Below are 115343 nucleotides of genomic sequence, written 5' to 3'. Positions count from 1 at the left end.
CATGATGACGGGTGATCAACCCCTGCTCACTGAGTTTTCGGATATCCCGGCGCACGGTTTGCGTTGAAACATCCAGCAGTTGTGCCAGTTCTTCAATATTCATATAACCGCGTTCTGCGATTAGATGAACGAGTTGGTCATGGCGTGGATTACCTGTCACTTCGATGATACTCATGAATACTCCCTTGCCCCTCCTCGGTAGATGTTTACCATTTTACGCATAAAGTGACAAAAATGATTCGGTTTGCTCACGATTAGGAATGCCGGCCCGACCGCCAGGCTGGGTACATTTCATCGCGGCAACCGCACTGGCAAAACGAATAGCCTCTTTTGTTGGCATTTTTTCTGCCAACGCTACCGCGAGTGCGCCGTGAAAAACATCGCCTGCTCCAGTGGTATCAACCACATTGACAGAAAATGCCTCCTGTTGGCACAAATGATCATCTTCAATCCACAACGATCCTTCAGAACCCAGCGTAACATACACTTTACCTGCTGTTTGTGTCGTTGCCTGGAACAAACCTTCTTCAGGTGACTGCAGGCCAGTCATGCGTTTCAGCCCTGGTGTTGAGAACACGGCGTGATCGGCAAGCGCGACAAGTGGAGAAATATCCTGCGGTGTCATATCGGCGTCTAAAAGCGTTGTCACCCCCGCAAGGCGCGCTAGCGAGAATGCTTTTTCAGTACCGCTATGCCAGCGAACATCGGCCAGAATCAGATCATAACGAGAGAAATCGATCGCTTCTAACCATTCGGCATCAGTACCGAGATCGGGACTTGGATAATTAACGATAATCCGTTCGCCATGCTGATCAACGAGGATCGCTGATTGCGACGAACGGGCGTTAGGATATCGGCGGCAAAATGCGGTATTGACGCCCCAACCCTCAAGTTCTGCAAGTAAGGTATTTCCACAACTGTCATCGCCGACGCGACCGATGAAATCAACCTCCACGCCAAGCTTTGCGATTGCAACAGCGGCTGTTGCTGCTGGGCCGCCACCAATCTCAAGATAATGATTTGCCTGATATTTCCCGCCGCCATCCGGCAGAGTGAGCAAAGAATAAATCCTGTCCTGAACTGTGATACCCACGCATGCAATTTTGGTCATATTTGTCTTGTCCTGTTTAATTTTGTCGTCTTTAGTCAATTTAAATGACGAAAATGATCAAATTAGTGATGTGTGTCGTGTTTTTGAACATAAATTACAAATATGCTCAAAAACAGACGAAAACGAATTTTCAATTGTCATTATTTTGTCAATGTCAGACAGGAGAGTATTCATGGCAACCATTGCATTTCTCGGGCTGGGGCAGATGGGTAGCCCAATGGCTAACAATCTATTGCAAAAAGGGCATTCATTGCAGGTATTTGATGTCAATGCACAGGCCGTCGATGCGCTAGTTACGCAGGGGGCCACTGCGGCACAAACCCCAGCGGAAGCGGCAGCAGGCGCTGAATTTATCATCACTATGCTTCCCAATGGTGACATTGTTCGACAGGTTCTGTTGGGGGAAAAAGGCGTCTGTGAGGCTGTTTCATCTGACGCGTTATTGATTGATATGTCGACTATTCATCCCTTACAGACCGATGCATTAATACGGGAATTACAAGAAAAAGGCATCAGTATGATGGACGCCCCCGTGGGCAGAACGTCCGTGAATGCGATTGATGGCACATTGCTGATTTTAGCGGGTGGCACTGATGAGCAGATTGCGCGTGCACGCCCGATTCTCATGTGCATGGGTAATGAGCTGGTCGAGGCTGGTGGCCCAGGAATGGGGATCCGCGTGAAGCTAATTAACAACTATATGAGCATTGCGCTTAATGCGCTGTCCTCCGAGGCCGCTGTGTTATGTGAGTCACTGGGATTAAATCTTGATGTCGCAATTAAGGTGATGAGTGGTACGGCAGCAGGGAAAGGACATTTTACGACCACCTGGCCTGGCAAAGTGCTGAAAGGCGATCTTTCACCCGCCTTCATGGTGGATCTGGCGTTGAAAGATCTGCGTATTGCAGTTGACGTCGCTCGGGAGACGGGGGCACCGCTCAATATGGGGATTGCAGCAGAAAGTTATTACGCCGCAGCAAGTCAAGACGGCAAAGGGCGGCAGGACTGGAGCGCCCTGCTAAATCAGGTTCGCCAGCAGGCTGGTCTTTAATTTTATCTATTAACAGGAGTTTCTATGTCATCCCACTTCACCCCATTTACGCTGAAAGATATCTCCCGCCCAGGTGGTGGATTCGCCATGTTAGCTGTCGATCAGCGTGAGGCCATGCGCCTGATGTTTGCGGCAGCAGGGCAGCCCAAACCCATCGCCGACAGTGTACTCACCGATTTTAAAGTTGCCGCGACCCGAATCCTTTCTCCTTATGCTTCTGCCGTTCTGGCGGATAAACAATTTTGTCTTGAGCAAATAGTCGAGCAGGGCGCTGTTGCTAATTCTTGCGGCCTGATTGTCGCTGCCGATCTTTTTATCCCAGGTAATGGCATCCCGGTTGATAGCGTTGAAATAGATATGTCCGTCGACCCGCATAAAGCCCGTGAAATGGGGGCTAAGGCAATGAAATTACTTGTACTCTGGCGTGAAGATGAACCCGCAGAGGAACGTCTGGCAATGGTTGATAAATTTGTTCGTCGCTGCCGTAGTGCCGGACTGGTTAGCATTATTGAACCTGTGGTGCGTCCACCTCGTCGCGGTTGGGACTTTGATCGTGAAAGCGCCATTGCCGCCGCCGCCGCAGAGCTTGGTGGAACAGAGGCTGATCTTTACAAAGCCGAGATGCCATTAGGGGGCAAAGGCGATGAAAAAACCTTACTTGCCGCCTGTCAGCAACTTAACGATCAGATGAAGATGCCGTGGGTAATTCTTTCTTCTGGCGTTGATGCCGATATTTTTGGCCGTGCAGTAAGTATTGCCATGAAAGGTGGGGCGTCGGGTTTCCTGGCTGGACGAGCGGTTTGGGCGTCGGTTGTTGGTGCACAAGATCCACAAACCATGCTGCGCGATGTCTCCGTTCCACGCTTGCAACGGCTGGCTGAAATTGTCGATGAAGGTATCGCGCAACGCTAATCCCCTATGGATATCGATTCTGGAGAATAACAATGGATAAAATTACCCAGGTTTTATTTTCAGATATTGGGAAAGTCACCACTCAATATGTTGAAGTACCACACCAGGAACTTAAACCGCACGAAGTGCGGATTGCGCCTGTGTTCTATGGGATATGCGGTTCGGATCTGCATGTTCTGAAAGGCGGTCATCCGTTTGCCAAACCACCTGTCGTCCCCGGTCATGAAATTGCAGCGCGCGTTACGGAAGTTGGCAGCGACGTTAAAAATGTACAGCCGGGCGATCATGTTGTGGTCGATCCCATCATGGCTTGCATGGAATGCCGAGCCTGCAAAGCAGGACGTTTTAATCTTTGTGAACCACCGCAGGTTGCTGGTTTTCGCGCACCGGGCTTTGCTCGCTCACAACACATTGTTCCTGTGCGTAATTGCCATGTCGCACCAGCCTCTTTACCGCTAAAAGTGTTGGCCTTTGCCGAACCGGCGGCTTGTGCTCGTCACTGCGTTAACCGAATGCCGAAAGCTTCTCTGGAAAGCGTACTGGTGATTGGTGCCGGAACGATAGGCTTATCCATCGTGCAGGCACTGCGCATTATGGGGGCAGGTAAGATTACCGTGATTGAACCTGACGCTGCCAAACGCGCGCTGGCGTTAAAGCTGGGCGCAGCAGAAGTTTGGGCACCAGGTGAGCTGGCCGCAGATGTGCGATTTACGGGGGCGATTGATGTCGTTGCAGCGCAGGCCACGCTTAACGATGCATGTACCCGTGTATATGCCGGAGGCACCGTCGTGTGCATGGGCGTACCAAGTGGGCCGCGTGAAATACCATTACCGATGATGCAACGTTTCGAGCGTGACTTGCTCAACTCTGGCATGTACATCCCTGAAGATTTCGATGCTGTTATCGAATGGCTGGCGGATGGGCGGTTTGATACCAGTGAACTGGTTACCGATTTATTTGCCATTGAGGATGCAGCGGCGGCATTCGAACGCGCGCAGCAAAATGACTCCATAAAGGTCATGCTGCAATTTGCGCCGGAATGATTTTCTAAATCTCTGTCTGGCGCTGCGTCACGTCAGCGCCACCCTACAACAATTAAAAAGGACACTGCGATGAGTCAAATCACCAGTCCTGCAACTTATTCAATTAGTCGGCCACAGGACGTAATTGATATTGTTAATAAGAACTCTGCAATCAACACCAGTATCGGCGTTATTTTTATTGCTTTGGGCGGCATATTGATTGATGCCTACCAGGCGGCGATGGTGGGGTTTGGTAATAAATACATTGCCGCTCAATTCGGCATTTCGCCGGGTCTTGCTGCAACCGTCAATGCATCAGTATTAATCGCCGCGTTAATTGGCGGTTTATTAGCGAACCGAGTAATAAACCGCTTTGGGCAAAAGCGGGCATTTATTATTGGCATGGGGCTGTGCACCATCGGTGCTGCAGCGGTAGCTATTGCTCCCAGTATCTGGTGGGTGCTGGTGTGCCGCGTCATCATGGGCTTTGGTTTAGGCATCGACTTCCCTTTGGCAACCAATGCCGTGGCAGAGCTTCGTGGTTCAACGTCGAAGAAAACCGGAACGTCGGTCAACCTCTGGCAAATGGCCTGGTATGTTTCGACAACCGTTGTTTATTTGGTGCTTTTGCCGCTGCTTCTGTCGGGTATCGCTGAAGAACAATTGTGGCGTTACGGAATATTCATCGGAGCTATTTTTGCAGTCATCTTCATGATTTTGCGTTACTTCTTTATTGGTGAATCCGCAATGTGGGCCGCACGCGTCGGGCGTTACCAGGAAGCGTGCGACATTCTGGGAAAACGTTATGGTGTTCAGGCTCGCGTTGCGGCATCGGGTACAACAGAAGCGAAATTCTCGGAAAAAGCAGAGAATAAATACAGTGGTGGATATGGCATCTTATTTAATGATCGTTACCGCAAACGCACCATTCTTGGTTGTGTCGTGGCAACCATGCAGGCGTGGCAATATAACGCCGTAGGTGTTTATCTTCCTCTTACGTTGGCGGGAATAATAAGTGGCGGGCTTACTGGCGCGTTGACCGGTTCTGCCGTCGTGAATGCCCTTTGTGGGGTGACAGGCGGGATGATCGGCTCGTTTATTCTCCAGCGACTGGGTACTCGCCGACAGTCGATGTATGGATTTGCTGTTGTAACCTTAGCATTGCTGTCGTTAGGCGCACTGGCAACGACTAATCCCTGGCTGTCTTTAGGGCTATTGGGATCAATTATTTTCTTCCATTCAGCGGGTCCTGGTGGGCTGGGCATGACCATTGCCACACTCTCTTATCCTCCCGCTATTCGCCCTACTGGGGTCGGATTTGCCCGCGCTATTATGCGCACAGGGGCAATTGCAGGACTCATTTTCTGGCCGATGCTGTGGGGTACGTTGAAAACTGAAGCGTTTTATTGGTTGGCAATTGTGCCATTCCTGGGGTTCCTGACCTGCGTATTGATTAATTGGGAACCTTTGGGAGCAAATGTTGATGCTGAGGATGCAGAGGTTCTGGCTGAATTGAAGAAATAAATTAATGCGCATCGGCTTAAACCGATGCGCATTAATTCAAACTGCCCACGTTTAGTGGTTCGTATCCCGGATTTCTCGCCTACCAGGAGAGGAAAATTATGTCTGAAAAGTTACCCGCACCGCGTGAAGGGCTTTCCGGTAAAGCCATGAGACGTGTCGTTATGGGCAGTTTCGCACGCGCGTTAATGGAATGGTATGACTTCTTTATTTTTGGTACGGCAGCAGGACTGGTATTTGCACCGCTGTTTTATCCAGACAGCGATCCTTTTATAGGTCTTATAGCTTCCTTTGCGACCTTTGGTGTCGGTTTTCTGACTCGTCCTTTAGGTGGCATCGTCTTTGGTCATTTTGGCGATAAAATCGGGCGAAAAATAACACTTATCTGGACGCTGGCTATTGTCGGTTGCTCCACATTTTTGATTGGTTTTATCCCGACGTATCAGGAAATTGGCATTTGGGCACCGCTTGTATTAATGGTGCTGCGTTTGATTCAGGGCTTTGGTCTTGGTGGCGAGTACGGCGGAGCGGCATTGATGACCATAGAATCAGCGCCCGAATCCCGACGCGGATTTTTAGGTTCACTCCCGCAAACGGCTGCGTCTGTGGGTATTATGCTGGCAACCGGTATTTTTGCTCTCTGTAACCATTTTCTTACTTCGGAGCAGTTTCTCTCCTGGGGATGGCGCATTCCGTTTTGGCTTTCTGCGGTGATGTTGATCGTTGGGCTGTTTATCCGCCTGCATACCGAAGAAACGCTGGATTTTCAAAAGCAAAAAACGACGAATAATAAAGAAAAGTCCGTTCCTCCGTTGATTGAATTATTCAAAAAACATCCACGAAATATTTTATTGGCACTGGGTGCGAGGCTGGCGGAAAGTGTCTCCTCTAATATTATTAACGCCTTTGGTATTGTCTATATTTCCAGCCAATTAGCATTGTCGCGAGATATTCCCCTGACGGGTATGTTGATTGCCTCGGCGATCGGTATTTTCAGTTGTCCATTGGTTGGATGGTTATCAGATCGTATAGGTCAAAAAAGTCTGTATTTGTCGGGAGCAGGATTTTGTGTCCTGTTCGCGTTTCCTTTCTTCTTATTACTGGATAGCAAAAGTACGCTCATCATCTGGTGCAGTATGATCCTCGGCTACAACTTAGGTTCGACGATGATGTTTGCCGTGCAGCCAACACTTTTCACCCGCATGTTCGGTACCAAAGTACGATATACCGGCCTTTCTTTTGCTTATCAATTTTCCGCGATTCTTGGCGGACTAAGCCCCCTTATCGCCTCAAGTTTGCTGGCGCTAGGGGGAGGAAAACCGTAGTATGTCGCTCTGTTTTTATTTGCTGTCTCAGTTCTTTCCTTTGTTTGCGTCTGGCTGATTGAGCCGACCGATGAACAAGAAACCGCTTCTTACCGCTACATCAGGGAACAATCTCATGAAAACTGAACGAAAAAACGAGCATTACCTGGCGCTACAACAGGCGTTTGACGCGCCATGGCCTGGGCCTGTAGGAGAGTTAGTGACGCTGGAAAAAGGCAATATTCACCTGCAGATTTATCCGCATGATGGTGCCAGGATAACCTCGTTAAAGGCATTTGGTTCTGAAGTATTACGCCAATGGCAGCCGCAGCGCAGAGCTTTTCAGTATGGCTGTTTCCCAATGGTGCCGTGGGCAGGGCGACTGGGGAATGCGACGCTGAATGCTGGTGGGCAATGTTATTCTTTACCCGCCAATAAACCACCACATGCGTTGCATGGTATGGCTTGTTACTCAACGTGGGAAATCATCGACAAAACAATAGATTCCCTGACTTTACGTATGCCCCTGGCTTCACCGTGACCCTGGCAAGGGGAAGTGATTCAGACTTTTTTGCTGGAGAACGATGCGCTGGTTTTGCAACTGGAAATCCATTCACATACCGATACATTCCCGGCCTCTGCAGGCTGGCATCCGTGGTTTGCGAAAAAGCTGACTCCGCAAAATACAGAATCGTTGCAGGTGCTTTTTGATGCGGACTGGCAAGAGGAAGCGGGTAGTGATGAACTGCCAACTGGAAATCGCATCTCTCCTCAAGCTGGTCCCTGGGATGACTGTTTTGGTTTTTATGACGGGGTGAAGGTTAAGTTACTGTGGCCTGGTAAACTCACGATGACCATGACCTCTTCTGCAAACAGTCTGGTGGTATTTGATAAACAGCCCGATGCCACCTGTGTTAATCCGCTTACTCAGGCACCTAACGCAATAAATCTAACGCCGGAATTGGTGACATCAGATAAGCCGCTGGTCATCGAAACTCGTTGGCAATTTACACCTGAATCTTAACCATTCATCTATTGCGAAAAAGCCAGTGAAATTACTCTGCTTTTTCGCAATCAGCATCACAAGATTACCCTTATTGCCACATAGCCAAACCCATCCTTTCCCGCTACAGTTAATTTCCTGTGGCGAGAAAGGAGGCAAAAATGCTCTATATCTTTGATTTAGGTAATGTGATTGTCGATATCGACTTTAACCGTGTGCTGGGAGCCTGGAGCGATTTAACGCGCATTCCGCTGGCTACGCTTAAGAAGAGTTTCCATATGGGCGAGGCGTTTCATCAGCATGAGCGCGGGGAGATCAGCGATGAAGAATTCGCTGAAGCACTGTGTCATGAGATGGCCTTACCGCTAAGCTACGAGCAGTTCTCCCACGGCTGGCAGGCGGTGTTTGTCGCGCTGCGCCCGGAAGTGATCGACATCATGCATAAACTGCGTGAACAGGGGCATCGCGTGGTGGTGCTTTCCAATACTAACCGCCTGCATACCACCTTCTGGCCGGAGGAATACCCGGAAATCCGTGATGCTGCCGACCATATCTATCTGTCGCAAGATTTGGGTATGCGCAAACCGGAAGTGCGAATTTACCAGCATGTTTTACAGGCAGAAGGTTTTTCACCCAGCGATACCGTCTTTTTCGATGACAACGCCGATAATATAGAAGGGGCTAATCAGCTAGGCATTACCAGCATTCTGGTGAAAGATAAAACCACCATCCCGGACTATTTCGCGAAGGTGTTATGCTAAAAACCATCCATGAAAAAGCCAGGCATCGTACTCGTCCACTATGGGCCTGGCTGAAACTACTCTGGCAACGCATTAATGAGGACAACATGACAACCCTGGCAGGTAACCTTGCCTATGTGTCGTTGCTCTCATTAGTGCCGCTGGTTGCCGTTGTTTTTGCGCTTTTCGCCGCTTTTCCCATGTTTTCCGACGTCAGCATTCAGTTGCGTCATTTTATTTTCGCCAACTTTCTACCTGCCACTGGCGATGTTATCCAGCAATATATCGAACAGTTTGTTGCCAATTCCAACAAGATGACCGCCGTCGGGGCATGTGGGCTGATCGTCACGGCATTATTGTTGATGTATTCCATCGATAGTGCACTCAACGCCATCTGGCGCAGTAAACGGGTGCGTCCCAAAATTTACTCGTTTGCTGTGTATTGGATGATTTTGACGCTGGGGCCGCTGCTGGCGGGAGCCAGTCTGGCGATTAGCTCCTATCTGCTCTCCCTGCGCTGGGCGAGCGAGCTCAATACCGTTATCGATAATGTGCTGCGTATTTTTCCGCTGCTGTTGTCGTGGATCTCCTTCTGGCTGCTGTACAGCGTTGTTCCCACCATTCGCGTACCTAACCGCGACGCGATTGTCGGCGCGTTTGTCGCCGCGCTCCTGTTCGAAGCAGGGAAGAAAGGTTTCGCGCTTTATATCACCATGTTCCCGTCATATCAGCTCATTTACGGCGTACTGGCAGTGATCCCCATTCTCTTTGTCTGGGTCTACTGGACATGGTGTATCGTCTTGCTTGGGGCGGAAATTACTGTCACTCTCGGGGAATACCGCAAACTAAAACAAGCTGCTGAACAAGAAGAAGACGACGAACCATGATTGCATTAATTCAACGCGTAACCCGTGCCAGCGTCACCGTGGAGGGAGAAGTGACGGGCGAAATTGGCGCGGGACTTTTGGTGTTATTGGGTGTCGAAAAGGATGACGACGAACAGAAAGCAAACCGTCTGTGCGAGCGTGTGCTCGGCTACCGCATCTTTAGCGATGCCGAAGGCAAGATGAATCTCAACGTGCAACAGGCGGGCGGCAGTGTACTGGTGGTTTCCCAGTTTACCCTTGCCGCAGATACCGAACGAGGGATGCGCCCAAGTTTCTCCAAAGGCGCATCACCGGATCGCGCAGAGGCGTTATATGACTATTTCGTCGAACGCTGCCGTCAGCAAGAGATGAACACGCAAACAGGACGCTTCGCTGCGGATATGCAGGTATCGCTGGTCAATGATGGCCCCGTGACATTCTGGTTGCAGGTATGAGCCAGCTTCCAGGGTTGTCACGGGAAACAAGAGAGAGTATCGCTATGTATCACCTTCGGGTTCCACAAACAGAAGAAGAATTAGAGCGTTACTATCAGTTTCGCTGGGAGATGTTGCGTAAACCCCTGCATCAACCGAAAGGTTCTGAACGCGACGCATGGGATGCGATGGCGCATCACCAGATGGTCGTCGACGAGCAGGGTAATCTGGTGGCGGTAGGTCGGCTGTATATCAATGCCGATAACGAAGCCTCCATCCGTTTTATGGCCGTTCATCCCGACGTGCAGGACAAAGGGCTAGGGACGCTGATGGCGATGACCCTGGAGTCGGTAGCACGCCAGGAAGGCGTTAAGCGCGTGACCTGTAGCGCCCGCGAAGACGCGGTGGAGTTTTTTGCCAAGCTGGGGTTTGTGAATCAGGGGGAGATAACCACGCCCACCACCACGCCTATTCGTCATTTTTTGATGATTAAACCCGTCGCTACTCTGGATGACATTTTGCATCGCGGCGACTGGTGCGCCCAGCTCCAGCAGGCGTGGTATGAACACATCCCATTAAGTGAAAAAATGGGCGTGCGCATTCAGCAATATACCGGGCAAAAATTTATCACCACCATGCCGGAAACCGGCAATCAGAATCCGCATCATACGCTGTTTGCCGGGAGTTTATTCTCGCTGGCAACGCTCACCGGTTGGGGGCTTATCTGGCTGATGCTGCGCGAACGCCATCTCGGCGGAACGATTATTCTGGCTGACGCGCATATTCGTTACAGCAAGCCGATTAGCGGTAAACCTCATGCGGTAGCCGACCTCGGTGCGTTAAGTGGCGATCTCGACCGTCTGGCGCGCGGGCGCAAAGCGCGAGTGCAAATGCAGGTTGAAATCTTTGGCGACGAGACGCCTGGTGCGGTGTTTGAAGGGACGTATATCGTTCTTCCCGCTAAGCCATTTGGCCCTTATGAAGAGGGCGGGAACGAAGAAGAGTAGGACGTTTTACTTCACTGAAAAGGTTTTCAATCTGAAAACCTTTTCAGTGCCCAGGTCCGGAGTTACCTTCCCGCTCTCCAGGCAACGTCCCGTAGTGCCGATCGCGCAGCCTCGCTAATACCCCCTAACTGAAAAAATCCGTGGATAACCCCGAGGTAGCGTTGGCAGGTACATTGCACGCCTTGCTCTGTCATCCTCTGATACAGCGCCTCGCCTTCATCACAAAGCGGGTCATATTCTGCGGTAATTATATGAACTGGCGGCAAGCCATTAAAATCATCGCGCCAAAGAGGGCTGGCGTCAGGATGCTTGCGATCAATATCTGGCAGATACATCTCAAAGCCACTCAGTAGAGTATTGCGTGTGATGATGTAATCGTGACCATTGCGTATGTAGCTTTCGAAATGCGCAGTCGCATCAAGCAGGATAACGCACTTTTGAGCGGTTGACTCACAGCATGACCCAGATGAATGAAATTCTTGAAGGAACGCGACAGCCTTCACGGACTTTTGAAATTGATGCTATGAAAATCAAAGAAATATGCCACGCTTCAGGGTTGTCACAATCTAAATTTGCCGCTCTTATTTCCGTAAGCGTAGACACGTTGCGTAACTGGGAGCAGGGGCGGCGTTCACCGACCGGGTCTGCAAAGGCTTTGCTGCGAGCGATTGCCAATGATCCGCAACATGTGCTGCAAGCACTTAACCGTTAGAGGCATGGTTATGCCATACAGAAAGCAGCAGCATTCAGAGCTCCTATGAAAGCGGCATAGTGCCGCCTGTTCAGGAGTTTTGCTATGACCCGTAATCGTGCTGAACGTCGCCATCATATGGCGCGATTAAAAAAAATCCGCCGTCGTTATTGCACAGCAGGCGATGGAAGCTTAAAAGCATCAGGTGTTTGCTTTCGTACTCCCTGTCTTTGTTCTTGTTGGATGTGTGGGCATCGACGCTATCATAATGGTCCCCGCGTGTCGGAAATTCGTGCAAAAGCACGCTATGCGAATTAAGGGAAAATGATGAACTATTTTAAGGAAGCACATTTTTAGAACTCTTAACAGGAGACTAAAAATGTCCACATTTAATACGCGTAAAGACCGGGATCGTAATGGTAAAGCGAAGCCGCATAAGCATTCAGGGATCTCAACACTTACAGGCAAATGGCGTCATCCTTCAATGGATTGTTGGGTAAACTACAGTACACCGGGCGACCATGAATGGAAGCGCCTTTATACTACGCTTCGTCGTCGCGCCGATGATCGACGCCAATGCTATAGAGTGATGCGGGGGGATGATCCGGACGGAATCGTTTGGTTCCCGGACTGTTATCCGCAAATTTACTACTACTAGCAATCAAAGACCAGTTGGTGGCAGCACTGACTGGTCAGTTATGGATGGTAGATTTCACCTTAAACGTGGTGCGGTAAAGATGCTGACTTTTTTCGGGTACACCATCCTGATGAAGCAAATGAAGACCCAATCAAAAAAATATTCTTGAATATAAAATATTTATCGCATCCATAATTCATCCTTATTATTTGTTGTTTCTTTTCTGTAGATGTGCCCCCGCTTAATTAAAAGTAATAAACCATCCTGGGCTATAACTAAACCATTTTTGAGTAACAATTGAAATAACTGCAACTGTTACATTATCTTTGGAAACCGCCTCGTAAAAACAAAACAACATGCAAAGATCAGCTTTCGTTAATTAATTTTTCGGCGTAGTTTTCGCACATACATTAATGAGAAATATATGTAAGGTGGTGAAAATGGCGATGAATACGGTTTTTCTTCATTTATCAGAAGAGGCAATTAAACGGCTGAATAAGCTCAGGGGCTGGCGTAAGGTTTCGCGATCTGCAATTTTGCGCGAAGCGATAGAGCAATATCTGGAGCGTTAGCAATTCCCGGTGCGTAAAGCAAAGGGTAGCAGGCAAAGGGGTGAGACAGTAGGTGTTGATGATCAGTGTAAGGATCATAAGGAATGACAAAATTTTTTTTATTCTTGAATATAAAAAACTAGATGCCCTTATTCTGGTATTAATACGAGGCTGTTTTACTTGAACTTATAATAACTGCAACTGTTACATCGTATCTGGAAAACGCCTCGCGAAATACGAGAGATTTTGCGGGAATAGCAGGTGTCGTCACACCCTATGAGCTGTAATCCGGGCGACCAGCGCCACCCGGAAAACGTCAGAGATTACTCCCCTTCACCCGGAAACAGGAACGGGTTAATGGAACTACGGGCGTAGCCCTCTTGCTCCATTCGCGCGTCCAGTACCAGAGAGGCGAGGTCATCTGCCACGGCTTCAACTTTCGGTTCTTTTTCCTGATAAAGAATCTTCAGGTAAGTGCCGCAGTCATCGCAGCTTTCGGCTTTAATCGCGGCCTGTTCGTCATCCAGCGACCAGTAATGCAGTTTGCCGCTCTGCTCGCAGTTGCTGCATTTTACGCGCACTACGTGCCATTCGGTTTCACACAGGTTGCAGTGCAGGTAACGCAGACCCTGAGTGGTGCCAATTTGCACCATGCTGGACACCGGCATAGAACCACAAACCGGGCAATATTGACGTTGTTCGCCATATTCCGCACGCGCTTTGCCGGGGATCAGATTAGCCATCTGCGCCCAGTAGAGCGACAGTGCAGCCCAAATAAACGGCGCTTTATCGCTGCTGACGGACGAGAAATCAGAGGCAAACAGTGCGCTGGCCATATCTTCCAGCTCCTGTGTTGATGCCTTCTCCAGATTCTCAATCACGGCCAGCGCCGGACCGCTCATTTCTGGTTTCAGCTCAGCAATCAGCGCCATCAGTAGCTTTTGCCAGTGCTTATCGCGCGGCAGGACGTGAATATCCAGCGGTGGCTTACCCTGTGCGCTGGCTTCTTTAATGCGCGCGGTCAGATCCATCTCCAGCGGATGGTCGTACAGCACCACTTCCTGGGCGTGGGCGATAAGCGCAGCAAAGCGCAGGTAATCACCCAGCGGATTATTTTCTGCCAGCTCGCGCAGACGCTCGGCGCGGCGGTTGTATAAATTCTTGAGCCGAGGGAACAATAACGGCGGAATCATATCCGCCGTACGTTTCTCGCTCGAACCCAGCTCATCTTGCGGGATTATGCGAATACTCATTCAGCTTTCTTTTCCGTTGTCTTGCGGACTTCACGATACCAGCGTGGATGGTGTTTCTTCGCCCATGCGCTGGTAACCCATCCTTCCACCATGGCGGTAATCGTGCCTTTCACCCAAAGGGCGGCGTAGATATGCACCATGATAACCACAATTAACGCTACTGCGGCAAATGAATGCAGCATTAACGCGAATCGGATCACCGGGATTGAGAAAGCAGGCGCAAAATAAGGACGCCAGATAATCACACCGCTCACCAGCAGCAGAACCAGGAAAATAATCGCTGCCCAGAAAACGCATTTCTGACCGAAGTTATAACGCCCGGTGTCACCTACTTCCTCGTTGACGACGATCTTACGAATATTCTTCGCCCAAAAGATATCATCCCGATTGATTAGGTTGTGATGCCAGTAACGGAAAAACATGATGATGAACGAGGCAAACATAACCACGCCGACAAACGGGTGCAGAATTCGCGCCAGCTGCGGTGTGCCCATGATTTGCATCAACCAGTTGAAGGACGGGAACAAAAAGCCCAGCCCACTCACCGCCGCCAGGATGAAACAGAAGGCGGTTACCCAGTGGTTGATACGTTCCGGCGCGGTGTAGCGCACGATGGTGTCACGTCGTTTCATTTGCGCTCCTCGTCTTTCTCTTCGTGCAGATTGTTCTCTTCCTCATCCGCACGGTTCGGACCGACACCCACGTAGTGGAAGATACTGGCCGCGAAGGTAGCCGCAAAGCCAACAGCCGCGAGCGGTTTCCAGATGCCTTTCCAGAATTTCACGGTTTCGCTGATTTCCGGGTTCTCCGGCAAGCCATGATACAGGTTCGGCTTGTCAGCATGGTGCAGCACGTACATCACGTGTGTACCACCGACGCCAGCCGGATCGTACAGACCCGCATTGTCGTAACCACGGGTTTTCAGCTCCGCCACGCGCTCGCTCGCTAGCGTTTTCATCGACTCTTTCGTACCGAAGTGAATCGCGCCCGTCGGGCAGGTCTTCACACAGGCCGGTTCTTGCCCAACCACCACGCGGTCAACGCACAGCGTACATTTGTAGACGCGGTTGTCTTCCGGGTTAAGACGCGGAATATCGAACGGACAGCCCGCAATGCAATAACCGCAGCCAATGCACTGCTCGGACTGGAAGTCGACGATACCGTTGGCATACTGAATAATTGCCCCTTCCGCCGGGCACGCTTTCAGGCAGCCAGGGTCGGAACAGTGCATACAGCCGTCTTTGCGGATCAGCCATTCCAGTTTGTCGTTCTGCTCCACTTCCGAGAAGCGCATTACCGTCCACGATTTGGCGCTTAAATCATTGGGGTTGTCGTACACCCCAATGTTATTGCCGACGGTATCGCGAATGTCGTTCCACTCTGAACACGCCACCTGACAGGCTTTACAGCCGATACAGGTGGTGACGTCGATGAGTTTCGCCACTTCTTCCTGGAAGTCCCGCGCCTGAGGCGCGGGGGTCAGACCGTTAGTCGCGGAACGACGAATGATATCTTGAGATTGATAAGCCATATGTCGTCTCCGTTACACCTTTTCCACATTCACAAGGAAGGACTTAAACTCCGGCGTCTGCGTGTTCGCATCACCAACGAATGGCGTTAACGTATTGGCAATAAAGCCTTTTTTAGCTACGCCTTCATAGCCCCAGTGAATCGGAATACCGATGGTATCGATATCTTTGCCGTTCGCTTTCAGCGTGCGAATACGTTTGGTCACCACCGCTTTGGCTTTGATATAGCCACGGTTAGAGGAGACTTTCACGGTATCGCCCTGAGCAATGCCAAGTTTATTCGCCAGCGACTCACCGATTTCCACAAACTGCTCTGGCTGCAAAATCGCGTTCAACAGCGCGTGTTTGGTCCAGTAGTGGAAGTGCTCGGTCAGACGATAGGTGGTTCCGACATACGGGAACTTATCGGCTTTACCCAATGCTTCGGCGTCGTCTTTAAAGATACGCGCAGCCGGGTTCGAGATAACGTTTGGATGCAGCGGGTTAGTCCCCAGCGGCGTTTCAAACGGCTCGTAGTGTTCCGGGAACGGACCTTCCGCCATCTTATCGAGGGCAAACAGACGCCCCATGCCTTCCTGCTGCATGATAAACGGCCCGACGCCACTGCCCGGAGGTGCTGCGCTGTAGTCCGGAATATCCCAGCCAGTCCACTTAGTGCCGTCCCATTTCAGCAACTGACGCTTCGGATCCCACGGGTTACCCTGCGGGTCTGCGGAGGCGCGGTTATACAGGATGCGGCGGTTAAGCGGCCATGCCCATGCCCAGCCCAGCGTGTTACCGAGGCCAGACGGATCGGCGTTATCACGGCGTGCCATCTGGTTGCCTTCCGGCGTCCAGCTACCGGCGAAAATCCAGCAGCCACAGGAAGTCGTACCGTCATCGCGCAGTTGGGCGAACGAGCTAAGTTGTTGGCCTTTCTTGACGATAACCGCACCGGTTGCCGGATCGGTAATATCGGCCAGCGCCTTACCGTTGCTCTCCATCGCTACTTCTTCCGACTTCGGCTCATGCGGAATGGCGTAGTTCCAGGTCATGTTCAGCACCTGGTCCGGGTTCGCGCCACCCTGTTCGGCATACATCTTGCGCAAGCGCAGGAAGATACCGGAGAGGATCTCGCCATCAGTCAGCGCAATCCCTGGGGCGTCCGCACCTTTCCAGTGCCACTGCAACCAGCGACCGGAGTTAACGATTGAACCGTTCTCTTCCGCGAAGCAGGTCGATGGCAGACGGAACACTTCGGTCTGGATCTTCGACGAGTCAACTTCGTTCAGCTCACCGTGGTTCTGCCAGAAGTTAGAGGTTTCAGTGTTCAGCGGGTCGATGGTGACGAGGAACTTCAGTTTTGACAGACAGCCGATCACTTTGTTTTTGTTCGGGAATGAGGCAACAGGGTTAAAGCCCTGGCAGATATAGCCATTGACCTTGCCCTCTTTCATCATCTCGAAGTATTGCAGGACGTCGTAGCCTTTATCCCACTTCGGCAACCAGTCAAAGCCCCAGCTATTTTCCGCCGTCGCTTTATCACCAAAGAAGGCCTTCATCATTGAGACGAAGAATTTCGGGTAGTTGCCCCAGTAGTTGACCTGGCCTTCCAGCAGCGGTTTCGGCGTGTTGGCGGTAAGGTAAGTTTGCAGATCGGTCTGCTTCTCGCTTGGTAGCGTCATGTAACCCGGCAGGCTTTGCGACAGCAGCCCCAGATCCGTCAGCCCCTGAATGTTGGAGTGACCGCGCAGGGCGTTAACGCCGCCGCCAGCCATCCCCATATTACCGAGCAGCAACTGGATCATCGCCATGGTACGAATGTTTTGCGCACCAACGGAGTGTTGCGTCCAGCCGAGCGCGTAAAGGAACGAGGCAGTTTTATCGTGAGCACTGGTTTCTGCGATGTATTCGCAGACTTTCAGGAACGCGTCTTTTGGCGTACCACAGATGTTTTCAACCACATCTGGCGTATAACGGGAAACGTGCTGTTTCAGCAAGTTCCACACGCAGCGTGGATGTTGCAACGTGGTATCGCGTTTGGCGAAGCCGTTTTCGTCCAGTTCGTAAGTCCAGGAAGATTTATCGTACTTACGTTTTTCCGCGTCGTAGCCGGTGAACAGGCCATCTTCAAAGCCGTAATCCTCACGCACGATCAGGCTGGCGTTGGTATAGGCTTCGGTGTATTCGCGGTTGAATTTTTCATTGTTCAGCAGGTACAGCAAAACGCCTGACAGGAAAGCAATGTCAGTACCGGAACGAATTGGGGCATAGTAGTCAGCCACCGCCGCCGTGCGCGTAAAGCGAGGATCAATCACAATTAGCTTCGCGCCGTTGTGAATTTTGGCTTCCATCGCCCAGCGGAATCCTACCGGGTGAGCTTCAGCGGCGTTACCGCCCATCACCACGACAAGGTTGGCGTTCTTGATGTCGACCCAGTGGTTGGTCATCGCACCGCGACCAAATGTTGGAGCAAGACTTGCTACCGTTGGTCCGTGTCAGACACGCGCCTGGTTGTCGACCGCGAGCATACCCAGCGCGCGGGAGAATTTTTGCGTTAAATAGCCGGTTTCGTTGCTCGACGCGGAAGCACACAACATTCCGGTGGAGAGCCAGCGGTTAACGGTCACGCCTTCGGCGTTTTGCGCAATGTAGTTCGCATCGCGGTCTTCTTTCATCAGTTTGGCGATGCGATCAAACGCTTCTTCCCAACTGATTTGCTGCCATTTGTCAGAACCAGGCGCACGATATTCCGGGAACTTCAGACGGCTTTCGGAGTGGATAAAATCCACCAGGCCAGCGCCTTTCGGACAAAGTGCACCACGGTTGACCGGGTGATCCGGATCGCCTTCGATATGGAAGATAGATGCTTTGGCGTTTTTTGCTCCGTCACCGAGGCTGTACATCAACAGCCCACAGCCTACGGAACAATAGGTGCAGGTATTACGGGTTTCGCGGGTGCGCAGCAGTTTATACTGCCGGGTTTCCGCGAGTGCTACGCTGGGTGCAAAACCCAGTGCCGCTGCCGTGGTGCCTGCCATACCGCCAGCGCAGATCTTAAAGAACTGCCTTCTGCTGACCTGCATGGATTGCTCCTTGTTTCGACATTGTCACGTCCCATTTACATTCGCTTGCTGCGTGTGCAGGGAGTGGGAGTTATTTTTCTTTGCGGAAGGGGCCGCAAAGGTCCAGAATTGGCTCAATTTCCCTCCATCCAGGAAGGGTTTGTAACAGAATACCATAATCTTGGTGTGTGTGTTCTTATCTGGTTAAGAGAAAGTGAAAAAAACACAGCAAAAAGAAATCAAAAATGTGACAAATATCACGGGAATGCGACAAATTGAGTTATGGCAGCGTGATGATTTACAACGTTCCCGGCTTGATGAAGTCGCGGAAGAAGTTCCCGTTGCGTTGGTCTACAACGGCATTTCGCACGTAGTGATGATGGCATCGCCCAAAGACCTTGAACTGTTTGCGCTCGGTTTTTCGCTTTCAGAAGGAATTATCGAAAGTCCGCGCGATATATTCGGCATGGATGTTGTTCCCTCGTGTAATGGTCTGGAAGTGCAAATTGAGCTTTCCAGCCGTCGCTTTATGGGGTTGAAAGAGCGTCGTCGGGCACTGGCGGGGCGCACGGGCTGTGGCGTATGTGGCGTGGAGCAACTTAACGACATCGGTAAGCCAGTGCAGCCGTTGCCGTTCACCCAAACGTTTGATCTCAACAAACTGGATGATGCATTACGCCATCTCAATGATTTCCAGCCAGTGGGGCAACTGACCGGCTGTACTCACGTCGCCGCCTGGATGTTGCCGTCTGGCGAACTGGCTGGCGGACATGAAGATGTGGGCCGCCATGTGGCGCTGGATAAACTGTTAGGTCGGCGGGCGCAAGAAGGTGAACGTTGGCAGCAGGGTGCGGTGTTGGTTTCCAGCCGTGCCAGCTATGAAATGGTGCAAAAATCAGCGATGTGCGGGGTAGAAATTCTGTTTGCTGTGTCTGCCGCGACAACGCTTGCCGTAGAGGTCGCCGAGCGATGTAACCTGACGCTGGTAGGTTTTTGTAAGCCGGGACGGGCGACGATTTATACTCATCCGCAACGATTGATTCATAATTAAAGAAGTACCGCAATTCTGATTCTGGATTGCGGTTTTATTTTTTTATTAAATAATGCTGAATATGTTATTCAGCATTTAAATAATAATTTCACCACAAGAAATTATCTCGTTAACTTCGGTTTATATCGATATACTCCAGTCGCATTAATCCTTTAAGAATTAATCATTATTTATATAAGACATTTTGTTTTAATCATCGCGTCAATAAATAAATGTTTCCGATGAGTGAATGAAAATAACAAACCTTGCACCGGTTGTAAAAAACAGCAATGTATTTTCAATAGTGGGTGATGGATTATGAGTATTGAAAAATGAGTACATTACAGTTACCTGGCAGTTCATATTCTACCGAAGTTAATTTAAACGGCTTAATTGAGGTGCTCAGTAAGCATCTTTACTCCACCCCCGTGGTCGCCGTGTGGGAGCTGGTGCAAAACGGACACGATGCGATCGTGCGCCGCAGGATTGAGCAACCCAATGCACCAAAGGATAACGCGATTCGTGTGGTGGCGGACGTGGCGAAATCCACCATCACCATTAGCGATACCGGCGCGGGTCTGACAGAAAGCGAAATTCACGGCTTCCTGGCTACAGTGGGCGTGGGTTATACCCGAATGCTGCGCCAGCAGGATGACAATACTGGTTTAATTGGTATGTTCGGCCTCGGTTTTTTGTCGGCATTTGTACTGGCAAAAGAAGTGACGGTACTGACCACCTCGTGGCAAACGCCAGATCAGAGCTGGAAATACCACTCTACCGACGGGCAAAAATATACCGTTACGCCGCATCAGTCCTCGGAGCCGGGGACGCAGGTGATTCTGACGCTCAAAGAAGAGTACAGCCATCTGGCGAGTAACAATTTGCTGAACCGCGTCCTTTCCCGCTACTGCATATTGCTGCACGAACCGGTCTATGTGGGGGACGCCAGCGAGCCAGTGAACAAACTCCAGCCACCGTGGCGTGAAGAAACGCCAGATGGCGTAACGATGCACCGCGCGCTGGTACAGCGGAAAAATCTCGCCTTTGCCGCCCAGTTTGAATCTTCTTTTGAACCTATTTGCACCATTCCGGTGGTGCCAGCGGGAATGAGCGATGCGGTCGGGATTTTATGGATTCAGGATGGCGCAACTTACGGCACCAGCGATAACCGCAACCTGTCGCTGTTTTTGCGCGGCATGTTACTTGATGGCGAAGCGCGTGAGCTGTTACCGCCCTGGGCCGGTTTTATTGGCGGCGTGATTGAGTCATCGAAACTGACGCCGACGGCGAGCCGGGAAGATCTCCAGCGCGACGAAACCTGGGTCGCGGTGCAGGAGGCGTTAAAAGAGGCGCTGATTTCTGGTTTGTCCGATCTCGCACAAAATCAGCCAGAAATCTGGCGGCGTGTATTAATGCGCCATAACGAAGCGTTGCTTGGCGCAGCGTTGTGTGATGACCGTCTGTTTGATTTGCTCAAAGACCGTTTGCAGGTGCCTACCTCAAAAGGTGCGCTGCTGGCAAAAGATTTACGCATTAATAACAGCATTCATATTCTGTTAAGCCGCGATGGCGGTTTTGAAGAGATGTTGTTCCACATTCTGCAACGACCCGTTGCGCGTGGCGATCGCTATGCCGTGGTGCCATTTTTACGCCGCTGGGCGCTGTTATATCACTGCCGGATTATTGAAGTCGGTACACAAACGGGTAATGAACAGTTGTTCAGCCTTGCGGAATTACCCGAAGAGCAGATTGCTTATCTGGAAGAGCATCTTTGCGACGGCGAGCAATTAATTATCTCCCGCTTCGAACCCGCCGTTTTACCGCTCGTGGTTACGCCAGATCGCGAAGCGGAATTAAAAAAAATTCTCGAACAGGATGACGCGGATAAACGTATTAGCACCGCAGCGTTAATGCTGGCGCGGCAATTCACCTCGCAAATCCAAAAGACCAAAACGTCAAGTCTGTATATCAATCTCAATAACCCCTGCATTATGCAACTGGTGACGGCATTACAACATCAGCAACAGCCAGCGGCGGCATTACGGTTATTAAAATCGCTGAAAGTGATTTTGTGCTCCAGCGGCAATAAAGAACAACAATGGGATTTACACCAGGCGCTGGAAGATTTTACTCAGATTATTCCTGTCTTAATTAATCAAGGAAAATAAAATGGATACATGGGAGTGGTACAACAAATATAGCCAGGAGTTGCGTGATGCCGGGCAGGAGTATATTCCGCAGATAATTGATGATTTTTCTGAAGGTGTTTTACATCTGCAAATGGAAAAGTGCGATTCGTTATTACCGGAAATGAAAGCATTGAATCAAGTGGCCAAAAATCCGTGGCTGGAAATATTTATCGGGCACTGGGAGATGCGCCATCGTCTGACTAACTACGAAGAAGGCGAAAAAGTACTGCCAGACGTAGTGGCGCTGTTTGAAAAAGCGCACCGGGAAGAGGCAAAAGATTGCCCGCAATCTATCTGTGTCACGCAGGATTTATCCGCCTGCTACGAGAATATAGATGCCCCTGGCTGGGCCAATGAACGTATGGCGGTATGTGAAGAAACCATCGCGCGCATTGATCCGACCTGGAGCTGCTTTATGTGTTTATCCTGCGAATATGCCAGTGCGCTGATGGATTCCAACAGAACAGAAGAGGCGTTGGCTTATATCGACAGGCAAATCGACGCGGTAAAAGCATCGGGGAGTGAATATTTAGAAGCACTGCTGGCAACCCGTGCCGATATTTTGGTTGCCCTTCAGCGTTACGATGAAGCGCGAGAAGTGATTGATGAACTGGCAAAAGAAAATGATTATTGGGGACGCGACCGCATCAATTATCAACTCAAAAAACTGTACATCATGGCGTTATGCGGGCAGGACAAAGAAGTCTGGGAGGAATTGCCGCGTTGGTCAGATCTGACTCCCTATTCATGGGGACCATGGCTGAAGATTATTACTGAATTACTTCCCCGCAATCCACAAAGAAACCACTGGCAACTGGCGCGAATCATTCAAAAAATGCTGGAGCACCGTTCACAGGCCGGGGCGCACCGCAAAGTGGTTGATCTGGCGAAACTGCAAATTACCCTGGCGCTGGAGCGAGAATCTGTCTGGGTTGCCAAAATGGCGATGAAACTGGCTCAGCGGCACATACCGAAATTACGCGCGTTGCTGGGCGTTGATCGCGAGTTTCTTGAACTTAGTGAAAAAATCGTCGCTAAAGAGGCGGAACTGCTTGCTCGACCGGTGGTAGAAATACCTGAAAACAGTGATGAAGAAACGCAGCCCGATCCGGAAAAAGACGTCGAAATATTCCGCCGCGCTTACCTGAACACGCCAGATGATACGGAATTGCTGGGCAAGCTGGTCAATGCGTTAAACGCCTGCAATGCGATTGATGAATCGATTGAACTCCTGCAACGCTACGTTGAAAGCCACATCCAGGAAGATACCAATCTCTGCTTTGATCTGCTGGATCTCCTGCTTAACCGTGGCGATCAGCAAGCGATCGAACACCTGGCGAAGCAGTATGAACAGGCGGAGTTACTACATATGGCGTTGTGGTTCCGTGCGCGGGTGATCAACCAACAGGAAGACTGGGGCGAACTGGAGTCGATTGGTCAACAGTTGCTGCAACACGAAAAGGGGCGCGAGTGGGTCGGCGTTTATCGCATGTGCTCCTGGGCAGCACAAAAACAGGAAGCCTGGGATCGGCAGCTGGATTATTTACAGCAATTGCAGCAACTTATGATTAGTCGTGAAGAAGATATTCGTAATATCCAGTGGGATATCATGGCGACCGCCAGCATCTTACAACAATGGGATTTGGTGCGAACTATCGCCGCAGAACTGGAAATCGAACTCACGGAAGGCGAAGGTTTTATCGACGAAAAATGGGGACTACTGAATATCCGTTTCCGGGAAAACTTCGAATACCGCTATTACTATGCCCAGCGGATTGGACCGGTAACGGCAAGGATCATTGAACCAACCTACCGGACAGATTACCCACAACATGTTGATGAAATTGTCGTTTTCGATGCGGAAATGTTGAATACCCGGCCTGAAGATGAGGAAGAGCAGAAGAATTTCACGCCACTTTATGGGGGCCTGAAAACCATTATCCCGACCGAGTACGGCGAGTCCTGGTTCTGTGAAGGTGTCATGCCTGGTGAAGAACAGTTTAATGCCTTCCGTGAGGCGCTACGTGAACGAAACTGGTACTACTGGAGCAACAGTAACGAGGACTATACGTTAACGGATAGTCATCAGGGAGAAGAAGCAGAGCCACTGCCCGCGTTCTACTTTGTTATCAGCGCGCCGCGTTCGGTTGCTAAAGCTAATATTGATAAAACGCTAAGTGAGTTGACCGCAGACTGGGAACATCCGTTGTGCTGGTGGCGTCTTGCCAAAGAAGCCGGAGCGAACGAAGAGAAACATGCTGCTATTTCTGAACGTTATGGGATGTAATGCAGGTTTAAATAACGAGGGGCAGAAACTTTCCTCTCGCAACGGTTGAACTGTTAATTGAATAAGTCCGGTAATTTATCAATGAAATCACCGGACTTATTCATTCAGTGAATTATATCTATTTATTTATAAACAAAACGCGTGTAGTGACGCTTTCTTTTTTCCTTTATTATATTTACTCTCTTATTTATCTATTTATAAGGCAATTAAATGAAAAGGAATTTATTATCTTCAGCTATTATTATCGCCATAATGGCCCTCGGTATCACCGGATGTGATGATAAAAAAGTCGAATCAGAAACTCCCCCGCCCGCCAATAGTCAACCTGCCGCACCAGCTCCAGAAGCGCCCGTTGCAAAAGCAGAAGCTAAACCAGAAACGCCTGCGCAACCGGTGGTCGATGAACAAGCGGTTTTCGACGAAAAAATGGATGTTTATATCAAGTGCTACAATAAGTTGCAGATCCCTGTGCAGAACAGCCTGGCGCGTTACGCTGACTGGCTGAAAGATTTTAAACAGGGTCCAACGGGTAAAGAGAGCCTTGTTTATGGCATCTACGGCATTAGTGAATCCAATCTCTCTGAGTGTCAAAAAGGAATAAAAAGAGTCGTGGCGTTAACGCCTGCGCTGGAACCCATTGATGGTGTGGCGTTGAATTATATTAATGCCGCTGTTGCGCTGGGTAATACCATTAACGAAATGGATAAATATTACACCCAGGAAAATTATAAAGATGATGCGTTTGCCAAAGGGAAAACGCTGCACCAGACGCTCATAAAAAATATTGAATCCTTTGAACCCGTAGCAGAATCTTATCACGCGGCGATTCAGGAAATTAATGATAAGCGTCAGCTTGCGGAATTGAAAAATATTGAAGAAAGAGAAGGGAAAACATTCCACTACTACTCTCTGGCTGTCATGATATCAGCGAAACAAATTAATAACCTGATTTCGCAAGAGAAGTTTGATGCAGATGCGGCAATGAAGAAAGTATCTGAACTGGAAACGCTGGTGGCGCAGGCCAAAGAAGCGGATAAAGGCGGCATGAAATTTTCCTTTATTAATTCGGCAGACCAATATCAGCTCGAAGCTAAAAAATATGTTCGCCGCGTCAGAGATAAAGTCCCGTACTCTGACTGGGATAAAGAGCAACTTCAGGATGCAAACACAAGCTGGATGGTCGAAGACTCTTTCCCGAAAGCGTTACGCGAGTACAACGAAATGGTTGATGACTATAATAGCCTGCGTTAAACGTTTTTGATTTTGGTGAGCAATGTAATGTTGGATACCGCTGTGGACGCCAGCCGGGCAAATTCAGCGCAACAGACGAGTCGCTCACTGAAGTGGCTGCGTTGTGCGGGTTTAATGACGTTGGCTATTTCCGACAGATTTTTCGCAAACACACTGGTTTAACGCCAGCAGCGTGGAAGCGGCGTTACAGCAAGGAACATATCAATTCGTAGTGCCGGGGCGATGAAGCCCCGGCGTGAGGGATTACTGCCCGTAATAGGCATTGTCTCCATGCTTACGCAGGTAGTGCTTATCCAGCAGTTCGTTTTGCATGGCAGGGAGCTGCGGCGCAAGCTGGTGCGAGAACAGGCCCATATAGGCGCACTCTTCCAGCACCACGGCGTTATGCACCGCATCGGCGGCATTTTTTCCCCAGGCGAACGGGCCGTGAGAATGCACCAGCACCGCCGGGATTTGTGCCGGACTCCTGCCACGCTCTTCGAAGGTTTCAATGATCACTTCGCCGGTCTGATATTCATATTCGCCGTTAATCTCCTCTGCGGTCATCTGTCGCGTGCAGGGGATGGCACCATAGAAATAATCGGCGTGCGTGGTGCCCCAGGCGGGGAGATCAAGTCCGGCCTGCGACCAGATGGTGGCGTGGCGCGAGTGGGTATGCACAATACCGCCAATCTCCGCATAGCGGCGGTAGAGCGCCAGATGCGTTGGCGTGTCGGACGAGGGCTTTTTGCTGCCTTCCACCGCCTTGCCGCTGGCTATCTCAACCACCACCATATCGTCGGCGGTCATCACTTCATACTCGACGCCGGAAGGTTTGATCACCATCCATTGCCGCGTCTCGTCTACCGCGCTGACATTGCCCCAGGTGAACGTCACCAGATGGTGAGCGGGAAGCGCCAGATTCGCCGCCAGCACGTCGGCTTTCAGTTGCTCTAACATATAAACCCGGCCTCCTGCATACGCGCTTCAATCCAGCGCCGCGCCTGAATAATCTCCAGCACCGGCTCTTTGGCTTTTTCGGTCCACATCTCAATCAGGAAAGAACCGCGATAGTTCAGTTCATGCAGCGTTTTAAAGATGCCAATGAAATCAACGCAGCCTTCGCCAAACGGTACATCACGGAACTGGCCAGGACTCTGGTCGGTTACGGGTTGAGTGTCTTTCAGGTGAATAGCCGCGATGCGGTCAATGCCCAGTTTCAGTTCGGCGGGAACATCATTGCCCCAGGCGCTGAGGTTGCCGACATCCGGGTAAACGGTGAACCACGGCGAGGCGAGCATCTCGTCCCATTTTTTCCATTTGCTGATGGAGTTCATAAACGCGGTGTCCATAATCTCCACCGCCAGCATCACTTGCGATGCCGCCGCCTGTTCAACAGCCCACGCCAGCCCTTCAGCAAAACGTTGCTGGGTGCCTTCGTCATGCTCTTCGTAATAGACGTCGTAGCCCGCCAGTTGAATAGTGCGAATGCCGAGATCGCGCGCCAGGCGAATCGCTTTACTCATGATTTCCCGCGCCCGTTCGCGCACCGCCTCGTCCCGGCTGCCAAAGGGAAAACGACGATGGGCAGACAGACACATTGACGGAATGGAGACACCCGTTTCGATCATCGCAGTGACCAGCGAAGCACGTTGTGCGGCGCTCCAGTCAAGACGTGAGAGCCGTTCGTCGGTTTCATCCACCGACATTTCGACAAAATCAAAACAGCAGCTTTTTGCCAGCACCAGCCGCTCCGGCCAGGAGAGATCTTTCGCCAGCGCCTTTTCATAAATCCCTAACGGATGACTACGCACGAGAACCTCCCCAGATTGCGTCAATTTGTGCATGAAAATCAGCGGCAACCTGCGCTGGATTGGTAGCGCCCGCCAGTGCGCGCCCGGCAATAAACGCTTTCACGCGGATATCTTTAAACAGCGGCAGGTCAGCAGGGGTAATCCCGCCGGTAATAGAAAGTTCGAGGCCGATATCAGAAAGCGCCTTCATGCGTGCCAGATCGGCCTCGCCCCACTGTTGCCCGCTGGCCTGTGCGTCGCGACCACGATGATAAATGGCCTGCTGCACGCCAATGCGATGCCAGTCACGTGCGTCGTCCAGTGTCCAGTTGCCGAACAGCTCTATCTGGATTTCACCGCCGCAGCGTTGCGCCATCGCGTGGCCTTTTTCCACCGTGGCGAGCGGCGCGGCGCAGATGATGGTCATCCAGTTAGCGCCTGCGCCAAACGCCTGTTGCGCGAGCGTTTCACCCGCGTCGGCGACCTTCCAGTCAGCGACGATGATTTTGTCCGGGCACTGTTCACGCAAGGCTTTCACCGCGCCAAGCCCTTCGTTTAAACAGAGAATGGTGCCCGCTTCGACGATATCGACACTGTCCTTTAACAGCGTCACGTCGCGCTGCGCGGCTTCAAGTGATGAGTGGTCGAGAGCCAGTTGCAGAAGTGGTCTGCTCATAATGTGTGTTCCTTAATGCGGGTGTGATAACCCTGGAGTGCGGCAATGAGTTGCTGATAGCGTTGATATTTTTGCTGGTAATGCTGATGAGCGGTCATGTCCGGCAGCAATGTGCGTACCGGATGTTGCAAGTTGCGCTGCGCTTCGCTGAAGTTGCGATAAACGCCCGTACCGACACGGGCAGCGAGCGCCGCGCCAAAGCATCCCGTTTCTTCCACCTGCGGCAGCTCGATACGCAGACCGCTGACGTCTGCCAGCATTTGCATCCAGACATCGGAGTGCGCAGGACCGCCAGTCACGCGCAGGGTGTGAACAGCGGTAAAACGTTCACGCATCCGGTTGAGGTGGGTCATGTGGCTGAACACCACGCCTTCATAAATGGCCTGCAACAGGTGCGCACGGGTGTGAATGGCCTGCATCCCGTAGAAACCGCTGGTCATCTCAAGTCCGGCGTTGCTGCCGTACAGGAACGGCAGGAAAAACAGATCGCCTCTGGCTTTCGGCAAGCTGGCAACGGCCTGATTAATCTCAGCAAAAGAGATTTCTCCCCACTGCGCGGTAAACCATTCGAGATTGCCGGAAGAGGTAGGGCTGGCTTCGTGAACGATAAATTGACCGTCATTAACATAGCGACCATAGACATACGGATGCGCTTCACCGTCACGTAAACCGCTGGTTATGCCGCTGGTCACCGCCCAGGTTCCCATTACTGCATTGAGGGTGGATTCGTCTTCGATCCCGGCACAAAGTGCGGTGGAAACCACATCAAACAGGCCACCGACAACGGGCGTACCCGCTTTCAGACCGGTTTGTGCGGCTGTCTGAGCGGTAGTTTCCCCGCAGATTTCGGCAGATCCAACCACAGGTGGCAGGGAGTGATTGATTTCACCGATCCCCAGCCAGTCGGTGAGGCACGGGTCATATTCCCCGCGACTCATGTTGTAGAGATTGGACTCAGAAATATTGCTCTCTTCACAACCTTTGACGCCGGTTAAACACCAGCGCAGGTAGTCGTGCGTCATCATCACGCAGCCAATTTGCGCGTAGCGTTCCGGTTCGTGCTCTTTCAGCCAGCGTAACAGCGACACCGGATGCCCGGTCCACAAGGTTTGTCGGGTCAGCGGGTAGAGTTTTTCCGGGATGCCATCTTCCTGCCAGCAACGAACGATTTCTATCGCCCGGCGATCCGAAGACAAAATAGCGTTACCGAGCGGCTTGTCGTTTTTATCCAGCAAAAACAAACCCTTTCCCTGTGCGGAGATACCGATACCAACTATTTGTTCCCCGCTAACACCGGAATGGGTAAGCAGGTCGCGAATGACAGCCATGCAGCATTGCCATAGTTCTGCCATATCGCGCTCTGCCCAGCCTGGCTGCGGGCTTAATGCGCACAGCGGCAGGCGCTGCACGCCTGCCTCCCGGCCTTCGCGGTCATACAGCCCGGCTTTCAGCCAGCTACCGCCACAATCTAACCCCAGCCAGTATTGCGTCATGGTTTATTGCACCTCATCCACGGCTTTCAGCAGATCAGCGCCCTGCGGAACATCTTTAACAAACATGTCGCGAACCTGATTACCCAGCGCGTCGCTAAAGGCTTTGCGGTCGAGATCGGTAATCACTTCCACGCCTGCGTCTTTCATGCCGTCGATGATTTTTTGCTGATCTTCGGCGACCAGTTTGCGCTGGTAGTTACCCGCTTCTTGCGCAGATGAGATCAGTGCCTGCTGGAACTCTGGGGTTAAGCCATCAAACTTCGCTTTGTTGATTACCACCAGAAGCGGGGAATAGGCGTGGTGCGTCAGAGAAAGGTACTTCTGCACTTCATAAAATTTTGCTGACCAGACGACGTTGATCGGGTGTTCCTGAGCGTCGATAGTGCGGGTTTCCAGCCCGGTATAGACTTCGGCAAACGGCATCGGGATCGGGTTAGCGCCAAAGACTTTGAATGCGGCAATATTCATTGGGCTATTGTTGGTACGGATCTTCAGCCCTTGCAGATCGGTAGGCGTTTTAACCGGTGCACGCGAGTTGGTGACATCGCGCCAGCCGTTTTCCCAGTAGGCCAGTACTTTTAGTCCTTTACCTTCAAGGGATACTTTCAGGTCATCACCGACTTTGCCGTCGAGCGTTTTATGCGCGTGAGCGGTATCGCGGAACAGGAAAGGGACATCGAGCAGGTTGATGACGGGCGAGAGTCCCGTAAAGTTATTGGAGCCAGACATCTCCATATCAATAGTGCCGCCGCGCACGCCGCTGATCATCGCCTGCGCATTACCGAGGGTGCTATCCGGGAACAGTTTTAATTTCAGTTCGCCTTTGGTTTTTTCCTGTAATAATTCATTGAATTTTTTCGCCGCAATATGTTGCGAGTCGGTTTGCGAGGTTTCATAACCGAAACGTAATGATTGTGCCGCCAGAGAAGATGTGCTGAACGCCGCCACTCCGGCAAATAATAAAGCGTAGGTTACAGAACGTAATTTCATTATGATTTCCTTTTAACTCATCCATTTAAGAGGAGCGGTAATAAGCTCCGGTATAAAAATAAATAATGCTAACAACATGAATAAAACCATGACGTAAGGCGCAACGCCTTTTACCGCATCGTCAAATTTAAGTTTCGCCACGCCGCATACCACGTTAAGAACGTTACCGACTGGAGGCGTAATCAGTGATATTGAACAGTTGATAATAAACATGATGCCGAAATAGACCGGATCTATTCCTGCTTCTTTCACTAATGGCATTAATACTGGCGTAAGAATTAATACGGTAGGCGTTAAGTCCATGACCGTACTGATCACCATAATGGCGAGCATAATGACGATGAATAATAAGCGGGGCGAATCAACCAACGGTTGTAATAGCTCCGATACCATCATGGGTAATTCGGCGATAGTAATAAGCCATGCAGATACCGCAGCAGAGGCCACCAGGAACATGACCACGGATGTGGTTTTCGCCGCGTTAATCAGTACATGATAAAGCGTGGAGAAGGTCATTTCGCGATAGACCACCACCGAGACGAACAGGGCGTAGAAGGCGGCAACTGCGCCTGCTTCGGTGGGTGTGAATAACCCCGAACGGAAACCGCCAATAATAATTATCGGTAAAAAGAGCGCCCAAATACCGGAAACTAAGGATTGCCATACTTCCCGTAGTGAGGCTTTCGGCTGACAAGGTAAATTAAGTCGTTTTGCCTGCCACCACCAGGTAACCATCAGCGTGACGCCCATCATGACGCCCGGCGCAATGCCCGCCATAAAAAGTTTGCTGATGGAGAGTCCGCTGGAGACGCCGAAGATAATGAGTGGAATAGAGGGAGGGATAATGGCTGCAATAATACCGCCCGATCCGATAAGCCCGGCGGCGCGATTTACCGGATAGTTGGCCTGACGCATCATCGGCACCAGCAGTGCCGCGACGGCTGCGGTATCGGCAACCGCAGAACCGGAAAGGCTTGCCATGATCATTGCCGCCAGCACGCCAACGTAACCCAGACCACCAGGCCTGTGACCCACCAGTTTCATTGGCAGGTCGACAATACGTTGCGACAGGCCGCCCGCGTTCATGATCTCACCCGCCAGCACAAAGAAGGGAATGGCTAACAGAGAGAAGCTGTCTGCGCCATTTACCAGCGTTTGTGCCAGAATTTGCACATCAAAGATATCCATCCAGAACATCAGTGAGATGCCGCACAGTAATAATGCCTAGGCAATGGGAACACCAATCGCGATAGCGCCTAACAAACTGACAATAAATATAAGAATTGTCATCGTCAGACTCCTTGTTGGTTTTGGCTGGTGGTATTTGTGAACTGCCGGTATAAGTGACGCAATTCCAGTAATGCGATAATCAGGCTGGTGGGGATAGCTGCGGCGTACATTAAGCCAACGGGTACGCCGAGAATGGGTGATAAGTTACTCCAGTCCTGTGACGTTTTTTCTATTGCACCCCAGGCCAGACCCAGACACAGTAATAAAATGAGCGTATGGGTTAGCTGCGAAACACGTTGTTGATTAGCGGGAGAGAGTTTTTCGACTAAAAAAGTAACCTGCACATGGCTGTTGTCCATATAAGCAACGATAGCGCCAATAAAGGTTAACCAGACAAATAAAAGACGGGATAATTCATCAATCGATAATATGCTTGTGTGAAATCCATATCGAAGAATTATATTAATAAAAATAATACAAGATAGTATTGCGATGATGAGCGCAAGAATGCCTTCGAGTATCCGTTTCATAACGAGTCCTTCTTGTTATGTAATATGTTTTCATTAATTAATGCTGTTGGTATTCGTAATATTTATTGGAAAACGACTAATTAGAATTTGGCAAAATAAATGAATCGTTTTAAATAGATTCATTCAGAGAGTGAATGCCGTTACGTAATATTTCGATGCGATGCTGTACATCAGCCGATTCATTTATTTCTAGCAGCTTGATGCCAGCAAAATGCAATGTTGACGGTTCTGCTGCATTAAATAACTCGCGAACGTGATCTGTGGTCATCAGGCTTTCTGCACAGAATGGTGCAAACGGCGCGTGTAAATCCTGCCATTCTCCGTATGCTCCGTTTAGCGTCGTACCAGAGAACATCAACGCGCCGAGTTTCCCGGCCTGTTTCGCCATTTGGGTATGGGTCAGCGGCAACGCTGTATTGCGCCCTTCAATGGCGGAGCGCGCCCAGTTGATACAGAGGCTGACGTCATAATCGGCAATGACTTCCAGCACATTTTCCAAAGGCAAAAAGCCTTTGCGGGGAGCGGCAGACGTCATGGCGTCGCAGTGTTCCAGCACCAGTTTGCACGGCCAGTCCCAACTGGCGATTTCTTTCAACGAGCGGGCAAAGGCATCCGTCGCTTGCATAATATTGGGATTCGTTGCTAACGGTGCGGCCTGGATCTCTAGTGCGAGCACTTTATTAGCCTGCAATGAGTTGATTTTATGGAACAGGTGGCGATAGTACGCCACGCAGGCCTTGCGTTGTTCTTCATCGCTGGAGGCGAGACCAAAGCCGTTGTTTTCGCTGCGGCGACGCATGGTTTCCATCACAGCGGTGACGACAAATTTCCAGCTTTCCGGCGTATGGCGAAGTAACCATTGATCGCCAAGAGGATGGAAGTTTTCCAGGCAGGGTTGTTCCAGCCCAAGAATATCAGGGGTATCTGATAATTGTCGCCAGAATTCCTTCTCTTCCTCTTCACTTCTTTGGTGAAAAGAGGGTGCACAGGGATACGCACCGATAATATAACCGGTATTATTCGCTTTCATTTTGTGCTCCAGTAATAACTTTTTATAAAGCGCAGAGGGCGACTTTAACCACGATTTTGCGGATTGCCGTAGGGGCATTTTTATTACATGCCGGTCGATGAACATCCTGTGGGAAGAAAATAGCGTAGCTACCCGGTATCATTCCTATAAATGATTCATGTTCACTATCGTGATAAAAAATAATATCGCGTTGCTCTAATAGTGATTCGCTGACTTTATTATTCCCGGTATCAATGGCTACACCGATTTTCTCTTCGCCCCAGGCCAGAAACTGAATATCCAGATAGCGACGATGAACCTCAGGACGGTTTTCCACCGCCTCGCGTGTGGTTAAATCGATAATTTGCGCAAAAATATTCTTGCCGTCGATTTCGACAACGCCCGGCGCCAGGGCGTTGAAATCGGTGGTGCGTAGAAAATCGAGCGCCTTTTCAATGGCTGCGGGCAAACGGCACGGATTAGGTTGTGTGATATGTCCAAATATCATGGTCTATCTCCTTATAATGCCTGGATTTTTGCCCATACGCTGTCATCCACAGTAATACCGTTACGACGGTTTTCTGCCAGTAGAGTGGTAAATTCGTGGCCGGGTAAACGAATGGCCTGGTTTTCGTCTGCGCGTTCGGCACTGGTAACGTAATCCATGATGCGTTGCAGTTTGGCGTCGCGGGTGGAACCGTCGATCAGTTTATCCACTTCAATGGCAATAAAGATTTGTGAAATGCCGTACTCGTCGCTGTTGTCCTGGGTGACTTCAGCAACCGATGCGCCGTCAGAAAGGAGAGTGGCTATCATATCCAGCACAATCGACATGCCAGAACCTTTCCAGTAACCCATCGGCAAAATTCGGCGATTTTTCTCGATAACGCCAGGTTCTTTGGTCAAATTTCCTTCATCATCAAACCCACCATCGACCGGCAGCTCGCGTCCCGCCAGACGATTCACTTCTAACATGCCGTAGGAGAACATCGACATCGACATATCGACCATGGTGATGGGTGAAGAGGGAATAGCGACGATCAGTGGGTTGGTGCCGATGCGACACTCTTTTGCGCCCCACGGCGGCATAACGGCGATGGAGTTTGTCCAGCAGATGCCGATATAGCCTTTTTCCGCCGCCTGCCAGCCGTAGCTGCCGCCGCGCATCCAGTGGTTGGCATTGCGTAACGCGACCAGGCCAATCCCGTGAGTTGCCGCCAGTTCAATGGCACGATCCATCATCTTTTTCGCTGTCAGGTTACCGATCGAACGCCGGGCGTCCCACTGCTCAATCGCGCCGAGGCTGGTTATACGTTTGGGGTGGGCGTCAGGAATGATATCGCCGTTTTCCAGTTGCTGAATGAAGCGGGGGAAACGGTTAACGCCATGAGAATAAACGCCGGATTCGGTGGTGCGGGCGAACATCTCTGCACAGGCATCGGCTGTTTCGCTGTTAACGCCACGTGAAATTAATACCCGATTAAAGGCTGTTTTTAACTGCTCAAATGTCACTTTCATCCCTGGCTTCCTTGTGTTTGTTGATCGCTTTTTTAGCTTAAAATTCCACTATGCGAAATTTGATTTCAAATATATCGATCGCTTTTTAACAAAGCAATCCACACCATGATTTTCAAAAATCATATAAATCAAATGGTTATAAATTATCTGTCGAGATCGTGAACTGCGACACACTTTGCGTTACCATCAGGGCGCGATAAAAAGGGGAAGAAAGCGATGGGAAAAAAAGAGCACGAGTTGGCGCAGGAAAAAGAGCGTCCGGCTGGAAGTCAGAGCCTGTTTCGCGGGTTGATGCTGATTGAGATTTTGAGCAACTATCCAAACGGTTGCCCGCTGGCGCATCTCTCTGAACTGGCTGGCTTAAATAAAAGTACGGTCCATCGTTTATTGCAGGGACTACAGTCCTGTGGCTATGTGACAACCGCGCCTGCTGCGGGGAGTTATCGCCTGACCACAAAATTTATTGCCGTCGGGCAGAAGGCGCTGTCTTCGCTGAATATCATTCATATCGCCGCGCCGCATCTTGAGGCACTGAACATCGCCACTGGTGAAACCATTAACTTTTCCAGTCGAGAAGACGATCACGCTATTTTGATTTATAAACTGGAACCTACTACCGGTATGCTGCGAACCCGTGCCTATATTGGTCAGCATATGCCGCTCTACTGTTCGGCGATGGGTAAGGTTTATATGGCGTTTGGTCATCAGGACTACGTGAAATCGTATTGGGAAAGCCATCAGAATGAAATCCAGCCGCTAACCCGCAATACCATTACCGAACTGCCCGCGATGTTCGACGAACTGGCGCACATTCGCGAAAGCGGCGTGGCGATGGACAGAGAAGAGAATGAACTCGGCGTCTCCTGTATTGCTGTTCCGGTGTTTGATATTCATGGGCGGGTGCCGTATGCGGTGTCGATTTCGCTTTCGACATCACGCCTGAAACAGGTGGGGGTGAAAAATCTCCTGAAACCGCTGCGTGAAACTGCCCAGGCTATTTCCAATGAACTGGGATTTACCGTCCGGGACGACCAGGGCGCGATCACATAACGTTTTTGGCAGGTGGCAAAACTTTAATATTTCCTTCGTTGGATCAAAGCAATAATGGCGCACTCTCTGGCACGCTGCGGTTTTAGCGCAAAGGAGTGATCATGAACCGGTTTATTATTGCGGATGCGACGAAATGTATCGGTTGCCGTACCTGTGAAGTGGCTTGCGCAGTGTCGCATCAGGAGAATCAGGATTGCGCTTCGTTGTTACCTGGCGAGTTTATTTCCCGTATTCGTGTTATCAAAGACCATACCTGGACCACGGCAGTAGCCTGTCATCAGTGTGAAGATGCACCCTGCGCGAATGTTTGCCCTGTGGACGCTATTCGTCGTGAACATGGGCATATCTTTGTTGAACAATCACGTTGTATTGGCTGTAAAAGCTGTATGCTGGCATGTCCGTTTGGCGCGATGGAGGTCGTTTCATCGCGTGCAAAGGCGAGGGCGATTAAGTGCGATCTGTGCTGGCATCGGACGACGGGCCCGGCCTGTGTTGAAGCCTGTCCGACAAAAGCGTTGCAGTGTATGGATGTTGAGAAAGTGCAGCGGAATCGGCTACTACAGCAGCCTGTTTGAAACACTATTCCGGTGGTTCTCAACGCCGGAATAGTGCGTTTTGTTAATGCCGGATGTGGCGTGAACGTCTTATCTGGCCTACAAAACCTTACAAATTCAATACATTGCAGAAATTATGTGGCCTGATAAGCGCAGCGCATCAGGCAATTTTTAATGACTCTCAGCCCAGGCGCGTTCAATCTCTTCCGCCAGAATCTTCACGCCTGCCTCAATTTTCTCCGGCTCCGGCACATAGTTCATGCGCATACATTGATGCGTATGCGGCCACAGTTTATCCAGCCCAGGGAAGAAGTTGTGCCCCGGCACCATCAGCACGCCGCGCGCTTTCAGGCGCTGGTAAAGCTGCTCGGTGGTAATTGGCAAATCCTTAAACCATAGCCAGAGGAAAATGGCTCCTTCGGGTTTATGAATCAGGCAGCGATCTTCTGGTAAATAGCGGCGAATGATGGCGATAGTTTCCTGAACACGCTGGTAGTAGAACGGCTTGATGACCGTTTCTGACAGGCGCAGCAGATCGTTACGCTTAATCATTTCACACATCATCGCCGGACCAATACCGCCAGGCGCCAGGCTGATAATGCCGTTCATATTCGTGATGGCGGTGATGATTTTTTCATTGGCGATGATAATGCCGCAGCGGGAGCCTGGTAGACCCAGCTTGGAAAGACTCATGCACAGTACGATATTCGGATTCCACAGCGGGCGCGCTTCGCTGAAGATGATACCCGGGAACGGGACGCCATAAGCGTTATCAATCACCAGCGGAATGCCGTGTTGATTCGCCAGCGCATCCAGCTTCAGCAACTCTTCGTCAGTAATCACATTGCCTGTTGGGTTCGTTGGGCGGGAGACGCAAATCATCCCGGTCTCTTCGCCAATATGCAGATGTTCAAAATCGACGTGGTATTTAAACTGGCCTTCTGGCAGCAGTTCAATATTTGGACGCGCAGAGACGAAAAGATCTTCTTCCAGTCCGGCGTCAGCGTAGCCAATGTATTCTGGTGCCAGCGGGAACAGCACTTTTTTGACCCGACCATCGGCGCGGCGTCCGGCAAACAGATTAAATAAGTAGAAAAACGCGCTCTGGCTGCCGTTTGTTAGTGCAATATTCTGTGGTTCAATATCCCAACCCAGCTTCTCGCGTAGCATTCCGGCAAGTAGTGTGAGTAGCTCCGTTTTCCCCTGCGGGCCGTCGTAATTACACAGCGCATCAGTGGCTTTGCCGCTTTCCAGCATGTCGGTCAGCAGCGTCTGGAAGTAGTCCTGCATTTCCGGGATCTGCGCCGGATTGCCGCCGCCGAGCATAATCGCGCCGGGCGTGCGTAAGCCGTCGTTCAGATCTTCCATCAGCAGCGTAATGCCGGAGTGGCGGGTAAATTTGTCACCAAAAAGGGAGAATGTCATAGCGGGATATCTGTCGAACTCTGTAGCAAGGAAAGTAACAATAACGCTACATTTGCTGGGGTGCAAATCGGGTTGCTGCAAGAGGATTGGCGTATCATGCTAAGGTTTATGATATGTCTGGTCTTTTATACTGGAATACGGCTTCCCGACATACTGCAAGTGGGAAGCCGGAAAAGTTACTGTTGCCCCGCCCAGACAACCATCACTTTATCATTGCCATGTTCACGGACAAATCCATAACCTTGTTTCAGTGGCAATGTGGTCTGCTTACCCGCGCCAATCGCTGGATGGCGGGCGCGGAACTGACCGAGGCGTTGCCAGTGCGCAACGCTGGCGGCAGATTTACCGCTAACATCCTGCCAGTTCATATCCGAGCGTGTGCCTTGCAGCGGATCTGAGCCGGTGGCTCCGAACGGACGCGAGGATTCATCGCCATAAAAGATTTGCACCGCACCTGGCGCTAATAGCAATAACTCTGCTGCTTTGTCGCCTCCTTCGCGGAACAGGCGGGTATCATGCGAGGAGAGATAGCTCAACACGTTGAAATCCTGCAATTTATCTGCCATTTGCTGCCAGGTCGTATCCATCTGCGCCAGACAATCGACGGCTTTCGCCGCCTGCTCCTGATAATCGAAATTGATCATCGCATCGAAGCCGTGGCGATAGTAGTCACTTTGCATCACGCCGTGGCCCCAGGCTTCACCGGTCATCCAGAAAGGTTTGTCATCTAATGCTTTATCGGGATTCGCTTCTTTCCATTCGCTAAGTGCGGCGCTGGCCTGAGTTTTCAGTTGCTGCCAGGCGGGCAACTCAACATGTTTGGCGGTGTCGACCCGAAAACCATCAATCCCGTAGTCGCGAACCCACTGGCTTAACCAGTGAGTTAAATAATCGCGCGGCGTATAGCCATCGATGGCTTTAGCGTGGGTATCCGGTTTGTTTTTATAGAACACCGGCAGACCTGAAGCGGTGGTAGATTCGGTCTTTATATCCGGTAAAAAGGCCAGCGACATGGTGAGATCGTCGAATCCAGGATTGTCGTAATCTCCAATATCCGTTCTGACCCAGTTTTTCCCCCACCATTTATCCCACCCTGTTTTGTCGCTGAAATTAATGTAATCGTTAAAACTATGCCAGGTTTGCCCGGCGGCGGGTTTCCAGTCGCTCCAGCGGTCACCCAGCGTTTTTTTCAGCTCATCACCAGAAATATATAACGCGCCAAACTGATACTCCTGCATATCCGCCAGCGTGGCATAACCGGTATGGTTCATCACCACATCAAAGAGAATACGAATACCGCGCTGGTGCGCGCTATCAACCAGCGTCCGTAGATCGGCTTCGTTGCCCATATTTGCATCAAGATTCGTCCAGTCCTGTGTGTAATAACCGTGGTAGGCATAATGCGGGAAATCGCCTTTTGTACCACCGCCTACCCAGCCGTGAATTTGCTCAAATGGGGCGCTGATCCATAGGGCATTGACGCCGAGCTGCTGGAGATAATCCAGTTTGTTGGTCAGGCCGCGTAAATCGCCGCCGTGAAAAGTGCCAATTTCCGCCATACCGTCTTTATGACGACCGTAGCTCTGGTCATTGCTGAGATCGCCGTTTTCGAAACGGTCTGTCAGCACAAAGTAAACGGTGGCGTTATGCCAGTCGAAAGGGGCAGAGGTGCCAGTTTCTGCCCGTTCCAGCAGTAGCAAGCCGTTACTGGTGGCGGCAGGTTGTAACGTTATTTGACCGTTTTTCACCGTCGCGATTTGTTGGCTGTAATAATCACGGATTGCCGCACCTTCCGGGAAAGTGGCACTGACATCAAGCGTAAGTGGTCGTCCATCCCATTTCGGGCATTCACGGATTGGGGTTGCTACTGGTTCGGCGGTGTTTGGGATCGAAATCATCAACGTTGGCGTGCCGGAGCGGGTGTCGATTTGCAGCTTATATTCGCCAGCTCTGAACAATCGCCATTGTGGCGGTGTGTTATCGCAAGGTTGCAGGGAAAGCATCTGATTGAGTTTTATCGCATTCACTGGTTGCCAGCACTGTTGGTCAAAATTTAGCGTTAGTGGACGCGTACTTTTAGCCAGCTTAGCGTGGCTGACAAATGTTCCTGTCCCCTGTTCGGTAAAGATGGGGAACCCCTGCGAAGTCCAGTTGGCGGCAACGGCAAAGCCGGGAAGGAGTGTCAGAAAACAGGCGGCAAGTTTCATGGCGGGTGAGTCCTTATTGCTGCGATTTAAGACAGTTTGCCAGCGAATAGCCAGACAAAGCTCATCCCTGAATAGTAAGTCCACAGGATGAGAAGCAGGGGTGAGCGATCGCGCGCAAAAAACGGCTGAATTTTGCGATAAAATCCACATTTTCTGCGATCTTGCACCAATCTGAACCATTACTACGTGACATAGTTTCAGATTTGGACTATTCCTTGGGGTGCGCTTGACCGCTATTTTTGATATGATTTGAGATTCAACTCTCAAATTTGGGAAAAATATTACTCTAAATCATTCGAGTTGCAGGACAAAACGCCAATGGCGTTTTGAACAGCGTTTACGCAGTACAGGCAACTTGAAGTATGACGAGTATAAGGTGTTTGAATGATTAAATCCGATCAGGAGACCTGATGATTTTGACTCCCATACGACGATATGGGGCGATGATTCTTATGTTACTCACTCTGGTGTTTTCGAGTGAGGTGTTAGCGAAGACGCACACGACAACAACGAGTCAAAAGTCCCACTTAACTAAAGCTAGTAATAAACAGGTAAGCAGTAAACAAGAGTATTCTCGCAATAGTGCAAAGAGCAGTTCACTTCCTGATTTGCGAAAATACCCTTCCGGAACACCAAGAAAAAAAGCGTTTCTCCGGACTGTAATGCCCTATATTACCAGCCAAAATGCTGCCATTACGGCGGAACGTAACTGGCTGATTTCAAAACAGTACCAGGGGCAATGGTCGCCTTCAGAGCGTGCACGTCTACAAGACATTGCCAAACGCTATAAGGTGAAGTGGTCCGGTAATACGCGAAAAATCCCGTGGAATACGCTACTCGAACGTGTAGACATTATCCCGACCAGTATGGTAGCGACGATGGCTGCCGCAGAAAGCGGTTGGGGAACGTCGAAGCTGGCGCGTAGCAACAACAACCTGTTCGGCATGAAGTGCATGAAAGGGCGTTGTACCAATGCGCCGGGTAAAGTGAAGGGGTACTCTCAGTTCAGTTCTGTAAAAGAATCGGTGAGCGCCTATGTCACTAACCTGAATACGCATCCGGCTTACGCTTCTTTCCGCAAATCACGTGCACAATTGCGTAAAGCGGATCAGGAAGTTACCGCCACAGCGATGATTCATAAGCTGAAAGGTTATTCCACGAAAGGGCAGAGCTATAACAACTACCTGTTCGCGATGTACCAGGATAACCAGCGGTTAATTGCCGCGCATATGTAATTGCATTCCCTTGAGCCTTATCCGGCTTGTTGGTCGGATAGGGCTTTTGCTCGCATCAGGTGGTTGTGCTGAATTGCCTGATGCGACGCTGGCGCGTCTTATCATGCCTGGCGGGTAGGTCGGATAAGGCGTTCACGCCGCATCCGACAACCACGAAATGTTGCCAGGCGGATTTTCCCCTTCCGCTACAGCATTACCTCGCTATTTACATCGCGATACTCTTTTGGCGTCGTGTCATACGCTTTTTTAAAAACAGAGTAGAAGTATTGCAGCGATGGATAACCGCACATTTGCGATATCTCATTGATCGACAAGGTAGTAGAAATCAGCAGGCTGCGCGCTTTCTCCAGCTTTTCGGCATGAATCATGGCGTGAATAGTTTCACCCACTTCTTCTTTAAACCGTTTCTCAAGATTAGATCGCGATATGCCCACCGCATCCAGAACCTGATCCACTTTAATTCCTTTGCAGGCATGATTGCGGATGTAATGCATGGCCTGAATAACGGCGGGATCGGTCAGCGAACGGTAATCCGTTGAACGCCGTTCGATGACACGGACTGGCGGAACCAAAATCCGCTGCAACGGCATCTCTTCTTTATCTAATAAGCGATGCAAAAGTTTTGCCGCCTGATAGCCCATTTGTCGGGCGCCCTGGGCGACAGAAGAGAGGGCGACACGCGAAAGATAGCGGGTCAATTCTTCGTTATCTATGCCAATCACGCATAATTTTTCCGGTACGGGGATGTGCAGATGCTCGCATACTTGCAGAATATGCCGCGCCCGGGCGTCAGTGACGGCAATAATTCCTGTTTGCGGTGGCAGCGTTTGCAGCCAGTCTGCCAGCCGATTTTGCGCGTGTTGCCAGTTCTCTGGTGCGGTTTCCAGCCCCTGATAAACCACACCTCGGTACTTCTCTTCAGCCACAAGCTGGCGAAAGGCATACTCGCGTTCGGCGGCCCAGCGTTTGCCGCTCGGCTCTGGCAGACCATAAAAAGCAAAGCGGTTAACGCCTTTCTCTTTTAAATGCAAAAATGCGCTTTCAACCAGCGCGTAGTTATCGGTGGCAATGTAATGTACGGGCGGATAGCTTTCTGCCAGGTGATACGAGCCACCAACGCCAACAATAGGGACGTTGACATCAGCCAATGCTTGCTCGATTTGTTTATCGTCGAAGTCGGCGATGACGCCATCTCCTAACCAGTCCTTGATTTTATCAATGCGGGCGCGGAAATCTTCTTCAATGAAAATATCCCATTCCGATTGCGACGCCTGTAAATATTCCCCTACACCTTCTACTACTTGACGGTCATAGGCTTTATTAGCATTGAACAGCAACGTGATGCGATGACGTTTAGTAAACATGGTTCTTTTCCTGCTGAATCATGTAAAAACTCAAAACCGGTAATACGTTACCGGCTTTGAGAAAATTTTTATCAAAGTCAGGAACGGCGTTTGGTTGCGGAGTCCATCCATACTGCCAGCAACAGAATCGCACCTTTGACGATATACTGCCAGAAGGTCGGTACATCCATCATACTCATACCGTTATCTAGTGAAGCCATGATGAATGCCCCCATTACTGCTCCGGCAACACTTCCCACACCGCCTGCCAGACTAGTACCACCAATCACGCATGCTGCAATCGCGTCCAGCTCGGCGATATTCCCCGCAGAAGGTGAACCAGCGCCAAGTCGAGAACTAAGAATTAACCCGGCGATGGCTACCATCAAACCGTTGATAGCAAACACAGCAAGTTTTGTTCGTTCAACGTTAATCCCGGATAGCCGTGCCGCTTCCAGATTACCGCCAATAGCGTAAATGCGTCGCCCAAAAGCTGTCCGTGTTGCCATAAACATTCCACCGAGTAACAGCAACGTCAGCAGTAGAACAGGAGTAGGAACGCCACGGTAATCATTTAGCAGCCAGATTGCGCCTAAAACAATAATAGCCGTTAATGCCTGGCGACCGACCACCGCTGTAGATGCCGGAGACTGCAAACCCAAAGCCTGACGGCGCATTCTTCCGCGCCATTGCCAGCCGACAAAAGCCATTAAACCAAGCGCGCCGATGATGAAACCGGTACTTGCTGGTAGATAGCTTTGCCCAATTTGTGACATCGCGGCGCTGGTGGGGGAAACGGTCGTGCCGTTGGTGATACCAATAAGGATGCCGCGAAATGCCAACATGCCTGCCAGGGTGACAATAAATGACGGGACTTTGCGGTACGCGACCCACCACCCATTCCACGCTCCGAGAAGCAGCCCCAGAACCAATGTCACAATGATAGTGAGCGGCAGCGGCCAGCCCAACCAAACGTCGCAGATAGCGGCGACCCCGCCTAATAGCCCCATCATGGAGCCGACCGAGAGGTCGATTTCAGCAGAAATTATGACGAACACCATACCTACCGCGAGAATGCCGGTAATTGCGGTCTGGCGCAGCAGGTTGGAAACGTTACGGGCGCTTAAGTAGGCGCCATCGGTGGTCCAGGTAAAGAACAGCATGATTGCGATGATCGCTGCAATCATCACGAAGACCTGTAAATTCAGTGACTTAAGCCAAGAAAAGCCACCGGATGTCGGTACGGCTAATTTCACTTCAGACGGATTGCTTTTCGACATGATGTTCGCTCCTCAATGCGGCTTCCATCACCTGCTCCTGAGTCAGGTTATGATTTATCAGGTTGGCTTTTAGTTTTCCTTCATGCATCACCAGCACACGATCGCTAAGGCCGAGTACTTCAGGTAATTCAGAAGAGATGACAATAACGGCAATACCTTGCTGGACGAGTTGGTTAATTAATTTGTAGATCTCGTATTTCGCGCCAATATCGATACCCCTGGTGGGTTCATCAAGAATAAGAATGCGCGGGTTAAGTAATAGACAGCGAGCGAGGATCGCTTTTTGCTGATTGCCGCCGCTCAAACGTCCAATAGCAAGGTCGGGGGACGACGTTTTAACTTTGAGTTGCTGGATGGATTCCAGAATACATTTTTGCTCTGCGGCATCATCAAGCTGGCTGATCCCTCCGGTAAATTTATTGAGTGCGGCGAGGGTAATATTTTTACCAACTGCCATTACCGGAACGATGCCATCGCGCTTTCTGTCTTCTGGCACCATCGCAATACCCTGGGCGATCGCTTGCTGGCAGTTGCGAATATCCACCTGTTTGCCGTCAATATAGATTTTCCCTTCCCACTGTCCGGGCCAAACGCCAAACAGGCATTGAATGGTTTCGGTACGCCCGGCGCCGACCAGTCCGGCAATACCCAGTATTTCACCGCGTTTCAGAGAAAAAGAGACATCGTTAACCCGTTTAATATGGCGATTAACCGGATGCCACGCCGTCAAGTGCTCAATACGTAATATTTCATCACCCGTGATATGCGGTTCGTTAGGGTAAAGTGCCGTTAATTCTCGCCCTACCATCATAGTGATAATATCGTCTTCGCTCATTCCGGCTGCATCACGTGTTCCTATATGCTGACCGTCGCGAATAACGCAAATCGTATCGGAAATTGCTTTAACTTCGTTGAGTTTGTGCGAAATATAGATACAGGCGATACCGTGTTGTTGCAGATCGCGAATAATATCCAGTAAAACCGTGGTTTCCAGCTCGGTTAATGAGGCTGTCGGTTCATCGAGAATTAATAAACGCACCTGCTTATTTAGCGCCTTGGCAATTTCAACCAGTTGTTGTTGCCCAAGCCCTAAATCGCCAACGCGGGTATCGGGTGAAATGGATAAACTGACCTGCGCTAATAGCTTCTGGCAGCGTAGCGTCATCTGGTCATAATCCATAATCCCATTGTGGGTTATTTCGTTACCCAAGAAGATATTTTCCAACACGGTCAATTCTTTCACCAGGGCTAATTCCTGGTGAATGATGGCGATGCCTTTGCGTTCGGTATCGCGGATGTGACTTGCCTGAATCTCTTCGCCAGCAAAAATAATTTCGCCTTCGTAGGAGCCATGAGGATAAATTCCACACAGCACTTTCATCAGCGTTGATTTACCAGACCCATTTTCCCCACAGAGTGAGACGATTTCGCCAGCGTTTAGCCGCAAGCTGACGTTATCTATCGCCTTCACGGTGCCGAAGGTTTTGGTAATGTTCTTCATTTCAAGTAGATAAGACATAACGACTCCACCTAAGCCAATCAGTTCACGCGGCATGGAGAGAAATCACGCCCCGGTCAGCGCCGGGGCGTGATGCTTAAAGCTCGCTCTCTTTGTGGAATCCGTCTTTAATTACCGTATCTTTGATGTTGTTTTTATTAACATCGATTGGTGTCAGCAGGCGGGATGGAACATCTTTCAGACCATTATTCAGTGTGGTATCTGCTTTTGGTTCCTGACCATTGCCCAACTCAACGGCAATTTCTGCGGCAGTATTTGCCAACAACGTAATGGGTTTATACACCGTCATAGTTTGCGTACCGGCAGCAATACGTTTTATGCCCGCGAGATCCGCATCCTGGCCGGAAATTGCCACTTTGCCTGATAAACCTTGAGCACTTAATGCCTGAATCGCCCCGCCAGCGGTAGCATCGTTTGAGGCAACAACCGCATCAATTTTGTTATTGTTGGCAGTTAGCGCATTTTCCATAATTTTCAGCGCATTTTCTGGTAACCAGCCATCAACCCATTGGTCGCCAACGACTTTAATTTTTCCTGAGTCAACATAAGGTTTTAATACTTTCATTTGCCCGGCGCGGAATAGCTTGGCGTTGTTATCGACCGGGGAGCCACCCATCAGGAAATAATTGCCTTGTGGGACGATATCAACCAGGGCTTTTGCTTGCAGTTCGCCGACTTTTTCATTATCGAAAGAAATATAAAAATCGATATCTGCATCATTAATCATGCGGTCGTAAGCTAATACTTTTATACCTTCTTGTTTGGCTTCTTTTACAACGTTACTTAATACCTGACCGTTATACGGAATAATGACAAGAACGTCGACGCCCCGGTTAATCATGTTTTCAATCTGCGACATTTGGGTTTCTTCATTGCCATTCGCAGATTGTACAAATACTTTTGCACCGAGAGATTCTGCTTTTTTAACAAAGATATCCCGATCCTTTTGCCAGCGTTCAAGACGGAGATCATCAATCGCCATTCCTATTTTTACTTCTTTGGCGTGCGCCGCGACGTTAGTAAGCAGAAGTGAGGTGCAAAGGGTGAGTAAAATGTTCTTTATTTTCATGATTCAGAGGCCTTCTGTTGTTAGAGGACAGCTTAAAAAAGTAACAATCACCGCGATAAACGTAACCAATTTTTAGCAACTAAACAGGGGAAAACAATTACAGATTTTTATCTTTCGATTACGATTTTTGGTTTATTTCTTGATTTATGACAGAGATCTTACTTTTGTTGATTAATTGTACTTGTTGCATTTTTCTATTCGAGAAATCACCCGGTTTCATCATTCCATATTATTTTTGCGAGCGAGCGCACACTTGTGAATTATCTCAATAGCAGTGTGAAATAACATAATTGAGCAACTGAAAGGGAGTGCCCAATATTACGACATCATCCATCACACGCGGCATTACCTGATTATGGAGTTCATTATGCAAGCCTATTTTGACCAGCTCGATCGCGTTCGTTATGAAGGTCCGAAATCCTCTAACCCGTTAGCATTCCGTCATTACAACCCCGACGAACTGGTGTTGGGCAAGCGTATGGAAGACCACTTGCGTTTTGCCGCCTGCTACTGGCACACCTTCTGCTGGAACGGGGCGGACATGTTTGGCGTGGGCGCGTTTAATCGTCCGTGGCAGCAGCCTGGCGAAGCCCTCGCGCTGGCGAAGCGTAAAGCCGATGTCGCATTCGAGTTTTTCCACAAACTACATGTGCCGTTTTATTGCTTCCATGACGTGGATGTTTCCCCGGAAGGCTCATCGTTAAAAGAGTACATCAATAACTTTGCGCAAATGGTCGATGTGCTGGCTGGCAAGCAAGAAGAGAGCGGCGTGAAACTGCTGTGGGGAACAGCCAACTGCTTTACTAACCCTCGCTATGGCGCAGGCGCGGCGACGAATCCAGATCCCGAAGTCTTTAGCTGGGCAGCTACACAAGTTGTTACCGCGATGGAAGCAACGCATAAACTGGGTGGTGAAAACTATGTGCTGTGGGGCGGTCGTGAAGGTTATGAAACTCTGTTGAATACCGATCTTCGTCAGGAGCGTGAACAGCTTGGTCGCTTTATGCAGATGGTGGTTGAGCATAAACATAAAATCGGTTTCCAGGGCACGCTGCTTATCGAACCGAAACCGCAAGAACCGACCAAACATCAATATGATTACGATGCCGCAACGGTTTACGGCTTCCTGAAACAGTTTGGCCTGGAAAAAGAGATTAAACTGAATATTGAAGCGAACCACGCGACGCTTGCGGGTCACTCTTTCCACCATGAAATTGCCACAGCCATTGCGCTTGGTCTGTTCGGTTCTGTCGATGCTAACCGTGGCGACGCGCAACTGGGCTGGGATACTGACCAGTTCCCGAACAGCGTGGAAGAGAACGCGCTGGTAATGTATGAAATCCTCAAAGCAGGTGGTTTCACGACCGGTGGTCTGAACTTTGATGCCAAAGTACGTCGTCAGAGCACTGATAAATACGATCTGTTCTACGGTCATATTGGGGCGATGGATACGATGGCGCTGTCACTGAAAATTGCAGCCCGCATGATTGAAGACGGCGAACTGGATAAACGCGTAGCACAACGTTATTCCGGCTGGAATAGTGAACTGGGTCAGCAAATCCTGAAAGGTCAAATGTCATTGGCTGATTTAGCAAAATATGCTCAGGACAACAATCTGGCGCCGGTGCATCAGAGTGGACGCCAGGAGCAACTGGAAAATCTGGTAAATCATTATCTGTTCGACAAATAACGGCTAATTGTGCAGTCCGCAAGCCCGGTTATCGGTAGCGATACCGGGCATTTTTTTAAGGAACAATCGCTATGTATATCGGGATAGATCTTGGCACATCGGGCGTAAAAGTTATTTTGCTCAACGAGCAAGGTGAAGTGGTCGCTTCGCAAACGGAAAAACTAACCGTTTCGCGTCCGCATCCACTCTGGTCGGAGCAAGATCCGGAACAGTGGTGGCTGGCGACTGGTCGCGCGATGAAAATCCTGGGTGAACAGCATTCTCTGCGAGACGTTAAAGCATTGGGTATTGCCGGGCAAATGCATGGTGCTACTTTACTTGATGCTCAGCAGCGGGTGCTACGTCCCGCCATTTTGTGGAACGACGGGCGCTGCGCGGAGGAGTGTGCTTTGCTGGAAGCGCGAGTTCCGCAGTCGCGGAATATTACAGGCAACCTGATGATGCCCGGATTTACCGCGCCTAAATTACTGTGGATTCAGCGAAACGAGCCAGAGATATTCCTTCAGGTAGACAAAGTATTATTGCCGAAAGATTATTTGCGTCTGCGGATGACGGGAGAATTCGCCAGTGATATGTCTGATGCAGCCGGCACCATGTGGCTGGATGTCGCAAAGCGTGACTGGAGCGATGTTATGCTGGAGGCTTGCCAGTTATCTCGAGATCAGATGCCAGCATTATACGAAGGCAGCGAAATTACCGGCACTTTGCTACCTGAGGTTGCAAAAGCGTGGGGAATGAATGCAGTGCCGGTTGTTGCGGGCGGCGGCGATAATGCGGCTGGCGCGGTTGGTGTGGGTATGGTTGATGCCAACCAGGCAATGTTATCGCTGGGGACTTCAGGCGTTTATTTTGCGGTGAGCGAAGGTTTCCTAAGTAAGCCGGAAAGTGCCGTACACAGCTTTTGCCATGCTTTACCTGAGCGTTGGCATTTAATGTCGGTGATGCTGAGTGCGGCGTCGTGTCTGGACTGGGCGACGAAATTAACCGGTCTGAGCGATGTCCCCGCTTTAATTGCCGCAGCTCAGCAGGCCGATGAGAATGTCGATCCTGTCTGGTTTTTGCCTTATCTTTCCGGCGAGCGCACGCCGCACAATAATCCACAGGCAAAGGGCGTTTTCTTCGGTCTGACCCATCAACACGGCCCCGCAGAACTGGCTCGCGCGGTACTGGAAGGCGTGGGGTATGCGTTGGCGGATGGCATGGATGTCGTACATGCCTGTGGCATTCAACCGCAAAGCATTACACTGATTGGTGGCGGAGCGCGTAGCGAGTACTGGCGTCAGATGCTGGCGGATATTAGCGGTCAGCAACTGGATTACCGCACGGGGGGGGATGTAGGCCCTGCACTGGGCGCAGCAAGGCTGGCACAGATTGCTGCGAATCCAGAGAAATCGCTCATTGAGTTGTTGCCACAACTGCCCTTAGAACAGTCGCATCTGCCGGATGCGCAGCGTTATACCGCTTATCAGCCACGACGTGAAACGTTCCGTCGCCTCTATCAGCAACTTCTGCCGCTAATGGCATAATATTTCCCCCTGCCTTATGTGGCGGGGGATAATCTCCATCTATATATATTTAGAATATATTAATTTTTTATATGAATTTATTCTGAAAATCATTTGTTAATGGCATTTTTCAGTTTTGTCTTTCGTTGGTTACTCGTAATGTATCGCAGGTAGATATGGAGATCGTTATGAAAACCTCAAAGACTGTAGCAAAACTATTATTTGTGGTCGGGGCGCTGGTTTATCTGATTGGATTATGGATCTCATGTCCATTGTTAAGTGGCAAAGGCTATTTTCTTGGCGTGTTAATGACGGGGACTTTTGGTAACTATGCATATCTGCGCGCAGAAAAACTTGGGCAACTGGATGATTTGTTTATCCGCATCTGCCAGTTGGTAGCGTTAATCACCATCGGTCTCTTGTTTATCGGTGTTTTAAACGCACCTATCAATGCTTATGAAATGGTGATCTACCCCATCGCCTTTTTTGTCTGCTTGTTTGGTCAAATGCGAGTATTTCGCTCGGCATAAAGCTCTTAAGCTTCAGGAATGAAAGGAAGTCAGTGATGGAAAACAAAATATCAACCTATTCTCCGGCATTCAGTATTGTGTCATGGATAGCTCTCGTTGGTGGTATCGTTACCTATCTGTTAGGGCTATGGAATGCAGAGATGCAGTTAAATGAAAAAGGATATTATTTTGCCGTACTGGTATTAGGACTGTTTTCTGCAGCGTCTTATCAAAAGACCGTTCGGGACAAGTATGAAGGCATACCGACCACCTCCATTTATTATATGACCTGCCTGACTGTGTTTATTATCTCTGTTGCATTACTGATGGTAGGTCTGTGGAATGCGACGTTATTACTCAGCGAAAAAGGCTTCTATGGTCTGGCCTTCTTTTTAAGCTTGTTTGGTGCAGTAGCGGTGCAGAAAAATATCCGTGATGCTGGGATCAACGCACCAAAAGAAACGATGGCTGCGCAGGAAGAATATAGCGAATAATCTACGTAAGCCCGGTCAGTCCAGTGTGACCGGGCTTTTACTTAACTTACTAATCTGTTTTTATCGATTCGTTGTACCAGTACAGAAAGCAACAAGCTTGCTGCCAGCGTCGCGCAAAAGATCCAAATAATATCCAGTATTGGCCAGTTTTTAAGCTCAATACCACTGGTGCGCAGTGCATGGATAATCAACGCGTGGAACCCGTATATACCCAGAGAATGACGGGATATCAGCCCAAGTCCGCTAATAGTGCGCGTATCCAGTGTATTTTTTACCAGAGTCAGTAACGCAATTGCGCAGATAAAAACCATCGGACCACAGTAAAGATACCAGGTATCAGCAAAGTTTCCGCGCCACTGTAATTCATATAATGTCCCGCGAGAGATAATAAATACCCCGGCGATAAACAGTGCGGCGCTCATCCACGACAGTGGCTTGTGTTGCGTGTCCATCATCCCAATGGCGCGGCCCAACATGCCATACAGGATGTAGTAAAAAGTATCGCCATTGATATATAAGTTAATTGGTAGCCATTCAAAACCGTCGATCTTCTGTGGCACTGTGTTTGGGTTGGCGATGATGCCAATCACCACCATTAGCACCAACAACATTTTACCGCCGACGTGCTTTACCTGAATCAGCGGCGAAACCAGATAAATCACCGCAATCGCGAAGAAAAACCATAAGTGATAAAACACCGGCTTTTGTAGCAGGTTTTTCAGCGATATCTCCACATTGATGGAAGTAAACAGTGCAATGTAGAGCAGCGCAACTGCGCTATAAAACAGCAGGCATAAGCCGATGCGCAAGAAATTGCGCGGCTGGGCGCTGCGTTCGCCAAAAAAGAGATAGCCGGAAATCATGAAAAATAGCGGTACGCTGACACGAGAGGCAGAATTTAGAATATTCGCGATATCCCAGGTGATGGGGCTAACACTATGGGCATTGGTCACATACCAGGTAGTGGTGTGAATCATCACCACCATTAAACACGCTATCCCTCGCAGGTTATCAATCCAGTAAATTTTGGGCTGCATCTGTGTCTCTGTATCTGGTTAAAAAAAGTCTGACTGATAAATCATTCGGTTGGTGCACTGGAATAATCTGAGTTTTATCACTACAGCTTATAGAGGCTTGAGGAAATTCGTAAGATATCAGCCACTATACCGATATAAATAATAAGACTCACCTGCAAACCAGACGGTAATTTAATGATGATGAACTCTTTCTTTCCGGTAATGGCGCTTATGGTGTTAGTAGGATGCTCAACAACGCCACCCGTACAGAAAGCACAACGGGTAAAAGTTGATCCGCTGCGTTCGTTGAATATGGAAGCCTTATGCAAGGATCAGGCAGCAAAACGTTATAACACCGGCGAGCAAAAAATCGACGTCACCGCATTTGAACAGTTCCAGGGGAGTTACGAAATGCGCGGCTATACCTTTCGGAAAGAGCACTTTGTCTGTTCTTTTGACGCGGATGGCCATTTTTTGCATCTTTCCATGCGTTAAGCCCTGCTTTTTCCCGTTTCGTACTGTATATCTTCCATCCAGCGGGTATACTGATCCCTTCCTTTAAATCCACACGTATCCAGCACGAAATAATATGCAAAAGTTTGATACCAGGACCTTCCAGGGCTTGATCCTGACCTTACAGGATTACTGGGCTCGCCAGGGCTGCACCATTGTTCAACCATTGGACATGGAAGTCGGCGCGGGAACCTCTCACCCAATGACCTGTCTGCGCGCGCTGGGGCCAGAACCGATGGCGGCTGCTTATGTCCAGCCTTCTCGTCGCCCGACCGATGGTCGCTACGGCGAAAACCCCAACCGCTTACAGCATTACTATCAGTTCCAGGTGGTGATTAAGCCATCGCCGGACAATATCCAGGAGCTGTACCTCGGTTCTCTGAAAGAGCTGGGCATGGACCCGACTATCCACGATATTCGTTTCGTGGAAGATAACTGGGAAAACCCGACGCTGGGTGCCTGGGGGCTGGGCTGGGAAGTGTGGCTGAACGGCATGGAAGTGACGCAGTTCACTTACTTCCAGCAGGTTGGTGGTCTGGAGTGTAAACCGGTTACCGGCGAGATCACCTATGGTCTGGAACGTCTGGCGATGTACATTCAGGGCGTAGACAGCGTTTACGACCTGGTCTGGAGCGACGGCCCGCTGGGTAAAACCACTTATGGCGACGTGTTCCATCAGAACGAAGTGGAGCAGTCCACTTATAACTTCGAATACGCGGACGTGGACTTCCTGTTCACCTGCTTCGAGCAGTACGAGAAAGAAGCGCAGCAGCTGCTGGCGCTGGAAAATCCGCTGCCGCTGCCTGCCTACGAGCGTATTCTGAAAGCCGCCCACAGCTTCAACCTGCTGGATGCGCGTAAAGCCATCTCCGTCACTGAGCGTCAGCGTTATATTTTGCGCATTCGCACCCTGACCAAAGCAGTGGCAGAAGCATACTACGCTTCCCGTGAAGCCCTCGGCTTCCCGATGTGCAACAAAGATAAGTAAGAGGCGGCTATGTCTGAGAAAACTTTTCTGGTGGAAATCGGCACTGAAGAGCTGCCACCAAAAGCACTGCGCAGCCTGGCTGAGTCCTTTGCTGCGAACTTTACTGCGGAGCTGGATAACGCTGGCCTCGCACACGGCACCGTTCAATGGTTTGCGGCTCCGCGTCGTCTGGCGCTGAAAGTGGCTAACCTGGCGGAAGCCCAGCCTGACCGTGAAATCGAAAAACGCGGCCCGGCGATTGCCCAGGCTTTCGACGCCGAAGGCAAACCGAGTAAAGCAGCAGAAGGCTGGGCGCGTGGTTGCGGGATCTCCGTTGACCAGGCCGAGCGTCTGACTACTGACAAAGGCGAATGGCTACTGTATCGCGCTCATGTGAAGGGCGAAAGCACCGAGGCACTTGTTCCGAACATGGTAGCCACTTCGCTGGCGAAACTACCGATCCCGAAACTGATGCGCTGGGGCGCGTCTGACGTGCACTTCGTGCGTCCGGTGCACACCGTAACTTTGCTGCTGGGCGATAAAGTCATTCCGGCAACCATTCTGGGTATTCAGTCCGATCGCGTAATTCGTGGACATCGCTTTATGGGTGAGCCGGAAATTACCATCGACAATGCCGATCAGTATCCGGAAATTCTGCGTGAGCGCGGTAAAGTCATCGCCGATTACGAAGAGCGTAAGGCGAAGATTAAAGCCGATGCTGAAGAAGCGGCGCGTAAGATTGGCGGTAATGCTGACTTAAGCGAAAGCCTTCTGGAAGAAGTGGCTTCGCTGGTTGAATGGCCGGTTGTTCTGACCGCGAAATTCGAAGAGAAATTCCTCGCTGTGCCGTCTGAAGCACTGGTTTATACCATGAAAGGTGACCAGAAATACTTCCCGGTGTATGCGAACGACGGCAAACTGCTGCCGAACTTTATCTTCGTTGCCAACATTGAGTCGAAAGATCCGCAGCAAATTATCTCTGGTAACGAGAAAGTCGTTCGTCCACGTCTGGCTGATGCCGAGTTCTTCTTCAACACCGACCGTAAAAAACGTCTTGAAGATAACCTGCCGCGCCTGCAAACCGTGCTGTTCCAGCAACAGCTGGGGACGCTGCGCGATAAAACTGACCGCATTCAGGCTCTGGCTGGCTGGATCGCTGAACAGATTGGCGCTGACGTTAACCACGCAACTCGTGCGGGGCTGCTGTCCAAGTGTGACCTGATGACCAACATGGTCTTTGAGTTCACCGACACCCAGGGCGTTATGGGTATGCACTACGCGCGTCATGATGGTGAAGCGGAAGATGTCGCGGTGGCGCTGAACGAGCAGTATCAACCGCGCTTTGCCGGTGATTCCCTGCCGTCTAACCCGGTAGCCTGTGCGCTGGCGATTGCTGACAAGATGGATACCCTGGCGGGCATCTTTGGTATTGGTCAGCATCCGAAAGGTGATAAAGACCCGTTTGCGCTGCGTCGTGCGGCGCTGGGCGTGCTGCGTATTATCGTTGAGAAGAACCTCAATCTTGATCTGCAAACGCTGACCGAAGAAGCTGTGCGCTTGTACGGTGATAAGCTGACTAACGCCAATGTGGTGGATGACGTTATCGACTTTATGCTCGGTCGCTTCCGCGCCTGGTATCAGGACGAAGGTTACACCGTCGACACCATCCAGGCGGTACTGGCGCGTCGTCCGACTCGTCCGGCAGATTTTGATGCCCGCATGAAGGCGGTATCGCACTTCCGTACCCTGGAAGCAGCGGCAGCACTGGCGGCGGCGAACAAGCGTGTATCTAACATTCTGGCGAAATCAGACGAAGTGCTGAGCGATCGCGTGAATGCCTCCACCCTGAAAGAGCCGGAAGAAATTAAACTGGCGATGCAGGTAGTTGTATTGCGCGACAAGCTGGAGCCGTACTTCGCAGAAGGTCGTTATCAGGATGCGCTGGTCGAACTGGCTGAGTTGCGTGAACCGGTTGATGCCTTCTTCGATAAAGTGATGGTAATGGTCGATGACAAAGAACTACGTATCAACCGTCTGACCATGCTGGAAAAACTGCGCGAATTATTCCTGCGTGTAGCGGATATTTCGCTGTTACAGTAATAATGCTTTTAATAAAAAGTCTGCCATCTGGCAGACTTTTTTTATCGCTAAAATAATACAGCGATCTTTAATAATCTTCTGCTGAATAAAAATCATCTCATATATTAATTTTATGATATTTTTTTAGGATTATATCAAGGAGAGTAAAAGAGCTTATTAGGCTAGAATAGCTGCGGGTGCTTGAGACTGTTTGTCTCAGGTATTCACCGAAAGGCAGACAGAGAAAAGCCCCACCTGATTATAAATCAAAGTGAGGCCCCTCTATGCATAGACACCATAAGGTTAGCCTCTTACTTGTTGGAAATCAACACAGGAGGCTGGGAATGCCGCAGAAATATAGATTGCTTTCTTTAATAGTGATTTGTTTCACGCTTTTATTATTCACCTGGATGATAAGAGATTCACTGTGTGAATTGCATATTAAACAGGGGAGTTATGAGCTGGCGGCATTTTTAGCCTGCAATTTGAAAAAGTAAGAGTCTCTGGCGGGAAGTTATTCCCGCCTTTCTTACGGTGTTGCGCATTCTCAATGCACCCTAATTTATCTGTTTATTGAATGTTATTTAAAATAAAAGCGAATGGATTTGGCTATTAGATCAGTTTTTACATCGGGAACAGGAATGGCTTGGAGCATTCATGAATAAGCTGATTTTACTATTGATAATGTTTTATCAACGACATCTTTCTCCTCGTAAAGGATATCGCTGTGCTTACAGTGTGTTGTACCAAACGCAGGGATGTTCTGGTGCCGTCAAAAATATTATTCAACAGAAAGGTGTTCTTGCTGGGTGGAGCGAGATACGTCAGCGTTTTGCAGATTGCCGACTTGCAGCACAGACAATCAGGCAGAAACAACGCCTGGGAAAGAGTATACGTAAAAAGAAGAATAATGATTGTGATTGTACCGGCTGTGATGGTGCAGTCTGTCGTGATTGCCACATGCCGGACTTTTGTCCGAATATTCCTGTGCCAGATCTGGATTGCTCCTGCGACTGCTCTTCTCTACATTTAAAGCGTTTTTTCAAATAAAAAAATCCCCGCCAATTGGCAGGGATCTTAGATTCTGTGCTTTTAAGCAGAGATTACAGGCTGGTTACGTTACCAGCTGCCGGGCCTTTAGCGCCGCTTTCGATGGTGAAGGACACTTTCTGACCTTCGTCCAGAGATTTGTAACCATCGTTCTGGATAGCAGAGAAGTGTACGAACACGTCTTTAGAGCTATCGTCAGGAGTGATGAAGCCGAAGCCTTTGTCAGCGTTGAACCATTTTACGATACCAGTCATTTTACCGGACATAGTGTATTACCTTTAATAATTAAGTGTGCCTTTCGGCGATATGGCGTGCTTTACAGATTTTGAAGCGTTAAAGGAATGTGCACTACGAGGGGTATCAACGATAACTCTTGAAGGGACTTGCCTTACTACACTGCTTTAATGGTCTGTACGTCAAACCGTTGATGTGCATTAAGCCACGCATTGAATGGTGATGCAACAATTATTTTCCATATTTATGATTAATTGGTCGGAAAACGGTCCTGTCATCAGGACCGTAAACATCAATACAGTGGATAAAAGTCTATTCCATCAACTGTTTACTTAATGCTGGGTTGGCCTGGATCAGGCGCATCAATTTTAGTTCGGCACTGGAAGGCTTTACGCGTCTGGACTCCCATTCTTTCACCATGGCTACTGATACGCCCAAAACCCGGGCGAAATCATCAATTTTTAACCCTGTCCCTTTACGTAATTGCTCGATTTCGGTACAAGGCGTTGTTCTGTGCGTCAGGGTAATCTTTTGCGTTTCATCTTTAAAAACAATTTGTTCCAGGCTACTCAACAGCTCATGCATTGGATCTTTATATTCCATTGAAAACTCCTCAAATCACACTGCGGGATCGTGAATTTCATCGAAGCTCATTAAGAATAGTCGGGAAAAGCAGACACAGCGGGGAGAAACCCGTGAGTGATTTAAGTATGATTCGATTCAGCTACTAAGTTGCCGTGACTTATAGTCGTCTAACGATATGATTAATGCCGAAATATTTCTCAGCGTCCTGGGATTGTAAAGATTCCGAAAATTTGGCCTACCAAGAGAAGGGATGAGCTGACCACAAAAACGCAATAGCAATGTCTGTTTTTAACAATAAAACAACAAATTAACTCTTCTTCATTTTCTACATCATTTTCCCAGGAAGATTATGCATAAAGGGTATCCTGTAAGCCTGTCCTGGACTATCCTTGTCAGCGTCAGACACGCGTGTGTCGTTGTGCGCTTTTTTTGGGTGAAAGGAGTAAGAAAATGGCGACAGGAAAGTCCTGCTCTCGCTGGTTTGCGCCTCTTGCGGCGTTATTAATGGTAGTTAGCCTGAGTGGGTGTTTTGATAAAGAAGGCGATCAGCGTAAAGCGTTTATCGACTTCCTGCAGAATACAGTGATGCGTAGCGGTGAACGTCTACCAAACCTGACTGCCGATCAGAAAAAACAGTTTGGTCCTTTTGTCTCTGATTACGCGATCCTGTATGGCTATTCCCAACAGGTTAATCAGGCGATGGATTCCGGTCTGCGTCCGGTTGTAGACAGCGTTAACGCGATTCGCGTACCACAGGATTACGTCACGCAAAGTGGTCCACTGCGTGAAATGAACGGATCTCTTGGCGTACTGGCGCAACAATTGCAAAATGCGAAGTTGCAGGCCGATGCTGCGCACTCTGCGCTAAAACAGACCGATGACCTGAAACCGGTCTTTGATCAGGCATTCACTAAAGTAGTGACGACCCCAGCTGATGCGTTGCAACCGCTGATTCCGGCGGCTCAAACGTTCACGCAGCAACTGGTGATGGTGGGGGACTACATCGCTCAACAAGGTACTCAGGTGAGCTTTGTCGCGAATGGCATCCAGTTCCCGACTTCACAGCAGGCGAGTGAATATAACAAACTGATTGCGCCATTACCGGCACAGCATCAGGCGTTTAATCAGGCCTGGACCACGGCAGTCACTGCAACCCAATAAAGAGTAAAAGCCCGAACGGTTATCGGGCTTTTCTCCACGCAGTCGCGGCTTAGTCCGCGACGTGCGGATTTACACAGTTCTTCTCAACCTTCCCCTGCAACGCATTAATCAAATTATCCACGGCACAGGCAGCCATGCCATAACGCGTCTCATGGGTGGCTGAACCAATATGTGGTACTGCAACGACATTTGTCATTGAGAGCAACGGCGAATCTACTGGCAATGGCTCTTGTTCGAAGACATCCAGACCAGCGGCGTGAATTTCCCCTTTCTGCAACGCCGCAATCAGTGCATTTTCGTCAACTACCGGCCCACGCCCTGCATTAATGAAAATGGCGGAGGATTTCATTTTGGCGAATTGTTCTGCGCCAAACAGGTGATGAGTTTCTTCAGTTAGCGGCAGGATCAGGCAAACGAAATCTGATTCTTGTAACAGCGTATCCAGATCGCAGTAGCGGGCGTTAAAGCGTTCCTCTGCTTCTTTATGGTGGCGGCGCGCGTTATAGAGAATTGGCATATTGAAGCCAAAGTGCGCGCGCTGTGCCAGGGCCATGCCGATCCGTCCCATCCCGACAATGCCCAGTGTTTTATGGTGAACGTCAACGCCGTACCAGTCCGGGCCGATATTGGCGGTCCATTCGCCAGCTTTTACGCGTTCCGCCACTTCCACAATCCGACGCGCTGTACACAGCACCAGCGCCATCAGCGTATCGGCGACGGTTTCCGTTAACACGGTTGGCGTATGCATCAGCAGGATTTTTCGAGCGTTAAGCGCATCGACGTCGAAATTGTCATAGCCGACGGAGACAGTCGAAGTGGCACGCAGTTTTGGCATTTTTTCCAGTAATGCGGCATCAACATTCTCGTTTGAACCCAGTAAACCTTCAGCTTCGGCAAAAATCGCCGCGTTTTGTTCGATGGTTTGTGGATTGAGGTCTGCTACCTGGTGAACGGTGAAATGCTCTTGCAGGCGTTGCAGTAGATCATCAGGTAAGGCTTTGTAGAGGATAACGGACGGCTTCATTCTTCTCTCCATTCACTGATAAGGCGATCACCTTAGCCTGAAATATGATGAAGGAAAACTGAAGAATGCCAGGTGATTTCTGCATCACCCGGCATGAAAGGGATTAGAGCGGGCTTAAAGTGATTTCTACACGGCGGTTTTGCGCCTTACCTTCAGCGGTGCTGTTGCTGGCGATCGGATTAGCCGGGCCAAGACCCTGAGTACGGATGCGGCTGGCGTCCACACCCTGGGTGATCAACGCGCTGGCAACGGAATCCGCACGCTGCTGGGAGAGACGCATGTTCAGGTCGTGACCACCCGTGCTGTCGGTATAACCAATCACGTTAACTGCCGTTTTTGGGTACTCTTTCAGCACCATTGCCACGCCAGTCAGCGTGTTAGCACCGGCCGGTTTAAGGGTCGCGCTGCTGCTGTCAAAGGTCACATTGTTCGGCATGTTAAGGATAATGTTGTCCCCGCTGCGGGTTACGCTAACGCCGGTGCCGCGCATTTTGTCACGCAGCTTCGCTTCCTGTACATCCATATAATAACCAACGCCACCGCCCAGTGCCGCGCCTGCTGCTGCGCCAATCAGCGCGCCTTTACCGCGATCTTTCTTCGAAGAAGAGAGCGCGCCAATACCCGCGCCAACGAGAGAGCCCAGACCTGCGCCGATAGCAGATTTGCCTGCTTCACGTTCGCCGGTGTAAGGGTTAGTTGTACAGCCAGATACCGCCAGAGCGCCGCTCACGACGGCAGCAATAAGATAAACACGTTTCTTCATTGTTAATCCTTAATAACCTTTTTATTCTTGTTCACGGGTGCCGTGGCGGGAGATTATGCCGTGTGAACATGAAGATTATTCCTGGGAATACTCGGAAATTTGTAAGTAATATTTAACTGCCCAATACATCTAACCTTTCAGGAGCCTTCGGTTTGGCCAATTCATCCTCACGTTATTCCGTTCTGACTGCCGCCCACTGGGGACCCATGCTGGTTGAAACCGACGGTGAAACAGTTTTTAGCTCGCGTGGCGCGTTAGCGACAGAGCTGGAAAACTCCTTGCAGAGCGCGGTTCGCGACCAGGTTCACAGCAATACGCGGGTACGATTTCCAATGGTGCGCAAAGGCTTTCTCGCGTCACCAGAAAACCCGCAAGGCATTCGTGGGCAGGATGAATTTGTTCGCGTGAGTTGGGATGAGGCGCTGGATCTTATTCACCATCAACATAAACGTATTCGTGAGGCTTATGGCCCAGCATCGATTTTTGCTGGTTCCTACGGCTGGCGTTCAAATGGCGTCTTGCATAAAGCGTCAACTTTATTACAACGCTATATGGCGCTGGCAGGCGGTTATACCGGGCATCTGGGGGATTATTCGACCGGCGCGGCACAGGCGATCATGCCGTATGTCGTGGGGGGCAGCGAAGTTTATCAACAGCAAACCAGTTGGCCGCTGGTGCTGGAACATAGTGATGTCGTGGTGTTGTGGAGTGCTAACCCTCTCAATACGCTGAAAATTGCGTGGAATGCATCCGATGAGCAGGGGCTTTCTTACTTTTCTGCATTGCGTGACAGCGGGAAAAAGCTGATCTGCATTGATCCAATGCGATCGGAAACCGTCGATTTCTTTGGCGATAAAATGGAGTGGATAGCCCCCCATATGGGCACGGATGTTGCGCTAATGCTGGGGATCGCCCATACGCTGGTGGAAAATGACTGGCACGACGAAGAGTTTCTGGCGCGTTGCACCACGGGTTATGACGTCTTCGCCTCCTATTTGCTGGGCGAGAAAGACGGAATAGCGAAAACTGCCGAATGGGCGGCGGAGATTTGCGGCATTCCACCCGAGAAGATTCGCGAGCTGGCGGCTATTTTCCACCAAAACACTACGATGCTGATGGCGGGATGGGGAATGCAGCGCCAACAGTTTGGTGAGCAAAAACACTGGATGATCGTCACGCTGGCGGCAATGTTGGGGCAAATCGGCACACCCGGCGGCGGCTTTGGCCTTTCTTACCATTTTGCCAATGGCGGCAATCCGACCCGCCGCGCTGCGGTGCTCTCTTCCATGCAAAGTAGTTTGCCCGGCGGCACCGATGCGGTAGATAAAATCCCCGTTGCCCGTATTGTTGAAGCATTAGAAAACCCCGGTGGCACATATCAACACAACGGTATGAACCGACATTTCCCGGATATTCGTTTTATCTGGTGGGCGGGTGGTGCCAACTTTACCCACCATCAGGATACCAATCGTCTGATTCACGCCTGGCAAAAACCAGAGCTGGTGGTGATCTCCGAATGCTTCTGGACGGCGGCGGCAAAACACGCTGATATCGTTCTCCCTGCGACCACGTCGTTTGAGCGTAATGATCTCACCATGACCGGCGATTACAGCAATCAGCATCTGTTGCCGATGAAACAAGTGGTGCCACCGCGTGGTGAAGCACGTAATGATTTTGATGTTTTTGCTGAATTAAGCGAACGGTGGGAAAAGGGCGGCTACGCGCGATTTACAGAAGGGAAAAGTGAGTTGCAATGGCTGGAAACGTTTTATAACGTCGCCCGGCAGCGTGGGGCAAGTCAGCAGATACAATTGCCACCATTTGATGAGTTCTGGGAAGCCAACCAATTCATTGAGATGCCGGAAAACCCAGACAGCGAGCGGTTTATTCGCTTCGCTGATTTTCGCCGCGATCCGCAGGCGTATCCGTTAAAAACCGCCAGCGGCAAGATTGAAATCTTCTCACAGCGTATTGCCGATTACGCTTATCCGGATTGCCCAGGGCATCCAATGTGGCTGGAGCCGGACGAATGGCAGGGCAATGCAGAACCGGAACAGTTGCAGATACTTTCTGCTCACCCGGCACATCGTCTGCACAGTCAGCTGAATTACAGTTCCTTGCGCGAATTGTATGCGGTGGCAAATCGTGAACCTGTCACCATTCACCCAGAAGATGCGCGGGCGCGGGGTATACAAGATGGCGATACAGTTCGGGTGTGGAACTCGCGCGGACAAATCCTTGTCGGAGCCGTCATTAGCGAAGGTATTAAACCTGGCGTGATTTGTATTCACGAAGGCGCGTGGCCAGATCTTGATTTATCTGCTGGCGGCATTTGTAAAAATGGTGCGGTTAACGTGCTAACTAAAGACCTTCCCAGCTCGCGGCTGGGGAATGGCTGTGCGGGTAACACGGCGCTGGCATGGCTGGAAAAATATAATGGCCCGGAGCTGTCGCTTACGGCGTTTGATCCGCCTGCCAATCCATAATCCAGGTAGGGAGTTGGGTTTCCTCCTGCCATGCGCAGTCGACAATATGAAACCCCTGCGCATGGTAAAAATCTATCGCCGGTTGGTTTTTTTGATAAACCTCCAGCAACAAATGGGGATGGCGCTGCTGTACATGTTGCATCAGCGCCTTACCAATGCCGCGTCTGATGGCCTTCGGTGCGACAAACATCGCTGCCAGAAACCGGCCCTCCATAATGCTGACAAAACCGAGAAATTCACCATTGTCTTCCCACACCCAGTTTTGCGCGTTGGCTAGATATGCATCACGCACCAGCGGAATGCAGTCACGCCAATAGCTTGTTTCTATAAAGGGATGTCCCCAGCTTGTGCTTTCCAGCCATAACTCCAGAATCGCGGGCAGTTCCGAAAGCAGTGCTTCCCGAATCATGATTTGTTCCCCGGATGGCAACAGCAGCTAACCACATGATCATTCACCAGCCCACATGCCTGCATAAAGGAGTAACAAATTGTCGTGCCAACAAACTTAAAGCCGCGTTTTTTCAGAGCCTTGGAGAGCGCGTCGGAGGCGGGCGTTGAAGTAGGGATTTCGCTCAATGTTCTGGCTTGTGTCACTTGTGGCTGGTGGTTTACGAACGACCAGACAAAGTCGGCAAACGGTTCGCCGTTTTGCTCCATTTGCAGGTAAGCGCGCGCATTGCCGATAATGGCCTGGATTTTTCCACGATGGCGGATAATCCCGGTATCCTGTACCAGTCTTTCGATATCGTCTTCCTGCATTGCCGCGACCTTGACGGGATCAAACTGATGAAAACAAGCGCGATAATTTTCACGTTTTTTGAGGACGGTAATCCAGGATAATCCAGCCTGTTGTCCTTCAAGGCAGATCATTTCGAACAGTTTTTTACTGTCGGTTTCAGGCACGCCCCACTCATTATCGTGGTAGGCAATATAAAGTGGGGCCTGACTCACCCAGCCGCAACGTTCCATACTTTCCCTCGCTATATACCAGACCGTAAAAATTTCAGCCGCTTTTCTTGACGCATCGGTGAAAAAGTCAATATTTAATACAGGGCTACTATGCCCGATATCCTTCATACAATGACAATAATATTGCCGAATTCGGCTCTTTTCTGGAGTCGTGTTAATGATCATAAAAAAATGCGGTGGCCACTGGACGTTAAGTTTGCTGGCGAGCGTTGTAATCAGTTCTCTTTTTCTCAACACAGCTTATGCCTGGCAACAAGAATATATCGTTGATACGCAGCCTGGGCATACTACGGAGCGTTATACCTGGGATAGTGATCACCAACCTGATTACAACGATATTTTGTCGCAACGTATTCAAAGTAGCCAAAGGGCGCTGGGACTGGAAGTCAATCTGGCGGAGGATACGCCTGCCGATGTGACCAGCAGTATGAGTATGGGCTGGAATTTCCCTTTATATGAACATGTTACAACAGGCCCAGTCGCCGCATTGCATTATGATGGTACGACCATTTCGATGTATAACGAGTTTGGCGACAGCAATGCAACGTTAACCGATCCGTTATGGCATGCCAGCGTCAGTACATTAGGCTGGCGTGTTGATTCCCGGCTTGGTGATTTTCGTCCCTGGGCGCAAATCAGCTATAACCAGCAATTTGGTGAGAATATCTGGAAGGCTCAATCAGGCCTGAGCCGCATGACGGCGACAAATCAGAACGGCAATTGGCTTGATGTGACTGTGGGCGCCGATATGTTGCTTAACCCACATATTGCCGCTTATGCCGCGTTATCTCAGGCAGAAAACAGCAACAATAATAATGATTATTTGTATAGCATGGGCGTTAGCGCCAGATTTTAACTTGTTACTTACAATTGAAGACCGCGTATAACAATCATTGTGTTGATAGTGGGTACTAACTGACACAATTATTATTGTGGTGAATATTTGTCACGTCATTCATTCCTGAACTAAGGCATTTCATTCCGTTCTGATGGCATTTCATGCCGTTTTTCCCCTGGCATAAAGTGCACTTCGATATGGTTGTCGGCAGAGACCTTTCCTTTTTATTAATGCAGGAACACTGCCATGACATCTTCCAACTATCAACGTACGCGCTGGCTGACGCTTATCGGTACTATTATTACCCAGTTTGCCCTGGGTTCGGTTTATACCTGGAGCCTGTTTAACGGTGCACTTTCCGCCAAACTGGATGCACCGGTAAGCCAGGTGGCTTTCTCCTTTGGCCTGTTGAGTCTGGGACTGGCAATTTCGTCTTCTGTCGCGGGAAAATTACAGGAACGTTTTGGCGTTAAACGCGTCACTATGGCTTCCGGTATTTTGCTGGGATTAGGCTTCTTCCTGACCGCGCATTCCAACAACCTGATGATGCTGTGGCTGAGTGCCGGTGTGCTGGTCGGTCTGGCAGATGGCGCGGGTTACTTGCTGACGCTCTCTAACTGCGTGAAATGGTTCCCGGAACGTAAAGGTTTGATCTCCGCATTCGCCATTGGTTCCTATGGCCTGGGTAGCCTGGGGTTCAAATTTATCGACACGCAACTGCTGGAAACGGTCGGTCTGGAAAAAACCTTTATAATTTGGGGCGCGATTGCGCTGGTGATGATTGTTTTTGGCGCGACCTTAATGAAAGATGCGCCGAAACAGGAAGTCAAAACCCATAATGGCGTGGTGGAAAATGATTTCACCCTGGCAGAGTCAATGCGAAAACCGCAATACTGGATGCTGGCGGTAATGTTCCTGACTGCCTGCATGAGTGGCCTGTATGTTATTGGGGTGGCGAAAGATATCGCGCAGAGTCTGGCGCATCTTGATGCAATTTCCGCAGCCAACGCAGTGACGGTCATTTCAATTGCTAACCTTTCTGGTCGTCTGGTTCTGGGTATTCTGTCTGACAAAATCGCCCGTATTCGGGTCATTACCATTGGACAGGGGGTTTCGCTGGTGGGCATGGCGGCACTGCTGTTCGCTCCACTCAATGCGTTAACGTTCTTCGCGGCGATTGCCTGCGTGGCGTTTAACTTCGGCGGCACAATCACGGTGTTCCCGTCACTGGTCAGCGAGTTCTTTGGACTTAATAATCTGGCGAAAAACTACGGTGTAATTTACCTTGGTTTCGGTATCGGCAGCATTTGCGGCTCGATTATCGCCTCACTGTTTGGTGGTTTCTATGTGACCTTCTACGTGATTTTCGCCCTGCTGATTCTGTCTCTTGCACTTTCTACGACTATTCGCCAGCCAGGGCAGAAGGTGTTGCGCGAGGTTCACGTCTAAAAATATCATTGTAAGAAAATGAAGGGGAGGGACGTGAGTTTCTCCCTTTTCCTATTTCAGAGTATAAATAGAACAATGTATTATTTCTGTGGATGCATTACTCTATTTATATAAAATATTAATATAAATATTTTCCGAAAGTATATTTCCCTATTGATGTTGTTTTTTATAACATGCTGAATTTAATATATATTCCTTTTTATTTTAAAAAATAATATTTAGTAAAAATAATTTTATTTTTTAGTGCCATTTGTATAATCTGCGCCCCGTTGTGTGAACAACATTAAGCATATTTATCTATATAAATGGAGTTATTCATGAAAAAGGTTGTTTTTGCCTTGTCAGCACTGGCGTTAACTTCTGGTTCCGTATTTGCAGCGGATTCCGGTGATGGCACTGTGAAATTTACAGGTGAAATCGTCGATGCAGCTTGCGTACTGTCAGTTGATTCTCAGAATCAGGAAGTTGTACTGGGTCAGGTGCAAAAATCTGTATTTGCTGCAGTCGGTGATAAATCACCATCAAAACCTTTCGAAATCAAGCTGGAAGATTGTGATATCACCACTTTGAAAAAGGCGAAAGTCAGCTTTAGTGGCGTTGGTGATACCGATAAACCTGAACTTATCTCTGTTAGCACCGAAGCAGGCGCGGCGAAAGGCGTAGGTATCGGTATTTATGATAACAGCAACACCCTGGTTGCGATGAATAGTGGTGAATCCAGCACTGACCTGAAAAAAGGTCAGACAGTTCTTTATTTCACCGCAAACTATGTTTCTACTTTAGCTGCTGTAACTACTGGTTATGGTAATGCTCAGGTTGATTTCAATCTGTCTTACGAGTAATAGTTAGTTTCACAATTGGCGAAGATGAATTCTCCGCCAATTGTGTTCAACGTTCATGGATAGAATGATGAAAAAAAAATTCATTGCGTTAACTCTTTGGGTGTTAATTTCGCAGTCTGCACTAGCGAGTGGGGTTGGGCTTAGTTCTACTCGGGTGATTTATGACGGTAATAAGAAAGAAGCATCGCTAACCGTACAAAACAAAAATAAATCAGAAGAATTTCTTATTCAGTCATGGGTTGATGATGCAACGGGTAGTAAAAAAACACCATTCATCATTACTCCGCCATTATTCAAACTTGAGCCAGGAAAAAACAACATCTTACGTATCGTAAATGTGAATCCGTCCTTACCTCAGGATCGTGAATCTGTTTACTGGGTAAACGTCAAAGCGATTCCTTCTCAAAATGAAGAAAATGAAGGGAAAAATGTCTTGCAGATTGCAGTTCGTACTCGCATCAAGCTTTTTTATCGCCCAGCAGGTCTAAAAGGGGATATTAAATCTTCGCCAGGAGAACTACGTTTTACGCGAAACGGTAAACAGATAAAAGTTGACAATCCAACTGTTTTTAACATCACGTTCAGTGATGTATTTATTAACGGACACGAAATTGAAAAGTCCGGTATGGTGCCAGCAAAAGGGTCTTTGAATATCAATTTGCCTGCAGGTGTGAACAGTGCTTCGCAAATAAAATATAATACAATTAATGATTTTGGCTCTTCAGGTGAATATCTGACTCGCGAAATTAATTAATAGTTTTCAGGGGAACCAACTTAATGTCATGGATGGTCGTTTCGCGCACTTACACTTCTTTGCCCTTTTCTTTATCTGTATTGGCGCTTACGGTTGCAGGCTCTTTTTCTGCGACAGCTGGAAAATTTAATCCGCGTTTTCTGGAAGATACCGCAGGGATCAACCAGCATGTTGACCTTTCCATGTACGAAACTGACCATGGCGCGCAGTTGCCTGGAACATATCGCGTTTCTTTAATCGTCAATGAACAAAAAATGGAAACGCGCACTCTGGAGTTTAAGGCGGCTACAGAATCCCAACGAAAGGAGATGGGGGAGTTTCTCATACCTTGTTTAAGCCGGACACAACTGGCTGATATGGGCGTTCGTGTAGACAGTTTTTCAGCACTTAACCTTATACCAGCAGAAGCCTGTGTGGCGTTTAATGAAATTATCCCTCAGGCGACCAGTCATTTTGATTTTAGCGAACAAAAGCTGGTGATGAGTTTTCCTCAGGCGGCAATGCAGCAGGTTGCTCGCGGTACAGTACCTGAATCTCGCTGGGACGATGGTGTGCCCGCGTTGCTTCTTGATTACAGTTTCAGCGGTAGTAACAGTTCTCATGATACAAAAAGTTATAATCGCTACATTGATGAAAATGGTAATCATCACCAGGATAAAAACGAAACTAGCCAGACTAACGATAGCTACTACTTAAGTATGCGAAGCGGCCTTAACCTTGGGGCATGGCGTCTGCGAAATTACAGTAACTGGAGCTATAGTAACGGCGAGAAGCAGTGGGACAATATTGGCACCTATGTAACACGGGCCATTGTTCCGCTGAAAGCGCAACTGACATTGGGTGATACAGCAACACCTTCAGATATTTTTGACAGTGTGCAGATGCGCGGGGCATTACTGGCCTCTGATGAAGAAATGTTGCCAGACAGCCAACGTGGTTTTGCTCCGGTAGTTCGAGGGATAGCGAAAAGTAACGCGGAAGTCAGTATTGAACAAAATGGTTACGTGATTTATCGAGCATTTGTTCAGCCAGGTGCGTTTGAAATTAACGATTTATACCCCACAGCGAACAGCGGTGATTTAACCGTAATTGTTAAAGAGGCTGATGGTAGTGAACAAAGATTTATTCAGCCATTCTCTTCAGTCGCTATTTTCCAACGTGAAGGGCATCTCAAATATAGCCTTTCTGCTGGTGAATACCGTGCTGGTAATTACGATAGCGCCAACCCACGCTTTGGTCAGTTTAATGCGATGTATGGTTTACCGTTTGGTATGACCACCTATGGTGGCGCATTAATTTCTAAGGATTACAACGCATTTGCTCTGGGATTGGGGAAAAACTTTGGCTCTATTGGTGCAATATCGGTTGATATTACTCAGGCAAAAAGTACATTAAATAATAATGCAACCGATCAGGGACAATCGTACCGCTTTCTTTATTCAAAAAGCTTTGCCAGCGGCACAGATTTCCGTTTATTGGGTTACAAGTATTCTACCAGTGGTTTTTATACCTTCCAGGAAGCAACAGATGTGCGTAGCGGTGCTGACAGCGATTACGGCCGTTACCATAAGCGTAGTGAAATTCAGGGTAATTTGACACAGCAATTGGGCACCTATGGGTCGGTTTATTTCAATATGACCCAGCAGGATTACTGGAATGATGACGGTAAGCGCCTTTCTTTGGCTACCGGGTACAACGGTCGTATTGGACGTGTTAATTACAGTATTGCTTACAGTTGGAATAAAAGCCCTGAATGGGATGAAAACGACCAGTTGTGGTCATTTAATGTTTCCATTCCGTTTGGTCGGGCATGGAGTAACTACCGCGTGACAACCGATCAGGATGGTCGTACGACACAACAGCTTGGCGTCAATGGCACTTTGTTAGAAGATCGCAATCTTAGCTATAACGTTCAGGAAGGGTATTCCAGTAATGGTGTTGGTAATAGCGGTAATGCCAGTTTGTCGTACCAGGGCGGCGCCGGTAATATCAGCATGGGTTACAGCTATGGTAAAGACTACCAGCAGACTAACTACAGCCTGCGTGGTGGCATTGTAGCGCACAGTGAAGGGATCTCGCTTTCCCAACCTTTGGGTGAAACCATTGGTATAGTTTCAGCACCAGGTGCCCGGGGGGCGAAAGTATTAAATAATAGTGGTGTGAGTGTTGACTTGCAAGGTAATGCGGTCGTTCCTTATCTGAGCATCTACCGTGAAAATGATGTGTCCATTCGCAGTGAAACGTTGAATGACAGTGTTGATATGAACAGCGCATTCCAGACAGTTGTGCCAACGCGAGGAGCTGTTGTACGGGCGCATTTCGATACCCGTGTGGGTTATCGAGTTCTTATGACATTAATTCGGCAAAATGAAGTGAGCGTCCCCTTTGGTGCAACTGCAACGCTGGTTTCAGATAAAAGTGAACAGATTAGCGGTATTGTTGGTGAAGATGGGCAGTTATATATCAGCGGGATGCCTAAAAAAGGGGATGTGAAGATCGTATGGGGTAAAGATACTTCACAACAATGCGTTGCGAAATATGAACTGCCGATTAAGGAAAAATCGTCAGGTATTATTTCTGTGACAATAAATTGCCAATGATCAGGGATAGATAATATGATGAAAATTTCAAGTCTGTTTTTTGTTGGAAGCATGTTGTTTACGGCCAATAATGTTATGGCTGCAGATTGGGGACCCTGTACATCGACTTCAGGTGTTCATGATTACCCAGTCAATTTTGATATTGATATTATGGATGCCAGCAAAAATAAAGCGGGTACTGAATTAAGATTAATTTACTCATGGGCTGGTGTTGGGCAGCCTTTTAGTTTTATTTGTGAGTGTCCGGATACTTATAAAACGGAAAAGGATACACTGATTAAAGTCGTGAGTAACTTATCTACGGCAACGCGAAAAATAAACAGTGAGCAATACTACCGGTTAACCGATGAGCTGGAAGTAATGACCATGATTCAAGGTCCAAGCGTGTTTTTCCGCGTTCCGGAGGCCAATAGTCAGATCCCTAATTTAAATAACTCTTCTCAAGACTGTAAAGGTAATAATCTGGGGCAATTTGGCAGTAATGGCTATCTGTCATTTTATATAGCAAAGCCTGTTCAGGGTGAGGTGGAAATTCCCTACACGCTTATTGCAACAATGTATGCCTCAAAGAAAAAAAATACATACAGGGATCCACTTTCTACGGTCAGTATTGCAGGAAAATTGACCTTTACACAAGGCTGTAAAATTGACGCCGGTACGGTATTGGATGTCCCCTTCGGCGAGTACCCATCTTCGGCATTTAAAAATAAAAAAGGAACCATTCCAGTTGGAGGCACTGAAAAAGAGATTAACCTCCAGTTCGATTGTGAAAATATTACCGATGGCATTCAGGTATCACTAAGGATTGAAGGAAACACAAGTCAGGCTGACGAGCGTGCCATCGATATGGGTAACCCAGACATTGGTGTGTTGGTTATGGATCCAAACGGCAATGTCTTAAGGCCTAACGATACCAACAGCAGTGTTAACTTAAACCTCGGTTCGAACGATTCCCAACAACATCGCGATGCAACAATTAAACTGAAAGCAGCACCAATCAGCACGACCGGAAATGCTCCAGCGGCAGGGCAATATAGTGGGGTTGCAACAATCTTTCTGGATATGGATTAGTCATCATGTGGAGAAATAGTATACGTTGCCTGTTACCCTTTTTAGCTCTGGCATATTTTCCCGGCGCTGAAGCCAAAATAAGCCTCGGTGAAGCAGGAAAACTGACGTTTTCTCTTTCAGTCGTGGCCAAAGGGTGTGAGTTTGAAGCCGCTGATTTAGAAGTTGTCATGGGGAAAATGATGTTAATGAAGCCAGTCACGGTCGGAAGAGTCATAAACGAAAAAAATTTCGTAATCGAATTAAAAGATTGTGACGGAATATCAAAAGCTAAAGTAACAATGGACGGCCTTCCTGACACCAATGATAACTCTCTTTTTGCTCTGGATGCCGGAGGCGCAACGGGAATAGCCCTGCAAATTGTTGACGGCAAGGGCACAAAACAGATTCCGAAAGTCGCTGGTGGAACGGCGATAGAGTGGCCAGTAAATGGAACAACAACCCAACTGAACTACAAAGCGAGTTATGTCGTTGTAAACGCCAATGCAACGTCTGGACATGCAAATGCCATGGTCAATTTCTCCGTGGAGTATGAGTAACCAGTTTCGGACTTTTGGCAGAAAAAGAGGAGATTACTCCTCTTTTTTACAAGAACAGTTAATTATTGGTCTGCATTCTGACTTGCTTTTTGTAAATATCTGTAGCTAAAACTCACTTCATTGCCACTTTTCCTTCTCTCTGTGGTCTACTTAACGACATGAGCAGGGGATGGCGTTCACTACTCCTGCATTTTTTCCTGATACTCCCACTGCAAAAACGGAGTGCTGGATATTTTTTCCCCTTTATCCCAGGGTTTGTTTGCATGAGATACATCAAAACGATAACGCAGCAAAAGCTAAGCTTTTTTCTCGCTGTCTATATTGGTTTGTTTATGAATTGCGCAGTCTATTTCCGTCGGTTTGACGGTTACGCGCATAACTTCACTTTTCTTAATGGCGTTTCGGCGGTTATCGAACTGGCAGGGACGGTTCTGGCAACCTTCTTCTTTTTACGCTTAATTTCACTCTTTGGCAGAACGGCCTGGAAAGTGCTGGCTTCATTGCTGGTGCTGATTTCTGCCGGAGCTAGCTACTACATGACATTTATGAATGTCATGATTGGCTACGGGATTGTCGCTTCGGTGATGACCACCGACATTGACCTGTCGAAAGAAGTGGTTGGCTGGACGCTTATCGCATGGGTTGTACTGGTGAGTATTATCCCGTTGCTATTTATCTGGATGAACCGCTCACAAGACACCTTCTGGCGTCAGCTTTGTACCCCGAAAACACGCTGGCGTAGCGCGCTTACTGTGCTGTTAGCGGGCTTGCTGGTATGGGGGCCAATACGTCTGATGGATGTAGCGCAAAAGCGTGCCGATCGCATGGCTGGGGTGGATATGCCTAGTTATGGCGGGGTGTTGGCGAACTCCTATTTACCTTCGAACTGGCTTTCTGCGTTGGGGCTGTATGCCTGGGCGCAAGTGGATGAATCTTCAGACAATCGTTCGCTGATGAATCCGGCGAAAAAATTCACCTATACCCCGACGCAAAATCTCGACGACACCTATGTGATTTTCATTATTGGTGAAACCACGCGTTGGGATCATATGGGAATGTTGGGCTACGAACGTGATACAACGCCGAAGCTGGCAAAAGAGAAAAACCTGGTGATGTATCGTGGTTATTCTTGCGATACCGCGACTAAATTATCACTACGCTGTATGTTTGTGCGTGAAGGTGGAACGGAAGATAACCCTCAACGTACTCTTAAAGAACAGAACGTATTTGCGGTTCTCAAACAGTTGGGTTTTAGCTCCGATTTGTACGCCATGCAGAGCGAGATGTGGTTCTACAGCAATACCATGGCTGACAACATTGCCTACCGTGAGCAAATCGCGGCTGAGCCACGTAACCGTGGAAAAGCGGTAGACGACATGTTGCTGGTGAATGAAATTGAACGTTCTCTGGAGAAAAAACCAGAAGGTAAGCATCTGATTGTGCTGCATACCAAAGGGTCGCACTACAATTATACTCAGCGTTATCCACGTGAGTTTGCCCAGTGGAAGCCAGAGTGTTATGCAATTGATCGCAAATGTCCAAAAGCGCCGATGATCAACTCATACGATAACTCCATCACCTACGTAGATCATTTTATCGACTCGGTGATCGACAGATTCCGCGATAAGAAAGCAATTGTGTTCTACGCGGCGGATCACGGTGAGTCGATTAACGAGCGTGAGCACTTGCATGGTACACCACGTGAATATGCACCGCCGGAGCAGTTCCGCGTGCCGATGATGGTCTGGATGTCAGATAAATATCTGGAAAATCCGGCCAATGCGCAGGCATTCGCGCAGTTGAAAAAAGAAGCCGATATGAAAGTACCGCGCCGTCACGTAGAGCTGTACGACACCATCATGGGCTGTCTCGGCTATACTTCACCGGATGGTGGAATTAACGAAAATAACAACTGGTGCCACATCCCACAGGCGAAGACCGTTGCGGCTAACTAAGCGGCCTGCTGACTTTCTCGCCGATCAAAAGGCATTTTGCTATTAAGGGATTGACGAGGGCGTATCTGCGCAGTAAGATGCGCCCCGCATTCGGTGATTGGCGCAGCCTGGTAGCGCACTTCGTTCGGGACGAAGGGGTCGGAGGTTCGAATCCTCTATCACCGACCAAATTAGAAAAACCAGCCTACGGGCTGGTTTTTTGCTTTCTGCGGCCTGAAGAGGATGAGAACCTCCGGGGGCAGGAGGTTCGACTCGACGTAGGCCTGATAAGACGCGCCAGCGTCGCATCAGGCAAATGTGCCGACCCATTGTCGGATGCGGCGCGACCGCCTTATCCCCCCTACACCACACATTTCCCTGCCAAATTTGCGCCCCATATCTCACTATCCATTAACGGATTTGTGACAGAATCCATTGTCTTTTTTTATATTTGCTTAAATCTTTTTTTGCGTTACTTATGGCTGGCGCTGGCATTTTCCGCTGTGCGTTTTAGCGTTCATGGTATTAATCGCTCAGATATCCACCTTTTCCTCAGATTTTTTTCATTAAAAGCATAAAACTTAATCACCAATTGTTGCGAAATATTAAGGTGATTGTTCTGGTTATGTTGGAGTAGCACAAATTTCTCTGTTGCAAATAGCGGTTTGAAGTTTTTTTAATCTTTGTTTGTGGATTCTCACCGTTGGTGTAAATCCCGGTTGGCTGTATTGACGTTTTCACATTCTGTTGACAGATTGTAGGTCACGAGGGGCATTTTATGGAGGATCCGCACTGTTACACTGATGTTAATTAGTACGGCATCCCCACCTCATAACGTTGACCCGACCGGGCAAAAAACAAAAAAGGTCAGGCAACGACAACCCACTGCAAAGGGTTAAAACAACAAACATCACAATTGGAGCAGAATAATGCGTATTTCCTTGAAAAAGTCAGGGATGCTGAAGCTTGGTCTCAGCCTGGTGGCTATGACCGTCGCAGCAAGTGTTCAGGCTAAAACTCTGGTTTATTGCTCAGAAGGTTCGCCTGAAGGGTTTAACCCGCAGCTGTTTACCTCCGGCACCACCTATGACGCCTCTTCCGTACCGCTTTATAACCGCCTGGTTGAGTTTAAAATCGGCACCACCGAAGTGATTCCAGGCCTCGCTGAAAAGTGGGAAATCAGCGAAGACGGTAAAACCTATACCTTCCATCTGCGTAAAGGTGTGAAGTGGCATGACAATAAAGAATTCAAACCGACGCGCGAACTGAATGCCGATGACGTGGTGTTCTCGTTCGATCGTCAGAAAAACGCGCAAAACCCGTACCATAAAGTTTCTGGCGGTAGCTACGAATACTTCGAAGGCATGGGCTTGCCGGAGCTGATCAGCGAAGTGAAGAAGGTGGACGACAACACCGTTCAGTTCGTGCTGACGCGTCCGGAAGCGCCGTTCCTCGCTGACCTGGCAATGGACTTCGCCTCTATTCTGTCAAAAGAATATGCTGACGCGATGATGAAAGCCGGTACGCCAGAAAAACTGGATCTCAACCCAATCGGCACTGGCCCGTTCCAGTTACAGCAGTACCAGAAAGATTCCCGTATTCGCTACAAAGCATTTGATGGTTATTGGGGCACCAAACCGCAGATCGATACGCTGGTCTTCTCTATTACTCCCGATGCTTCTGTGCGTTACGCAAAATTGCAGAAGAATGAATGCCAGGTGATGCCGTACCCGAACCCGGCAGATATCGCCCGCATGAAGCAGGATAAATCCATCAACCTGATGGAAATGCCGGGGCTGAACGTCGGTTATCTCTCGTATAACGTGCAGAAAAAACCACTAGATGACGTGAAAGTTCGCCAGGCACTGACCTACGCGGTGAACAAAGACGCGATAATCAAAGCGGTTTATCAGGGCGCGGGCGTGGCAGCGAAAAACCTGATCCCGCCAACCATGTGGGGCTATAACGACGACGTTCAGGATTACACCTATGATCCTGAAAAAGCGAAAGCCTTGCTGAAAGAAGCCGGTCTGGAAAAAGGCTTCTCCATCGACCTGTGGGCAATGCCGGTACAACGTCCGTATAACCCGAATGCTCGCCGCATGGCGGAGATGATTCAGGCAGACTGGGCGAAAGTGGGCGTACAGGCCAAAATCGTCACCTACGAATGGGGTGAGTACCTCAAGCGTGCGAAAGATGGCGAGCACCAGACGGTAATGATGGGCTGGACTGGCGATAACGGGGATCCGGATAACTTCTTCGCCACCCTGTTCAGCTGCGCCGCCTCTGAACAAGGTTCCAACTACTCAAAATGGTGCTACAAACCGTTTGAAGATCTGATTCAACCGGCGCGTGCTACCGACGACCACAACAAGCGTGTTGAATTGTACAAACAAGCACAGGTCGTGATGCACGATCAGGCTCCGGCACTGATCATCGCTCACTCCACCGTGTTTGAACCGGTACGCAAAGAAGTTAAAGGCTATGTGGTTGATCCATTAGGCAAACATCACTTCGAAAATGTCTCTATTGAATAATTAAAAGCCGTACAAGACTGATGGCAAAGGCAAAACTGCCTGATGTGCTCCGCTTATCAGGCCTACGAAAATTCTGCAATGTATTGAGTTTGCCAGATTTTGTAGGCCGGATAAGGCGTTCAGTCCGCATCCGGCATGAACAAAGCGCACTTTGTCAACAATCTGCATACCCGGTGGTGCTGTGCCTCTGCGCACAGCGCCATCCGGCAGCAATACTTCATTCCCTGTCCGGCACGGGCGGGAATTGATTGGTGAGCAATACAGACACGCAGTTCCAGGCTGCGGGTCACTATAGAGAATCCGGGTTATGTTGCAGTTTATTCTCCGACGTTTGGGACTCGTCATCCCCACGTTTATCGGTATTACCCTTCTCACCTTTGCCTTTGTTCACATGATCCCCGGCGATCCGGTGATGATCATGGCGGGCGAACGTGGGATCTCCCCAGAGCGTCATGCGCAATTGCTGGCAGAACTCGGCTTAGATAAGCCGATGTGGCAGCAGTATCTCCATTACATTTGGGGCGTTATGCACGGCGATCTAGGCATTTCGATGAAAAGCCGCATCCCGGTTTGGGAAGAGTTCGTGCCACGCTTCCAGGCTACGCTGGAACTTGGTGTTTGCGCGATGATTTTTGCGACTGCGGTCGGTATTCCGGTTGGTGTACTGGCTGCGGTTAAACGCGGTTCCATTTTCGATCACACGGCGGTTGGTCTGGCGCTGACCGGCTACTCCATGCCAATCTTCTGGTGGGGCATGATGTTGATCATGCTGGTTTCAGTGCACTGGAACCTGACGCCTGTCTCCGGTCGCGTGAGCGACATGGTGTTCCTTGATGATTCCAATCCGTTAACCGGTTTTATGCTGATCGACACCGCCATCTGGGGGGAAGACGGTAACTTTATCGATGCCGTCGCCCATATGCTCCTGCCCGCTATTGTGCTGGGTACTATCCCGCTGGCGGTCATTGTGCGTATGACGCGCTCCTCGATGCTGGAAGTGCTGGGTGAAGACTATATCCGCACCGCGCGAGCCAAAGGTCTTACCCGTATGCGGGTGATTATCGTCCATGCGCTGCGTAACGCCATGCTGCCGGTGGTAACCGTTATTGGCCTGCAGGTGGGGACGCTGCTGGCGGGGGCGATTCTGACCGAAACCATCTTCTCGTGGCCCGGTCTTGGGCGCTGGTTGATTGACGCGCTGCAACGCCGCGATTATCCGGTGGTGCAGGGCGGCGTATTGCTGGTGGCGACGATGATTATCCTCGTCAACCTGCTGGTCGATCTGCTGTACGGCGTGGTGAACCCGCGTATTCGTCATAAGAAGTAAGGGAACATCATGTCACAGGTTACTGAAAATAAAGTGATTACTGCACCGGTGCCGATGACCCCGTTACAGGAGTTCTGGCACTATTTTAAACGCAACAAAGGCGCGGTTGTCGGGCTGGTTTACGTCGTCATCGTGCTGTTTATCGCGATCTTTGCCAACTGGATTGCACCCTATAACCCGGCGGAACAGTTCCGCGATGCACTGCTCGCCCCGCCAGCGTGGCAGGAAGGCGGCAGCATGGCGCACTTGCTGGGCACTGATGATGTTGGTCGCGATGTGATGTCGCGCCTGATGTACGGTGCACGGCTGTCGCTGTTGGTCGGTTGTCTGGTGGTGGTGTTATCGCTGATTATGGGCGTTATTCTCGGCCTGATCGCCGGTTACTTTGGCGGCCTGGTCGATAACATCATCATGCGCGTGGTCGATATCATGCTGGCGCTGCCAAGCCTGTTGCTGGCGCTGGTGCTGGTGGCTATCTTCGGCCCGTCGATTGGTAACGCCGCGCTGGCGCTGACCTTCGTTGCCTTGCCGCACTATGTCCGCTTAACCCGCGCCGCCGTGCTGGTGGAGGTGAATCGCGATTACGTTACCGCTTCTCGCGTAGCGGGAGCCGGGGCGCTGCGCCAGATGTTTATCAATATTCTTCCCAACTGCCTTGCGCCGCTGATTGTTCAGGCGTCGCTCGGTTTCTCTAACGCCATTCTCGATATGGCTGCTCTTGGTTTCCTCGGTATGGGGGCGCAGCCGCCAACGCCGGAGTGGGGCACCATGCTCTCCGATGTGTTGCAGTTCGCGCAAAGCGCCTGGTGGGTCGTGACCTTCCCTGGTCTGGCGATCCTGCTGACGGTGCTGGCATTTAACCTGATGGGTGACGGTCTGCGTGACGCGCTCGATCCCAAACTGAAGCAGTAAGAGGTTCGAGATGGCGTTATTAAATGTAGATAAATTATCGGTGCATTTCGGCGACGAAAGCGCACCATTCCGCGCCGTAGACCGCATCAGCTACAGCGTGAAACAGGGTGAAGTGGTCGGAATTGTGGGGGAGTCTGGCTCAGGTAAGTCGGTCAGTTCACTGGCGATTATGGGGCTGATTGATTATCCGGGCGGCGTAATGGCGGAAAAGCTGGAGTTTAACGGTCAGGATTTGCAGCGTATATCAGAAAAAGAGCGCCGCAACCTGGTGGGTGCCGAAGTGGCGATGATCTTCCAGGACCCGATGACCAGCCTTAACCCGTGCTACACCGTGGGTTTCCAGATTATGGAAGCGATTAAGGTGCATCAGGGCGGTAACAAAAGTACCCGCCGTCAGCGGGCGATTGACCTGTTGAATCAGGTCGGTATTCCCGATCCGGCATCGCGTCTGGATGTTTACCCGCATCAGCTTTCCGGCGGAATGAGCCAGCGCGTGATGATCGCCATGGCGATTGCCTGTCGGCCAAAACTGCTGATTGCCGATGAACCGACCACCGCGCTGGACGTGACCATTCAGGCGCAAATCATCGAACTGCTGCTGGAGTTGCAGCAGAAAGAGAATATGGCGCTGGTGTTGATCACCCATGACCTGGCGCTGGTGGCGGAAGCGGCGCATAAAATCATCGTGATGTATGCAGGCCAGGTGGTGGAAACGGGCGATGCTCACGCCATCTTCCGTGCGCCGCGTCATCCGTATACTCAGGCATTGCTACGCGCGCTGCCGGAATTTGCTCAGGACAAAGAACGTCTGGCGTCGTTGCCTGGTGTCGTTCCCGGCAAGTACGACCGCCCGAACGGCTGCCTGCTTAACCCGCGCTGTCCCTATGCCACTGACAGATGCCGCGCTGAAGAACCGGCGCTGAATATGCTCGCTGACGGGCGTCAGTCCAAATGCCATTACCCACTTGATGATGCCGGGAGGCCCACACTATGAGTACGCAAGAGGCCACCTCGCAACAACCGCTGTTGCAGGCTATCGACCTGAAAAAACATTATCCGGTGAAGAAAGGTATGTTCGCACCGGAACGTCTGGTGAAGGCGCTGGATGGTGTTTCGTTTAACCTTGAACGTGGCAAAACGCTGGCAGTAGTGGGCGAATCTGGCTGCGGTAAATCGACCCTCGGTCGGTTGCTGACGATGATTGAAACGCCCACCAGCGGCGAGCTGTATTACCAGGGGCAGGATCTGCTTAAGCACGATCCGCAGGCGCAGAAGCTGCGTCGGCAGAAAATCCAGATTGTCTTCCAGAACCCTTACGGTTCGCTGAATCCGCGTAAAAAAGTTGGGCAAATTCTCGAAGAGCCGCTGCTGATCAACACCAGCTTAAGCAAAGAACAGCGTCGGGAAAAAGCCCTGTCGATGATGGCGAAAGTCGGCCTGAAAACCGAGCACTACGACCGCTATCCGCACATGTTTTCCGGCGGTCAGCGTCAGCGTATCGCCATTGCACGTGGTCTGATGCTCGACCCGGACGTGGTGATTGCCGATGAACCGGTTTCCGCGCTGGACGTCTCGGTGCGTGCGCAGGTGCTCAACCTGATGATGGATTTGCAGCAGGAACTGGGGCTTTCTTATGTCTTCATCTCCCACGACCTGTCGGTGGTGGAGCACATTGCTGATGAAGTGATGGTGATGTACCTGGGCCGCTGCGTGGAGAAGGGAACGAAAGACCAAATCTTCAATAACCCGCGCCATCCGTACACTCAGGCGCTACTTTCCGCAACGCCGCGCCTGAATCCGGACGATCGCCGCGAGCGCATCAAGCTCACCGGTGAACTGCCTAGCCCGCTGAATCCACCGCCGGGTTGCGCCTTCAACGCCCGCTGTCGTCGGCGCTTCGGCCCCTGCACCCAGTTGCATCCGCAGCTAAAAGACTACGGCGGTCAACTGGTCGCTTGTTTTGCTGTTGATCAGGATGAAAATCCACAGCGTTAACTCACAAAACCGGGGCCATGCGCTCCGGTTTACTCAATCAGCTTCAACAGTGGCGACAAGCATAACAAAATGCCGTACAGCAGAATCAGCCAGGCTTTAAACCCGCGAAGTTTTTCCAGTTGTGCGACTTTATAGATCAGGAAAAATGGAATGAGGCACGACACAATGCCATATAACGGGCTTCCCAACTGAAAGAACACCAGCACCGATACACGAAACGAAACCCAAATCGTCAACGTAATGACGATAAAAGCGCAGATCGCCAGAGTCAGCATGCGTGAGTTAATTTTCTTGGTATCAATAATTCGGCTTAACAGATTGAGAATAATGCCTTTAATAGCCTCGTGGAAACCGAGATAAATGCCAAAGAATGCGGTCAGTACGGCAAAGATATTCAGCACCGTAGAGGTGATATGAATGATATGCCCAGGGATCACCTGTGCCGCCAGTGCCAGTGCTGAGATATTTTGCTCAAAGGCAGAAACGGCTTCTTCATGGCTAATCGAAAAGGTAAACGAAAAGGCAAAAAACAGGATCACCGCGATGAGCGTGATATAGCTAATCCGATGGGTGCGCAGCGCGAGTCGTGTTGCCAGCACTTTATTTGCTTCTCGTTTGCGATAGGCAATATTCATCGGGTTAAGCACCTGAATAAATACTGCAGAAAAGAAGCAAAAAGGGATAGTAAGCAGGACGTCGCGAAAGAAGACGGAGGCTTGTGGGAACGCGGTTATATTGGCGAAATTCCAGTGCGGGATCATCGCAAAACCGAACACCACAATAATGCCCACTTTGACCACCACCATCGGGCCGGAAATTTTAAACAATAATCTTTCCCCACCTGACGCGATAGCTACCAGTACGGCGAAAATAGCCACTTTATAAAGTAGGGATTGTGAAAGATCGGCATCGGTCAAACCGAAGGTTTTCAGGTATGAGGCGCTGTCGAAAACCACGGAGAGGGAATAGATAAAAATTCCGTGGATAATCATCAAAAAGTAGATAACGCCGAGAAATATTCCCCAGTTCTTCCCCAGGTAATGACTGATAATATCGGTGTAGTCATTACAGGATTCACTTTCAGATAGTGTTTTTAAATAAATATCCTGCACTACCCAGGTTGCTGGATAAGCAATAATGGCGGCGGTGATAAATACCCAAATTCCCTTCAGCCCAATTTGTACTGGCATCAGCACCGTTCCGGCACCAATTGCCATTCCTATGCATAATAAAACCCAGCCGAAGTCGTATCGCGTAAATGGTAATTTCTGATCGCGTAGTTGTAATGTGTTGTCCTGCATAAAGTCCTGTCCAGAAAGAAGTCAGCCCCGCAAAGATGGTTATCCCCCGTTTCTCTTGCGCAACAGGCGGAGAAGTCGAATACGCAGTGTGCTAAGAATGAGGCAACAGATTCACCGGGGAGAATCGCGAGGAGGCACAATTCTACAAAATTGCGCATTTCACTACCAGTCTGGTGTCAGAGCGCGGGTAATGCGTACAGTGAAAATTCTGCAAATATGAAAATAAGCTGGGATGTATCGCGCAAAGTGAAAAACAGGCAGATGCCAGGGGCAGAAAGCGTCAGTAGAATCAGCCGCAAGCCAGGGGGTTCCGGTGAGGCGCAATGTTGCGGGGGCTTTATCCCTGGTGGCATTGGTTGCTGGAGAGAGAAAACCCCCGCACGTTGCAGGTATATATCTGACAACATCACGGGAGCCATTCTTGCATCCAAACAATACAAGAATAGCCGCGAAACGTTGTCATTACAACACGGGCGGCTATATGACGTTCGCGCAGTTAGGCATGGCCTTCTGGCACGATTTAGCGGCTCCGGTCATTGCTGGCATTCTCGCCAGTCTGATCGTGGGCTGGCTGAATAAGAGGAAGTAACGTGCCGTGCGGGTGTCGGCTGCCGTAATGGCAATTTGCGCCCGAACCAGGCCGCAGGGGTGAAACTCTGCGGCCTTTTTCGTGTTTATTGCGGGTATGGCACCCAATCGCCACCGTTCAGGCGAACGTACGGTTTATCCTGATATTGAATCACCACCGCGTTTGAGTTCTCGGATACCGGTGCTGTTTGTGGCAATCCGCTGGTGAGTTTTTTCCAGTCAACATTGTCTTCGGTGAAAATTTTACCGTCGAGAACGCGAACCACCAGATCAGAAATTGCCAGGAAACTGCTTGGTTGGTCGATGACAATCGGTGCCCCCTGGTGTGGTGCCTTCATACCGAAGAATTTCACGCCAACGGGGACGTCTGTGATAGACGGGCTAGGGATATCACGTAAGCTAGATACCTGCATTCTGTCGCCCTTCAGCGCACCGCCGTGTTCTGGCACCACTACCACCATCACTTTACGACCCGATTTCTCCAGTTCAGTAAAGAATGCGTCCAGTTCATCAAAGAACTTCTGCGCCCGCGCTTTGTAATCCGCTGTTTTGCTGACGCCCGGATAATGGTTGCCATCGTGCAGTGGAAGCGTGTTGTAGAACGTGGCACTACGGCTGTTTTTATCTTTTTCAGTAACGTCCAGCCAGCGGTTAAGTACGGCGGTATCGTCATAAACCGGCGAACCATCAAAGCCCAGCAAAATAACCGGCAGATTCGTTTGATCCATCAATTCTGTCTGCATACCGCCATTTTCGCGCACTTCTTTCAGGAAGCCGCCGAATTGACCGTTATGCCCCATCATCAGATGCTGGGTAAAGCCCAGTTTTGACAAGTTATCGAACAGATAGCAGTCATTATTGGCTGGTTGGTACAGATTGGTGTGCGAAGTTTGTCCACAGCTGGCGCGCAGCAGACGAATCGCCGCCGGGCCGCTGTATGAGGTCGCAGAGTTGAAATTCTTGAACTCAATATCGAAATGCGACCATAACGGATGCGACATTAACCCGGCAGCTTCAATGTCCGACCAGGAGAGTGAGCAGATGTTGATGACCAGCAATTCAAATGGCTGTGCATCTGCCGGAAGCGCGGATGGGAAGGTCGATTTACGTTTCGCTTCGGCGTTATAGAAATTATTCAGCCATGCATTAAGATTCGCGGTTGTCGGCGGCGCGGTTTGCGCAGGCATATCACCCACCACCGGCGTACCGCCTGCGGCTGCGACCGTTGCCGCTGCATTACCGCCCGTCGTTGTCACCGTCGTGGTCGGTTGACCGGCAGGCCACAGGGAGAAACTTGGTCCAGCCAGAGTAAGTACGTTCAGCCATACCAGAATAGCGACGACAAATATGGTGATACGAATCCATTGTGACAGGAACAACCACGCCACTAACAATACAAAAATGGCTCCGATCATCTGCCAGTTAATAAAGCGAGTAACGAGGTCGATTAAATAATCGCTACTGAAACCAGCCACTTGCGAACCCTGACTCATGATGCTTTCCGGGCCTGGTAGCCAGGTGTCATGCCAGAACAATGCAAAACCGATTGGCAGGGCTATCCAGTGGCGTAGACGGTGCAGGCTATAGCGCGGAATAGGCATTAGCAGAAACGCGGCAAACACCAGGTTAAGCAGCGGATGGAAGTTAAGATATCCCGCCCATAACAGGCCAAACTTGACCAGAAAATAGAAGTTCCAGCCAGAAAGGCCGCGCCAGTATTGCCAGAGGGAAGAAGGCATAGCGGTGTTTTGGGTAAATTGAGTCATTTTTTGGTTGCCCTGGCTTTTTCCGCACGGCGTAATGTACCGGCCGGTTTTACATAACGAGGTTTAGCAAATAACAAACGCAAAGTGTCACGAATACGCCGTAGAGAATGCCGCGCCAGATAGCCCAGCGGGAAAAATATCAGTGCGCAAACGATAATAATTTCAACGATATCGCTGATGGTCATCATGATGAACGCTCCACAGCATCATCCAATAATCGCAGTGGTTCAGGTATGCGTCGCCAGTTGCGACCATCGTGTTCGGCATTGATGACTGGCGTGGAACCCTGCGTTAAAGGCAGCGGCATCCCCCATTGTTCCGGGGCGAGTAAACGCATTTGCACCAGCTCGGCGCTGATTTGGTCATCTTCAAACCAGACCATGCGGTTAGAGAAAATGTCGCCAGTAGGTAGTGGGAAGATATGATTCAATGCGGTATCCAGATCGTTAATCCGGCAGAAAGAGAGGAACAGCACCAGTCGATTGCCGCCAATCGTCATAATATCGCCGGTACGATTAGGGCGACACAGCGTCAGAGCTTGTTCAACGCGAATGCCAGGCACCGGGCGCAGAGCCACCAGAACGCCTTTGCCGTGAGCAGGTAACAGGGTGTTATTCATCATATTATTGACCGCGTCACAGAATACATCCCACTTCTGGAACCCCCGCAGTTTAATCGGCTGAGTCATCGACAACAGCGTGGTGATATCTTCCGGTACATAGCGGCTGAACTTCTGTCCCTGCACGCTTTCAATCATTGTCAGACAGCGAGAGAGCGGGGCGTTCCATGGAATAACCATATTTGCGCCGCAGGCCAACAGTAAACGTTCGTCGGTGGCGCGCAGGCTGGCAATATTTTCCCGCACGAGGATTTTCAACGCGCTACCACGCTGGCGACGCAATGTATGAATACTGCGGGCCAGCGGTTCAATTTGCCCATTTTGCTGCAAAGAGAACACGACCGTCGCGGCCTGAGAGGTACGTGCTTCATTGAACAGCGTTTCGTTATTGTCGAATAGCTTCCAGTGTTCCGATAGCGGTGGCGCGCCTTCCAGTACGGCAATATTACTGAGAATACGCTTTTCATCGCTGCGTGGTTGGATCTCCGCCTCTTCGCGCTGAACTAACGCCCAGACGCCATTTTGGTGCTGGACGGTCAGTTGCTGACGGGCGCTGACACCTTTTTCGTTACACCAAAAAGCGATATCCAGCAGATGCTGATCGCCCTGAAAACGCAAACTGGCAAGTCCAAAAAGCGAACGATACTCCTCCAGTAACAATGAAAATTGTTTATCGTTATTATTTCCGGGATTAATTACCAGCAGTGAACAATGGTTTAGCCTGCACCATTTATTCATTTTTTCCAGCCATAGGCGAAGGCGCTCGGCAGAAATGTTTTGCCATGCGTTATTTGCGCAAACAAGAATGAACAGGTAATTATGGGGAACAACTGAACATTGTAAATCACGGGGCAAATAGTATAGACCTTTTTCATGATTTAGCATTGAAAATAATTTTATTTTTTCTGGTCCTTGAGAATCATCTAATTTGAAAATTTTCTCGGGATCGCTATCCATGCTAATGACCGCGACTTGCGCGGTTTCAGCTTGAGAAGCCATCGTTTGATTCACCAGGCTAATAGCATCTTCTTGACGATCGACGTTAAACCACCAGACGCCGCCTGCTGGCATATGTCGCAGCTCATCCCACAAGGATGAGATACCGATAGAGAATACGGGGTCCACAGTGTCCCTCAAGTCGCCATTTTGTCTGATTATCAGTTTACTAGCGAAAGCTAAGAAATAAACCTACCATTGAAATTAAAACTTATCAGATTTAGCATGTGAATCAATTTAACAGGCCAGAAACCTTGTGATATCAGCCTTTTCGTTTTTTAGTTTTTCTGTTGCGTAACGGAAAGTCAAAAAATGAACGGGTTTCTGTGCTGCCGTTAGCAATAAAGCGGCGAAATTGTCTTACTGTGTAATATGTTTATTTCATAGGGATCAACCATAATGAATAACAACGAACCCGATATTCTGCCTGATCCCGCGATAGGCTATATCTTCCAGAATGATATTTTGGCGTTAAAACAGGCTTTTTCACTGCCTGATATTGATTATGCCGATATTTCCCAACGAGAACAGTTGGCTGCGGCATTAAAACGTTGGCCGTTATTGGCTGAGTTTGCGCAAAAAAAGTAGGGGTGTGGTGAATGGCCGTTCTGGGATTGCAGGGGATGCGGGGTGGCGTGGGGACGACAACGATTACCGCCGCGTTAGGCTGGTCATTGCAAATGTTGGGAGAAAATGTCCTGCTGGTGGATGCCTGCCCGGACAATTTGCTGCGCCTGTCATTCAACGTTGATTTTTCTCACCGCCAGGGCTGGGCAAGAGCCATGCTGGATGGCCAGGACTGGCGTGATGCCGGGCTACGCTATACCTCACAGCTCGATCTGCTACCCTTTGGTCAACTGACTCTCGAAGAACACGAGAATCCCCAGCACTGGCAAACACGGCTGGGTGAGATTTGCACCGGTATTCAGCAACTAAAGACCAGCGGACGTTATCAATGGATTTTGATCGATTTACCACGCGACGCCTCGCAGATAACGCATCAAATCATGAGTCTGTGCGATCACACCCTGGCGATCGTCAATGTGGATGCCAACTGTCATATTCGGCTGCATCAGCAGGCACTGCCCGCTGGCGCGCATATTTTGATTAATGATTTTCGTGTAGGCAGCCAGGTTCAGGACGATATTTACCAGCTATGGTTGCAAAGCCAGCGGCGTTTGTTGCCAATGTTGATTCATCGTGATGAAGCGATGGCTGAATGTCTGGCGGCAAAACAACCGTTGGGCGAATACCGTAGCGATGCGTTGGCGGCAGAAGAAATTCTGACGCTGGCGAACTGGTGTCTGTTGAACTATTCCGGGCTGAAAACGCCAGTCGGGAGCGCATCATGAGTATCCTGACCCGGTGGTTGCTTATCCCGCCGGTTAACGCACGTCTTATCGGGCGTTATCGGGAATATCGTCGTCATGGCGCGTCGCCTTTCAGCGCGACGCTCGGCTGTTTCTGGCTGATCTTTGCCTGGATTTTTATTCCGCTGGAGCACCCACGCTGGCAGCGTATTCGTGCGCAACATAAAATCCTGTTCCCTCATATCAACGCCTCGCGCCCGCGTCCGTTGGATCCTGTGCGCTATGTCATTCAGACCTGCTGGTTGCTGGTCAGTGCTTCGCGCAGAGAAACGCCGAAACCGCGCTGGCGGTCGTTTTCACGCTTGCAGAATATTCGTGGGCGTTATCATCAATGGATGGATGAATTGCCGGCTCGCTTCAGCCATAACACGCAACATCTTGATGAGAAAAAAGAGCTGGGACATCTGAGCGCCGGAGCACGGCGTTTTATTCTTGGCATCATTGTGACATTCTCGCTGATTCTGGCGCTGATTTGCGTCACCCAGCCTTTTAACCCGCTGTCGCAGTTTATCTTCCTGATGTTGCTGTGGGGTGTGGCATTAATGGTACGGCGAATGCCGGGACGCTTCTCTGCACTGATGCTGATTGTGCTGTCGCTGACCGTCTCTTGCCGTTATATCTGGTGGCGCTACACCTCCACGCTGAACTGGGATGATCCGGTCAGTCTGGTGTGTGGCTTAATTCTGTTGTTCGCCGAAACCTACGCATGGATTGTGCTGGTGCTCGGCTACTTCCAGGTCGTATGGCCGCTGAATCGTCAGCCCGTACCGCTGCCGAAAGATATGTCGCTGTGGCCGTCGGTGGATATTTTTGTGCCGACGTACAACGAAGATCTCAGCGTGGTGAAGAACACTATCTATGCCTCGCTGGGTATCGACTGGCCGAAAGACAAGCTGAACATCTGGATCCTCGATGACGGTGGCAGGGAGGAGTTTCGCCAGTTTGCGCAAAACGTTGGGGTGAAATATATCGCCCGTACTACTCATGAACATGCGAAAGCGGGCAATATCAACAATGCGCTGAAATATGCCAAAGGCGAGTTTGTGTCGATTTTCGACTGCGACCACGTGCCAACGCGCTCGTTCCTGCAAATGACCATGGGCTGGTTCCTGAAAGAAAAACAACTGGCGATGATGCAGACGCCGCACCACTTCTTCTCGCCAGACCCGTTTGAACGCAACCTGGGACGTTTTCGTAAAACGCCGAATGAAGGCACGCTGTTCTACGGTCTGGTGCAGGATGGTAACGATATGTGGGATGCCACCTTCTTCTGCGGTTCCTGTGCGGTGATCCGCCGTAAGCCGCTGGATGAGATTGGCGGTATTGCCGTCGAAACGGTAACCGAAGATGCGCACACTTCTTTGCGTTTGCACCGTCGTGGCTACACCTCCGCGTATATGCGCATTCCGCAGGCGGCGGGGTTGGCTACCGAAAGTCTGTCGGCGCATATCGGTCAGCGTATTCGCTGGGCGCGCGGGATGGTGCAAATCTTCCGCCTTGATAACCCGCTCACCGGTAAAGGGCTGAAGTTCGCGCAACGGCTGTGCTACGTTAACGCCATGTTCCATTTCTTGTCGGGCATTCCACGGCTGATCTTCCTGACTGCGCCGCTGGCGTTCCTGCTGCTTCATGCCTATATCATCTACGCACCTGCGTTGATGATCGCCCTGTTTGTGCTGCCGCATATGATCCACGCCAGCCTGACTAACTCGAAGATTCAGGGCAAATATCGCCACTCGTTCTGGAGTGAAATCTACGAAACAGTGCTGGCATGGTATATCGCACCACCGACGCTGGTGGCGCTGATTAACCCGCACAAAGGCAAATTTAACGTCACCGCCAAAGGTGGCCTGGTGGAGGAAGAGTATGTCGATTGGGTGATCTCGCGACCGTACATCTTCCTCGTACTGCTCAACCTGGTTGGTGTCGCTGTTGGCATCTGGCGTTACTTTTACGGTCCGCCAACCGAAATGCTCACCGTCGTCGTCAGTATGGTGTGGGTGTTCTACAACCTGATTATTCTCGGTGGCGCGGTAGCGGTATCGGTTGAAAGTAAACAGGTTCGTCGTTCGCATCGTGTTGAGATGACGATGCCAGCGGCAATTGCCCGTGAAGATGGTCACCTTTTCTCCTGCACCGTTCAGGACTTCTCCGACGGTGGGCTGGGGATCAAAATCCACGGTCAGGCGCAGATCCTGGAAGGGCAGAAAGTGAATCTGCTACTCAAACGCGGTCAACAGGAATACGTCTTCCCGACCCAGGTGGCACGCGTGATGGGTAACGAAGTCGGGCTGCAATTGATGCCGCTCACCACCCAGCAACATATCGATTTTGTGCAGTGTACGTTTGCCCGTGCGGATACATGGGCGCTCTGGCAGGACAGCTACCCGGAAGATAAGCCGCTGGAAAGTCTGCTGGATATTCTGAAGCTCGGCTTCCGTGGCTACCGCCATCTGGCGGAATTTGCACCTTCTTCAGTGAAGGACATTTTCCGTGCGCTGACTTCTCTGGTTTCCTGGGTTGTTTCGTTCATTCCGCGCCGCCCGGAGCGGAGCGAAACGGTACAACCATCGGATCAGGCTTTGGCTCAACAATGATGATAACGCGATGAAAAGAAAACTATTCTGGATTTGTGCAGTGGCAATGGGGATGAGCGCATTCCCCTCTTTTATGACGCAGGCGACGCCAGCAACGCAACCACTGATCAATGCTGAGCCAGTTGTTCCTGCCCAGACGGAACAAAATCCGCAGGTGGGGCAGGTGATGCCGGGCGTGCAGGGAGCGGATGCGCCAGTCGTTGCGCAGAACGGCTCTTCGCGCGATGTGAAGCTGACCTTTGCGCAAATCGCGCCGCCGCCGGGCAGCATGGTGCTGCGAGGTATCAACCCGAACGGTAGCATTGAGTTTGGTATGCGCAGCGACGAAGTGGTGACGAAGGCGATGCTCAATCTCGAATACACGCCATCGCCGTCATTGCTGTCAGTTCAGTCGCAGTTAAAAGTTTATCTCAATGATGAACTGATGGGCGTGCTGCCAGTGACTAAAGAGCAGTTGGGTAAAAAGACGCTGGCGCAAATGCCGATTAACCCACTGTTTATTACCGACTTCAACCGCGTGCGGCTGGAGTTTGTCGGTCATTATCAGGATGTGTGCGAAAACCCTGCCAGCACAACGCTCTGGCTGGATGTCGGACGCAGTAGCGGACTGGATCTGACGTATCAATCACTGAATGTGAAGAATGACCTGTCGCACTTCCCGATTCCATTCTTTGACCCACGCGATAACCGTGCCAACATCTTGCCGATGGTCTTTGCGGGCGCGCCGGATGTTGCGCTGCAACAGGCTTCCGCCATTGTTGCCTCGTGGTTTGGCTCGCGCTCTGGCTGGCGTGGGCAGAACTTTCCGGTACTCTATAACCAGCTTCCCGATCGCAATGCGATTGTTTTTGCGACTAACGACAAACGCCCGGACTTCCTGCGCGATCATCCGGCGGTAAAAGCCCCGGTGATTGAGATGATCAACCACCCGGAAAATCCTTACATCAAACTGCTGGTGGTGTTTGGTCGTGACGACAAAGACCTGTTGCAGGCAGCGAAAGGTATCGCCCAGGGCAATATTTTGTTCCGTGGCGACAGCGTCGTGGTGAATGAAGTCAAACCGCTGCTGCCGCGTAAGCCATACGACGCGCCGAACTGGGTGCGTACCGATCGTCCTGTCACCTTTGGTGAACTGAAAACTTATGAAGAGCAGTTACAGTCCAGCGGTCTGGAACCGGCAGCGATTAACGTTTCGCTAAATCTGCCGCCAGATCTCTACCTGATGCGTAGTACCGGTATTGATATGGATATTAATTACCGCTACACCATGCCGCCGGTGAAAGACAGCTCGCGGATGGATATCAGCCTGAACAACCAGTTCCTGCAATCATTTAACCTGAGTAGCAAACAGGAGGCGAACCGCCTGCTGCTGCGTATTCCTGTGTTACAAGGTTTGCTGGACGGCAAAACGGATGTCTCTATTCCGGCGTTGAAGTTGGGGGCGACCAACCAGCTGCGCTTCGACTTTGAGTACATGAACCCGATGCCGGGCGGATCGGTGGATAACTGTATTACCTTCCAGCCGGTGCAGAACCATGTGGTGATTGGCGACGACTCCACTATCGACTTCTCGAAGTATTACCACTTCATTCCGATGCCGGATCTGCGCGCGTTTGCCAATGCGGGCTTCCCGTTCAGCCGGATGGCGGATCTGTCACAAACCATCACCGTAATGCCGAAAGCGCCCAACGAAGCACAGATGGAAACCTTACTGAATACCGTTGGCTTTATCGGCGCGCAGACGGGCTTCCCGGCGATTAACCTGACCGTGACCGATGATGGCAGCACCATTCAGGGGAAAGATGCCGACATCATGATCGTCGGCGGTATCCCGGACAAATTAAAAGACGACAAGCAGATTGACATGCTGGTACAGGCCACCGAAAGCTGGGTGAAAACGCCAATGCGCCAGACGCTATTCCCGGGTATTGTGCCGGACGAAAACGACCGTGCGGCAGAAACTCAGTCAACGCTGACCTCTTCTGGCGCGATGGCAGCGGTGATTGGCTTCCAGTCACCGTATAACGACCAGCGCAGCGTGATTGCTCTCCTGGCCGACAGTCCGCGCGGTTACGAAATGCTTAACGATGCGGTGAACGATAGCGGCAAACGCGCCACCATGTTCGGCTCGGTAGCGGTGATCCGTGAATCTGGTGTTAACAGTTTGCGGGTCGGCGACATCTATTATGTTGGTCATCTGCCGTGGTTCGAACGTTTGTGGTATGCACTGGCTAATCACCCGATTCTGTTGGCGGTGCTGGCGGCAATCAGCGTGGTATTGCTGGCCTGGGTACTGTGGCGTCTGTTGCGTATCATCAGCCGTCGTCGTCTTAACCCGGATAATGAGTAATTGATGATGAATGTTTTGCGTAGTGGAATTGTGACGATGCTGCTGCTGGCTACCTTTAGTGTTCAGGCAGCCTGCAGTTGGCCTGCCTGGGAGCAGTTCAAAAAGGATTACATCAGTCAGGAAGGGCGCGTCATCGATCCCAGCGACGCGCGCAAAATTACCACCTCCGAAGGGCAAAGCTACGGCATGTTCTTTGCCCTGGCGGCTAACGACCGTGCGGCTTTCGATAACCTTCTCGACTGGACGCAGAATAATCTTGCCCAGGGCTCATTAAAAGAACATTTGCCCGCCTGGCTATGGGGCAAGAAAGAGAATGCGAAGTGGGAAGTGCTGGACAGCAACTCAGCTTCTGACGGCGATATCTGGATGGCCTGGTCACTGCTGGAGGCCGGTCGATTGTGGAAAGAGCAACGTTATACTGACATCGGCAGCGCGTTGTTAAAACGCATTGCGCAAGAGGAAGTGGTGACAGTGCCGGGGCTGGGCTCCATGCTGTTACCGGGCAAAGTGGGTTTTGCCGAGAATAACACCTGGCGTTTTAACCCAAGTTATCTGCCCCCGACGCTGGCGCAGTATTTCACCCGCTTTGGTGCACCGTGGACCACGTTGCGCGAAACGAATCAACGTTTATTGCTGGAAACCGCCCCGAAGGGCTTTTCGCCAGACTGGGTACGCTATGAGAAAGACAAAGGTTGGCAGTTAAAGCCGGAGAAAACGCTGATCAGCAGTTACGACGCTATTCGCGTCTATATGTGGGTTGGCATGATGCCCGACAGCGATCCGCAAAAAGCGCGGATGCTCAACCGTTTTAAACCGATGGCGACATTCACCGAGAAAAACGGCTATCCGCCGGAGAAAGTCGATGTCGCTACGGGTAAAGCGCAGGGTAAAGGGCCAGTCGGTTTTTCTGCGGCTATGTTGCCATTTCTTCAGGATCGTGATGCCCAGGCCGTACAGCGTCAGCGTATTGCCGATAACTTTCCTGGTAGTGATGCCTATTACAACTATGTGTTGACCCTGTTTGGACAAGGCTGGGATCAACACCGTTTCCGCTTCTCGACAAAAGGTGAGTTATTACCTGACTGGGGCCAGGAATGCGCAAATTCACACTAAATATCCTTACGCTTTCCCTCGGTCTGGCCGTGATGCCGATGGTCGAGGCGGCACCAACCGCCCAGCAACAGTTGCTGGAACAGGTTCGTGTGGGCGAAGCGACCCATCGCGAAGACCTGGTGCAGCAATCGCTGTATCGTCTGGAACTTATTGATCCGAATAACCCGGATGTCGTTGCCGCCCGTTTTCGCTCTCTGTTACGCCAGGGCGATGTTGATGGTGCACAAAAACAGCTCGACCGATTGTCGCAATTAGCGCCGAGTTCAAATGCGTATAAATCATCGCGTACCACAATGTTGCTTTCCACGCCGGATGGTCGCCAGGCACTGCAACAGGCACGATTGCAGGCGACTACCGGTCATGCAGAAGAAGCCGTGGCGGGTTACAACAAACTGTTCAACGGAGCGCCGCCAGCAGGTGACATTGCCGTCGAGTACTGGAGTACGGTAGCGAAAATTCCGGCTCGCCGTAGCGAAGCGATTAATCAGCTAAAACGCATCAATGCGGATACGCCGGGCAATACGGGGTTGCAAAATAATCTGGCGCTATTGCTGTTTAGCAGCGATCGCCGTGACGAAGGTTTTGCCGTACTGGAACAGATGGCGAAATCTAACGCCGGGCGCGAGGGGGCTTCTAAAATCTGGTACGGGCAGATTAAAGACATGCCCGTGAGCGACGCCAGTGTGTCGGCACTGAAAAAATATCTCTCTATTTTTAGCGATGGCGATAGTGTGGCGGCTGCGCAATCGCAACTGGCAGAACAACAAAAGCAACTGGCCGATCCTAATTTCCGCGCCCGTGCGCAAGGTTTAGCGGCGGTGGACTCTGGCATGGCGGGTAAAGCCATTCCCGAACTACAACAGGCGGTGCGGGCGAACCCGAAAGACAGTGAGGCTCTGGGGGCGCTGGGCCAGGCATATTCTCAGAAAGGCGATCGTGCTAATGCGGTGGCGAATCTGGAAAAAGCCCTCGCGCTGGATCCGCACAGCAGCAACAACGACAAATGGAACAGTCTGCTGAAAGTAAACCGCTACTGGCTGGCGATCCAGCAGGGCGATGCTGCGCTGAAAGCCAATAATCCTGACCGCGCAGAGCGTCTGTTCCAGCAGGCGCGCAATGTCGATAACGCCGACAGCTATGCGGTGCTGGGGTTGGGCGATGTGGCGATGGCGCGCAAAGATTATCCCGCCGCTGAACGCTATTACCAGCAGACGCTGCGTATGGACAGTAGCAACACTAACGCCGTGCGCGGGTTGGCGAATCTGTATCGCCAGCAGTCGCCGGAAAAAGCCGAAGCATTTATCGCCTCGCTCTCTGCCAGCCAGCGGCGCAGCGTTGATGACATCGAACGCAGCCTGCAAAACGACCGTCTGGCACAGCAGGCAGAGGCACTGGAAAAGCAGGGCAAATGGGCGCAGGCAGCAGCACTTCAGCGCCAGCGACTGGCGCTGGACCCCGGCAGCGTATGGATTACTTACCGACTTTCGCAGGATCTCTGGCAGGCCGGACAACGCAGCCAGGCCGATACGTTAATGCGCAATCTGGCGCAACAGAAGCCGAACGACCCGGAGCAGGTTTACGCTTACGGACTGTATCTTTCCGGTCACGATCAGGACAGAGCCGCGCTGGCGCATATCAACAGCCTGCCGCGCGCGCAGTGGAACAGCAATATTCAGGAACTGGCAAACCGCCTGCAAAGCGATCAGGTACTGGAAACCGCCAGCCGCCTGCGTGAAAGCGGTAAAGAGGCAGAAGCGGAAGCGATGCTGCGCCAACAGCCACCGTCCACGCGCATTGACCTCACCCTGGCCGACTGGGCACAGCAGCGACGTGATGACACCGCTGCCCGCGCGGCGTATCAGAATGTCCTGACGCGGGAGCCAGCTAACGTTGATGCCATTCTTGGCCTGACGGAAGTGGATATCGCCGCCGGTGACAAAGTGGCGGCACGTAGCCAGCTGGCGAAACTGCCCGCCACCGACAATACCTCACTGAATACACAGCGGCGCGTGGCGCTGGTACAGGCGCAGCTTGGCGATACCGCAGCGGCGCAGCAGACGTTTAACAAGCTGATCCCGCAGGCAAAATCTCAGCCGCCGTCGATGGAAAGTGCGATGGTACTGCGTGATGGTGCAGGGTTTGAAGCGCAGGCGGGCGATCCGGAGCAGGCGCTGGAAACCTACAAAGACGCGATGGTCGCATCCGGTGTGACCACGACGCGTCCGCAGGATAACGACACCTTTACCCGTCTGACCCGTAACGATGAGAAGGACGACTGGCTGAAGCGCGGCGTGCGCAGCGATGCGGCGGATCTCTATCGTCAGCAGGATCTTAACGTCACCCTGGAGCACGACTACTGGGGATCGAGCGGCACCGGTGGTTACTCCGACCTGAAAGCGCACACCACCATGTTGCAGGTGGATGCACCGTATTCTGACGGACGGATGTTCTTTCGCAGTGATTTCGTCAATATGAACGTCGGCAGTTTTTCCGCCGATGCTGAGGGTAAATGGGATAACAACTGGGGCACCTGTACGTTGCAGGACTGTAGCGGCAACCGCAGCCAGTCGGATTCCGGCGCCAGCGTGGCGGTCGGCTGGCGAAATGACGTCTGGAGCTGGGATATCGGCACCACACCGATGGGCTTCAACGTGGTGGATGTGGTCGGTGGCATCAGTTACAGCGACGATATAGGGCCGCTTGGTTACACCGTTAACGCCCATCGTCGCCCCATCTCCAGTTCGTTACTGGCCTTTGGCGGGCAAAAAGACTCTCCGGGCAATACCGGGAAAAAATGGGGCGGTGTGCGTGCCGATGGCGTGGGGCTGAGTCTGAGCTACGATAAAGGTGAAGCGAACGGCGTCTGGGCATCCCTTAGCGGCGACCAGTTAACCGGCAAAAATGTCGAAGATAACTGGCGCGTGCGCTGGATGACGGGCTATTACTATAAGGTCATCAACCAGAATAATCGCCGTGTGACCATTGGCCTGAACAATATGATCTGGCATTACGACAAAGACCTGAGTGGGTACTCACTCGGTCAGGGCGGTTATTACAGCCCGCAGGAATACCTGTCGTTTGCCATACCGGTGATGTGGCGTGAGCGGACGGAAAACTGGTCATGGGAGCTGGGCGCGTCTGGCTCGTGGTCGCATTCGCGCACCAAAACCATGCCGCGTTATCCGCTGATGAACCTGATCCCGACGGACTGGAAAGAGGATGCCGCCAGCCAGACCAACGACGGCGGCAGCAGTAAGGGTTTTGGCTACACGGCGCGGGCGTTACTTGAGCGTCGGGTCACGTCCAACTGGTTTGTCGGCACGGCAATCGATATCCAGCAGGCGAAAGATTATGCGCCAAGCCATTTCCTGCTCTACGTGCGGTATTCCGCCGCCGGATGGCAGGGCGACATGGATTTACCGCCGCAGCCGCTGATACCTTACGCCGACTGGTAAGTTTTCAGATAGCGCCTCTCTTAATGCCGCTGCGATCGGGTATACTCGGGCGGCAATCTGGGATTTCCGGGGGGAGACAATTTGCGCGTTAGTCGCTCGTTAACAATTAAGCAGATGGCAATGGTGGCGGCCGTTGTCATGGTGTTCGTTTTTATTTTTTGCACTGTTTTGCTGTTCCACCTGGTACAGCAGAATCGCTATAACACGGCTACGCAACTGGAAAGCATTGCTCGCTCTGTCCGCGAACCCTTATCTTCCGCCATTTTAAAAGGTGATATTCCCCAGGCGGAAGCTATTCTTGCCAGCATAAAACCAGCAGGCGTGGTCAGTCGCGCCGACGTGGTGCTGCCTAATCAGTTCCAGGCACTGCGTAAAAGTTTTATTCCAGAGCGCCCGGTGCCGGTGACGTTCACTCGACTGTTTGAGTTACCGGTACAAATCTCGCTGGGCGTCTACTCGCTGGAACGTCCTGCTACCCCGCAGCCGATTGCCTATCTGGTGTTACAGGCGGATTCCTTCCGCATGTACAAGTTCGTGATGAGCACTGTCTCTACGTTAGTGACCATTTACTTACTTTTGTCGCTGATCCTGACGGTGGCGATTAGCTGGTGCATTAATCGACTGATATTACATCCTTTACGCAATATCGCTCGCGAGCTAAACGCCATTCCACCGCAAGAGATTGTCGGCCATCAACTGGCCTTGCCGCGTCTGCACCAGGACGACGAAATCGGTATGCTGGTGCGTAGTTACAACCTCAATCAGCAATTGTTGCAGCGCCATTATGAAGAACAGTGCGAAAACGCGATGCGTTTCCCGGTGTCGGATTTGCCAAACAAAGCCTTGCTGATGGAGATGCTGGAACAGGTGGTCGCACGTAAACAAACCACCGCACTGATGATCATCACTTGTGAAACGCTACGTGATACTGCTGGCGTGCTGAAAGAGGCGCAGCGGGAAATCCTGCTACTGACGCTGGTGGAGAAAATCAAATCGGTGCTGTCGCCACGCATGATCCTCGCACAGGTCAGTGGCTATGACTTCGCTGTGATCGCTAATGGTGTACAGGAACCGTGGCACGCTATCACATTAGGTCAGCAAGTGCTCACTATCATGAGTGAACGCTTGCCGATTGAACGTATTCAGCTACGTCCGCACTGTAGCATCGGTGTGGCGATGTTCTATGGCGATCTCACTGCCGAACAACTTTATGGTCGTGCTATTTCGGCGGCATTTACCGCCCGTCATAAAGGGAAGAATCAGATTCAGTTCTATGATCCACAGCAGATGGAAGAAGCTCAACAACGGTTGACGGAAGAGAGCGATATCCTTAATGCACTGGAAAATCATAAGTTTGCTATTTGGCTACAGCCACAGGTGGAGATGACCAGCGGCAAACTCGTTAGCGCGGAAGCGTTGCTGCGCATCCAGCAAGCGGATGGCACCTGGGAACTGCCGGATGGCTTAATCGATCGTATTGAGTCCTGTGGGCTGATGGTTACCGTCGGTCATTGGGTGCTGGAGGAATCCTGTCGACTGCTTGCTGCCTGGCAAGAGCGCGGCATTATGTTGCCATTATCGGTGAATCTCTCGGCGCTACAGTTGATGCACCCAAATATGGTGCCGGATATGCTGGGGTTATTAACTCGTTATCGTATTCAGCCTGGAACGTTGATCCTGGAGGTCACGGAAAGCCGACGCATTGATGACCCTCACGCGGCGGTGGCGATCCTTCGTCCGCTGCGCAACGCCGGCGTACAGGTGGCGCTGGATGATTTCGGCATGGGTTACGCAGGGCTGCGTCAGTTGCAGCATATGAAATCGTTGCCAATAGACGTGCTGAAAATCGACAAAATGTTTGTTGAGGGCTTACCGGAAGATAGCAGCATGATTGCTGCAATTATCATGCTGGCACAAAGCCTGAATCTGCAAATGATTGCTGAAGGCGTAGAAACGGAAGCGCAACGCGACTGGCTGGCAAAAGCAGGTGTTGGTATTGCCCAGGGCTTCCTTTTTGCCCGTCCACTCCCCATTGAAATCTTCGAAGAGAGTTACCTGGAAGAAAAGTAGCTACCCCAAACTGATTACAAAACTTTAAAAAGTGCTGGTTTGTGCGAGCCAGTTCAAACTTTTTAACCTTTTTGTTTCAATTATGATCCAGGTACATTTCTGTGATGTTGTCTGGGTGTTATTTTAAGGCCGCAGGTACTCCATAACCTTACAAGACCTGTGGTTTTACTAAAGGACACCCTATGAAAACCTCTCTGTTTAAAAGCCTTTACTTTCAGGTTCTGACAGCGATAGCCATTGGTATTCTCCTTGGCCATTTCTACCCTGAGATAGGCGAGCAAATGAAACCGCTTGGCGACGGGTTCGTTAAGCTCATTAAGATGATCATCGCTCCTGTCATCTTTTGTACCGTCGTAACGGGCATTGCGGGCATGGAAAGCATGAAGGCGGTCGGCCGTACCGGCGCAGTCGCACTGCTTTACTTTGAAATTGTCAGTACCATCGCGCTGATTATTGGTCTTATCATCGTTAACGTCGTGCAGCCTGGCGCCGGAATGAACGTCGATCCGGCAACGCTTGATGCGAAAGCGGTAGCGGTTTACGCCGATCAGGCAAAAGACCAGGGCATTGTCGCCTTTATTATGGATGTCATCCCGGCGAGCGTCATTGGCGCATTTGCCAGCGGTAACATCCTGCAGGTGCTGCTGTTTGCCGTACTGTTTGGTTTTGCGCTCCACCGTCTGGGCAGCAAAGGCCAACTGATTTTTAACGTTATCGAAAGTTTCTCGCAGGTCATCTTCGGCATCATCAATATGATCATGCGTCTGGCACCCATCGGTGCGTTCGGGGCGATGGCGTTTACCATCGGTAAATACGGCGTCGGCACCCTGGTACAGCTTGGGCAGCTCATTATCTGCTTCTACATCACCTGTATCCTGTTTGTGGTGTTGGTACTGGGTTCAATCGCTAAAGCGACCGGTTTCAGTATTTTCAAATTTATCCGCTACATCCGTGAAGAACTGCTGATTGTGCTGGGAACATCCTCTTCCGAGTCGGCGCTGCCGCGTATGCTCGACAAGATGGAGAAACTCGGCTGCCGCAAATCGGTGGTGGGGCTGGTTATCCCGACAGGCTACTCGTTTAACCTTGATGGGACATCGATATACCTGACGATGGCGGCGGTATTTATTGCCCAGGCCACTAACAGTCAGATGGATATCGTCCACCAAATCACGCTGTTGATTGTGTTGCTGCTCTCTTCCAAAGGGGCGGCTGGGGTAACGGGCAGCGGCTTTATCGTGCTGGCGGCGACACTCTCTGCGGTGGGCCATTTGCCGGTGGCGGGTCTGGCGCTGATCCTCGGTATCGACCGCTTCATGTCAGAAGCCCGTGCGCTGACTAACCTGGTCGGTAACGGCGTAGCGACCATCGTGGTTGCTAAGTGGGTTAAAGAGCTGGACCACAAAAAACTGGATGATGTGCTGAATAATCGTGCGCCGGATGGCAAAACGCACGAATTATCCTCTTAATCTCACCACTTATGCCCGCACTCCCTTCCCCGAGTGCGGGTGTTTGAGCATAATTGCCCCCTGTGCCCGAACTTACCACCTGGGTGAGTTCGGGTTTATTTCACTTCCTCCGTGACATTTTCATGTTCTTGCGGTCTAACACGAAGTGTTTTTAACGTCATTTAGGCTGACCGATAGCGGGCAGTCTTTTATTACCAGGATAGTTGATCAGGGGTTCACATGCAGGGCACAAAAATTCGACTTTTAGCGGGCGGTTTGCTGGTGATGGCCACTGCTGGCTATGTGCAGGCAGATGCGCTCCAGCCTGATCCAGCATGGCAACAGGGGACGCTCGCCAACGGTTTACAGTGGCAAGTGCTGACCACGCCCCAGCGTCCCAGCGATCGTGTTGAAATTCGCCTGCTGGTTAATACCGGTTCGCTCGCCGAAAGTACACAACAGAGCGGTTACAGTCATGCCATTCCTCGTATTGCGCTGACGCAAAGCGGTGGTCTGGAAGCGGCACAGGCACGTTCATTGTGGCAGCAGGGGATCGACCCTAAGCGCCCGATGCCGCCGGTGATCGTCTCTTACGACACCACGCTGTTTAATCTGAGTTTGCCAAATAATCGTAACGATCTGCTGAAAGAGGCGCTCTCTTATCTGGCGAATGCGACCGGCAAGCTGACCATCACACCAGAAACGGTTAACCATGCGCTGCAAAGCCAGGATATGGTGGCAACCTGGCCTGCCGACACTAAAGAAGGCTGGTGGCGCTATCGTCTGAAAGGATCAACTTTGTTAGGTCACGATCCTGCCGATCCGCTGAAAAAGCCCGTTGAAGCGGAAAAGATTAAAGATTTCTACCAGAAATGGTACACCCCAGATGCAATGACGCTGCTGGTGGTGGGGAACGTTGATGCGCGCTCGGTTGTCGACCAAATCAACAAAACGTTTGGCGAACTGAAAGGCAAACGTGAAACACCGGCTCCGGTGCCGACGCTTTCTCCGCTGCGTGCGGAAGCGGTGAGCATTATGACCGACGCGGTGCGCCAGGATCGGTTATCTATCATGTGGGACACGCCGTGGCAGCCGATTCGTGAGTCAGCCGCACTGCTGCGCTACTGGCGCGCGGACCTGGCTCGTGAGGCGCTGTTCTGGCATGTTCAGCAAGCATTAAGCGCCAATAACAGCAAAGACATCGGCCTTGGATTTGATTGCCGAGTGCTGTATCTGCGTGCGCAATGTGCCATCAACATCGAGTCACCAAACGACAAGCTGAACAGCAACCTTAATTTGGTGGCGCGTGAACTGGCGAAAGTCCGCGATAAAGGTCTGCCGGAAGAAGAGTTCAACGCCCTGGTCGCACAAAAGAAACTGGAGCTGCAGAAACTGTTTGCCGCCTATGCACGAGCTGATACCGATATTCTGATGGGTCAGCGGATGCGTTCACTGCAAAATCAGGTTGTCGATATCGCACCGGAGCAATATCAGAAACTGCGCCAGGATTTCCTTAACAGCCTGACGGTAGAGATGTTAAATCAGGATCTGCGTCAGCAGTTGTCGAACGACATGGCGTTAATTCTGCTGCAGCCGAAAGGCGAGCCGGAATTTAACATGAAATCGTTGCAGGCTGTCTGGGATCAAATCATGGCGCCATCGACTACGGCTGCGGCAACGTCTGTCGCCACGGATGATGTGCATCCTGAAGTGACGGATATTCCACCCGCGCAGTAATAAATAATCCGGCAGCGTTTCTTCTGCGCTGCCGGGATTAACGGTAATGAATATACCCGCAGATATTTTTCCAGGCACGGCGGTAGCGTGCAGATAATTACTGACTGCTGTGGTTTATGTAAAAGGAAGTAACCACACTTTGTGAACGTAACGTGCTAAAGGAATATAAATGCGCTACAAAGTCACACTGTTCTTGCCGATCATGATTCTCTGTTGAACAGCTCTCTATTCCTGCAACAAAAATTTTCTTTTACTTTGGGATGCGAATAATATTTATGTCAGTACAAGAAATAATATCGATAAAGACAAGGTAAAAATAGAATTCGGTATCAGTGTCAATACGATCAACCGAGAAACGGATGCCGAATTATTTGCTGACAGAGCGAAGTATACAGTTCTCTTCGACGGTAACCTGAAAAACAGGATGATAAACGAGTACGGCGAAAATGATTTTTTAATTACCTATGATGACCGCTGCTATTTATCATTTCGTCAATTTAAAACTAATCATCGTCATCAACATGATTATTATTTTGACTTATTTTACACTAATGGGAATGTCTTCGTCACGGTCGAAATTAAAGGTGAGAACCCGCTTAAATTTACGCGTAGTTTGAATGATATGCGTCAGCAGTTTATTTCAAATCATCAGCACCGCTCGGTTTATCCCTGCAAGAAGATTAACGGAGAACGAATATCTACCCGTTCTCCGCCAAAAACCATTACGCTGGCATCGCCTCACGCGGGATAATCGCGCCGCGATACTGGATAACTGTACTTGCAGTCAAATGTCCACGTTTCGCTGCTTCTTCTGCACTGCCCCCGGTCAGGCGTACCGCCAGATAACCGGCGCTGAAAGAGTCACCCGCAGCGGTGGTGTCGATCACTTTTTCTTTCGGCAGTTTCACCGCAGGAACATCCACTAACCCTTCGCCAGTAATGGACACCAGGCAAGAATCCGCCCCGCGTTTTACCACCACTTCTTTCACGCCTGCGTTATGGGTACGCGCAATGACGTCTTCCACCGGCTGTTGACCCCACAGCGCGTCTTCATCGTCCAGCGTCAGGAAGGCGATATCTGTGCATTCCAGCATTTGCTGGTACACCTGCTGCGTCTCTTCTTTGCTCGCCCACAGGCGCGGACGGTAGTTGTTGTCGAAAATGACCTTCCCGCCGTTGGTACGGCATTCGCGCAGCAGAGAAAGCAGCTTCTCGCGGCTGGTCGGGCTTAAGATCGCCAGGCTAATCCCGCTAAGGTAAAGGTAATCGAAATTCGCCAGCTCTTCACAAATCGCTGCTGACTGCTCGCTCTCCAGCCAGAATTTAGCTGCGGCTTCGTTACGCCAGTAGTAGAAAGTGCGTTCGCCAGTGCTATCGGTTTCAATGTAGTAAAGACCCGGCAGGCGGTTTTCCATCCGTTGGGTCAGGGAAGTATCGACGTTCTCGCCGTGCCAGGCGTCCAGCATCTGCTGACTAAAACTGTCCGTCCCCAGCGCCGTTATGTAGTGAACGGTTAATGCCGCAGGATCGACCTGACGAGCGATGTAGACGGAAGTATTCAGGGTATCGCCGCCGAAACCGCGCTTAACGTCTGCGCCTTTCTCGGAAAGCTCAATCATGCATTCGCCAATCACGGCAATCTTTTTGGACATAGTCGTGAACCTGATCTGTAAAAAATTAGCGTTAGTTTGCGCTGTGGTGGTTTGCTGGTCAACTATATTAAAACGCTGTTCCATTATTTTTTTGAGCCAGAACGTATTCCTGGAAGATTCCGTCGTTGTGTGGGCAAATTAACTTCTCTCTGGCGGTAAAGTTCTGCCGTGGCGCGCCGATAATATTTGTCGAGTCCGGGCAGCATCACTTTTAAACACAGGACATCTTCGATGATAAGGCAGGTTATCCAGCGAATAAGCAACCCTGAAACAAGCATCGAGAGCTTGCAGGAACGGCGTTTTTGGTTGCAGTGTGAGCGCGTTTATACCTGGCAGCCGATTTACCAGACTTCCGGACGATTGATGGCCGTGGAGCTTTTAACCATTGTCACGCATCCTGATAATCCCTCGCAACGGCTGCCGCCAGATCGTTATTTTGCCGAAATCACCGTCAGGCATCGTATGGATGTGGTGAAAGAACAGATTGATTTACTGGCGAAAAAAGCTGCGTTCTTCGTTGAGCACGGCCTGCTGGCATCGGTTAATATTGATGGACCTACGCTTCTTGCCCTACGTCAGCAGCCGGAAATTTTGCGTCAGATTGACCGTCTTCCCTGGCTGCGTTTCGAACTGGTGGAACACATCCGTCTACCGAAAGATTCAACGTTTGCCTCGATGTGCGAATTTGGCCCACTGTGGCTGGATGATTTTGGCACCGGGATGGCAAATTTCTCTGCGCTAAGTGAAGTGCGTTACGACTACATCAAAATCGCTCGCGAACTGTTTGTGATGCTGCGCCAGTCGCCCGAAGGTCGCACGCTCTTTTCCCAGCTTTTGCATTTGATGAACCGCTACTGCCGTGGGGTGATCGTCGAAGGTATCGAGACTGAGGAAGAGTGGGGCGATGTGCAAAATTCTCCCGCATTCGCCGCACAAGGCTGGTTTCTTTCACGTCCGGCACCAATCGAAACGCTGGACTCGGTGGTGTTGGCTCTGTAAGCCGCCTCATTTTCTGCCTGGCTGGACTATCTTTAGGACTGGCACAGGAAGAATGTGAGGAAGCGAACTATGAGCAAAGCAGGCAAAATAACCGCTGCGATTTCAGGGGCTTTCTTGTTGTTGATCGTCGTGGCGATCATTTTGATTGCAACGTTTGACTGGAACCGTCTCAAACCGACCATCAACCAGAAAGTCTCTGCGGAACTGAATCGCCCCTTCGCCATCCGTGGCGATCTGGGCGTGGTGTGGGAACGGCAAAAGCAGGAAACCGGCTGGCGTAGCTGGGTGCCGTGGCCTCATGTACACGCACAAGACATCATTCTCGGCAACCCGCCGGATATTCCCGAAGTGACGATGGTACATTTACCGCGCGTAGAAGCGACGCTGGCTCCGCTGGCGTTGCTGACTAAAACGGTCTGGCTGCCCTGGATCAAGCTGGAAAAGCCCGACGCGCGCCTGATTCGCCTCTCAGAAAAGAACAATAACTGGACGTTTAATCTCGCCAACGATGACAACAAAGACGCGAATGCAAAGCCGTCGGCGTGGTCGTTCCGTCTGGATAATATTCTGTTCGATCAAGGGCGGATCGCTATTGATGACAAAGTAAGCAAAGCAGATCTGGAAATTTTTGTCGATCCGTTAGGCAAGCCGTTGCCGTTCAGCGAAGTTACTGGATCGAAAGGTAAAGCAGATAAAGAGAAGGTAGGCGATTACGTTTTTGGCCTGAAAGCGCAGGGGCGCTATAACGGCGAACCGCTCACGGGTACAGGAAAAATAGGCGGTATGCTGGCGCTGCGTGGCGAAGGAACACCTTTTCCGGTGCAGGCTGATTTTCGCTCCGGTAATACCCGTGTTGCTTTTGATGGCGTCGTGAATGACCCAATGAAAATGGGCGGCGTCGATTTACGGCTTAAATTTTCTGGCGATTCGCTGGGTGATCTCTATGAACTGACGGGCGTTCTGCTGCCCGATACCCCGCCGTTTGAAACGGATGGTCGGCTGGTAGCGAAAATCGACACTGAAAAATCGTCGGTCTTTGATTATCGCGGCTTTAACGGGCGCATTGGCGATAGCGATATCCACGGTTCTCTGGTCTACACCACCGGTAAGCCGCGACCAAAACTGGAAGGTGACGTTGAGTCACGGCAGTTGCGGCTGGCTGATTTGGGACCATTGATTGGCGTTGATTCCGGGGAAGGGGCAGAAAAGTCGAAACGCTCTGAACAGAAGAAGGGCGAGAAAAACGTTCAGCCTGTGGGCAAAGTGCTGCCTTATGACCGCTTCGAAACCGATAAATGGGATGCGATGGATGCTGATGTTCGTTTCAAAGGGCGGCGCATAGAACATGGCAGCAGTTTGCCGATTAGCTCTCTTTCTACCCATATCATCCTCAAAAACGCTGACCTGCGTCTGCAACCGCTGAAATTTGGCATGGCGGGCGGCAGCATTGCGGCGAATATTCATCTGGAAGGGGATAAAAAACCGATGCAGGGGCGGGCGGATATACAGGCTCGTCGACTGAAACTGAAGGAGCTGATGCCGGATGTAGAACTGATGCAGAAAACGCTGGGAGAAATGAATGGCGATGCTGAACTGCGTGGTAGCGGTAACTCGGTGGCGGCGCTTTTAGGCAATAGTAACGGCAACCTGAAACTGTTAATGAATGACGGGCTGGTGAGCCGTAACCTGATGGAGATTGTTGGGCTGAACGTCGGAAACTACATTGTCGGTGCGATTTTCGGTGATGATGAGGTGCGGGTGAACTGCGCGGCGGCGAATCTGGATATTGCTAACGGTGTGGCACGCCCGCAGATTTTTGCTTTCGATACTGAGAATGCGTTGATCAATGTTACCGGCACGGCAAGTTTTGCTTCGGAGCAACTGGATTTGACTATTGATCCGGAGAGCAAAGGGATTCGTATTATCACGCTGCGTTCGCCGCTGTATGTGCGTGGGACGTTTAAGAATCCGCAGGCTGGTGTGAAGGCCGGGCCGTTGATTGCCCGTGGCGCTGTTGCGGCGGCACTGGCAACGTTGGTGACGCCTGCGGCGGCGTTACTGGCGCTGATCTCACCTTCAGAAGGTGAAGCTAATCAGTGCCGGACGATTTTGTCGCAGATGAAGAAGTGATGGGGTTGGATTAGATTTGCTGGTGAATTCGGGAGCAGCGTGTTCCCCTCACCCTAACCCTCTCCCCAAAGGGGCGAGGGGACTGTTTTGTGCGTGTTGAAATAACGAGTGCCGCTTTTCCGTTCACTTTCTGGGGGGGGAGGGCTGTTATGTTCGCGATGTAACATCTCGCTCCGCTTTTCTCCCTCTCCCTTTCAGGGAGAGGGCTGGGGTGAGGGTGGCAGCCCGCACGATACTTACAACGACTGATGCCGCGTCTCATGCGTCAGCAGCAAGGCAATTAACGTCAAGCCAGCCATCGCCGCCAGATATAACCCCACTGCGCCTAACCCGTAGTTAGTCTGCAACCAGGCTGCGATATACGGCGCAACGGAAGCCCCAAGAATCGACGATACGTTGTAAGAGAACGATGCTCCGGTGTAACGTACTTCCGTCGGGAACAGTTCTGGCAACAGCGCGCCCATCGGCCCGAAAGTCAGCCCCATCAGACTTAACCCCAGCAGCAGGAAGGCAAAAACCAGAATCGGGTTGCCAGAACCGAGCAACGGGTTAAAGGCGAACAGCGCGAACAGGATGATAAGCGTCGTGATGATTACCATGCTTTTACGGCGACCAAAGGCATCAGCCAGTAATCCGGCGACTGGCACCATCACGCCAAAACCAATCACTGCCATCATCAGCATCCACAATACTTCGTTACGCGGCAGGCCAAGCCCAACTGGCGCGGCGGCGGTACTAAAGGTCATCGAGTAGACGGTCATGATGTAAAACAGCGTATAGGTTGCCAGCATAATGAACGTACCCAGTACGGTTACGCGAACATGTTTGGTCAGCAGCGTACCCAGCGGGATTTTCACCTGCTTTTTCGCTTTAGCGACTTTCTCAAACACCGGCGATTCATGCAGTGAAACGCGGACATACAGGCCGATAATCACCAGCACCGCCGAGAAGATAAACGGTACGCGCCAGCCCCAGCTCATAAACTGCTCGTCGGTCAGTAGCCAGGAAAGCAGCAAGAAAGTGCCGTTGGCAAAGAAGAAGCCAATCGGTGCGCCCAGTTGCGGGAAGGAGCCGTACAATGCACGTTTGCGCGGCGGGGCGTTTTCAGTTGCCAGCAGCGCCGCGCCGCCCCATTCACCGCCTAAACCCAGCCCCTGACCAAATCGAGCCAGCGCCAGCAGCAGCGGGGCGAAAATACCAATCGTGGCATAGCCCGGCAACAGACCAATCACCACTGTCGAAATTCCCATCGTTAGCAACGAGGCGACCAGCGTCGCTTTACGTCCAACGCGATCGCCAAAATGACCAAATACGGCAGAGCCGATGGGGCGCGCGACGAAGGCAATGGCGAAGGTGGCGAGCGACTGTAGCGTTGCTGCCGTAGGATCGCCCTGCGGGAAGAAGATATGCGGAAACACAATAACGGCCGCAGTAGCGTAAATATAAAAGTCGAAGAACTCAATGGCCGTGCCAATGAGAGAGGCGACAAGGACTTTATTACGCGAGTTTACCGGCGTGAATTCCTGGTTATTTTCGAGTGTTGTGGCTGTTGCTTGCATAATCTTTTCTTATTTTTTGGCTAACGAATAGCCATATTACGCACAGCAAAAGTGATATTTCAATGTGTAACAAATCGCGGGAATGGTCAAAAACCAGGCAAAAAGGGGATAATGTTTAGGCTGGTGATTTTTCTTCTATGAAATGCTTCACACAATTTCATAAATAGTCAATAAAACTGGTTTTAGGTTAAATAAAAGTTACCAACTGGATTTATATGCTGGGGTTATGAGTTGGTATGAAATTGTTCGCTCCTGAAGAGATGTCGTTTCAGGTGGTTATGTGCGCATTATAGCCGGATGCGATGCTGGCACATTTTATCCGGCCTACGGGGAGCCAGGCCGAATAAGGCGTTTACGCCGCATCCGGCATATTTTAAGGCTGCGTTTTCCCCGGCATTCGCGGGTCATCTTTGTACTCGGCGGTGGCAATCCACGCCGCACAAAACAGCGTCAGACGAGCAAAGAAGTAGAAAAACGCCATCAGCCCCAGCACGGAACCAAATGCTGCGCCAGACGGGGATTTCATCAACGACGGCAGGGTGTAGGTCATCACGATTTTAATCACTTCAAAACCAATCGCTGCGAGGAATGTCCCGCGAATCAGCGCCTTTCTACGCGGACGGTGGCGCGGCAGGCGCCAGAAGATCCAGAAGAAAAGCAGATAGTTGGCAAAGATAGAAATCGCCAGACCAATCAACCGCCACGTCGGTTTCAGCCACTCAATGCTATTAAGGTGCAGCGCGCTAATAATCATTTGTTGCGCAGAACCAGCAACGGAAGTGATCGAGAGCGTCACAATCAGCGCAATCAACAAACCAATCAGCGAAATAAAGTCACGCAGATATTTTACCCAGAACTTCTCCTGATCTTGCGGCGAACGTTCCCAGACATCGCGCGATTGGGCGCGAATTGCTTCACGTAAATTCCCCATCCAGTTGATGCCGGAGTATAGCGCCACGGCTAACCCGACAAGTCCTACGGTAGTACGCTGCTGAACGGCAGTGTTGATGGTGTTTTTCAACGTGGCGGCAAGCGTCGGATCGCTGATGTTTTGCAGAATCTTATCGAAGATATCCTGTAACAGCATCGGATGGGAGGCCAGCACAAAACCCCCTGCGGCAAACGACACCATCAAAATCGGGATCATCGACAAAAACGAGAAATAGGTGATAGCCGCACCAAACTGGTTACCCAGCCGATCGTTAAAGCGTTCTGTCGCGCGAATAAGGTGTGCGATGATCGGTTGGCGTTGGATTTTTTCGGCGGTGGTGGTGACGGTTTCCAGCGCCTGGCTAACTTTGCCGCCTTTATCGCTATTATCCAGATGCTTAATTGGCTCGTGCTCCAGATCCTGGGTGGGACGTTTAATCTCGTTTTCCTGCGTCATCCGCTCTTTAGTCCTTCTGTCGTTGTCTTTCTTAAAAAGTATAGTCGGTCAGTCCAGGTACTCTTTCATCACACCAGCCAGCCACTGCATAAACAGGTTTACACGGCGGGAAAGCTCCCGACGCTGTGGGTAAACCAGAGAAATGGAGCGTGGTTCGGCGCGGTAGTTGGGTAACACTTCGATAAGCTGTCTGGCGCGTAGGGCTTCGCGTACGGTGACGCGGGGGATCTGAATAATCCCCAGTCCCGCCAGACCGGCGGCAAGATAGTTTTCTCTACTGTTTACCGTCAGCATGCCGCCGGACTTAAACCACTGGACGCCATTAACACTGGCAACCTCAAAACCCAACGGATGCGCGCCCAGATGTGGCGTGTAATGCACTACCGCGTGCGAAGTCAGGTCGTCGGGACTTTGCGGATAACCAAAGCGCGTCAGATAGTGCGGACTGGCGCAGTTGACCATCGTCAGTTTGCCGAGGGGACGGGTGATGAGTCCATCGTCGGGCAACGTTCCCGTGCGTACTACGCAATCAAAGCCATCATGAAGAATATCTACCGGACGGTCATTGCTGCTTAATTCCAGTTCAATTCCCGGATATTGATGGAGAAATTCGGGCAGACGCGGCAGTAGCAGGGTTTTTGCCATCCCGGATGGGATATCGATGCGCAATTTACCGCTGATGCTGGTGGCGCCCTGCTGAAATAAACCGTCCAGTTCGTTGAGATTACTCAACACATCTTTTGCCCGTTGATAATAGGTCATGCCATCAGGCGTGAGTTTGACCCGTCGCGTGGTGCGCTGGAGAAGCTGGGTGCCAAGTTGATGTTCCAGTGCCTGTATCTGGCGCGAAACGCTTCCTTTTGGCAATGCAAAGAAATCCGCCGCGCGGGAAAAACTCTCCAGCTCCGCAACCTTGATGAACAACTGCATTGCGTGAATTTTATCCATTTCTTTTACCGATTGTTGTTCACAGCGAAACAGTAACGCGTATATCGCATTATTTATTGTTTTTCTAACATCTAATGCATGATTTCACAACGATGCAACGTTGAAAGTGAGGCGATTTTAGAGAATCAAAGGCGGATTCGCGTCTCGGCATAGAGAAATAACCAACACAAAGCCAAAATTTTGATTCGTTTTATAAAATGCGGACATACAACATTGTGTATTTGTGCGTAATCCAGTCACTTTCTTAAACTATGGATGCTATTAAAGCGTGCGCTGAATTGGCCTGGTTAATCGGAACGTGGCGTGAAAATATAAGGAATTCCTTAAGATTTTTTTAAATAGTGCCCTCGACATGTAATTTCAGGCGTTTAGCTGTAACTATTTATATCGGTAACTATTTTCTGTCTTTCATCTCTGTAGAATGGCCTCCGCCAAATGGCGAATTCTTATTTTGTCTCTCGGGTAATACCCTTCCACTACTTAAGTCTTTTTAACGTATTCAGGTGGAGATTCAGTAATGCAAATAATCATGTTTGACAGGCAGTCAATATTTATTCATGGAATGAAAATCAGTTTACAGCAACGTATTCCAGGCGTAGGTATTCAGGGCGTCGGTCAGGCAGACGAGTTATGGCAAAAGCTGGAAAGTTACCCTGAAGCCTTAGTTATGCTCGATGGCGATCAGGATGGGGAGTTTTGCTACTGGTTGTTGCAAAAAACCGTGGTGCAATTTCCTGAGGTTAAGGTGTTAATCACGGCTTCGGATTGCAACAAACGATGGTTGCAGGAGGTTATTCATTTCAATGTGATGGCGATTGTACCGCGTGATTCTTCGATCGATACGTTTGTGTTGGCGGTCAATAGTGCGGCGATGGGAATGATGTTTCTGCCCGGTGACTGGCGAACCACGCCGGAAAAGGATACGAAAGATCTCAAATCGTTAAGCGCCCGCCAGCGGGAAATTTTAACCATGCTGGCGGCGGGCGAATCGAATAAAGAGATTGGTCGGGCATTAAATATCAGCACCGGAACGGTAAAAGCGCACCTGGAATCGCTCTATCGCCGTCTGGAAGTGAAAAACCGTACCCAGGCGGCGATGATGCTAAATATCTCCTCCTGAAGAGGATAATTTTACAGCCAGTAGGACGTTAGTGGCTGGCTGTAAAAAATATTATGGTTCGCCGTATAAACCAATTAAACGGCGTACCACACCGTTGGTCCAGCCAAAGCCATCCTGCAATGGATATTCGCCCCCGCCGCCCTCGCGGGGGATACCATCGGCAATATGGTATTTCTCGATCAGTTTGTGCTGTTCCAGATAGAACTGATTCACCGTCTTCAGCCAGCTACGCGCAATCTCATCACCCAGATGGTCATCACCGTACATTTTAAATCCCTGAATCGCCATCCATTGTAACGGTGCCCAGCCGTTGGGTTTATCCCATTGTTCACCGGTTTCATACTCGCTTGCCAGAATCCCGCCCGGCGTCAGTAATCGGCTTCGCACGGCATTTGCCAGACGGTCGGCCTGTTCATGGTTCGCCATGCCCACATATAACGGCACAATGGCAGCAGCGGAAAAGAGTGCCTGCTGTTCGCGCCGCCAGTCGTAATCGCGGTAGATACCATTTTCATCATCCCAGAGATAATGGTTTACCGCATCGCGGCGGGCATTGGCTTTCTGGCGGAACAGCGTTTCCGTCTCCTTATCGCCTTTCAGCGACGAGATGTTGGCGATGGCGCTCTCCAGTTTAAACAGGAAAGCATTAAGATCGATGGGGATGAACTGAGTGGTACGAATGCTCGCCAGGCGACCCGCGTCTCGCAGCCAACGGGAAGAGTAATCCCAGCCAGAAGCTGCGCCCGCGCGTAAATCGCGGTACACCTCGTTGGGCGGGCGACCAGAATGTTTTGCGGTTTCTACGTCTTCAAGCCAGGATTCGTCACGCGGCGTGTCGCGATCGTCCCAGTAACGGTTGAGCAGCGATCCGTCGGGCATTCGCACAACATGGCGATAGGCCTGATTAGGGATCAGCGATTCTGCGCCGTCCATCCAGAAGGCATATTCCATTTTAAGATGCTCAAGGTAACGGCGCGCGCCGCGTACACCATCTTCTTCAAATAGCTCCACCATCAGCGCGAACACCGGTGGCTGCGAGCGACTCAAATAATAGGTGCGGTTGCCGTTGGGGATGTGCCCATAGTTTTCGATCATCCAGGCGAAGTTATCGGCCATGCATTTCAGCAAATCTTCACGCCCGCTTTCCGCCAGCCCCAGCATGGTGAAATAGGAATCCCAGTAGTAGGTTTCGCTAAAACGACCCCCTGGAACAATGTACGACTGCGGCAGCGCCAGCAGAGAAGACCACGGAATGTGATCCTGTGGCTCACGGGTTAATACCGGCCATAGCTGGTCGATATGCTCTTTCAGTGAGTTTTGCGGGTTCGATACATATTCACTGGAGTAAATCTCCGGTAACCAGAAGTGATTTTCAACGAATCGGCGCAAATCGAAATCACGATGACGGCGCACTTTACGATAGCGGATTAAGATATCCAGCGGGTCCATTTTGGGTGCGCAGTCAGGAAACGTTTTACTGTCGGGGAAAATTTTTGCTGACTGGACATGTTCGAAAAGTTCGAGATAGCGGTCAGCAGGTGTTAGTGCGTCAGAGGCTGGCAGCCCCTCAATCATTTCGGGTTCTGGCTCTGCCTCGATCATCTCATCCAGTTTTAATTCATACGGGTCCAGCTCATAACAGAGATCGACCTCGATCGTCAGTTCGTCTGGATTAGGGTTTTGAATTTTCTGATTGAGCATAAGGATCCGACCTCCGAAATTCGTCGCTAATTATCGGGCTTTCCTTTAAGCGTAGTCATTCGCTCCGGTCGATGGGCGACAAAGCGTGCGGTGGATCACGTTTATTAATGGGACAAAAAATATAACGCGCTAATATCAATGGAATTTATAAAAATACGGATTTCGTGTTGTTTTTCATTTTCAGAACATTCAATCATGGTCTCCCCCGTAATCATGATATGCCATTCCTGATCTGGGTAATAGGCACAGGCTATCTTATTGATAGTTTATATTCATGTAATTGATTGATTCCTATCAAAAAGCGTATCTCCCTGTTTTTTATGATGGCTTTGTCTCGCAGAGACGTTTGCAGCATTCTGGAAAATTTTCTGGGTCACAATAACTCACTACCGTGAGGGAAGAATAATGAAAATGGTCTCACGTATTACCGCGATCGGCCTGGCTGGCGTCGCGATTTGCTATTTAGGGTTATCTGGTTATGTGTGGTACCACGATAATAAACGCAGTAAACAGGCCGATGTTCAGGCATCTGCTGTCAGTGAAAATAATAAGGTTTTAGGCTTTCTCCGCGAAAAGGGATGCGACTATTGCCATACGCCTTCGGCAGAATTACCCGCCTATTATTATATTCCTGGCGCGAAACAGTTGATGGATTACGACATTAAGCTCGGATATAAATCTTTTAATCTTGAGGCTGTGCGTGCGGCTCTGTTGGCTGATAAACCCGTTTCGCAAAGCGATCTGAATAAGATTGAATGGGTGATGCAGTATGAAACTATGCCACCAACGCGTTATACCGCGCTACACTGGGCGGGTAAGGTGAGTGATGAAGAGCGGGCGGAAATACTGGCCTGGATTGCAAAACAGCGCGCGGAATATTACGCCAGTAATGACACTGCTCCGGAGCATCGCAATGAACCGGTGCAGCCCATCCCGCAAAAACTGCCTACCGATGCGCAAAAAGTGGCGTTGGGCTTTGCGCTGTATCACGATCCCCGTTTATCGGCTGATAGCACCATTTCATGCGCTCATTGCCATGCGTTGAATGCGGGGGGCGTCGATGGCAGAAAAACATCGATTGGTGTCGGTGGTGCGGTCGGGCCGATTAATGCGCCGACGGTATTTAACTCAGTATTTAACGTTGAGCAGTTCTGGGATGGTCGTGCGGCAACATTGCAGGATCAGGCGGGTGGGCCGCCGCTGAATCCGATTGAAATGGCGTCCAAATCCTGGGACGAAATCATTGCGAAGTTGGAAAAAGATCCTGTGCTGAAAGCGCAGTTCCTCAAAGTTTATCCGCAAGGTTTCAGTGGTGAAAATATTACTGACGCAATTGCTGAATTTGAGAAAACATTAATTACGCCGGATTCACCGTTTGATAAATGGTTGCGTGGTGATGAAAATGCGCTGACGGCGCAGCAGAAAAAAGGTTATCAATTATTTAAAGATAATAAATGTGCAACGTGTCATGGCGGTATTATTCTCGGTGGACGTTCTTTCGAACCGCTGGGTCTGAAAAAAGACTTTAATTTTGGTGAAATTACGGCGGCAGATATTGGCCGTATGAATGTAACTAAAGAAGAACGCGATAAACTGCGTCAGAAAGTACCCGGTTTGCGTAACGTTGCGCTAACGGCACCGTACTTCCATCGCGGTGATGTGCCGACGCTGGACGGGGCGGTGAAACTGATGCTGCGCTACCAGGTCGGTAAAGAGCTGCCGCAGGAGGATGTGGATGATATCGTGGCTTTCTTGCACAGCCTGAACGGAGTTTACACACCGTATATGCAGGATAAACAATAATTAATTCGATCGCCCGACAGGAATGTTTGGGCGATTTTTATTACGATAATAAAGTCTGTTTTTAATATTATCATGTTAAATGTTTATATTATAAAAAGCCTTTTTTCTGTTTAGGATTTTGTTATTTAAATTACACCCGTAACGCCTTGCGTCCATTCCAGATAAATCCTACTTTTTTATTGCCTTCAAATAAATTTAAGGAGTTCGAAATGGACCAGAAGTTGTTAACGGATTTCCGCTCAGAACTACTCGACTCGCGTTTTGGCGCAAAGGCAATTTCAACTATCGCGGAATCTAAACGTTTTCCGCTGCACGAAATGCGCGATGACATCGCATTCCAGATTATCAATGATGAATTATTTCTCGACGGTAACGCCCGTCAGAACCTGGCGACTTTCTGCCAGACCTGGGACGACGAAAATGTTCATAAGCTGATGGATCTGTCGATCAACAAAAACTGG

General features: G+C 50.4%; 94 protein-coding genes, 1 tRNA gene and 7 pseudogenes (1 of these 102 running past the window's edge). 63 read left to right on the top strand and 39 right to left on the bottom strand.

Going from position 1 to position 115343, the window contains the following annotated elements; all coding sequences use genetic code 11:
• Positions 1–175, bottom strand: partial view of a DeoR/GlpR family DNA-binding transcription regulator gene (locus A7098_RS03715; RefSeq protein ID WP_000022286.1) — the beginning only. The gene continues 614 nt to the left of window position 1, outside the view; 175 of the gene's 789 nt are visible here — the first part of the coding sequence; the start codon lies at positions 173–175; the stop codon falls past the left edge of the window.
• A 39-nt stretch (positions 176–214) separates the two neighbouring features.
• A complete protein-coding gene (locus tag A7098_RS03710) occupies positions 215–1111 on the bottom strand; it encodes a sugar kinase (RefSeq protein WP_010348279.1) in 897 nt (298 codons plus the stop codon).
• A 172-nt stretch (positions 1112–1283) separates the two neighbouring features.
• Between A7098_RS03710 and yihU the strand changes: the two genes are divergently transcribed.
• The 10 genes and pseudogenes from yihU to fabY all read left to right on the top strand — a co-directional run bounded on the left by yihU (position 1284) and on the right by fabY (position 10971).
• The gene (yihU, locus tag A7098_RS03705) at positions 1284–2162 is read left to right on the top strand and encodes a sulfolactaldehyde 3-reductase (RefSeq protein WP_000190781.1); all 879 of its coding nucleotides are present in this window, start codon (positions 1284–1286) and stop codon (positions 2160–2162) included.
• Between the two features lie 24 nt (positions 2163–2186).
• Positions 2187–3074, top strand: coding sequence for an aldolase (locus A7098_RS03700; protein ID WP_065227994.1), 888 nt, complete (start codon positions 2187–2189; stop codon positions 3072–3074).
• A 32-nt stretch (positions 3075–3106) separates the two neighbouring features.
• Complete coding sequence (locus tag A7098_RS03695) at positions 3107–4117, top strand: Zn-dependent alcohol dehydrogenase (RefSeq protein ID WP_032227010.1); 1011 nt, start codon at positions 3107–3109, stop codon at positions 4115–4117.
• A gap of 69 nt (positions 4118–4186) precedes the next feature.
• Positions 4187–5620 (top strand): MFS transporter, encoded by a 1434-nt coding sequence (locus A7098_RS03690; protein ID WP_000078434.1) that lies wholly within the window; start codon positions 4187–4189, stop codon positions 5618–5620.
• A 98-nt stretch (positions 5621–5718) separates the two neighbouring features.
• A pseudogene (locus tag A7098_RS03685) lies at positions 5719–7068 on the top strand (MFS transporter).
• Positions 7058–7945: pseudogene (locus A7098_RS03680) on the top strand (aldose 1-epimerase). Before A7098_RS03685 ends, A7098_RS03680 begins: the two co-directional pseudogenes overlap by 11 nt.
• Before the next feature lie 140 nt (positions 7946–8085).
• Positions 8086–8685, top strand: coding sequence for a glucose-1-phosphatase (yihX, locus tag A7098_RS03675; RefSeq protein ID WP_105280354.1), 600 nt, complete (start codon positions 8086–8088; stop codon positions 8683–8685).
• Entirely contained in the window at positions 8679–9551 is an 873-nt protein-coding gene (locus A7098_RS03670) for a virulence factor BrkB family protein (protein ID WP_000920722.1), read from the top strand. The genes yihX and A7098_RS03670 overlap by 7 nt, the downstream gene beginning before the upstream one ends.
• The gene (gene dtd / locus A7098_RS03665) at positions 9548–9985 is read left to right on the top strand and encodes a D-aminoacyl-tRNA deacylase (RefSeq protein WP_000560983.1); all 438 of its coding nucleotides are present in this window, start codon (positions 9548–9550) and stop codon (positions 9983–9985) included. Before A7098_RS03670 ends, dtd begins: the two co-directional genes overlap by 4 nt.
• A 44-nt stretch (positions 9986–10029) precedes the next feature.
• Positions 10030–10971 (top strand): fatty acid biosynthesis protein FabY, encoded by a 942-nt coding sequence (gene fabY, locus A7098_RS03660; protein ID WP_001297068.1) that lies wholly within the window; start codon positions 10030–10032, stop codon positions 10969–10971.
• A 62-nt stretch (positions 10972–11033) separates the two neighbouring features.
• On the opposite strand, the pseudogene A7098_RS03655 reads toward fabY, so the two are convergent.
• Positions 11034–11393 (bottom strand): annotated as a pseudogene (locus A7098_RS03655) (alpha/beta hydrolase fold domain-containing protein); the annotation flags it as partial.
• 35 nt (positions 11394–11428) lie between these two features.
• On the opposite strand from A7098_RS03655, the gene A7098_RS03650 reads away from it, so the two are divergent.
• The 4 genes and pseudogenes from A7098_RS03650 (at position 11429) to A7098_RS03630 (ending at position 12958) form a co-directional block, all read left to right on the top strand.
• The gene (locus tag A7098_RS03650; protein WP_105280353.1) at positions 11429–11683 is read left to right on the top strand and encodes a helix-turn-helix domain-containing protein; all 255 of its coding nucleotides are present in this window, start codon (positions 11429–11431) and stop codon (positions 11681–11683) included.
• 84 nt (positions 11684–11767) lie between these two features.
• Complete coding sequence (locus A7098_RS03645) at positions 11768–11980, top strand: hypothetical protein (protein ID WP_024212558.1); 213 nt, start codon at positions 11768–11770, stop codon at positions 11978–11980.
• A 61-nt stretch (positions 11981–12041) separates the two neighbouring features.
• Positions 12042–12320 (top strand): hypothetical protein, encoded by a 279-nt coding sequence (locus A7098_RS03640; RefSeq protein ID WP_032227001.1) that lies wholly within the window; start codon positions 12042–12044, stop codon positions 12318–12320.
• Between the two features lie 419 nt (positions 12321–12739).
• Positions 12740–12958 (top strand): annotated as a pseudogene (locus tag A7098_RS03630) (CopG family transcriptional regulator).
• A 215-nt stretch (positions 12959–13173) separates the two neighbouring features.
• Here A7098_RS03630 and fdhE read toward each other — a convergent pair.
• Genes fdhE through fdnG form a run of 4 tightly spaced genes read right to left on the bottom strand, consistent with a single transcriptional unit; the run spans position 13174 to position 18697 of the window.
• Positions 13174–14103 (bottom strand): formate dehydrogenase accessory protein FdhE, encoded by a 930-nt coding sequence (fdhE, locus tag A7098_RS03625; RefSeq protein WP_000027708.1) that lies wholly within the window; start codon positions 14101–14103, stop codon positions 13174–13176.
• On the bottom strand, positions 14100–14735 hold the full coding sequence (gene fdoI, locus A7098_RS03620; protein WP_000829031.1) for a formate dehydrogenase cytochrome b556 subunit: 636 nt from the start codon (positions 14733–14735) through the stop codon (positions 14100–14102). Before fdoI ends, fdhE begins: the two co-directional genes overlap by 4 nt.
• The gene (fdoH, locus tag A7098_RS03615) at positions 14732–15634 is read right to left on the bottom strand and encodes a formate dehydrogenase O subunit beta (protein ID WP_000331377.1); all 903 of its coding nucleotides are present in this window, start codon (positions 15632–15634) and stop codon (positions 14732–14734) included. Before fdoH ends, fdoI begins: the two co-directional genes overlap by 4 nt.
• 12 nt (positions 15635–15646) lie before the next feature.
• A complete protein-coding gene (fdnG, locus tag A7098_RS03610) occupies positions 15647–18697 on the bottom strand; it encodes a formate dehydrogenase-N subunit alpha (RefSeq protein ID WP_011310337.1) in 3051 nt (1016 codons plus the stop codon).
• A 193-nt stretch (positions 18698–18890) separates the two neighbouring features.
• Here fdnG and fdhD point away from each other — a divergent pair, with 193 nt between their 5' ends.
• The 5 genes and pseudogenes from fdhD to A7098_RS03575 form a co-directional block, all read left to right on the top strand.
• The gene (gene fdhD, locus A7098_RS03595; protein ID WP_000753605.1) at positions 18891–19727 is read left to right on the top strand and encodes a formate dehydrogenase accessory sulfurtransferase FdhD; all 837 of its coding nucleotides are present in this window, start codon (positions 18891–18893) and stop codon (positions 19725–19727) included.
• 311 nt (positions 19728–20038) lie between these two features.
• Positions 20039–21874 (top strand): ATP-binding protein, encoded by a 1836-nt coding sequence (locus A7098_RS03590; RefSeq protein ID WP_105280352.1) that lies wholly within the window; start codon positions 20039–20041, stop codon positions 21872–21874.
• Between the two features lies 1 nt (position 21875).
• A complete protein-coding gene (locus A7098_RS03585) occupies positions 21876–24182 on the top strand; it encodes a hypothetical protein (RefSeq protein WP_105280351.1) in 2307 nt (768 codons plus the stop codon).
• A 210-nt stretch (positions 24183–24392) separates the two neighbouring features.
• The gene (locus tag A7098_RS03580; RefSeq protein WP_105280350.1) at positions 24393–25433 is read left to right on the top strand and encodes a YiiG family protein; all 1041 of its coding nucleotides are present in this window, start codon (positions 24393–24395) and stop codon (positions 25431–25433) included.
• A 71-nt stretch (positions 25434–25504) separates the two neighbouring features.
• Positions 25505–25645, top strand: a pseudogene (locus tag A7098_RS03575) (helix-turn-helix domain-containing protein); the annotation flags it as partial.
• A 31-nt stretch (positions 25646–25676) separates the two neighbouring features.
• Here A7098_RS03575 and araD read toward each other — a convergent pair.
• The 10 genes and pseudogenes from araD to yiaK all read right to left on the bottom strand — a co-directional run bounded on the left by araD (position 25677) and on the right by yiaK (position 34651).
• Positions 25677–26372 (bottom strand): L-ribulose-5-phosphate 4-epimerase, encoded by a 696-nt coding sequence (araD, locus tag A7098_RS03570; RefSeq protein WP_105280349.1) that lies wholly within the window; start codon positions 26370–26372, stop codon positions 25677–25679.
• Positions 26366–27226 carry an L-ribulose-5-phosphate 3-epimerase gene (locus A7098_RS03565; protein WP_105280348.1) on the bottom strand — a complete coding sequence of 287 codons (861 nt, stop codon included), beginning with the start codon at positions 27224–27226 and terminating at the stop codon, positions 26366–26368. The genes araD and A7098_RS03565 overlap by 7 nt, the downstream gene beginning before the upstream one ends.
• Positions 27219–27881: a 3-keto-L-gulonate-6-phosphate decarboxylase UlaD gene (gene ulaD / locus A7098_RS03560; protein ID WP_105280347.1), complete on the bottom strand. Its 663-nt coding sequence runs from the start codon at positions 27879–27881 to the stop codon at positions 27219–27221. Before ulaD ends, A7098_RS03565 begins: the two co-directional genes overlap by 8 nt.
• Positions 27878–29374, bottom strand: coding sequence for an L-xylulokinase (gene lyxK, locus A7098_RS03555; RefSeq protein ID WP_105280346.1), 1497 nt, complete (start codon positions 29372–29374; stop codon positions 27878–27880). Before lyxK ends, ulaD begins: the two co-directional genes overlap by 4 nt.
• Positions 29375–29377: 3 nt before the next feature.
• A complete protein-coding gene (yiaO, locus tag A7098_RS03550) occupies positions 29378–30364 on the bottom strand; it encodes a 2,3-diketo-L-gulonate TRAP transporter substrate-binding protein YiaO (RefSeq protein WP_105280345.1) in 987 nt (328 codons plus the stop codon).
• Between the two features lie 12 nt (positions 30365–30376).
• Positions 30377–31654, bottom strand: a pseudogene (gene yiaN / locus A7098_RS03545) (2,3-diketo-L-gulonate TRAP transporter large permease YiaN).
• A 2-nt stretch (positions 31655–31656) separates the two neighbouring features.
• Positions 31657–32124 carry a 2,3-diketo-L-gulonate TRAP transporter small permease YiaM gene (gene yiaM / locus A7098_RS03540; protein WP_085461402.1) on the bottom strand — a complete coding sequence of 156 codons (468 nt, stop codon included), beginning with the start codon at positions 32122–32124 and terminating at the stop codon, positions 31657–31659.
• Positions 32125–32233: 109 nt separating this feature from the next.
• On the bottom strand, positions 32234–33154 hold the full coding sequence (locus tag A7098_RS03535) for a DUF4862 family protein (protein WP_105280344.1): 921 nt from the start codon (positions 33152–33154) through the stop codon (positions 32234–32236).
• A gap of 22 nt (positions 33155–33176) precedes the next feature.
• Positions 33177–33641, bottom strand: coding sequence for a YhcH/YjgK/YiaL family protein (locus A7098_RS03530; RefSeq protein WP_105280343.1), 465 nt, complete (start codon positions 33639–33641; stop codon positions 33177–33179).
• An 11-nt stretch (positions 33642–33652) separates the two neighbouring features.
• Positions 33653–34651, bottom strand: coding sequence for a 3-dehydro-L-gulonate 2-dehydrogenase (gene yiaK, locus A7098_RS03525; RefSeq protein ID WP_105280342.1), 999 nt, complete (start codon positions 34649–34651; stop codon positions 33653–33655).
• A 216-nt stretch (positions 34652–34867) separates the two neighbouring features.
• Here yiaK and yiaJ point away from each other — a divergent pair, with 216 nt between their 5' ends.
• Complete coding sequence (gene yiaJ / locus A7098_RS03520) at positions 34868–35701, top strand: IclR family transcriptional regulator YiaJ (RefSeq protein ID WP_105280341.1); 834 nt, start codon at positions 34868–34870, stop codon at positions 35699–35701.
• 101 nt (positions 35702–35802) lie between these two features.
• Positions 35803–36276, top strand: a complete 474-nt coding sequence (locus A7098_RS03515; RefSeq protein ID WP_024212400.1) for a 4Fe-4S binding protein — start codon at positions 35803–35805, stop codon at positions 36274–36276.
• Between the two features lie 150 nt (positions 36277–36426).
• Here A7098_RS03515 and avtA read toward each other — a convergent pair whose 3' ends face one another.
• Both avtA and malS read right to left on the bottom strand, forming a co-directional pair.
• Positions 36427–37680: a valine--pyruvate transaminase gene (gene avtA / locus A7098_RS03510; protein ID WP_105280340.1), complete on the bottom strand. Its 1254-nt coding sequence runs from the start codon at positions 37678–37680 to the stop codon at positions 36427–36429.
• Between the two features lie 176 nt (positions 37681–37856).
• Positions 37857–39887: an alpha-amylase gene (gene malS / locus A7098_RS03505; protein ID WP_105280339.1), complete on the bottom strand. Its 2031-nt coding sequence runs from the start codon at positions 39885–39887 to the stop codon at positions 37857–37859.
• Between the two features lie 410 nt (positions 39888–40297).
• Here malS and A7098_RS03500 point away from each other — a divergent pair, with 410 nt between their 5' ends.
• Positions 40298–41122: a protein bax gene (locus tag A7098_RS03500; protein ID WP_016160045.1), complete on the top strand. Its 825-nt coding sequence runs from the start codon at positions 40298–40300 to the stop codon at positions 41120–41122.
• Positions 41123–41307: 185 nt separating this feature from the next.
• On the opposite strand, the gene xylR is transcribed toward A7098_RS03500, so the two are convergent.
• The 4 genes from xylR to xylF all read right to left on the bottom strand — a co-directional run bounded on the left by xylR (position 41308) and on the right by xylF (position 46333).
• On the bottom strand, positions 41308–42486 hold the full coding sequence (xylR, locus tag A7098_RS03495; RefSeq protein ID WP_000494491.1) for a D-xylose utilization transcriptional activator XylR: 1179 nt from the start codon (positions 42484–42486) through the stop codon (positions 41308–41310).
• Positions 42487–42563: 77 nt separating this feature from the next.
• Positions 42564–43745: a xylose ABC transporter permease XylH gene (gene xylH / locus A7098_RS03490; protein WP_000047001.1), complete on the bottom strand. Its 1182-nt coding sequence runs from the start codon at positions 43743–43745 to the stop codon at positions 42564–42566.
• Entirely contained in the window at positions 43723–45264 is a 1542-nt protein-coding gene (gene xylG, locus A7098_RS03485) for a D-xylose ABC transporter ATP-binding protein (RefSeq protein ID WP_105280362.1), read from the bottom strand. The genes xylH and xylG overlap by 23 nt, the downstream gene beginning before the upstream one ends.
• A gap of 76 nt (positions 45265–45340) precedes the next feature.
• Entirely contained in the window at positions 45341–46333 is a 993-nt protein-coding gene (gene xylF / locus A7098_RS03480) for a D-xylose ABC transporter substrate-binding protein (protein ID WP_000694881.1), read from the bottom strand.
• Positions 46334–46700: 367 nt separating this feature from the next.
• Here xylF and xylA point away from each other — a divergent pair, with 367 nt between their 5' ends.
• From xylA to yiaA, 4 genes are all read left to right on the top strand, one after another.
• Positions 46701–48023 (top strand): xylose isomerase, encoded by a 1323-nt coding sequence (xylA, locus tag A7098_RS03475; protein ID WP_001149550.1) that lies wholly within the window; start codon positions 46701–46703, stop codon positions 48021–48023.
• Positions 48024–48094: 71 nt separating this feature from the next.
• Positions 48095–49549, top strand: coding sequence for a xylulokinase (xylB, locus tag A7098_RS03470; protein WP_105280338.1), 1455 nt, complete (start codon positions 48095–48097; stop codon positions 49547–49549).
• 167 nt (positions 49550–49716) lie between these two features.
• Positions 49717–50058: an inner membrane protein YiaB gene (gene yiaB, locus A7098_RS03465; RefSeq protein ID WP_010344952.1), complete on the top strand. Its 342-nt coding sequence runs from the start codon at positions 49717–49719 to the stop codon at positions 50056–50058.
• Between the two features lie 35 nt (positions 50059–50093).
• Positions 50094–50531 (top strand): inner membrane protein YiaA, encoded by a 438-nt coding sequence (gene yiaA, locus A7098_RS03460; protein ID WP_010344954.1) that lies wholly within the window; start codon positions 50094–50096, stop codon positions 50529–50531.
• A 41-nt stretch (positions 50532–50572) separates the two neighbouring features.
• Here yiaA and wecH read toward each other — a convergent pair whose 3' ends face one another.
• The gene (wecH, locus tag A7098_RS03455; protein ID WP_105280337.1) at positions 50573–51568 is read right to left on the bottom strand and encodes an O-acetyltransferase WecH; all 996 of its coding nucleotides are present in this window, start codon (positions 51566–51568) and stop codon (positions 50573–50575) included.
• A 174-nt stretch (positions 51569–51742) separates the two neighbouring features.
• On the opposite strand from wecH, the gene A7098_RS03450 reads away from it, so the two are divergent.
• The 5 genes from A7098_RS03450 to yidD all read left to right on the top strand — a co-directional run bounded on the left by A7098_RS03450 (position 51743) and on the right by yidD (position 56156).
• Positions 51743–52042: a YsaB family lipoprotein gene (locus A7098_RS03450; RefSeq protein WP_000980163.1), complete on the top strand. Its 300-nt coding sequence runs from the start codon at positions 51743–51745 to the stop codon at positions 52040–52042.
• Between the two features lie 94 nt (positions 52043–52136).
• The gene (gene glyQ, locus A7098_RS03445; RefSeq protein ID WP_001168544.1) at positions 52137–53048 is read left to right on the top strand and encodes a glycine--tRNA ligase subunit alpha; all 912 of its coding nucleotides are present in this window, start codon (positions 52137–52139) and stop codon (positions 53046–53048) included.
• Positions 53049–53057: 9 nt separating this feature from the next.
• On the top strand, positions 53058–55127 hold the full coding sequence (glyS, locus tag A7098_RS03440; RefSeq protein WP_021550005.1) for a glycine--tRNA ligase subunit beta: 2070 nt from the start codon (positions 53058–53060) through the stop codon (positions 55125–55127).
• Between the two features lie 323 nt (positions 55128–55450).
• Positions 55451–55603 (top strand): type I toxin-antitoxin system toxin HokA, encoded by a 153-nt coding sequence (gene hokA / locus A7098_RS03435; RefSeq protein ID WP_001135745.1) that lies wholly within the window; start codon positions 55451–55453, stop codon positions 55601–55603.
• Positions 55604–55763: 160 nt separating this feature from the next.
• On the top strand, positions 55764–56156 hold the full coding sequence (yidD, locus tag A7098_RS03430; RefSeq protein ID WP_105280336.1) for a membrane protein insertion efficiency factor YidD: 393 nt from the start codon (positions 55764–55766) through the stop codon (positions 56154–56156).
• Positions 56157–56209: 53 nt separating this feature from the next.
• Here the strand turns inward: yidD and cspA are convergent, their stop codons facing one another.
• Complete coding sequence (gene cspA, locus A7098_RS03425; RefSeq protein ID WP_071683071.1) at positions 56210–56422, bottom strand: RNA chaperone/antiterminator CspA; 213 nt, start codon at positions 56420–56422, stop codon at positions 56210–56212.
• A 280-nt stretch (positions 56423–56702) separates the two neighbouring features.
• Entirely contained in the window at positions 56703–56993 is a 291-nt protein-coding gene (locus tag A7098_RS03420) for an HTH-type transcriptional regulator (protein ID WP_010344962.1), read from the bottom strand.
• Positions 56994–57425: 432 nt separating this feature from the next.
• Here A7098_RS03420 and A7098_RS03415 point away from each other — a divergent pair, with 432 nt between their 5' ends.
• Complete coding sequence (locus tag A7098_RS03415; RefSeq protein WP_105280335.1) at positions 57426–58136, top strand: DUF3053 domain-containing protein; 711 nt, start codon at positions 57426–57428, stop codon at positions 58134–58136.
• A gap of 49 nt (positions 58137–58185) precedes the next feature.
• Here the strand turns inward: A7098_RS03415 and ghrB are convergent, their stop codons facing one another.
• The gene (ghrB, locus tag A7098_RS03410) at positions 58186–59160 is read right to left on the bottom strand and encodes a glyoxylate/hydroxypyruvate reductase GhrB (RefSeq protein WP_000805001.1); all 975 of its coding nucleotides are present in this window, start codon (positions 59158–59160) and stop codon (positions 58186–58188) included.
• Between the two features lie 103 nt (positions 59161–59263).
• On the bottom strand, positions 59264–59923 hold the full coding sequence (locus tag A7098_RS03405; protein ID WP_000747625.1) for an OmpA family lipoprotein: 660 nt from the start codon (positions 59921–59923) through the stop codon (positions 59264–59266).
• A gap of 152 nt (positions 59924–60075) precedes the next feature.
• Between A7098_RS03405 and bisC the strand changes: the two genes are divergently transcribed.
• Positions 60076–62409, top strand: coding sequence for a biotin sulfoxide reductase (gene bisC / locus A7098_RS03400; RefSeq protein ID WP_105280334.1), 2334 nt, complete (start codon positions 60076–60078; stop codon positions 62407–62409).
• On the opposite strand, the gene A7098_RS03395 is transcribed toward bisC, so the two are convergent.
• Positions 62378–62818 carry an N-acetyltransferase gene (locus A7098_RS03395; protein WP_000617459.1) on the bottom strand — a complete coding sequence of 147 codons (441 nt, stop codon included), beginning with the start codon at positions 62816–62818 and terminating at the stop codon, positions 62378–62380. The two genes, bisC and A7098_RS03395, sit on opposite strands and share 32 nt — an antisense overlap.
• Positions 62815–63378: a DNA-3-methyladenine glycosylase I gene (gene tag / locus A7098_RS03390; protein ID WP_105280333.1), complete on the bottom strand. Its 564-nt coding sequence runs from the start codon at positions 63376–63378 to the stop codon at positions 62815–62817. The genes A7098_RS03395 and tag overlap by 4 nt, the downstream gene beginning before the upstream one ends.
• Before the next feature lie 157 nt (positions 63379–63535).
• Between tag and A7098_RS03385 the strand changes: the two genes are divergently transcribed.
• The 14 genes from A7098_RS03385 to dppF all read left to right on the top strand — a co-directional run bounded on the left by A7098_RS03385 (position 63536) and on the right by dppF (position 80173).
• Positions 63536–64234: an autotransporter outer membrane beta-barrel domain-containing protein gene (locus A7098_RS03385; protein WP_000584406.1), complete on the top strand. Its 699-nt coding sequence runs from the start codon at positions 63536–63538 to the stop codon at positions 64232–64234.
• A 228-nt stretch (positions 64235–64462) separates the two neighbouring features.
• The gene (locus A7098_RS03375; protein WP_105280332.1) at positions 64463–65665 is read left to right on the top strand and encodes an MFS transporter; all 1203 of its coding nucleotides are present in this window, start codon (positions 64463–64465) and stop codon (positions 65663–65665) included.
• Between the two features lie 317 nt (positions 65666–65982).
• The gene (lpfA, locus tag A7098_RS03370; RefSeq protein ID WP_000758160.1) at positions 65983–66507 is read left to right on the top strand and encodes a long polar fimbrial major subunit LpfA; all 525 of its coding nucleotides are present in this window, start codon (positions 65983–65985) and stop codon (positions 66505–66507) included.
• 67 nt (positions 66508–66574) lie between these two features.
• On the top strand, positions 66575–67261 hold the full coding sequence (lpfB, locus tag A7098_RS03365; RefSeq protein ID WP_000726213.1) for a long polar fimbrial biogenesis chaperone LpfB: 687 nt from the start codon (positions 66575–66577) through the stop codon (positions 67259–67261).
• 23 nt (positions 67262–67284) lie between these two features.
• Complete coding sequence (gene lpfC / locus A7098_RS03360; RefSeq protein ID WP_105280331.1) at positions 67285–69861, top strand: outer membrane usher protein LpfC; 2577 nt, start codon at positions 67285–67287, stop codon at positions 69859–69861.
• A gap of 15 nt (positions 69862–69876) precedes the next feature.
• Positions 69877–70932, top strand: a complete 1056-nt coding sequence (locus A7098_RS03355; RefSeq protein ID WP_105280330.1) for a fimbrial protein — start codon at positions 69877–69879, stop codon at positions 70930–70932.
• A gap of 5 nt (positions 70933–70937) precedes the next feature.
• Positions 70938–71468 carry a long polar fimbrial protein LpfE gene (gene lpfE, locus A7098_RS03350; protein ID WP_000269272.1) on the top strand — a complete coding sequence of 177 codons (531 nt, stop codon included), beginning with the start codon at positions 70938–70940 and terminating at the stop codon, positions 71466–71468.
• 263 nt (positions 71469–71731) lie between these two features.
• Entirely contained in the window at positions 71732–73423 is a 1692-nt protein-coding gene (gene eptB / locus A7098_RS03345; protein WP_105280329.1) for a kdo(2)-lipid A phosphoethanolamine 7''-transferase, read from the top strand.
• Between the two features lie 91 nt (positions 73424–73514).
• Positions 73515–73591 (top strand) — tRNA-Pro (locus A7098_RS03340).
• A 740-nt stretch (positions 73592–74331) separates the two neighbouring features.
• Positions 74332–75939, top strand: coding sequence for a dipeptide ABC transporter substrate-binding protein DppA (gene dppA, locus A7098_RS03335; RefSeq protein ID WP_001222867.1), 1608 nt, complete (start codon positions 74332–74334; stop codon positions 75937–75939).
• A 307-nt stretch (positions 75940–76246) separates the two neighbouring features.
• On the top strand, positions 76247–77266 hold the full coding sequence (gene dppB, locus A7098_RS03325) for a dipeptide ABC transporter permease DppB (protein ID WP_105280328.1): 1020 nt from the start codon (positions 76247–76249) through the stop codon (positions 77264–77266).
• 9 nt (positions 77267–77275) lie between these two features.
• The gene (dppC, locus tag A7098_RS03320) at positions 77276–78178 is read left to right on the top strand and encodes a dipeptide ABC transporter permease DppC (protein WP_000084683.1); all 903 of its coding nucleotides are present in this window, start codon (positions 77276–77278) and stop codon (positions 78176–78178) included.
• A gap of 10 nt (positions 78179–78188) precedes the next feature.
• Complete coding sequence (gene dppD / locus A7098_RS03315) at positions 78189–79172, top strand: dipeptide ABC transporter ATP-binding protein (protein WP_105280327.1); 984 nt, start codon at positions 78189–78191, stop codon at positions 79170–79172.
• Complete coding sequence (gene dppF, locus A7098_RS03310; RefSeq protein WP_105280326.1) at positions 79169–80173, top strand: dipeptide ABC transporter ATP-binding subunit DppF; 1005 nt, start codon at positions 79169–79171, stop codon at positions 80171–80173. Before dppD ends, dppF begins: the two co-directional genes overlap by 4 nt.
• Before the next feature lie 29 nt (positions 80174–80202).
• Here dppF and A7098_RS03305 read toward each other — a convergent pair whose 3' ends face one another.
• Complete coding sequence (locus A7098_RS03305; RefSeq protein ID WP_105280325.1) at positions 80203–81474, bottom strand: aromatic amino acid transport family protein; 1272 nt, start codon at positions 81472–81474, stop codon at positions 80203–80205.
• Between the two features lie 481 nt (positions 81475–81955).
• Between A7098_RS03305 and A7098_RS03300 the strand changes: the two genes are divergently transcribed.
• Positions 81956–82063: a type I toxin-antitoxin system toxin Ldr family protein gene (locus tag A7098_RS03300; protein WP_085461382.1), complete on the top strand. Its 108-nt coding sequence runs from the start codon at positions 81956–81958 to the stop codon at positions 82061–82063.
• Positions 82064–82148: 85 nt separating this feature from the next.
• Here the strand turns inward: A7098_RS03300 and bcsG are convergent, their stop codons facing one another.
• From bcsG to bcsE, 3 genes are read right to left on the bottom strand one after another with little or no spacing between them, the layout of a single operon-like run.
• Positions 82149–83828, bottom strand: a complete 1680-nt coding sequence (gene bcsG / locus A7098_RS03295) for a cellulose biosynthesis protein BcsG (protein WP_105280324.1) — start codon at positions 83826–83828, stop codon at positions 82149–82151.
• Positions 83825–84016, bottom strand: coding sequence for a cellulose biosynthesis protein BcsF (gene bcsF, locus A7098_RS03290; protein WP_000988318.1), 192 nt, complete (start codon positions 84014–84016; stop codon positions 83825–83827). The genes bcsG and bcsF overlap by 4 nt, the downstream gene beginning before the upstream one ends.
• Positions 84013–85584, bottom strand: a complete 1572-nt coding sequence (gene bcsE / locus A7098_RS03285; protein ID WP_105280323.1) for a cellulose biosynthesis c-di-GMP-binding protein BcsE — start codon at positions 85582–85584, stop codon at positions 84013–84015. The genes bcsF and bcsE overlap by 4 nt, the downstream gene beginning before the upstream one ends.
• A gap of 258 nt (positions 85585–85842) precedes the next feature.
• On the opposite strand from bcsE, the gene bcsR reads away from it, so the two are divergent.
• From bcsR to A7098_RS24375, 10 genes and pseudogenes are all read left to right on the top strand, one after another.
• Entirely contained in the window at positions 85843–86031 is a 189-nt protein-coding gene (bcsR, locus tag A7098_RS03280; protein ID WP_001063311.1) for a cellulose biosynthesis protein BcsR, read from the top strand.
• Positions 86032–86042: 11 nt separating this feature from the next.
• Entirely contained in the window at positions 86043–86795 is a 753-nt protein-coding gene (gene bcsQ, locus A7098_RS03275) for a cellulose biosynthesis protein BcsQ (protein WP_000279496.1), read from the top strand.
• The gene (bcsA, locus tag A7098_RS03270; protein WP_105280322.1) at positions 86792–89410 is read left to right on the top strand and encodes a UDP-forming cellulose synthase catalytic subunit; all 2619 of its coding nucleotides are present in this window, start codon (positions 86792–86794) and stop codon (positions 89408–89410) included. The genes bcsQ and bcsA overlap by 4 nt, the downstream gene beginning before the upstream one ends.
• A 10-nt stretch (positions 89411–89420) precedes the next feature.
• Positions 89421–91760 carry a cellulose biosynthesis cyclic di-GMP-binding regulatory protein BcsB gene (gene bcsB, locus A7098_RS03265; protein WP_105280321.1) on the top strand — a complete coding sequence of 780 codons (2340 nt, stop codon included), beginning with the start codon at positions 89421–89423 and terminating at the stop codon, positions 91758–91760.
• A gap of 6 nt (positions 91761–91766) precedes the next feature.
• Positions 91767–92873, top strand: a complete 1107-nt coding sequence (gene bcsZ / locus A7098_RS03260; RefSeq protein ID WP_024165122.1) for a cellulose synthase complex periplasmic endoglucanase BcsZ — start codon at positions 91767–91769, stop codon at positions 92871–92873.
• Entirely contained in the window at positions 92855–96328 is a 3474-nt protein-coding gene (bcsC, locus tag A7098_RS03255) for a cellulose synthase complex outer membrane protein BcsC (protein WP_105280320.1), read from the top strand. The genes bcsZ and bcsC overlap by 19 nt, the downstream gene beginning before the upstream one ends.
• An 81-nt stretch (positions 96329–96409) precedes the next feature.
• The gene (gene hmsP, locus A7098_RS03250; RefSeq protein ID WP_001266343.1) at positions 96410–98398 is read left to right on the top strand and encodes a biofilm formation regulator HmsP; all 1989 of its coding nucleotides are present in this window, start codon (positions 96410–96412) and stop codon (positions 98396–98398) included.
• 182 nt (positions 98399–98580) lie between these two features.
• Entirely contained in the window at positions 98581–99867 is a 1287-nt protein-coding gene (gene dctA, locus A7098_RS03240; protein ID WP_000858214.1) for a C4-dicarboxylate transporter DctC, read from the top strand.
• A gap of 219 nt (positions 99868–100086) precedes the next feature.
• A complete protein-coding gene (locus A7098_RS03230) occupies positions 100087–101583 on the top strand; it encodes a pitrilysin family protein (protein WP_105280319.1) in 1497 nt (498 codons plus the stop codon).
• Between the two features lie 169 nt (positions 101584–101752).
• Positions 101753–102334, top strand: a pseudogene (locus A7098_RS24375) (hypothetical protein).
• Here A7098_RS24375 and kdgK read toward each other — a convergent pair.
• Positions 102306–103235: a 2-dehydro-3-deoxygluconokinase gene (kdgK, locus tag A7098_RS03220; RefSeq protein WP_105280318.1), complete on the bottom strand. Its 930-nt coding sequence runs from the start codon at positions 103233–103235 to the stop codon at positions 102306–102308. The pseudogene A7098_RS24375 and the gene kdgK sit on opposite strands and share 29 nt — an antisense overlap.
• 231 nt (positions 103236–103466) lie before the next feature.
• On the opposite strand from kdgK, the gene pdeH reads away from it, so the two are divergent.
• Together pdeH and A7098_RS03205 are read left to right on the top strand one after the other, a co-directional pair.
• Positions 103467–104234, top strand: coding sequence for a cyclic-guanylate-specific phosphodiesterase (pdeH, locus tag A7098_RS03210; protein WP_105280317.1), 768 nt, complete (start codon positions 103467–103469; stop codon positions 104232–104234).
• Between the two features lie 69 nt (positions 104235–104303).
• Complete coding sequence (locus A7098_RS03205; RefSeq protein WP_105280316.1) at positions 104304–106364, top strand: AsmA family protein; 2061 nt, start codon at positions 104304–104306, stop codon at positions 106362–106364.
• Between the two features lie 236 nt (positions 106365–106600).
• Here A7098_RS03205 and A7098_RS03200 read toward each other — a convergent pair whose 3' ends face one another.
• The 3 genes from A7098_RS03200 to A7098_RS03190 form a co-directional block, all read right to left on the bottom strand.
• Positions 106601–107923, bottom strand: coding sequence for an MFS transporter (locus tag A7098_RS03200; protein WP_001149026.1), 1323 nt, complete (start codon positions 107921–107923; stop codon positions 106601–106603).
• Between the two features lie 373 nt (positions 107924–108296).
• The gene (yhjD, locus tag A7098_RS03195; RefSeq protein ID WP_000191243.1) at positions 108297–109310 is read right to left on the bottom strand and encodes an inner membrane protein YhjD; all 1014 of its coding nucleotides are present in this window, start codon (positions 109308–109310) and stop codon (positions 108297–108299) included.
• Between the two features lie 48 nt (positions 109311–109358).
• Positions 109359–110258 (bottom strand): LysR family transcriptional regulator, encoded by a 900-nt coding sequence (locus A7098_RS03190; RefSeq protein ID WP_032226745.1) that lies wholly within the window; start codon positions 110256–110258, stop codon positions 109359–109361.
• Positions 110259–110775: 517 nt separating this feature from the next.
• Here A7098_RS03190 and A7098_RS03185 point away from each other — a divergent pair.
• Positions 110776–111378 carry a LuxR C-terminal-related transcriptional regulator gene (locus tag A7098_RS03185; protein WP_001165764.1) on the top strand — a complete coding sequence of 201 codons (603 nt, stop codon included), beginning with the start codon at positions 110776–110778 and terminating at the stop codon, positions 111376–111378.
• A gap of 51 nt (positions 111379–111429) precedes the next feature.
• On the opposite strand, the gene A7098_RS03180 is transcribed toward A7098_RS03185, so the two are convergent.
• A complete protein-coding gene (locus A7098_RS03180; RefSeq protein WP_000934236.1) occupies positions 111430–113079 on the bottom strand; it encodes an alpha,alpha-trehalase in 1650 nt (549 codons plus the stop codon).
• Between the two features lie 405 nt (positions 113080–113484).
• Between A7098_RS03180 and ccp the strand changes: the two genes are divergently transcribed.
• Entirely contained in the window at positions 113485–114882 is a 1398-nt protein-coding gene (gene ccp, locus A7098_RS03175; protein ID WP_105280315.1) for a cytochrome c peroxidase, read from the top strand.
• A 209-nt stretch (positions 114883–115091) separates the two neighbouring features.
• On the top strand, positions 115092–115343 hold a 252-nt coding region (locus A7098_RS03170), incomplete at its 3' end, for a pyridoxal-dependent decarboxylase (protein WP_301005535.1).

The organism is Escherichia sp. MOD1-EC7011, from assembly GCF_002965005.1.
In the GTDB taxonomy this organism is placed as follows: Bacteria; Pseudomonadota; Gammaproteobacteria; order Enterobacterales; family Enterobacteriaceae; genus Escherichia; species Escherichia ruysiae.
The sequence above is the reverse complement of the archived record's forward strand: the minus strand, read 5'-3'. Positions and strand labels throughout refer to the sequence as shown.

Bases quoted from the DNA above. Each gene is read 5' to 3' on its own strand.
- tag (WP_105280333.1), bottom strand. From the start codon at position 63,378: ATGGAACGTTGCGGCTGGGTGAGTCAGGCCCCACTTTATATTGCCTAC.
- malS (WP_105280339.1), bottom strand. From the start codon at position 39,887: ATGAAACTTGCCGCCTGTTTTCTGACACTCCTTCCCGGCTTTGCCGTT.
- dppA (WP_001222867.1), top strand. From the start codon at position 74,332: ATGCGTATTTCCTTGAAAAAGTCAGGGATGCTGAAGCTTGGTCTCAGC.
- bcsC (WP_105280320.1), top strand. From the start codon at position 92,855: ATGCGCAAATTCACACTAAATATCCTTACGCTTTCCCTCGGTCTGGCC.
- xylB (WP_105280338.1), top strand. From the start codon at position 48,095: ATGTATATCGGGATAGATCTTGGCACATCGGGCGTAAAAGTTATTTTG.
- A7098_RS03500 (WP_016160045.1), top strand. From the start codon at position 40,298: ATGATTTTGACTCCCATACGACGATATGGGGCGATGATTCTTATGTTA.
- A7098_RS03415 (WP_105280335.1), top strand. From the start codon at position 57,426: ATGGCGACAGGAAAGTCCTGCTCTCGCTGGTTTGCGCCTCTTGCGGCG.
- bcsQ (WP_000279496.1), top strand. From the start codon at position 86,043: ATGGCCGTTCTGGGATTGCAGGGGATGCGGGGTGGCGTGGGGACGACA.
- A7098_RS03305 (WP_105280325.1), bottom strand. From the start codon at position 81,474: ATGCAGGACAACACATTACAACTACGCGATCAGAAATTACCATTTACG.
- lpfA (WP_000758160.1), top strand. From the start codon at position 65,983: ATGAAAAAGGTTGTTTTTGCCTTGTCAGCACTGGCGTTAACTTCTGGT.
- fabY (WP_001297068.1), top strand. From the start codon at position 10,030: ATGTATCACCTTCGGGTTCCACAAACAGAAGAAGAATTAGAGCGTTAC.
- A7098_RS03190 (WP_032226745.1), bottom strand. From the start codon at position 110,258: ATGGATAAAATTCACGCAATGCAGTTGTTCATCAAGGTTGCGGAGCTG.
- dppF (WP_105280326.1), top strand. From the start codon at position 79,169: ATGAGTACGCAAGAGGCCACCTCGCAACAACCGCTGTTGCAGGCTATC.
- fdhE (WP_000027708.1), bottom strand. From the start codon at position 14,103: ATGAGTATTCGCATAATCCCGCAAGATGAGCTGGGTTCGAGCGAGAAA.
- dtd (WP_000560983.1), top strand. From the start codon at position 9,548: ATGATTGCATTAATTCAACGCGTAACCCGTGCCAGCGTCACCGTGGAG.
- A7098_RS03530 (WP_105280343.1), bottom strand. From the start codon at position 33,641: ATGATATTTGGACATATCACACAACCTAATCCGTGCCGTTTGCCCGCA.
- A7098_RS03395 (WP_000617459.1), bottom strand. From the start codon at position 62,818: ATGATTCGGGAAGCACTGCTTTCGGAACTGCCCGCGATTCTGGAGTTA.
- A7098_RS03515 (WP_024212400.1), top strand. From the start codon at position 35,803: ATGAACCGGTTTATTATTGCGGATGCGACGAAATGTATCGGTTGCCGT.
- A7098_RS03230 (WP_105280319.1), top strand. From the start codon at position 100,087: ATGCAGGGCACAAAAATTCGACTTTTAGCGGGCGGTTTGCTGGTGATG.
- xylR (WP_000494491.1), bottom strand. From the start codon at position 42,486: ATGTTTACTAAACGTCATCGCATCACGTTGCTGTTCAATGCTAATAAA.
- ulaD (WP_105280347.1), bottom strand. From the start codon at position 27,881: ATGAGCAGACCACTTCTGCAACTGGCTCTCGACCACTCATCACTTGAA.
- yiaA (WP_010344954.1), top strand. From the start codon at position 50,094: ATGGAAAACAAAATATCAACCTATTCTCCGGCATTCAGTATTGTGTCA.
- bcsB (WP_105280321.1), top strand. From the start codon at position 89,421: ATGAAAAGAAAACTATTCTGGATTTGTGCAGTGGCAATGGGGATGAGC.
- xylA (WP_001149550.1), top strand. From the start codon at position 46,701: ATGCAAGCCTATTTTGACCAGCTCGATCGCGTTCGTTATGAAGGTCCG.
- xylH (WP_000047001.1), bottom strand. From the start codon at position 43,745: ATGTCGAAAAGCAATCCGTCTGAAGTGAAATTAGCCGTACCGACATCC.
- A7098_RS03585 (WP_105280351.1), top strand. From the start codon at position 21,876: ATGGATACATGGGAGTGGTACAACAAATATAGCCAGGAGTTGCGTGAT.
- wecH (WP_105280337.1), bottom strand. From the start codon at position 51,568: ATGCAGCCCAAAATTTACTGGATTGATAACCTGCGAGGGATAGCGTGT.
- yidD (WP_105280336.1), top strand. From the start codon at position 55,764: ATGAATAAGCTGATTTTACTATTGATAATGTTTTATCAACGACATCTT.
- A7098_RS03535 (WP_105280344.1), bottom strand. From the start codon at position 33,154: ATGAAAGCGAATAATACCGGTTATATTATCGGTGCGTATCCCTGTGCA.
- A7098_RS03450 (WP_000980163.1), top strand. From the start codon at position 51,743: ATGATGATGAACTCTTTCTTTCCGGTAATGGCGCTTATGGTGTTAGTA.
- yiaJ (WP_105280341.1), top strand. From the start codon at position 34,868: ATGGGAAAAAAAGAGCACGAGTTGGCGCAGGAAAAAGAGCGTCCGGCT.
- bcsR (WP_001063311.1), top strand. From the start codon at position 85,843: ATGAATAACAACGAACCCGATATTCTGCCTGATCCCGCGATAGGCTAT.
- lpfC (WP_105280331.1), top strand. From the start codon at position 67,285: ATGTCATGGATGGTCGTTTCGCGCACTTACACTTCTTTGCCCTTTTCT.
- kdgK (WP_105280318.1), bottom strand. From the start codon at position 103,235: ATGTCCAAAAAGATTGCCGTGATTGGCGAATGCATGATTGAGCTTTCC.
- A7098_RS03670 (WP_000920722.1), top strand. From the start codon at position 8,679: ATGCTAAAAACCATCCATGAAAAAGCCAGGCATCGTACTCGTCCACTA.
- A7098_RS03385 (WP_000584406.1), top strand. From the start codon at position 63,536: ATGATCATAAAAAAATGCGGTGGCCACTGGACGTTAAGTTTGCTGGCG.
- bcsA (WP_105280322.1), top strand. From the start codon at position 86,792: ATGAGTATCCTGACCCGGTGGTTGCTTATCCCGCCGGTTAACGCACGT.
- bcsF (WP_000988318.1), bottom strand. From the start codon at position 84,016: ATGATGACCATCAGCGATATCGTTGAAATTATTATCGTTTGCGCACTG.
- glyQ (WP_001168544.1), top strand. From the start codon at position 52,137: ATGCAAAAGTTTGATACCAGGACCTTCCAGGGCTTGATCCTGACCTTA.
- eptB (WP_105280329.1), top strand. From the start codon at position 71,732: ATGAGATACATCAAAACGATAACGCAGCAAAAGCTAAGCTTTTTTCTC.
- A7098_RS03645 (WP_024212558.1), top strand. From the start codon at position 11,768: ATGACCCGTAATCGTGCTGAACGTCGCCATCATATGGCGCGATTAAAA.
- lpfE (WP_000269272.1), top strand. From the start codon at position 70,938: ATGTGGAGAAATAGTATACGTTGCCTGTTACCCTTTTTAGCTCTGGCA.
- yihX (WP_105280354.1), top strand. From the start codon at position 8,086: ATGCTCTATATCTTTGATTTAGGTAATGTGATTGTCGATATCGACTTT.
- A7098_RS03355 (WP_105280330.1), top strand. From the start codon at position 69,877: ATGATGAAAATTTCAAGTCTGTTTTTTGTTGGAAGCATGTTGTTTACG.
- A7098_RS03690 (WP_000078434.1), top strand. From the start codon at position 4,187: ATGAGTCAAATCACCAGTCCTGCAACTTATTCAATTAGTCGGCCACAG.
- ccp (WP_105280315.1), top strand. From the start codon at position 113,485: ATGAAAATGGTCTCACGTATTACCGCGATCGGCCTGGCTGGCGTCGCG.
- A7098_RS03185 (WP_001165764.1), top strand. From the start codon at position 110,776: ATGCAAATAATCATGTTTGACAGGCAGTCAATATTTATTCATGGAATG.
- A7098_RS03580 (WP_105280350.1), top strand. From the start codon at position 24,393: ATGAAAAGGAATTTATTATCTTCAGCTATTATTATCGCCATAATGGCC.
- A7098_RS03420 (WP_010344962.1), bottom strand. From the start codon at position 56,993: ATGGAATATAAAGATCCAATGCATGAGCTGTTGAGTAGCCTGGAACAA.
- avtA (WP_105280340.1), bottom strand. From the start codon at position 37,680: ATGACATTCTCCCTTTTTGGTGACAAATTTACCCGCCACTCCGGCATT.
- A7098_RS03200 (WP_001149026.1), bottom strand. From the start codon at position 107,923: ATGCAAGCAACAGCCACAACACTCGAAAATAACCAGGAATTCACGCCG.
- hokA (WP_001135745.1), top strand. From the start codon at position 55,451: ATGCCGCAGAAATATAGATTGCTTTCTTTAATAGTGATTTGTTTCACG.
- fdoH (WP_000331377.1), bottom strand. From the start codon at position 15,634: ATGGCTTATCAATCTCAAGATATCATTCGTCGTTCCGCGACTAACGGT.
- A7098_RS03710 (WP_010348279.1), bottom strand. From the start codon at position 1,111: ATGACCAAAATTGCATGCGTGGGTATCACAGTTCAGGACAGGATTTAT.
- araD (WP_105280349.1), bottom strand. From the start codon at position 26,372: ATGTTAGAGCAACTGAAAGCCGACGTGCTGGCGGCGAATCTGGCGCTT.
- A7098_RS03405 (WP_000747625.1), bottom strand. From the start codon at position 59,923: ATGAAGAAACGTGTTTATCTTATTGCTGCCGTCGTGAGCGGCGCTCTG.
- A7098_RS03640 (WP_032227001.1), top strand. From the start codon at position 12,042: ATGTCCACATTTAATACGCGTAAAGACCGGGATCGTAATGGTAAAGCG.
- A7098_RS03700 (WP_065227994.1), top strand. From the start codon at position 2,187: ATGTCATCCCACTTCACCCCATTTACGCTGAAAGATATCTCCCGCCCA.
- yihU (WP_000190781.1), top strand. From the start codon at position 1,284: ATGGCAACCATTGCATTTCTCGGGCTGGGGCAGATGGGTAGCCCAATG.
- dppD (WP_105280327.1), top strand. From the start codon at position 78,189: ATGGCGTTATTAAATGTAGATAAATTATCGGTGCATTTCGGCGACGAA.
- dctA (WP_000858214.1), top strand. From the start codon at position 98,581: ATGAAAACCTCTCTGTTTAAAAGCCTTTACTTTCAGGTTCTGACAGCG.
- yhjD (WP_000191243.1), bottom strand. From the start codon at position 109,310: ATGACGCAGGAAAACGAGATTAAACGTCCCACCCAGGATCTGGAGCAC.
- A7098_RS03590 (WP_105280352.1), top strand. From the start codon at position 20,039: ATGAGTACATTACAGTTACCTGGCAGTTCATATTCTACCGAAGTTAAT.
- xylF (WP_000694881.1), bottom strand. From the start codon at position 46,333: ATGAAAATAAAGAACATTTTACTCACCCTTTGCACCTCACTTCTGCTT.
- A7098_RS03180 (WP_000934236.1), bottom strand. From the start codon at position 113,079: ATGCTCAATCAGAAAATTCAAAACCCTAATCCAGACGAACTGACGATC.
- dppC (WP_000084683.1), top strand. From the start codon at position 77,276: ATGTCACAGGTTACTGAAAATAAAGTGATTACTGCACCGGTGCCGATG.
- yiaK (WP_105280342.1), bottom strand. From the start codon at position 34,651: ATGAAAGTGACATTTGAGCAGTTAAAAACAGCCTTTAATCGGGTATTA.
- pdeH (WP_105280317.1), top strand. From the start codon at position 103,467: ATGATAAGGCAGGTTATCCAGCGAATAAGCAACCCTGAAACAAGCATC.
- yiaO (WP_105280345.1), bottom strand. From the start codon at position 30,364: ATGAAATTACGTTCTGTAACCTACGCTTTATTATTTGCCGGAGTGGCG.
- bcsZ (WP_024165122.1), top strand. From the start codon at position 91,767: ATGAATGTTTTGCGTAGTGGAATTGTGACGATGCTGCTGCTGGCTACC.
- lpfB (WP_000726213.1), top strand. From the start codon at position 66,575: ATGAAAAAAAAATTCATTGCGTTAACTCTTTGGGTGTTAATTTCGCAG.
- glyS (WP_021550005.1), top strand. From the start codon at position 53,058: ATGTCTGAGAAAACTTTTCTGGTGGAAATCGGCACTGAAGAGCTGCCA.
- A7098_RS03650 (WP_105280353.1), top strand. From the start codon at position 11,429: ATGACCCAGATGAATGAAATTCTTGAAGGAACGCGACAGCCTTCACGG.
- lyxK (WP_105280346.1), bottom strand. From the start codon at position 29,374: ATGACGCAATACTGGCTGGGGTTAGATTGTGGCGGTAGCTGGCTGAAA.
- A7098_RS03300 (WP_085461382.1), top strand. From the start codon at position 81,956: ATGACGTTCGCGCAGTTAGGCATGGCCTTCTGGCACGATTTAGCGGCT.
- cspA (WP_071683071.1), bottom strand. From the start codon at position 56,422: ATGTCCGGTAAAATGACTGGTATCGTAAAATGGTTCAACGCTGACAAA.
- bcsG (WP_105280324.1), bottom strand. From the start codon at position 83,828: ATGACTCAATTTACCCAAAACACCGCTATGCCTTCTTCCCTCTGGCAA.
- fdoI (WP_000829031.1), bottom strand. From the start codon at position 14,735: ATGAAACGACGTGACACCATCGTGCGCTACACCGCGCCGGAACGTATC.
- ghrB (WP_000805001.1), bottom strand. From the start codon at position 59,160: ATGAAGCCGTCCGTTATCCTCTACAAAGCCTTACCTGATGATCTACTG.
- A7098_RS03695 (WP_032227010.1), top strand. From the start codon at position 3,107: ATGGATAAAATTACCCAGGTTTTATTTTCAGATATTGGGAAAGTCACC.
- A7098_RS03205 (WP_105280316.1), top strand. From the start codon at position 104,304: ATGAGCAAAGCAGGCAAAATAACCGCTGCGATTTCAGGGGCTTTCTTG.
- yiaB (WP_010344952.1), top strand. From the start codon at position 49,717: ATGAAAACCTCAAAGACTGTAGCAAAACTATTATTTGTGGTCGGGGCG.
- dppB (WP_105280328.1), top strand. From the start codon at position 76,247: ATGTTGCAGTTTATTCTCCGACGTTTGGGACTCGTCATCCCCACGTTT.
- xylG (WP_105280362.1), bottom strand. From the start codon at position 45,264: ATGTCTTATCTACTTGAAATGAAGAACATTACCAAAACCTTCGGCACC.
- A7098_RS03375 (WP_105280332.1), top strand. From the start codon at position 64,463: ATGACATCTTCCAACTATCAACGTACGCGCTGGCTGACGCTTATCGGT.
- yiaM (WP_085461402.1), bottom strand. From the start codon at position 32,124: ATGAAACGGATACTCGAAGGCATTCTTGCGCTCATCATCGCAATACTA.